96 protein-coding genes, 7 pseudogenes and 1 riboswitch (1 of these 104 running past the window's edge) are annotated in these 115,343 nt (G+C 60.3%); of the genes and pseudogenes, 64 read left to right on the top strand and 39 right to left on the bottom strand.

Annotated features, from left to right (window positions below):
* From AC04SF_RS29915 to AC04SF_RS29905, 3 genes are all read left to right on the top strand, one after another.
* Positions 1-1,095, top strand: partial view of an ATP-binding protein gene (locus AC04SF_RS29915; protein ID WP_488480707.1) — the 3' portion only. 627 nt of this gene lie to the left of the window's left edge; 1,095 of the gene's 1,722 nt are visible here — the last part of the coding sequence; the start codon falls outside the window, past its left edge; it ends in the stop codon at positions 1,093-1,095.
* A gap of 65 nt (positions 1,096-1,160) precedes the next feature.
* The gene (locus AC04SF_RS29910; RefSeq protein ID WP_488480706.1) at positions 1,161-2,378 is read left to right on the top strand and encodes a DUF6035 family protein; all 1,218 of its coding nucleotides are present in this window, start codon (positions 1,161-1,163) and stop codon (positions 2,376-2,378) included.
* 418 nt (positions 2,379-2,796) lie between these two features.
* A complete protein-coding gene (locus tag AC04SF_RS29905; RefSeq protein WP_488480705.1) occupies positions 2,797-3,504 on the top strand; it encodes a hypothetical protein in 708 nt (235 codons plus the stop codon).
* A gap of 27 nt (positions 3,505-3,531) precedes the next feature.
* On the opposite strand, the gene AC04SF_RS29900 is transcribed toward AC04SF_RS29905, so the two are convergent.
* Positions 3,532-4,197, bottom strand: a complete 666-nt coding sequence (locus tag AC04SF_RS29900) for a hypothetical protein (protein ID WP_488480704.1) — start codon at positions 4,195-4,197, stop codon at positions 3,532-3,534.
* A gap of 487 nt (positions 4,198-4,684) precedes the next feature.
* Between AC04SF_RS29900 and AC04SF_RS29895 the strand changes: the two genes are divergently transcribed.
* The 6 genes from AC04SF_RS29895 to AC04SF_RS29870 all read left to right on the top strand — a co-directional run bounded on the left by AC04SF_RS29895 (position 4,685) and on the right by AC04SF_RS29870 (position 9,957).
* Positions 4,685-5,794 (top strand): radical SAM protein, encoded by a 1,110-nt coding sequence (locus AC04SF_RS29895; RefSeq protein WP_488480703.1) that lies wholly within the window; start codon positions 4,685-4,687, stop codon positions 5,792-5,794.
* A gap of 20 nt (positions 5,795-5,814) precedes the next feature.
* The gene (locus AC04SF_RS29890) at positions 5,815-6,375 is read left to right on the top strand and encodes a 3'-5' exonuclease (protein WP_488480702.1); all 561 of its coding nucleotides are present in this window, start codon (positions 5,815-5,817) and stop codon (positions 6,373-6,375) included.
* Positions 6,372-6,965: an AAA family ATPase gene (locus AC04SF_RS29885; RefSeq protein WP_488480701.1), complete on the top strand. Its 594-nt coding sequence runs from the start codon at positions 6,372-6,374 to the stop codon at positions 6,963-6,965. Before AC04SF_RS29890 ends, AC04SF_RS29885 begins: the two co-directional genes overlap by 4 nt.
* Positions 6,965-7,459: a hypothetical protein gene (locus AC04SF_RS29880; RefSeq protein ID WP_488480700.1), complete on the top strand. Its 495-nt coding sequence runs from the start codon at positions 6,965-6,967 to the stop codon at positions 7,457-7,459. Before AC04SF_RS29885 ends, AC04SF_RS29880 begins: the two co-directional genes overlap by 1 nt.
* 283 nt (positions 7,460-7,742) lie before the next feature.
* Positions 7,743-9,395, top strand: coding sequence for an anti-phage dCTP deaminase (locus AC04SF_RS29875; protein WP_488480699.1), 1,653 nt, complete (start codon positions 7,743-7,745; stop codon positions 9,393-9,395).
* A gap of 1 nt (position 9,396) precedes the next feature.
* Positions 9,397-9,957, top strand: coding sequence for a hypothetical protein (locus AC04SF_RS29870; protein WP_488480698.1), 561 nt, complete (start codon positions 9,397-9,399; stop codon positions 9,955-9,957).
* Positions 9,958-10,060: 103 nt separating this feature from the next.
* On the opposite strand, the gene AC04SF_RS29865 is transcribed toward AC04SF_RS29870, so the two are convergent.
* Together AC04SF_RS29865 and AC04SF_RS29860 are read right to left on the bottom strand one after the other, a co-directional pair.
* On the bottom strand, positions 10,061-11,200 hold the full coding sequence (locus tag AC04SF_RS29865) for an ImmA/IrrE family metallo-endopeptidase (RefSeq protein ID WP_488480744.1): 1,140 nt from the start codon (positions 11,198-11,200) through the stop codon (positions 10,061-10,063).
* A gap of 8 nt (positions 11,201-11,208) precedes the next feature.
* Positions 11,209-11,826 (bottom strand): hypothetical protein, encoded by a 618-nt coding sequence (locus AC04SF_RS29860; protein WP_488480697.1) that lies wholly within the window; start codon positions 11,824-11,826, stop codon positions 11,209-11,211.
* A gap of 240 nt (positions 11,827-12,066) precedes the next feature.
* Here AC04SF_RS29860 and AC04SF_RS29855 point away from each other — a divergent pair, with 240 nt between their 5' ends.
* The gene (locus tag AC04SF_RS29855; RefSeq protein WP_488480696.1) at positions 12,067-12,453 is read left to right on the top strand and encodes a hypothetical protein; all 387 of its coding nucleotides are present in this window, start codon (positions 12,067-12,069) and stop codon (positions 12,451-12,453) included.
* On the top strand, positions 12,450-12,974 hold the full coding sequence (locus tag AC04SF_RS29850) for an RES family NAD+ phosphorylase (protein WP_488480695.1): 525 nt from the start codon (positions 12,450-12,452) through the stop codon (positions 12,972-12,974). The genes AC04SF_RS29855 and AC04SF_RS29850 overlap by 4 nt, the downstream gene beginning before the upstream one ends.
* Positions 12,975-13,028: 54 nt before the next feature.
* Here the strand turns inward: AC04SF_RS29850 and scpB (AC04SF_RS29845) are convergent, their stop codons facing one another.
* The 4 genes from scpB (AC04SF_RS29845) to AC04SF_RS29830 form a co-directional block, all read right to left on the bottom strand.
* Positions 13,029-13,715, bottom strand: a complete 687-nt coding sequence (gene scpB, locus AC04SF_RS29845; RefSeq protein WP_488480694.1) for an SMC-Scp complex subunit ScpB — start codon at positions 13,713-13,715, stop codon at positions 13,029-13,031.
* 2 nt (positions 13,716-13,717) lie between these two features.
* Complete coding sequence (locus AC04SF_RS29840) at positions 13,718-14,674, bottom strand: DUF1403 family protein (protein ID WP_488480693.1); 957 nt, start codon at positions 14,672-14,674, stop codon at positions 13,718-13,720.
* Positions 14,675-14,795: 121 nt separating this feature from the next.
* Complete coding sequence (locus AC04SF_RS29835) at positions 14,796-15,167, bottom strand: N-acetyltransferase (RefSeq protein ID WP_488480692.1); 372 nt, start codon at positions 15,165-15,167, stop codon at positions 14,796-14,798.
* A complete protein-coding gene (locus AC04SF_RS29830) occupies positions 15,164-15,442 on the bottom strand; it encodes a type II toxin-antitoxin system TacA family antitoxin (RefSeq protein ID WP_488480691.1) in 279 nt (92 codons plus the stop codon). The genes AC04SF_RS29835 and AC04SF_RS29830 overlap by 4 nt, the downstream gene beginning before the upstream one ends.
* Before the next feature lie 161 nt (positions 15,443-15,603).
* Here AC04SF_RS29830 and AC04SF_RS29825 point away from each other — a divergent pair, with 161 nt between their 5' ends.
* The 9 genes and pseudogenes from AC04SF_RS29825 to scpB (AC04SF_RS29785) all read left to right on the top strand — a co-directional run bounded on the left by AC04SF_RS29825 (position 15,604) and on the right by scpB (AC04SF_RS29785) (position 24,211).
* Entirely contained in the window at positions 15,604-16,692 is a 1,089-nt protein-coding gene (locus AC04SF_RS29825) for a site-specific integrase (protein WP_488480743.1), read from the top strand.
* Between the two features lie 188 nt (positions 16,693-16,880).
* Entirely contained in the window at positions 16,881-17,093 is a 213-nt protein-coding gene (locus AC04SF_RS29820; protein WP_488480690.1) for an AAA family ATPase, read from the top strand.
* A pseudogene (locus tag AC04SF_RS29815) lies at positions 17,047-17,585 on the top strand (ATP-binding protein); the annotation flags it as partial. The gene AC04SF_RS29820 and the pseudogene AC04SF_RS29815, both read left to right, overlap by 47 nt.
* A 127-nt stretch (positions 17,586-17,712) precedes the next feature.
* Complete coding sequence (locus tag AC04SF_RS29810; protein WP_488480689.1) at positions 17,713-17,997, top strand: DUF4143 domain-containing protein; 285 nt, start codon at positions 17,713-17,715, stop codon at positions 17,995-17,997.
* A 592-nt stretch (positions 17,998-18,589) separates the two neighbouring features.
* Positions 18,590-19,798 carry a plasmid partitioning protein RepA gene (repA, locus tag AC04SF_RS29805; RefSeq protein WP_488480742.1) on the top strand — a complete coding sequence of 403 codons (1,209 nt, stop codon included), beginning with the start codon at positions 18,590-18,592 and terminating at the stop codon, positions 19,796-19,798.
* A 73-nt stretch (positions 19,799-19,871) separates the two neighbouring features.
* On the top strand, positions 19,872-20,858 hold the full coding sequence (gene repB / locus AC04SF_RS29800) for a plasmid partitioning protein RepB (RefSeq protein ID WP_488480688.1): 987 nt from the start codon (positions 19,872-19,874) through the stop codon (positions 20,856-20,858).
* A 155-nt stretch (positions 20,859-21,013) separates the two neighbouring features.
* Positions 21,014-22,219 carry a plasmid replication protein RepC gene (gene repC, locus AC04SF_RS29795; protein WP_488480687.1) on the top strand — a complete coding sequence of 402 codons (1,206 nt, stop codon included), beginning with the start codon at positions 21,014-21,016 and terminating at the stop codon, positions 22,217-22,219.
* A 319-nt stretch (positions 22,220-22,538) separates the two neighbouring features.
* Complete coding sequence (locus AC04SF_RS29790; protein WP_488480741.1) at positions 22,539-23,492, top strand: DUF1403 family protein; 954 nt, start codon at positions 22,539-22,541, stop codon at positions 23,490-23,492.
* Between the two features lie 2 nt (positions 23,493-23,494).
* The gene (scpB, locus tag AC04SF_RS29785; RefSeq protein WP_488480686.1) at positions 23,495-24,211 is read left to right on the top strand and encodes an SMC-Scp complex subunit ScpB; all 717 of its coding nucleotides are present in this window, start codon (positions 23,495-23,497) and stop codon (positions 24,209-24,211) included.
* 340 nt (positions 24,212-24,551) lie between these two features.
* Here scpB (AC04SF_RS29785) and AC04SF_RS29780 read toward each other — a convergent pair whose 3' ends face one another.
* The 5 genes from AC04SF_RS29780 to proA form a co-directional block, all read right to left on the bottom strand.
* The gene (locus AC04SF_RS29780; RefSeq protein ID WP_488480685.1) at positions 24,552-25,100 is read right to left on the bottom strand and encodes a hypothetical protein; all 549 of its coding nucleotides are present in this window, start codon (positions 25,098-25,100) and stop codon (positions 24,552-24,554) included.
* A gap of 141 nt (positions 25,101-25,241) precedes the next feature.
* On the bottom strand, positions 25,242-25,916 hold the full coding sequence (locus AC04SF_RS29775; RefSeq protein ID WP_488480684.1) for a hypothetical protein: 675 nt from the start codon (positions 25,914-25,916) through the stop codon (positions 25,242-25,244).
* 23 nt (positions 25,917-25,939) lie between these two features.
* Positions 25,940-26,509: a hypothetical protein gene (locus tag AC04SF_RS29770; RefSeq protein WP_488480683.1), complete on the bottom strand. Its 570-nt coding sequence runs from the start codon at positions 26,507-26,509 to the stop codon at positions 25,940-25,942.
* A 235-nt stretch (positions 26,510-26,744) separates the two neighbouring features.
* Complete coding sequence (locus tag AC04SF_RS29765; RefSeq protein WP_488480682.1) at positions 26,745-29,558, bottom strand: TrlF family AAA-like ATPase; 2,814 nt, start codon at positions 29,556-29,558, stop codon at positions 26,745-26,747.
* Positions 29,559-29,675: 117 nt separating this feature from the next.
* On the bottom strand, positions 29,676-35,663 hold the full coding sequence (proA, locus tag AC04SF_RS29760; protein WP_488480681.1) for an anti-phage protein ProA: 5,988 nt from the start codon (positions 35,661-35,663) through the stop codon (positions 29,676-29,678).
* A gap of 317 nt (positions 35,664-35,980) precedes the next feature.
* On the opposite strand from proA, the gene AC04SF_RS29755 reads away from it, so the two are divergent.
* The 5 genes from AC04SF_RS29755 to AC04SF_RS29735 all read left to right on the top strand — a co-directional run bounded on the left by AC04SF_RS29755 (position 35,981) and on the right by AC04SF_RS29735 (position 47,350).
* On the top strand, positions 35,981-37,240 hold the full coding sequence (locus tag AC04SF_RS29755; RefSeq protein ID WP_488480740.1) for a metallophosphoesterase family protein: 1,260 nt from the start codon (positions 35,981-35,983) through the stop codon (positions 37,238-37,240).
* Positions 37,237-40,707 carry an ATP-binding protein gene (locus AC04SF_RS29750; RefSeq protein ID WP_488480680.1) on the top strand — a complete coding sequence of 1,157 codons (3,471 nt, stop codon included), beginning with the start codon at positions 37,237-37,239 and terminating at the stop codon, positions 40,705-40,707. Before AC04SF_RS29755 ends, AC04SF_RS29750 begins: the two co-directional genes overlap by 4 nt.
* Positions 40,708-41,020: 313 nt before the next feature.
* Entirely contained in the window at positions 41,021-44,590 is a 3,570-nt protein-coding gene (locus tag AC04SF_RS29745) for an AAA domain-containing protein (RefSeq protein WP_488480679.1), read from the top strand.
* Complete coding sequence (locus tag AC04SF_RS29740) at positions 44,587-46,359, top strand: phospholipase D-like domain-containing protein (RefSeq protein ID WP_488480678.1); 1,773 nt, start codon at positions 44,587-44,589, stop codon at positions 46,357-46,359. The genes AC04SF_RS29745 and AC04SF_RS29740 overlap by 4 nt, the downstream gene beginning before the upstream one ends.
* 670 nt (positions 46,360-47,029) lie before the next feature.
* Positions 47,030-47,350: a hypothetical protein gene (locus tag AC04SF_RS29735; protein WP_488480677.1), complete on the top strand. Its 321-nt coding sequence runs from the start codon at positions 47,030-47,032 to the stop codon at positions 47,348-47,350.
* Positions 47,351-47,719: 369 nt separating this feature from the next.
* On the opposite strand, the gene AC04SF_RS29730 is transcribed toward AC04SF_RS29735, so the two are convergent.
* Both AC04SF_RS29730 and AC04SF_RS29725 read right to left on the bottom strand, forming a co-directional pair.
* A complete protein-coding gene (locus tag AC04SF_RS29730; protein WP_488480676.1) occupies positions 47,720-48,421 on the bottom strand; it encodes a FadR/GntR family transcriptional regulator in 702 nt (233 codons plus the stop codon).
* Between the two features lie 74 nt (positions 48,422-48,495).
* On the bottom strand, positions 48,496-49,314 hold the full coding sequence (locus AC04SF_RS29725) for an SDR family NAD(P)-dependent oxidoreductase (protein ID WP_488480675.1): 819 nt from the start codon (positions 49,312-49,314) through the stop codon (positions 48,496-48,498).
* A gap of 147 nt (positions 49,315-49,461) precedes the next feature.
* Here AC04SF_RS29725 and AC04SF_RS29720 point away from each other — a divergent pair, with 147 nt between their 5' ends.
* The 12 genes from AC04SF_RS29720 (at position 49,462) to AC04SF_RS29665 (ending at position 62,354) form a co-directional block, all read left to right on the top strand.
* Positions 49,462-50,808 (top strand): four-carbon acid sugar kinase family protein, encoded by a 1,347-nt coding sequence (locus AC04SF_RS29720; protein WP_488480674.1) that lies wholly within the window; start codon positions 49,462-49,464, stop codon positions 50,806-50,808.
* 9 nt (positions 50,809-50,817) lie between these two features.
* Positions 50,818-51,705, top strand: coding sequence for a beta-keto acid cleavage family enzyme (locus AC04SF_RS29715; protein ID WP_488480673.1), 888 nt, complete (start codon positions 50,818-50,820; stop codon positions 51,703-51,705).
* 67 nt (positions 51,706-51,772) lie between these two features.
* Entirely contained in the window at positions 51,773-53,305 is a 1,533-nt protein-coding gene (locus tag AC04SF_RS29710; RefSeq protein WP_488480672.1) for a sugar ABC transporter ATP-binding protein, read from the top strand.
* Positions 53,306-53,343: 38 nt separating this feature from the next.
* The gene (locus AC04SF_RS29705) at positions 53,344-54,306 is read left to right on the top strand and encodes an ABC transporter permease (RefSeq protein ID WP_488480671.1); all 963 of its coding nucleotides are present in this window, start codon (positions 53,344-53,346) and stop codon (positions 54,304-54,306) included.
* 93 nt (positions 54,307-54,399) lie between these two features.
* Positions 54,400-55,398 (top strand): substrate-binding domain-containing protein, encoded by a 999-nt coding sequence (locus AC04SF_RS29700; RefSeq protein ID WP_488480670.1) that lies wholly within the window; start codon positions 54,400-54,402, stop codon positions 55,396-55,398.
* A gap of 72 nt (positions 55,399-55,470) precedes the next feature.
* Positions 55,471-56,505, top strand: a complete 1,035-nt coding sequence (locus tag AC04SF_RS29695) for an aldo/keto reductase (RefSeq protein ID WP_488480669.1) — start codon at positions 55,471-55,473, stop codon at positions 56,503-56,505.
* A gap of 5 nt (positions 56,506-56,510) precedes the next feature.
* Positions 56,511-57,803: a 3-oxo-isoapionate-4-phosphate decarboxylase OiaX gene (oiaX, locus tag AC04SF_RS29690; RefSeq protein WP_488480668.1), complete on the top strand. Its 1,293-nt coding sequence runs from the start codon at positions 56,511-56,513 to the stop codon at positions 57,801-57,803.
* Positions 57,804-57,807: 4 nt separating this feature from the next.
* Positions 57,808-58,788 (top strand): aldo/keto reductase, encoded by a 981-nt coding sequence (locus AC04SF_RS29685; protein ID WP_488480667.1) that lies wholly within the window; start codon positions 57,808-57,810, stop codon positions 58,786-58,788.
* Positions 58,788-59,744: an L-threonylcarbamoyladenylate synthase gene (locus AC04SF_RS29680; RefSeq protein WP_488480666.1), complete on the top strand. Its 957-nt coding sequence runs from the start codon at positions 58,788-58,790 to the stop codon at positions 59,742-59,744. The genes AC04SF_RS29685 and AC04SF_RS29680 overlap by 1 nt, the downstream gene beginning before the upstream one ends.
* Positions 59,745-59,975: 231 nt before the next feature.
* Positions 59,976-61,019: an aldo/keto reductase gene (locus AC04SF_RS29675; RefSeq protein ID WP_488480665.1), complete on the top strand. Its 1,044-nt coding sequence runs from the start codon at positions 59,976-59,978 to the stop codon at positions 61,017-61,019.
* On the top strand, positions 61,016-61,516 hold the full coding sequence (locus AC04SF_RS29670; RefSeq protein WP_488480664.1) for a hypothetical protein: 501 nt from the start codon (positions 61,016-61,018) through the stop codon (positions 61,514-61,516). Before AC04SF_RS29675 ends, AC04SF_RS29670 begins: the two co-directional genes overlap by 4 nt.
* Positions 61,488-62,354, top strand: a complete 867-nt coding sequence (locus AC04SF_RS29665; RefSeq protein WP_488480663.1) for an N-acyl homoserine lactonase family protein — start codon at positions 61,488-61,490, stop codon at positions 62,352-62,354. The genes AC04SF_RS29670 and AC04SF_RS29665 overlap by 29 nt, the downstream gene beginning before the upstream one ends.
* Before the next feature lie 98 nt (positions 62,355-62,452).
* Here AC04SF_RS29665 and AC04SF_RS29660 read toward each other — a convergent pair.
* Positions 62,453-62,974: pseudogene (locus AC04SF_RS29660) on the bottom strand (NAD(P)(+) transhydrogenase (Re/Si-specific) subunit beta); the annotation flags it as partial.
* Between the two features lie 308 nt (positions 62,975-63,282).
* On the opposite strand from AC04SF_RS29660, the gene tkt reads away from it, so the two are divergent.
* From tkt to derI, 6 genes are all read left to right on the top strand, one after another.
* The gene (tkt, locus tag AC04SF_RS29655; RefSeq protein WP_488480739.1) at positions 63,283-65,280 is read left to right on the top strand and encodes a transketolase; all 1,998 of its coding nucleotides are present in this window, start codon (positions 63,283-63,285) and stop codon (positions 65,278-65,280) included.
* A complete protein-coding gene (locus tag AC04SF_RS29650) occupies positions 65,277-66,284 on the top strand; it encodes a class 1 fructose-bisphosphatase (RefSeq protein ID WP_488480662.1) in 1,008 nt (335 codons plus the stop codon). Before tkt ends, AC04SF_RS29650 begins: the two co-directional genes overlap by 4 nt.
* 10 nt (positions 66,285-66,294) lie before the next feature.
* A complete protein-coding gene (gene fba, locus AC04SF_RS29645; RefSeq protein WP_488480661.1) occupies positions 66,295-67,347 on the top strand; it encodes a class II fructose-bisphosphate aldolase in 1,053 nt (350 codons plus the stop codon).
* A 108-nt stretch (positions 67,348-67,455) separates the two neighbouring features.
* On the top strand, positions 67,456-68,232 hold the full coding sequence (locus AC04SF_RS29640; RefSeq protein WP_488480738.1) for a DeoR/GlpR family DNA-binding transcription regulator: 777 nt from the start codon (positions 67,456-67,458) through the stop codon (positions 68,230-68,232).
* A complete protein-coding gene (locus AC04SF_RS29635; protein ID WP_488480660.1) occupies positions 68,229-68,999 on the top strand; it encodes a triose-phosphate isomerase in 771 nt (256 codons plus the stop codon). The genes AC04SF_RS29640 and AC04SF_RS29635 overlap by 4 nt, the downstream gene beginning before the upstream one ends.
* Before the next feature lie 13 nt (positions 69,000-69,012).
* A complete protein-coding gene (gene derI, locus AC04SF_RS29630; protein ID WP_488480659.1) occupies positions 69,013-69,474 on the top strand; it encodes a D-erythrulose-4-phosphate isomerase in 462 nt (153 codons plus the stop codon).
* A gap of 84 nt (positions 69,475-69,558) precedes the next feature.
* Here derI and otnC read toward each other — a convergent pair whose 3' ends face one another.
* The 11 genes and pseudogenes from otnC to AC04SF_RS29575 form a co-directional block, all read right to left on the bottom strand.
* Positions 69,559-70,203 carry a 3-oxo-tetronate 4-phosphate decarboxylase gene (otnC, locus tag AC04SF_RS29625; protein ID WP_488480658.1) on the bottom strand — a complete coding sequence of 215 codons (645 nt, stop codon included), beginning with the start codon at positions 70,201-70,203 and terminating at the stop codon, positions 69,559-69,561.
* Positions 70,203-71,474 (bottom strand): 3-oxo-tetronate kinase, encoded by a 1,272-nt coding sequence (gene otnK / locus AC04SF_RS29620; RefSeq protein WP_488480657.1) that lies wholly within the window; start codon positions 71,472-71,474, stop codon positions 70,203-70,205. The genes otnC and otnK overlap by 1 nt, the downstream gene beginning before the upstream one ends.
* Before the next feature lie 4 nt (positions 71,475-71,478).
* On the bottom strand, positions 71,479-72,957 hold the full coding sequence (locus AC04SF_RS29615; RefSeq protein WP_488480737.1) for an aldehyde dehydrogenase: 1,479 nt from the start codon (positions 72,955-72,957) through the stop codon (positions 71,479-71,481).
* Positions 72,958-73,122: 165 nt separating this feature from the next.
* Positions 73,123-73,677 (bottom strand): annotated as a pseudogene (locus AC04SF_RS29610) (haloacid dehalogenase type II); the annotation flags it as partial.
* Between the two features lie 2 nt (positions 73,678-73,679).
* On the bottom strand, positions 73,680-74,006 hold the full coding sequence (locus tag AC04SF_RS29605) for a putative quinol monooxygenase (RefSeq protein ID WP_488480656.1): 327 nt from the start codon (positions 74,004-74,006) through the stop codon (positions 73,680-73,682).
* Positions 74,003-75,115: an isocitrate/isopropylmalate dehydrogenase family protein gene (locus AC04SF_RS29600; RefSeq protein WP_488480655.1), complete on the bottom strand. Its 1,113-nt coding sequence runs from the start codon at positions 75,113-75,115 to the stop codon at positions 74,003-74,005. Before AC04SF_RS29600 ends, AC04SF_RS29605 begins: the two co-directional genes overlap by 4 nt.
* Positions 75,116-75,126: 11 nt before the next feature.
* A complete protein-coding gene (locus AC04SF_RS29595) occupies positions 75,127-75,837 on the bottom strand; it encodes a GntR family transcriptional regulator (RefSeq protein WP_488480654.1) in 711 nt (236 codons plus the stop codon).
* Positions 75,838-75,858: 21 nt separating this feature from the next.
* The gene (locus AC04SF_RS29590) at positions 75,859-76,719 is read right to left on the bottom strand and encodes an NAD-dependent epimerase/dehydratase family protein (RefSeq protein ID WP_488480653.1); all 861 of its coding nucleotides are present in this window, start codon (positions 76,717-76,719) and stop codon (positions 75,859-75,861) included.
* Between the two features lie 33 nt (positions 76,720-76,752).
* Positions 76,753-77,730: an ABC transporter permease gene (locus AC04SF_RS29585; protein ID WP_488480652.1), complete on the bottom strand. Its 978-nt coding sequence runs from the start codon at positions 77,728-77,730 to the stop codon at positions 76,753-76,755.
* Positions 77,720-79,306, bottom strand: a complete 1,587-nt coding sequence (locus AC04SF_RS29580; RefSeq protein ID WP_488480651.1) for a sugar ABC transporter ATP-binding protein — start codon at positions 79,304-79,306, stop codon at positions 77,720-77,722. The genes AC04SF_RS29585 and AC04SF_RS29580 overlap by 11 nt, the downstream gene beginning before the upstream one ends.
* A gap of 56 nt (positions 79,307-79,362) precedes the next feature.
* Entirely contained in the window at positions 79,363-80,493 is a 1,131-nt protein-coding gene (locus AC04SF_RS29575; RefSeq protein WP_488480650.1) for a substrate-binding domain-containing protein, read from the bottom strand.
* Between the two features lie 12 nt (positions 80,494-80,505).
* On the opposite strand from AC04SF_RS29575, the gene AC04SF_RS29570 reads away from it, so the two are divergent.
* Positions 80,506-80,775, top strand: a complete 270-nt coding sequence (locus tag AC04SF_RS29570) for a hypothetical protein (RefSeq protein WP_488480649.1) — start codon at positions 80,506-80,508, stop codon at positions 80,773-80,775.
* A 24-nt stretch (positions 80,776-80,799) separates the two neighbouring features.
* Positions 80,800-80,985, top strand: a complete 186-nt coding sequence (locus AC04SF_RS29565) for a hypothetical protein (protein WP_488480648.1) — start codon at positions 80,800-80,802, stop codon at positions 80,983-80,985.
* On the opposite strand, the gene AC04SF_RS29560 is transcribed toward AC04SF_RS29565, so the two are convergent.
* The 10 genes and pseudogenes from AC04SF_RS29560 to AC04SF_RS29515 form a co-directional block, all read right to left on the bottom strand.
* Complete coding sequence (locus tag AC04SF_RS29560) at positions 80,975-81,784, bottom strand: hydroxymethylpyrimidine/phosphomethylpyrimidine kinase (RefSeq protein WP_488480647.1); 810 nt, start codon at positions 81,782-81,784, stop codon at positions 80,975-80,977. The two genes, AC04SF_RS29565 and AC04SF_RS29560, sit on opposite strands and share 11 nt — an antisense overlap.
* The gene (locus AC04SF_RS29555) at positions 81,775-82,380 is read right to left on the bottom strand and encodes a thiamine phosphate synthase (RefSeq protein WP_488480646.1); all 606 of its coding nucleotides are present in this window, start codon (positions 82,378-82,380) and stop codon (positions 81,775-81,777) included. The genes AC04SF_RS29560 and AC04SF_RS29555 overlap by 10 nt, the downstream gene beginning before the upstream one ends.
* On the bottom strand, positions 82,377-83,150 hold the full coding sequence (locus AC04SF_RS29550) for a thiazole synthase (RefSeq protein ID WP_488480645.1): 774 nt from the start codon (positions 83,148-83,150) through the stop codon (positions 82,377-82,379). Before AC04SF_RS29550 ends, AC04SF_RS29555 begins: the two co-directional genes overlap by 4 nt.
* 3 nt (positions 83,151-83,153) lie before the next feature.
* The gene (gene thiS / locus AC04SF_RS29545) at positions 83,154-83,351 is read right to left on the bottom strand and encodes a sulfur carrier protein ThiS (protein ID WP_488480644.1); all 198 of its coding nucleotides are present in this window, start codon (positions 83,349-83,351) and stop codon (positions 83,154-83,156) included.
* Positions 83,320-84,315, bottom strand: coding sequence for a glycine oxidase ThiO (thiO, locus tag AC04SF_RS29540; protein WP_488480643.1), 996 nt, complete (start codon positions 84,313-84,315; stop codon positions 83,320-83,322). The genes thiS and thiO overlap by 32 nt, the downstream gene beginning before the upstream one ends.
* Positions 84,312-86,147 carry a phosphomethylpyrimidine synthase ThiC gene (gene thiC, locus AC04SF_RS29535; protein WP_488480642.1) on the bottom strand — a complete coding sequence of 612 codons (1,836 nt, stop codon included), beginning with the start codon at positions 86,145-86,147 and terminating at the stop codon, positions 84,312-84,314. The genes thiO and thiC overlap by 4 nt, the downstream gene beginning before the upstream one ends.
* Before the next feature lie 103 nt (positions 86,148-86,250).
* A riboswitch (TPP riboswitch) is annotated at positions 86,251-86,367 on the bottom strand.
* A 241-nt stretch (positions 86,368-86,608) separates the two neighbouring features.
* A complete protein-coding gene (queE, locus tag AC04SF_RS29530) occupies positions 86,609-87,346 on the bottom strand; it encodes a 7-carboxy-7-deazaguanine synthase QueE (protein ID WP_488480736.1) in 738 nt (245 codons plus the stop codon).
* Entirely contained in the window at positions 87,343-87,699 is a 357-nt protein-coding gene (gene queD / locus AC04SF_RS29525) for a 6-carboxytetrahydropterin synthase QueD (protein WP_488480641.1), read from the bottom strand. The genes queE and queD overlap by 4 nt, the downstream gene beginning before the upstream one ends.
* On the bottom strand, positions 87,699-88,397 hold the full coding sequence (gene queC / locus AC04SF_RS29520; RefSeq protein WP_488480735.1) for a 7-cyano-7-deazaguanine synthase QueC: 699 nt from the start codon (positions 88,395-88,397) through the stop codon (positions 87,699-87,701). The genes queD and queC overlap by 1 nt, the downstream gene beginning before the upstream one ends.
* A 342-nt stretch (positions 88,398-88,739) precedes the next feature.
* Positions 88,740-88,859 (bottom strand): annotated as a pseudogene (locus AC04SF_RS29515) (phasin); the annotation flags it as partial.
* A gap of 382 nt (positions 88,860-89,241) precedes the next feature.
* On the opposite strand from AC04SF_RS29515, the gene AC04SF_RS29510 reads away from it, so the two are divergent.
* Entirely contained in the window at positions 89,242-91,200 is a 1,959-nt protein-coding gene (locus tag AC04SF_RS29510) for a putative bifunctional diguanylate cyclase/phosphodiesterase (protein WP_488480734.1), read from the top strand.
* Positions 91,201-91,320: 120 nt separating this feature from the next.
* Here the strand turns inward: AC04SF_RS29510 and AC04SF_RS29505 are convergent.
* Positions 91,321-91,428 (bottom strand): annotated as a pseudogene (locus AC04SF_RS29505) (MucR family transcriptional regulator); the annotation flags it as partial.
* 347 nt (positions 91,429-91,775) lie between these two features.
* Here AC04SF_RS29505 and AC04SF_RS29500 point away from each other — a divergent pair.
* From AC04SF_RS29500 to AC04SF_RS29445, 12 genes are all read left to right on the top strand, one after another.
* The gene (locus tag AC04SF_RS29500) at positions 91,776-92,414 is read left to right on the top strand and encodes a hypothetical protein (protein ID WP_488480640.1); all 639 of its coding nucleotides are present in this window, start codon (positions 91,776-91,778) and stop codon (positions 92,412-92,414) included.
* A 484-nt stretch (positions 92,415-92,898) separates the two neighbouring features.
* Positions 92,899-93,087 carry a hypothetical protein gene (locus AC04SF_RS29495; RefSeq protein ID WP_488480639.1) on the top strand — a complete coding sequence of 63 codons (189 nt, stop codon included), beginning with the start codon at positions 92,899-92,901 and terminating at the stop codon, positions 93,085-93,087.
* A 181-nt stretch (positions 93,088-93,268) separates the two neighbouring features.
* Positions 93,269-94,168 (top strand): DUF3991 and toprim domain-containing protein, encoded by a 900-nt coding sequence (locus AC04SF_RS29490; protein ID WP_488480733.1) that lies wholly within the window; start codon positions 93,269-93,271, stop codon positions 94,166-94,168.
* Positions 94,169-94,492: 324 nt separating this feature from the next.
* Positions 94,493-95,098, top strand: coding sequence for a DUF1419 domain-containing protein (locus tag AC04SF_RS29485; protein WP_488480638.1), 606 nt, complete (start codon positions 94,493-94,495; stop codon positions 95,096-95,098).
* Between the two features lie 10 nt (positions 95,099-95,108).
* Positions 95,109-95,507 (top strand): DUF3085 domain-containing protein, encoded by a 399-nt coding sequence (locus AC04SF_RS29480; RefSeq protein WP_488480637.1) that lies wholly within the window; start codon positions 95,109-95,111, stop codon positions 95,505-95,507.
* Between the two features lie 82 nt (positions 95,508-95,589).
* A complete protein-coding gene (locus tag AC04SF_RS29475) occupies positions 95,590-100,692 on the top strand; it encodes a helicase-related protein (RefSeq protein ID WP_488480636.1) in 5,103 nt (1,700 codons plus the stop codon).
* 322 nt (positions 100,693-101,014) lie between these two features.
* Positions 101,015-101,203 (top strand): hypothetical protein, encoded by a 189-nt coding sequence (locus tag AC04SF_RS29470; protein ID WP_488480635.1) that lies wholly within the window; start codon positions 101,015-101,017, stop codon positions 101,201-101,203.
* A gap of 420 nt (positions 101,204-101,623) precedes the next feature.
* A complete protein-coding gene (locus AC04SF_RS29465) occupies positions 101,624-102,094 on the top strand; it encodes a Ros/MucR family transcriptional regulator (protein ID WP_488480634.1) in 471 nt (156 codons plus the stop codon).
* A 615-nt stretch (positions 102,095-102,709) separates the two neighbouring features.
* Positions 102,710-104,455, top strand: coding sequence for a ParB N-terminal domain-containing protein (locus AC04SF_RS29460; protein ID WP_488480633.1), 1,746 nt, complete (start codon positions 102,710-102,712; stop codon positions 104,453-104,455).
* Between the two features lie 97 nt (positions 104,456-104,552).
* Positions 104,553-105,029, top strand: a complete 477-nt coding sequence (locus AC04SF_RS29455) for a hypothetical protein (RefSeq protein WP_488480632.1) — start codon at positions 104,553-104,555, stop codon at positions 105,027-105,029.
* Complete coding sequence (locus tag AC04SF_RS29450; protein WP_488480631.1) at positions 105,026-105,910, top strand: DUF7007 domain-containing protein; 885 nt, start codon at positions 105,026-105,028, stop codon at positions 105,908-105,910. The genes AC04SF_RS29455 and AC04SF_RS29450 overlap by 4 nt, the downstream gene beginning before the upstream one ends.
* Positions 105,911-105,984: 74 nt before the next feature.
* Entirely contained in the window at positions 105,985-106,221 is a 237-nt protein-coding gene (locus tag AC04SF_RS29445; protein ID WP_488480630.1) for a hypothetical protein, read from the top strand.
* A 24-nt stretch (positions 106,222-106,245) separates the two neighbouring features.
* Here the strand turns inward: AC04SF_RS29445 and AC04SF_RS29440 are convergent, their stop codons facing one another.
* Positions 106,246-106,554 carry an alkylphosphonate utilization protein gene (locus AC04SF_RS29440; protein ID WP_488480629.1) on the bottom strand — a complete coding sequence of 103 codons (309 nt, stop codon included), beginning with the start codon at positions 106,552-106,554 and terminating at the stop codon, positions 106,246-106,248.
* Positions 106,555-107,064: 510 nt separating this feature from the next.
* Between AC04SF_RS29440 and AC04SF_RS29435 the strand changes: the two genes are divergently transcribed.
* From AC04SF_RS29435 to AC04SF_RS29425, 3 genes are all read left to right on the top strand, one after another.
* The gene (locus AC04SF_RS29435) at positions 107,065-107,652 is read left to right on the top strand and encodes a hypothetical protein (RefSeq protein ID WP_488480628.1); all 588 of its coding nucleotides are present in this window, start codon (positions 107,065-107,067) and stop codon (positions 107,650-107,652) included.
* Between the two features lie 338 nt (positions 107,653-107,990).
* Positions 107,991-108,917, top strand: coding sequence for an ArdC family protein (locus AC04SF_RS29430; RefSeq protein ID WP_488480627.1), 927 nt, complete (start codon positions 107,991-107,993; stop codon positions 108,915-108,917).
* 691 nt (positions 108,918-109,608) lie between these two features.
* Complete coding sequence (locus tag AC04SF_RS29425) at positions 109,609-109,917, top strand: DUF736 domain-containing protein (RefSeq protein WP_023819777.1); 309 nt, start codon at positions 109,609-109,611, stop codon at positions 109,915-109,917.
* A 194-nt stretch (positions 109,918-110,111) separates the two neighbouring features.
* Here AC04SF_RS29425 and AC04SF_RS29420 read toward each other — a convergent pair whose 3' ends face one another.
* The gene (locus tag AC04SF_RS29420) at positions 110,112-111,407 is read right to left on the bottom strand and encodes a DUF2130 domain-containing protein (protein ID WP_488480626.1); all 1,296 of its coding nucleotides are present in this window, start codon (positions 111,405-111,407) and stop codon (positions 110,112-110,114) included.
* 1,460 nt (positions 111,408-112,867) lie between these two features.
* Between AC04SF_RS29420 and AC04SF_RS29415 the strand changes: the two are divergent.
* The 3 genes and pseudogenes from AC04SF_RS29415 to AC04SF_RS29405 form a co-directional block, all read left to right on the top strand.
* Positions 112,868-113,250, top strand: a pseudogene (locus AC04SF_RS29415) (hypothetical protein).
* 230 nt (positions 113,251-113,480) lie between these two features.
* Entirely contained in the window at positions 113,481-113,753 is a 273-nt protein-coding gene (locus AC04SF_RS29410) for a hypothetical protein (RefSeq protein ID WP_488480625.1), read from the top strand.
* Positions 113,754-115,075: 1,322 nt separating this feature from the next.
* A pseudogene (locus AC04SF_RS29405) lies at positions 115,076-115,343 on the top strand (hypothetical protein); the annotation flags it as partial.

The following is a 115,343-nucleotide window of genomic DNA, read 5'->3' as shown; positions in this document are numbered from 1 at the left end:
AAGCACTATGCTTTCAACGACGAGGAAGGGGCCGAGCAGGTTCATTTTCCCTACACACAGACAACGGAAGAGGATTTGTTCGCCCTCTTTCGCCCGTCTGGACAATCACAAGGACCAAAACTAAGGGAGGCGATGCGAAGCCTGAAGCTGATACGCGCCTGCCAAGGCCAAGCCCCGGCAGGCGTGGTTTTCACGTTACGCGGAACTGTTGAGAAGACCAATCGGCCCCGTGCTCCATTTTTCAACGCGCTGGACGCGCACAGGGACGCGATAAACTCGCCGCTCTGCAATTTTCGGATCGAAAGTCTTGCCGAGCAGGTGACGGCGGAATGCGTCTGGTCGACGGGGAACAACACCGACAATTGGGGCGGCCCCGACAGTTCGGTTGCGCATTGCGAGACGCTTGTCGCCCGCATCAGAACGCTGGTCACCACGCACCAGCTCTTTTGCCTCTTTGGCACGGCGGGCCAGTCGCTGGTGCAGGTTCTGACAGATTTTTTCGCCAATGACGCGGATGACATCATCCGCATTTCCTTTCGTTCGGTGCATTTCGAGCACAACACCCGCGAAATCCTTCTGAACGTCATCGGCCGCTATCTTCTTGGCGAAGCGAGGAAGGGATCGTTCCGGGCGCGACCCGTCATCGTTGCGCTCGACGAAGCGCACCAGTTCCTCGGGCGCACCGTCGGCGACGAGTATGCGAGTGTGCGGCTTGAGTCTTTTGGCATTATCGCCAAGGAGGGCCGCAAATACGGGCTGACATCCATCATGGCGACGCAGCGCCCAAGGGACATCCCGCACGATGTTTTGAGCCAGCTCGGAACGCTGATCGTGCACCGCTTGACGAACGATGAAGATCGGCAGGCGGTCGAACGGTCCTGCGGCGATCTCGACAAGAACGCCGCCATGTTTATCCCGACGCTCGCCCCCGGCGAAGCCATCATTGTCGGACCTGACCTGCCGGCGCCCATGCCGATCCAGATTCACGAGCCTCTTATTCCGCCGGATTCAAAAGGACCCGATTACAATAAGTTCTGGAGAGAGCGGAAGGCGAAACCCACCGATCCCGCGAGTGAGGACGAGCTTTTGGTATGAACGCTCACGGGAAGCTTGACGGGCGCTATCGGCGGACGCTGAAGCGAGCCGTCGACCTTCGCAGCATGCAGACGATCAGCTCTGACGAGTTGATAGCAGCGGGCCCCGACCGCTATCACGAGATCCGCAGGACCGCGACCCGCGCCCGCAACGAGAAGACGAATGTCTTCGTCTGCGAGAATTGCGGCTATGCCGTCTACGCTCCGCGCGAGCCGCGGACACGTCTGCCCTATTGGCGGCACCGTAAAGGTGCGCCCAGGGATTGCCCATGGTGGACAGGCGATCCCTCCTCCATCGATGAGGTCAATGCCAGCCAGTTTAAAGGAGCGCAGGAAAGCCCGCTCCATCTGAAAATCAAGAACACGATCGCGGAATTGTTAAACGCCGATCCGCTAACGGAACCGGGTTCAGTTGTGATCGACAAATACCTCGTCACGGCAGAGGGACGCCGCCGTCCCGACGTTCGCGCGGTATATGCAGAAAAGCCCATCGCCGTCGAAGTGCAGCTGGCGACGACGCAGATACCGATTATCGACGCGCGCGAGACATTCTACGAGCGCGAAGGCCGGCACCTAATCTGGCTGACATGGAATTTTGTGCCGGTGGATCGGTCCCGCATGCTCACGGCCTTTGAGGATATCTTCTACTCCCACAACAAGAACATCTTCTCGTTTGACGAGGAGGTTTTGGCCGTCTCAACGGCGGACGGCAGCGCGCGCGTACGGGCCTTCTGGGAAGGCGAGACCGGATGGGAGTCGAAGGTCATCCGTCTTACCGAATTGACGTGGCCGAAAACGGGCCTGCCGTTTGCCGTCGCGCAGCGTTCGCCCTGGCACGAAGATTTCCGGGCACGATGGCTGGATGCCACGTCCGAGAACGGCACGCGTTACCCGGACCGTATCCACCTGCTCAATGAATTGGCCGGCAAACTGAACATGGAGGCCGTCGATGGTGCCGCGTTGAGCGAGGCGGATTTCGAATCCCTCCTCAACTGCTTGCATTCGTTCGTCTTGAAACGGCCTATCGGTTCGAGGCAGCGCAACCTGACGGAGGTGATCAACACATTCTTGGCTGGCTCGCGACGGCACGGTTTTGCGAGGCTCATGCGAAAAGTTATCGTCTCTGCAGGTTCGGGAGAACTACTCGATCGGGCGAGCGTTCGGGAGAAGTTTGCCATTGCTGAGCAGGAGGTGCAGAACGGGCCGGAAACGGTCACAGGCCGCGTTGCATTGACGCTATTTCCCGAGCTCTTCCTGAAAAGCCCGGTCGCTCCGAAGAAATAGCGAGTCCGGTGCGATGGATGCGACGACGGCGGTAATCTTCAGGCGCACCGGTGAAGCGGCAAGAGCCTGGTCATGGCGGTGTCAGGAAGCTTGAAGTCTCCATGAACGGCCATCTCATTCGTCTAAGATTCGGTGACCACCTCGTCGATCACAGTTCGACTGCCGTTGCCCCGAACGCCTGCTTTCGGGCCCTGAGCGCCTGGCTCATTCGTCGGCAACCGTTCCAAGCTTCGGTAATATACTTGACGTTTTTTGTGGCTGAAGGCAATTTGGTGATGGCCTCCCGCACAGGCCAGTGTGCCCACCATGCAAAGCCTCGCAGTGCGCTGTCGCTGAGATTAAACCAACCATTCCCTCCTGGGACGGGTCTGTCAGCAGTGGGCACATGTTGGATCCGTTACCACGATAGGAATGGATCATGAGCAATAGCGATCAACTGAAGGAACTGAAAACCGCTGCGCGAAACATTGCCCGCGCCAGGCGAATAAAACACATAGGCGCGTTGGAATTGATTGCACAGGCATTGGGCTACCCGCATTGGAACGCCCTGACCAATGCAGAAAAGCACGGATGGCATCCGTCCGAGGCGGATCTGGCTATCGCTCGGGCGCTGGTGCTTGCTGAAAATCCGCTGATTTCCATAGAAACTGATCCCTGGAGCGCGCTCGGCCCTGACAAGTTCGAGGGCGAACTGCAGCGGCATAGCTATCGGGTGAGCACGCAGTCGGACGATGTCCGCATGTGGGGACGAGGTTGGGAGGTGACCTTACCCGAGGCTCCCTTAGCTCCTGCTCGTTTTCGAGTAACAGATCGCAGGCTCAAAGCGAACCCGATTGACGACACAAACTTCCGAAATGCCGCGCTCGAAATAGCTTCGGGTTGGCGCAAGCTGGTTCACGCGCGAATCGCCTCAGACTGGCCTCGTCGCTCGACTGTGCCGGACAGCGCCGGCCGTGCCGAGCACCCCCTAGGTCATGAGGTAAGCGACATCTGGTTTTGCTTGCATTGCGACCAGTCGTCTACCGGGGTTGAGGTTGCCGCGAACCTTTTTCACTGCCCGCGCTGCTTGGCATCGCCCCTTGACATTCACGCATCTCGTTGGTGGCAAGCTGATGTGGCGAAGTAAGCGCCGGGGCTAAAACTATCCTACTTTTCACAGTTCTTGCTGCGCCATGACTTCGCGCAGCAAGACTGTCGTGGCATATGCCTCTATCGGTGATACAACGCACAACCATCGGTAACCGATCAGGATTCGATCAACGCGAATCTCATAGGTCAAACCGTTCGGCTCACCGTCAAGGTAGGAACGAATCAAATCAGTTTGGCTGCTCCGGGCCGTCATGATCGAGTGCTCTGCCATTTTATGATCAACGAGCGCTTGCCGACCAGCCATCCGCATTTTCTGCAGCTGAAGCAGCCCGGCCGTCGTCATCTCGCGATGGTAGGAATACTTGTGTCCACGCTTAACCACCCGATCGAGGATTATGAGTTCCCCTGCGGGAGAGACATCGGGATGTGCTGTCACGGCGAGACTAACATCAGTCTTCTTACCGTCATACTCCAGCCAAGCGTGGGAAATCATTATGTCGTCGGTTCCGTCATTGACGTAACCGACGACCGGAATCGTAACAATTCCATACCTGTCTTTTAAAAATTCATGCAGAAAAAATACTGAGTGATAGCACATGCCTGTGACATGCCTCGGCTTGATGAATTTGTCGAACAAAGCTTGAGCAGCGGCGTTAACGATTCTCGCTTCATCAGGAAGACTATCGAGCCATTGTGAAATCGCGGCGGCCTTTTGCTTTGCTTCACCCATGTTCGTCCCGAATCCTCTCACCCGAACTGACATCGCAGCTACTGCCGCCAGCCTCGATCAATGTCAATTACAAGGTTCGAACGGGGCACCAGCGTGATGCCGGCCTGTCTAGTAAAGTGGTTGGGCGCTACCCGAGAACCCCTGTCATAGAGCACCCGTACGAGCTGCCTCGATTGGTAGGGGGCAAGCATGTCAGTGCGGACCACTGCAACTGTTACCGCTGCGGCCAGCGTTGATCCGATCTCGGGAGCTGGCTTACCCATCGCGCCCCGACCCTGGATATCGGCCTGCACGTCTCCGACGGTTCTCCTTGCAGCTGGAATTTTCACTGACGGATGGCACGAAAAAGACGGAAGAGGCCGTATGTACTCACTCCATTCTAGACATTGCTGCTTCTTAGTGTGGGCGGAATGTTGCTTTCCGGTGACAGACCAAGCTACGCTCTCTCTATTCGGCGGATTCGTCGATCTTTCGGGGGGAGGGCTGATTGGTTGAACTTCGTATGGCCGGCAGGAATTTACCGGCAGTCTTGAGGGATGTCGTCGACTACAGAAAATCAGGCTTGAGCTTGAATCACGTCGTAGGGTGCCCTCTCGACTGCGGCTATTGCGTGCGCCATCTATTCGACAATTATGACATGAAAAAACCACACCTGGTCATGTCGGACGACAGTGCCGTCGAAACCTTGGTGACCCACTGGGCCTTTCGAGCCAACACCACGCCGCTTCAGATCTTCAACAGAGCGACCGACCCCTTTCTGCCCGGCGTCAAAGACCACCTCTTCGCCTGCCTCGAAGCGTTGGATGCCAAGGGGCTGTCGAACCCAATGCTGGTAATCACGCGTTGGCATATCGTACCAGACGATGTCACCCGACTTGAACGTCTATCCAACCTGCGCGTTACCGTGCTGATCACTTGGTCCGGCATTGATGACCAGCGCATAGAACCCGTTGACAGCGCCATCGCAGAGCGATCATTGTCTACTCTTGCCAACCATAAAAGACGGACTAAGTCGGTACTCTATTGGAGACCGTTGATAGCGGGACTAAACGACACCGATCGGCATCTGCGCCGCGCAAGTGAGCTAGCCGAAATGGCAGATGCCACCGCCTTTACCGGCCTTTTCTATAGAGAGCAGATAAAGGCCCACTTTGAGGCCGCAGGCGTGCCCGAAATGTATGACACCATTGCACGCCGCAAGATCTTACCGCGAGAACTGGAGCTGAAAGTAATTGCCGCGTTCGGGATGCGGCCCTTGTTCCGAAAGACCTCCTGTGCAGTCGCGTTCGCCCACGGTATCGCGGACTATAATGGCCATTTCGGGATACGCGAAGTTTGCGACATTTGTCCGGCCCGACAATTGGCGATATGCGCGCGGCATCACGTGAGGCCAGATCCCGAAACTGTTGCAGCCCTTGCGGCCTCTGTCGGTTTGGACACCTCCGACGTCCGCATCAGCGAACGGAACATCGAAGTTCTCGGTAGCCAGGAGCAGCAGCGGTACTTTATGCAGCATGCACTGAATTATCAGGTCCATGATCGAGCGCAGCCGCATCACCACGGCAGACACGGCAGAGCGGAAGTCGGATGGGAATAGAGCACGAGACTTTTTTCGTAATGGATGTCGAAGGGAGCGGAACCACTCCACCTGAAATCGTTGAACTTGCCATCACGCCTATCAACGATCTCAAAATCGGAGCGCGGCGGTGGGAATGGCGCGTGCAACCGAATGGACCAATAGCAACCGCTGCAACGCGGATCCACGGCATTACCCAAGACGACGTTGCTGAGGCGCCTTCGATTGACGATATCGCCGGCGAGATAATGACTTGGACGGATGGACAGAGAATCATTGGCCACAACGTCCGAGTGGAGCTCGAAACCATTTCTAGAGCGATTCCCGGTTGGAAGCCTTCAATGGCAATCGACACGCTTCGGTTGGCGAAGGCCACTCGTCCAGGGATGGCATCCTATGGGCTCGAGAGTCTCAGTCAGGCTCTGAACATTTCGGAAGAAGCGGCGCGACTAACCGGAGGACGCCATCACTCAGCAGCCTTCGACACCGTGGTCACCGCGCTTCTGTTCATCGAACTCATCTCAAGCATGCCAGCCAACTCAAGAATGACGGCTTTGATGGACGCCGATATCCTCAACAATCGCCAAGGGGTGCTTCTGTGAAAAAGCCTCCCTTCATGATCGGAATCGCTGGAACACATTCAACCGGCAAATCTACCTTTGTCTCCAGCGTGGCCGAAAAATTTGAAGGTCGCGGTTTGAGCGTGGGCCAGATCGGTGATCTCGCCACCAAGGCACGCGATGCAGGCTTTCCTATCCTGACCGATCACACGTATGAAAGCACGTTGTGGATCATCGCCGAAGGCATGCGGCAGGAGGCGGAGGCGCTGCGTACGAGCGACATTGTTCTTGTCGATCGTCCGGTCCCGGATGCCCTGGGCTACCTCACGGCAGCTTTGGAGGTTTCATCCCGCACGATCAGTCGGGAACGACTTTCAGAATTGCAGACTGTGGTCGCTGCCCATGCCACACGGTACGATCTGCTAATCATCACTGAGTTGGATCACGCAATTCCGCTCGGTCCAGAGCGCGACACGAACGAGGCGTTCCGCGTAGCTGCAGGCGAGCATGTAGCGGCTGTGATCGACCAGGTCCGGCCCCAAGCCATTCGCATGACATCAAAGAATGCCGACGAAGTCGTGGCTGGTGCCGTCGAACAGGCTCTTGGCTATTTCAGCAAACGGGGTTCTTGATGTCCTTGTTGGAAGTTCGAACCGCCATAGACATGATGATCAATTCCGCCGCCAATGGTCGCGATATCAGCACAAAGGCTTTGATCGACGCTTTGCGAAAAGGTCATGCCGAGATCATCTCGGCCGCGCGGTCAGAACTCGAAACCATCGCGTTGATCAAGATTGTCAACGAAGTCGCCCGCCGGCGCGTCCGCGAGGTGCCAGGTCAGGGCGAGCTTTTTGCAGACTATTCCGGCATCTGGCAAACTATTGCTGTCAAAAGCCGCGGATCGGACGGCAAACTGCGCTACAACCGTAAGGCGATAAATGATGCTACGCCCGAGGAGGTTGAAGCCTGGCTGCAAGAACACACACAGACGCGCCGCAGTCAGCCAGAGAAATTTGTTGGTATGCGCCGCATGCTAGAGGATGCAAGGAAGGTTGATGGGGCCAACGGCGCCACCATTGGCAGCCTCCTGGCCGAGAAGCGCCGCCGAGAGCTGGCCGCGGAGTAGCTCACAACCTTAAGCTCTATGAGCCTTGCAGTGCATCACGATTGTAGGCCTCCTCGGCTAGCGTTGCGATCCCCATCCGAATGGTCTCAGTTTTCTCAGTTCCCATCCTTACAGTCCGCTAAATCATCCGGCACTCTCCCTCACGTGCCGGGCTTCTGTAAGTAGTGCAACATCGGAGGTTCTTCTGGATTTCGTGATTATACAAGTGCTATAGGCGCTTGCACTTTGCGAGTTCTTCGATATGGAAAAAGAATAAGCCAAATGGGGATGGGGAAGCGCTGGCATGGCGAGATCGACGGCCGTTAGGAAGATTGAACAGAAAGCTGGTCAAAAGCCGGATAGCAAGGCCGTTTTGGCTGGGAATCACTCGAAAGAGCTTTTCTTTGCCGTTGTCGGTCCGGTAGGGGCAGGTGCGTCCCAGGCTATCAAGGCACTGCAACGCGTCTGCAAGTCCGGGGACTATGAAGTTCACCTGATCAAGGCAAGCGACTTGATCCGAACCTGGGCAAATGAGAACGGCCTGGCCTTCCCCGGTGTCGGGACCAAGACCTTGGAAGTGGTTACCGAGTTGCAGAACTTCGGTGACTCGATGCGCGAGCATGACATGGCCGAAGTCGCCAAAACAGCAATGCGCGAAATCGCCCAGCGACGTGCCAATCGCACGGGTCAGACTTATGTCAAGGGGGAGAAGGTTATTCCCGACAGCGCCAAGCGCGTCTATCTTATCGATTCGATAAGGCACCCGGCCGAAATTCACCTGTTACGCAGAACGTACGGCAACGCATTCGGGCTGATCGGAGTTGTATGCGAGGAGGGCGTGCGTCGCGCACGAATTCTCGAGAAATACTTCCGCGGTCCGGAGAAAGGGCTGCCCGAAACACAGAACGCCGTCGACCGATTCATGGATCGTGACTCGGACGACTCCAGTCGCAAGCATGGCCAGCATGTGACCGAGGCGTTCTACGAGGCCGATTTCTTTATTGACAATACCCGTGACGACCCGAACGGCACCAAGAACCTGCTCGACACCGATTTGAGCAGGTTTGTTAGCATCATCTCGCATGACCGTGTGGAGCGGCCTACCATAGAAGAGACCGCGATGCACCATGCCCACTCCGCGCGCGTGCGCAGCGCCTGTCTATCCCGACAGGTGGGCGCGGCATTGGTCGACGCCGATGGAACTGTGGTTGCGACCGGAACGAACGAAGTGCCGGCAGCCGGAGGTGGTGTTTATGGTGAGCGCTTCGCGACGTCAAGCAGAGGCGTTGACGATCATCGTTGCGCGTTCCGCACCGAGGCGTACTGCAGCAGCAATCGTGAGCAAAACGACATCATCGACAACTTGATCGAGGTCATTCCGGAACTGAAACAGGTTTCGGACAAAATCGACCTGGCTGCGCGCATCCGGAAGACTCGGCTGGGGGGTCTTATAGAGTTCAGTCGTGCGGTCCATGCCGAAATGGATGCGCTGCTGTCGGCCGGGCGCGAAGGTGTCTCGACCGTCGGTACCCGCCTATTCGTCACGACATATCCGTGCCACTATTGCGCCAGACACATCGTCAGTGCCGGCGTGTACGAAGTTCAGTTCATCGAGCCATACCCCAAGAGCCTGGCCAGAAAGTTGCATAGCGATTCCATCGAAGTGACCCCGTCCGAGTGGGTACCGCCGGTCCCAAAGAGCATCGGTGCCGCGCGGGCACAGCTGCGTACCGCTTCGGACGTCGATAAGGACGACGTTAAGCTCAATGAGCCTAAGGTGCTTTTCAGACCGTTCGTAGGGGTAGCACCCCGGATGTACGTCCGTGCATTCGAGAAGACGTGGCAACTCAAGAATAAGACAAGCGGTGAATTTGAGATGCGGGCACCAGAATGGGGTAGCGAATGGACCACCTTGACGGTAGGCTATCCCGAACTCGAAGCAGCCTTGGCGAAATAGCGTGGCGAAACCGCAACTCACACTCGTCGAGAATACCGGAAGCTGGCATAGCAGCGTCGATGGTCGCGTTGTCGCGCAGACGCATGAGATCGCCACCCGTGGTACTGTGCAGAACTCACCACGCGCTGATCAGCTCGATTTGTTCGACGAGCTTGCTCTTCCCGATTTGCGCGTTTTCGTCGTTGCCATGGATACCGTGCACGGCCGGACGCTTCAAAAGGCAGTGCTGTCTAGCAAACCTAGGTCGGTGATCGATCTGCGATACGCAGCTCGTTTTGACCAATACGGATCTGACAGGGATACGTTGTTTGCCTATTTCAAGTCGGTCGGCTCTTACTATGCCTTGGACTCAATGCCTTGGCATGACCTTTCCATCCGCGACTTCATGACAGAAGGAGGTGTTCAAGTCCCCAGAGTTCATCATGAGCTGGTCGAGCTGGACAGAGGGGCAGTGATGCTCTTCGTTCCAAAGCCTCAGCACGCCAGCATGCTCATTGCGTACCTGAACCGGACGCTCTCGGCCAAAGCCAAGACCAGTTGGCGGATCGAGCAGATCGGCTGATTTTAGAGGGAGCCGCCGGTTCCCGACTCCGTACCTCGCCGTATCTTCTTAGCTTCTTTCCCTACCGAATCTCATAACGTGAGGTCAAACGCGGAAACAGCACCTACAAGAGCTTATTTGTACCCAACGGTACAACATTGTCGGGTAACGTCGGCATGCGTTCCCCGGTAAGTCGCGCAAATAGCTCGGGGGCCATGCCAAGATTGGCAAGCAGGTGGTAAAGGACAATCGGGTCACGGTTGGAAATCCAGCTGATGGCCGCGCGCAGCAGCTCTGGCTCCTCGATCGCAACCCGTTCGTCGTAGCGCTCCGCCTTAGCTTGCCCGGTCTTTACCAGTTGGATGTTGGCGGTGCGATATTGCGCAGCGTCGATTAGGCCCAGATCAAAAGCGCGCCGGGCGATGGCGCGTACCGAAACCTTCCAACGAAGCTTCATTGCAAAAAGTGCATTCCAATCGAGAGTCCGACGACTTCGAGGAAATTCACGCGCGAACGCGGTGCGGGGGATCAAAAATGCCCCGGCGAACCGATGCGCCTCCCCTTCAGTGACACTGTCGCCGGTCAGTATGCCTTGATGCATGATCAGGTGAGCGGCTTCATGTGCGAGGTCGAAGCGTAGGCGGGCGCCCGCAACTTTGGCCGTTGAGCGAACGATTATGGGCCGGCGCCGAGCCATAGACAACGCATCGATGCGCTCGGTGAGATCATCGAAGTGGACCACCACCGCACCAGCATTCTCCACGACACGCATCATACTTGTGATTGGACCATCGAGGCCCAGGCCCCAATGCTGTCGAGCATTCTCGGCAATGCGCTCTATCGCGTCTGGCGAAGCGGGACGCGGCTCTTCTGGAAAGTCGACCATCGGCATGCGTACCTGACCCTCGAGCGCGTCAACTAGCGCTTCCAGAGCTGTTCCTCGGGCCACAGCCTGCGCAGTCAGCGCTCGTGGGGCGCTCGCCAGCCGGCGGAAGTGGCAGTCTTCTTCACGGACGGGGTTTGTCGCCGGCGTTGCAAAGAAAGCAGGCGTCACCGCGAGTGCAGCTGCTAAAGCGTCACGCATCTCGTCGGTTGGTTCCTTGGCGCCTGTTTCAAGCTGATGAACAAACTGCCGGCTGGCCGCTACAAGCCCGCCTAGCTCATCGAGCGACAGCCCTGCGAGCAGTCGCGCCAATCGGAGCTTGTCGCCGTAAAAGAAACACGCCCGATCCTCCCGGACTGGGCCCGGCGGACTTCCTTTCATTGCCACGCTTACACCTCGTAGGAAGAGGAGGCGATATCGTTGCCATGCTCGTCCTCATCGTACCGGCGATCGCCGACAGACGGCGATGAAAGTTCAATACCCTCAGGCCGCGCTTCGTCCAGGAGAACGATCAAAGGCTCCGCTTCAGCAAGTGGCAAAGGCCACACGAGTTCGGCCTGGTCGTAGCGTAACGCGACGAAGCTTGCTCCAAGGAGCGCGCCATCCATGTCGGTCGTTACACCGATTCGAAACAGCATGCCGGCGGTCGGAATGCCTGGCTCCAGGTCAAGCAGCAGTTGCTCGAAGGGAGTGGCAATCGAAATCTTTGCGGTAGGCTCTGTAGGATCTCCGCGCCAGAAGCGCATTGGAATACCGCCGATGCTGAACTGGAAATGCTTGCCGGGATCAATGACCCTCAGCCATTCGAAACCCGGTGTGCCGGCAGCCTTTGCGATCTGAAAGCAGCCGTAGTTGTAGGCGCAGACTCCCAAGGTCCAATTGTCGTCTCCGATTGTGGGGTCGAAACGATCGACTGCACTGCCGCGGCCCAGGGCGAGCAGCTGTGCAACTTTAACCAGCCGTTCAACGGTCAACTCGGGGTGATAGTCCCAAGGCAGCATCTTCACACTCTCTTTCCGAATTGGGCATTTTTTAGAGTCTGTCAACCATAAGCGCTATTGTCAACCAATATGCGCCGAACGGTCGAGTTGGGCGTGGTGATCACAATTTTGAACCGCGGACATGGCCACCACTGCTGACGCTGCTATCGCTGCAGCCTTCCTCGTTCGCGTAGTGACAGAACTCTGTTCACTTGCTATGCGCTGAAATGTGCATATATTGTGCGTATGAGAGGTCGGAGTTTTGCCATGACCCACGCACAGATCGCACAATCGAAAGTGGTCTCAGGGTTTGTCGATAGCCTGCAGGAGCCGCGTACGCCTTATATCTCGCCGAAGCGCCTGTCACAGGCGCTTGGCGTGAAGGTGGCCAATCTGGCCCAGTTGACCGGCGTCCACCGCAACACGCTCCGCAACCCGTCATCGGAGCGCCTGCAGGGCCGGATGCGCGAAATGGTGAAAGTGATCTCGGCGGCAACGGAGCTCTCCGGCGACGTGGACAAGGCAATCTACTGGTATCGCAACGAGCCCATCGCGGACTATGGCCATCGCACGGCGGCCGAACTCGTCGCGGACGGCCAGGTCGAAGCAGTCCTGGCCTTCATCCGGGATCTCGAGAACGGGGCCCGCGGGTGAAGGTCACCCGCGTCGGGCCGGACGAGATCTTCCATCGCTATCTGACACCCAAATGGGCTTTCCTGCCCACCAGCGGTGCAGGCGCGGCGATCGACGGCGGTCGTTTCAACCGGCCAGGCGTCGAAGCACTCTATCTGTCCCGTTCGACGCAGACGGCTCTTGACGAATACAAGCAGGGCGCCAGCATCGTCCCGCCGGCAACGCTTGCCGCCTACAAGATCACGCTCGGCCAGGTGGCCGACCTTTCGCAGGGATTCGACCCGGACATCTGGGACGGCGCTTGGCAGGAATGGGATTGTGCCTGGCGCCAGGTCGCTCGCATTGACAAGAAGATCCCGCCATCGTGGAAGCTTGCGGACCTGATCATCACGGCCGGGCTTCGCGGCATCCTGTTCCCGTCGCTGCGTCACGCCGGCGGCACCAATCTGGTGATCTTTCCGGCCAATCTTGTCGACGGCGATCATGTCGCGGTTCACGATCCCGATGACCGGCTCCCGCACGACCAATCGTCCTGGTCCTGAGTCATTGACCGTCTCTGTGGTCGCAACGCGACAACGCCCGCTCACAACACCTGCTCAGACGATATCGTCCTCGCCCTCCCTATTAGCCAACCCGGCCGGAATATCCCCGGCCAGCAGCTTCTCCTTCGACAGCAGCCCTGCGTCCTCAAGCGCCTCGAAATCCGGCAACTGGCGCAGCGTGTCGAGCCCGAACTGCGACAGGAAATTCTTGGTCGTCACATAAGTGTAGGGCGCACCCGGCTGCGGCGAGCGCGGCCCCGACGCGATGAGCTCCTGCGCGCGCAGCACGCCGATCAGATCGCGCGACACCTCCTTGCCGAAGAAGGACGACAGTTCTGCTCGCGTGATCGGCTGGAAGTACGCGATGCACATAAGAACAAGCGCCTCCGACTGCGACAGTTCTTTTGACCCGTCGGCGCCCTGCTGGCCGAAGGCGGCGTGGATGACGTCGCCAAAGACCTTTTTGGTCCGGTGCTGCCAGCCGCCGGCGACGGACACCAGTTCGTACGGGCGGCCTGCGAGCTCTGCGCGGATGTCGTCGATGACCAAATCGAGATTGCAGCTTCTGCCGACGACGCGCGCCAGCACTTCCCGCGACACCGGTTCGCTGGCCGCAAAGATCACCGCCTCGACCCGGCCCATCCACTCGCGCCAGCGCAGTTCTGGCGGCAGGTGCTCAAGCTCTGTGTCCAGCAGGGCCGGCTGATCGTTTGGCTTGCGGCGGACGGAGGCTTGGCTCATCGCTACAGCCCAAACAGTCGGAAGCTGGTGCGGCCCGATAGCTCGCGCACGGCCTCGAGCTGCAGCAGCCGCTCGAACAGCCGCCGCGCCGCAAAGCGCGACAGGTTTTTCGTCGTCAGCGAACCCGAGACGGCGTCTTCATTCAGCAGCAAAAAAATCACGTCGCCGGCGCCTTTCGCGCGCAGTTTTGGCGCCACCGCCAGAAGCTTTTCGGCACGGCGCGACAGTTCACTGGCTAGCCGGCAGGCCTCGGCCGCTCCCTGAACCAGCGCCAGGCAGACCGCGCGCTCAAAATTTTTTTCCCCGGGTCGGATGCGCTTGCCGCCGGCACCCTCGGTGCGGAAGGCCGGGCCAAAGGCCTGCGCCATCAGCAGTGGCATCGGCCGCGGCCAACGCAGACCCTGCGCCAGCGTCAGGTCGGCCAGCCACCAGGCCAACAGCTCGGAGTCGCCTCGCATGGCGACGACGCGCGCGGCGATCGCCGCCGCGGCGAACGGCGCCGGCCGCTGCGACTCCGCCTCTTCTTCGATCTCCTCGCAGAGGTCAGCGAGTGCCGCACGGTCCCAATGCAGCCCGAGCTGGTCAACGATCTTTTCGAGCCCGTCGGGGGTAGCGACGGGAGGCTGAAGCGCCAGCTGGCGCCAGGCGCCAAACACGACGCCGGCAGGCCCGGGATCGGCGCCTGTCGGGCACAGGTACCAGGCATCGCGCAGGGCCGCTTCATCCTCGGCGCGGCCGGCGAACCGCATGCTTGCGGCGGCACATTTGAGCGCCAGCCGCTGGCGCCAAGCGCCGGCCCAAGCCGGCTGCGCGCGGGCCAGGCTGTCGAGCGAAGCCAAGGCGGCGCCGGCCTGGAAAGCAGCGCCAGCGTCACTCGGCGCGCCGCCAGCGGCGAGCGCCCAGGCCGGGACGGAGGTCGGCACGGCGGGACTGGCGGTCGCGGGATCGAGGCGAATCATGCTTTCGAGGGTAAGCTGGCGGTGCGCTTTTCGCCACCAATTTCGGCTTAAAACGCACAGCCTGTCGGATATGCAAAACGAACGATAATCTTGCATTATCGTTCGTTGTTGAGAAACATGCTCAGAGATGGCCCGCAGCCCGCAAATCCGCCGCGAATGTCGCCAGATGGATCGCCAGCCGAAGCGGCTGACCTTGCGGCTGGCCTTGTATGCGCTCGGCGCCGAAAGAGGCGTACCAATCGGCCGCGCGTTCGCTCTTGGCGTCGATGATCAAAAGGATACGGCCGCCCTCCATCACCAGCCGCAGACACCGCCTGGCCGCGGCCGCCAGCAGCTGACCGCCCAGCCCCTGCCCCGCTACCGACCTGTCGGTGGCGATGCGGGTAAGCAGAAAACCCGGCATGTCGTGACGCATGTCCGCGTCGCCGCAATCGAAGCCGCCGCGATCGTGCGCCTTCGAAATCGGCTCCTCGTGCCAGGCCGGAAGGCTCATCGATCACGCGGCAAGGCGGCGATCGCGGCGCGCAGCTTTTCGTTCGGCGGAGGCGGGTTGTCCAGCAGCTCCAGAATGCGCAGGAAATCCCGCTCCGAAACCTCTATCTTCTCGGCGTTCCTGATCACCGCTTCGGCCTCGCGCAACGCCGCGCGGGTAACGAACTCCGTCAAATCGGCATGCACGAGCGCGGCCGCCCGCATCAGCGTCGCCTTCTGCTGCGCCGCTACCCGCAGGTTCATCCGCTCATTCGCTTCAATCGCTGCCCGAGGCATGAATCCCTCTTCACTCCCTGGCTATTCAACGACCAAGGCATATTCGGGGCTGACATTCCAGCCAATCGTCCCCGACATGATATGTTGCGAATCATAGTTGAGGATCCGCGAGATTGCCCGGACAAGATGACCTGCCTGATATCGTGGAGATCGTCCACGCCATGGGGCGAGATGCCGCTGAAGAGTCAAATGCGCGGTTGACGGCCGCCAGGAATGGTCCCTCCCCTGCCCTGCCGCAGCGAAATCCTGTCGACCGGCGCTTGCCCGGCCACCTCGAGCACCTCGCCGATCGCGCCCGGGACTATGTCGAGGCAGCGAGTTCCGCCAATACCCGCCGCGCCTATAGCTCGGACTGGAAGCACTTTGCCGGCTGGTGCCGGCGCCAGGTCGTCGAGATGTTTCCGCCCGATCCGCAGGTCGTCGGCCTCTACATCACCGCTTGCGCCTCCGGCAAGGCTACCGGCGACAAGAAACCTAACGCGGTGGCGACGATCGAACGCCGGCTTTCCTCCCTGACCTGGAACTATGCGCAGCGCGGCCAGCCGCTCGACCGCAAGGACCGGCATATCGCCACCGTAATGGCCGGTATCCGCAACACCCACGCGTCCCCTCTCCGGCAGAAGGAAGCGATCCAGCCCAAGGATTTGATTGCCATGCTGGAGACGCTTCCCCGCGGCACCCTACGCGGTTTGCGCGACCGTGCCATGCTGCTGCTCGGCTTCGCGGGCGGCCTGCGCCGCTCGGAAATCGTCGGCCTCGACGTGGCCAGGGATCAAACCGAGGATAGTCGTGGCTGGGTCGAGATCCTTGAAAAAGGGCTGCTCGTCACCCTGCGCGGCAAGACCGGCTGGCGTGAGGTCGAGATCGGTCGCGGCTCGTCCGACGCCACCTGCCCAGTGGTGGCGCTGGAGACTTGGCTGAAGCTTGCCCGCGTCGCCCACGGCCCGCTGTTTCGACGCGTGACCGGCCAAGGCAAGACAGTGGGAACAGATCGGTTGAACGATCAGGAAGTCGCCCGTCTCGTCAAGCGTGCGGCACTCGCCGCCGGCGTACGCGGCGACCTGTCGGAAGGCGAGCGTGGCCAAAAGTTTTCCGGCCATTCGCTGCGCGCAGGCCTCGCTTCCTCCGCCGAAGTTGATGAACGCTATGTGCAGAAGCAGCTTGGCCACGCCTCGGCGGAGATGACACGCCGTTACCAACGCCGGCGAGACCGTTTTCGCGTCAATCTCACCAAGGCGTCGGGACTGTAGAGGACGGAGCCCCTCCCCTGAAATCTGGCGGACCTCTTCCAGATTCGGGCGTGCGTGCGAATAGCTTAGGCTGCCCGCGATCTCGCGGGTCCGTCCTTGCAAATCAGGAATTGCACTCCATAATTGCCAGGATGATTAAGTGCCGGATCGGAACGCAACTCGCCTAGCTTATAAACACCCTCCCAGCGGTGGCGCTAATTGGGACGCGCCAGGTCGGCAAGACTACGCTTGCGCTCGAAACAGCCGAGATACGGCCGTCGATCTATCTCGATCTCGAGTCCGATGCGGACAGAGCCAAGCTCGCGGAACCGGAGCTCTACCTTGCCGAGCATGAAGACGAGTTGGTGATCCTCGATGAGGTCCATCGCTTCCAAACCTTTTCCAAAATCTTCGTGGCTTGATCGACCGCGGTCGCCGCAGCGGGAAGAAGACCGGGCGCTTTCTGCTGCTGGGGTCCGCTTCCTCGATCTCCTCAGGCAGAGTGGCGAGACGCTCGCCGGCCGTATCGCCTATCTTGAAATGCATCCGATTTATGGACAGGAGGTGCCGGCCGAACAGCTGAACCCTTTGAGGGTGTGCGGAGGCTTTCCCGACAGCTTTCTGGCGGCAAGCGACCGCGCCAGTCAGCGGTGGCGGCAGGACTTCATCCGCACCTACCTCGAACGCGATATCCCGCTGCTCGGGCTCGGGCCTCGCATTCCGGCCGAAATGCTGCGCCGCTTCTGGACCATGCTGGCACATCATCAATCCGGCCTCCTCAACGCTGCCGACTTCGCCAGGGCCCTCGGAGTCGATCGCAAGACAATTGCCTCGTACTTCAACTGCTGCTCGATCTGCTGCTGGTGCGAAGGCTCGAGCCGCGGCATGCCAATGTCGGAAAACGTCTGGTCAAGTCGCCGCGGGTTCACGTGCGCGACAGCGGCATTTCACATACGCTGCTTGGACTGACAACCCTTGAGGACATCCTCGCTCACCCCGTTGCCGGCGCCAGCTGGGAAGGTTTTGTCATCGAGACATTGATTGCGGTCGCACCGTCCGGCACAGAAGCCAACTTCTATCGCACATCCGCCGGGGGCCGAGATCGACCTCCTCTTGACCCCTCCAGGCAGCCGCCCTTGGGCGATCGAAATCAAGCGCAGCCCGACGCCAAAAGTGGAGAAGGGCTTTCATCTGGCGTGCGAAGACGTAAATCCGAGCCGTCGCCTCGTGGTCTATCCGGAAGCAGAGCGCTTTCCGTTGAAACATGACGTCGAGGCGGTGCTGCTTCATATCCTTGCGAAAACACTGGCCGACCTTGGCGAATAGGCTTTTCGCCCGGCCCTCTGTCTTTTGCCGCCGGCTCCACCGGCACACAGGCACGGCGTATCACTCTTTCGCTGGCCCGCTGAGCCCTTCTCAAAGCAAGTCGCAGTCTGGACTGCGCGATGCTCGCTGGAAACAGAGCGAGACTGGCCAGCCCAAAAATTGGTCGTTTCAGGCCAGTGCTGTGTGAGAGCCGCCATTGCCGCTAATTGCCCCAGTGTGAGATAGCCAGCGCCGGTACTTGAATCTTGTCGGTCCCGTGATCTCGATGACTTGACATAGATCGCCCCCACATCGCCCCAGCTTTGGAGGGGTTATCGCTAGGCGATACCAAGCACGGGCGAATTGGAGGCTCCTGCTGCTGCCGAACGAGAACCTCAAAACGAGTTTTCTTGTCCGCTGACAAAATCAGCAAATTGGGTAGCGTATTCAATCCCTTGACGCGGTTTATACTGGTCTTGCCGCGCAGTATGCGATTGGAGGGCGTTTAACCTGTTGTTAACTTAAAACTTCTTGCCGGCACGAGCGAATCGGACATAATGACGGTTGCTTGGCCGCATTCCGCCAAAAATCGTTTTTAGAGAGTCTTGATCGAATGAACGTGAGTTCGCCCGTTCCCGCGAAAAGTCCTTTGCTGTTCGAGAAACGCATCCTCGAACAAGGGGAGCAGATATCAAAAAAGTTGCACCTTCTCTCGATGCAGCGGTTTCCTCCCCATGCCAAGAAGAATCTGCGTCCTTTTTCGTTGGCGGAGGTAGCGACGTATCTCGGTGTTTCTCAGAGCCATCTAAAAAAACTACATCTAGAAGGCAAAGGGCCGGTACCTGAAACCTCGTCTTCTGGGAGACGATCCTACGCGGCCGGGCAGATGATCGAGCTACGCCAATACCTTGACCAACACGGGCGATCCGATGCCCGCATGTATGTTCCCCATCGTCGATCCGGCGAGAAACTTCAAATACTAGCTGTGGTTAATTTCAAAGGAGGTAGCGGCAAAACAACGACAGCAGCTCATCTCGCCCAGTATCTCGCTCTGACGGGACACCGTGTATTGGCTGTCGACCTCGATCCCCAGGCGTCGCTGTCTTCACTGCACGGGTTCCAGCCAGAACTCGACCAGACGAAATCGCTCTACGATGCGATCCGCTACGACGACGAGAAGGTCTCTCTCTCGGAAATTATCAGGCCAACAAATTTCCCAGGACTGGATATCGTCCCGGCGAACCTTGAGCTGCAGGAATTCGAATACGATACGCCTTTGGCAATGACGGACAGGACGTCTAACGTGGGAAGGGCCTTCTTCACGCGCATCTCGACGGCATTGGAGGAGGTCGACGCCCTGTATGATGTCGTTGTTATCGATTGCCCACCGCAACTGGGGTATTTGACAATTACGGCGTTGACCGCGGCAACGTCGGTCTTGATAACCATTCATCCGCAGATGCTCGACGTCATGTCGATGGGCCAATTCCTGTTGATGCTCGGGAATATTCTGGAGCCGATCCGGGCAGCGGGCGCCGAGGTGAACTTGGAGTGGTATCGCTATCTTATAACGCGATACGAGCCGACGGATCAGCCCCAGGCGCAGATGGTAGCGTTCCTCCACACGCTTTTTGGTGAGTTCATCCTGAAGAACCAGATGCTGAAATCCACGGCGATTTCTGATGCGGGGATTACCAAGCAGAGCCTCTACGAAGTCGAAAAAAACGTGATGACGCGTTCCACATACGAGCGAGCAATGGATGCACTCGATCTCGTAAACGGAGAAATCGCCACGTTGATACATAAAGCATGGGGGCGCTGACTTGTCCGCTGACAAAAGGGGACTTTTGCGCTGTGCTTTCAACAGACTAGGTTGTATCCGGAGGTAGACTAAGATGGCGCGTAAGAATCTTCTTTCCGGCCTCGCAGAGACGGAGACAGACGAGCAACAGACATCTAGCTCAACCGCGGCCTATCCGATTCGCGGTGCCTCGAAATCCATGATCCGCTCCGTTAACGAATTGGCAAAGCAGGCGGATGCGTACCTTGAAGGTGAGCATGTAGTCGAACTCGACCCGAACGCTATTGACGGCTCGTTCGTTTCCGATCGCATGGATGACGACAGAGAACAATATCAGGAACTATTGGAAGCGATTCAGGAGAGGGGTCAGGATTCCCCCATTCTTGTGCGCCCCCATCCGAGCATCGAAGGCCGCTTCATGATCGTCTTTGGGCATCGGAGGGTCCGGGTGGCCCGAGATCTCCGACGGAAGGTTAGGGCGGTCATCAAGGACATTGACGATAAGGCTCATGTCATTGCTCAGGGCCAGGAGAATTCTGCCCGAGCAAATCTTAGTTTTATCGAGAAGGCGACGTTCGCAAAGCGTCTCGAGGAGTTGAATTACGACAGAGATGTCATCTCGTCGGCATTGGCAGCGAACGCCGCCGCCGTCTCAAAGATGGTGTCGGTTGCTACCCGGATCCCGCCATCTGTCATAAACAAAATTGGATCAGCTCCATCTATAGGCCGCGAGCGCTGGGTTGAGCTATCTCTGCTCGTCGGCAAGAGATCGGACATAGTCGATGAAATCCTCTCAGAACCCGAGTTCATTGGGCTGGAGAGTAACCGACGCTTTGAACAGTTGTTCATGGCGCTCAACGCAAAGGAAAAGCGCGTCCGTAAGGCCGGTGTGAAGCCCGTTGCACAATCGTGGGCACCGGATGACAGGTCAGTTAGCGTCAGCGTCCAAAGAGCAGGGAAGGCCGTCACGATCGCCGTAAAGGAGACGGACGGCAGCCGCTTTGGAACTTGGATCTCTGACAATCTGCAAGGTCTCTATGAGGCTTTCAGAAAGTCGGGGAAAACAGCAACAGGAGACTAAAACCGCAAAAGAAAAAGGCCCCCGAACGTCGCCGTCGCGGAAGCCCTTCTCGTAGATCGCACTTCGAGAATCTCATTTCCGCGAATCACTGTCAAGAGACATAGCGTCGGTTTTCGGCGAGCGGATTTCTTTTGCCTTATTGAAAGGTGAGGGAAATGGAGAGTGGATACGCGACGACGCCCTTTGGGCGGCGGCCGATGACGCTTGCCTTGGTGAAGGCGAACACGGCAGCACGAGAGATTCCTGAAGGAGCTCTTGTCGAAAAATGGCAGGTCTATCGCTGGCTGTGCGAAGGCAAGACTGTCGTGGGTGTGGGAGACCGCGCCCTGGCCGTGCTGAGCGGGCTCTTGTCTTTCTATCCGGACGACCAAATCAGCGAGGAAAATGGCCTGATGGTCTTTCCCTCAAATGCGCAGCTGTCGCTTCGCACACACGGCATGCCCAGTTCCACATTGCGGCGACACTTGGCCGAGCTGGTGAGTTGCGGCCTGGTTATCCGCCGTGACAGTCCAAACGGGAAAAGGTTCGCCCGGAAGGGAAGGGGTGGTGCGATCGAGGAAGCCTTCGGGTTCTCGCTGGCGCCGCTGCTGGCGCGGGCAGTTGAGTTTCAGCATGCTGCCGAAAAGGTACGGGCCGACAGCAAGGCGCTCAGGTTAATGAGGGAGCGGATTACGCTCCATCGTCGCGATATCTACAAACTGGTCGAGGCTGCGATCGAGGAGGGTGTTCCTGGCGACTGGGGAGCCGTCTGGAGGCGCTTTAGAGCCGTTGTGGATGCAATCCCGCGCAGGGCAGGGCTCCCCGAGCTGGAGGCAATTGTTGCGGACCTGACAACGCTTCATGATGAAGTGGATATCATGCTGGAAAACTTCACAAATTCCACGAATCCTAGCGCCAATGAGTCCCAAAATGAGCGGCAGCAATCTGATTCAAACACAGAATCCATTTTTGTATTTGAACCAGCTTTCGAAAAAAGCAGGGCGGCGGTCGAGCCAAGGCAGGGAACCGATGAGAAGCTGAAAAGCTATCCGATAGGGCTGGTGCTGAAAGCGTGCCCCGAAATTTCAGACTATGCGGTGCAGGGGATCGGAAACTGGCGCGATTTGATGATTACCGCGGCCCAGGTGAGAGGCTACCTTGGTATTTCGCCCTCGGCATACGAGGAAGCTTGCCATGAAATGGGCCAGGAGGTCGCCGCCATTGTGATTGCCTGCATCTTGCAGCGCGCCCAGCATATCAACTCGGCTGGCGGTTATCTGCGGGTTTTGACCGAAAAGGCGAGGGCAGGGCAGTTTTCCGTCGGACCGATGCTGATGGCGGCGCTGAAGGCGAATGGCTTGACGGCGAGGATGGCCGGATGAGAAATGTGGGCGCCCTGTTCTTGACGACCATGTTAGGCGGTAGTTTTGACGCGCCTACGATGATAGATACGCACAGAGCGTCCATCACATCGGCCGAGGGTTTTCCTGCCCAGAGAGGGGAGGGGGGCCGGGGCGTATCCTCTTCGGTCAATTCCTTAGCCCGCGTAGGTTTTCGGGCTGCAGGATTCAGCGATCCATGGTCTGGGAGACTCTATCCAAGATTCGAAAGGATTATCATTCGTTTTGGCGTGCCGACGGGCTGTGCGTTTTGGCGCGAAAAGCATGGCACAAAGCGCACGTTGGCTTTACCCTCGAAATCATGATTCGCCTCGATCCCGCGACCGCCAGCTCCGCCGCACCGCCGGCCGTTCCGGCCTGGGCGCTAGCGCACGCGCGCGACGCCAGCGACGCCGACGCCGCCTTCCATGCCGGCGCGGCCTTGGCCACCCTCGACACGCTCGCCCGCGCGCAGCCGGCCTGGGCCGGCGTTTGGCGGCAACGATTGGCGCTCAATTGCGCCGCCGCCGGCATGCGGCTCGCCGGCCGCGCCGAGGACGCGGCCGCCTTGCGCGACGCCTGGTACCTGCGCCAGGCCGGGGCCGACCCCGGACCCGCCGGCTCCATCTTCGGCGCCTGGCGGCAGTTGGCCGGACAGCCGCCCGTCGCTACCCCTGACCGGCTCGAAAAGATACTCGACCAACTTGGCCTCCATTGGGAGGTCAAGACGCTGGCCGCGCTTTGTGAACACATCGACGACATGGCGCGCTCGGGGCGGCCGGCGCCGTTCGCCGCCGCTGCGATCGCCGCTCACGTCGTCGCCATCCGTCCCGATGCGGAGCTTTTGGCCTGGTGGCTCGCCGACCTGGTACTAGCGCAAAGCCTGCGCTGGCCGCGACCGCTGCCGCTCCTGATGGCGCAAACCTTTGGTCCGGCTTTTCGTGCCGAGGCCGGCGGCAAGCGCATCCGGCCGGCGGAGAGAGATTTTGAGCGCGCGGTCTGCGTGGCGTTTGTTCAGGCGGCGGCGCAGGCCTGCCGGCTGGCCACCGAGCTGTCGCGCCGCGCCGCAAAACTCCTGGCGGTGGCGCCGAAATTGCGCGCCAAGGGTGCCGGCGAGGTGGTCTTCCTGCTGCTCAACGAAGACGCCGTCTCTGGATCGCTGACGACGAAGAATCTGTCGCGCTTTGCATCCCGGCGGCTGTTCGAGCGGCTGCAGCACCTGGAGGCCGTGCGCGAGCTCTCCGACCGTCCCACCTTCCGGCTGTTTGGACTCTAGCGATGAGCGAAGCCTCTGCCCGGCACAAGACGAACGATCAGCCGGCGCTGCTTGACACCGAGCTCGATCACCTGCCGCCAGAGCTGCGCTGGCGCGAATGGATGGGCCGCGTCGAAGCGGTCATTTTTTCCGCCAGCGAACCGGTAACACGTAGTGTCCTCGCGCGGGTGGTGGGAAGAAACTGCAATATTGAGCTGATCATCGATGACATCCGTGCCGAGCTCGCAGGGCGCCCCTACGAGCTGGTGTCCGTCGCCGGCGGCTGGCAGCACCGGACTAAAAAGGCCTTTGGAGACATCATTCACGCCGCATTTGGCACAGCCGGGAAGGGGACAAAAGAACTGTCGCAGTCGGAGGCGCTCGTGCTGATGTGCATTGCCTATTTCCAACCGATCACGCGTGGCGAACTGTCGTCCTTTTTCGGCAAGGAGGTGTCGCGCGATCTGATCGGTGTGCTACGCGTACAGGACCTCATCGCCTCGGGGCCGCGCAGCCCGCAGCCGGGCGCGCCTTACACCTATGTGACGACCAAGAATTTTCTGTCGCAGTTCGGGCTCGACACGCTGCGCCAGCTGCCAGATTTCGAGGCGCTCGAGGATGCCGGACTGCTATCAAAGGAAAAGCTGTTGGCGGGCGATATTCCAACCGGCCTGGCGGGCGGAGAGGGCGACTACGACAAAGAGGCAGAGGACGAGGTGGTTGACGACCCTCTGTCTTGAATGGTCGTTGCGCGTCGCACCCTTGACCGCAGCCGGCAAGTCATGGCCACGAAGACCGGTTTTCTGCGGCAGCCGATGATCGGGTTCATGGTCCGCAACATGATTACCTTTCGACAAGGTTGTGCTGTCGTGAACACTCCTGTCGGCTGGCACGGTGCGGAAGGCGCTGAAAGCGTCGAGGCAGGGCGCGCGCGAACTGGTCGGCGCGCGCCAGCCTGCTAGTTTACGGGCCGGGGGAGTTCCCGGGCGTGGGGGCTCATTTAGGGCCACAAAAAAGAAGAGGGCAATCGTACGCTAGAGGCGAAAAGGGTTGGGGTTGCCGCTGCCGCTCCGTCGCGAGCTATCGGCGTAAATTTGGCTTGTCCGCCCTAACATAAAGGTTCGGCGCCGCCCCAACATCAATGAGCTCGATCCCAGATCCAGACCTGCCGCGCACAATCGAGAGAGCACCGCAATCGTCGCGGTCCTGTTCGACCGCCCCAACAAGCCCTTCGATGAAGGCGACCTGCTGGTGCGCTTCAAGTTCCGCCCAGAAGCCGTCTGTCGCAACCAGCAGTGGCCGGTCGTCGAGTTGGATCGAATTCAGATCCGGAGCAATGAAGCGCTTCGAGCGGAAGCTACGCGTGAGCCTGTGCCGCGCGGGGTCCTTCGCGACACTCTCGATCGCTACGGGCAGCAGCGGGTTGGCGAGCGTATGCGGCTGCATCAGCCATGCGATCCGTCGATCCTCCTTTAGTCGGCCTACGAGGCAATCGCCTGCATGCAACACCAAGGCTGGGCCCGTCTCTTCAAGGTGCAGAAGGCAGTAGCTGGCGGAATCGGTGCGAAAGTCTGTCGCGAGCGTCGCATGGGTCATGCGAAGCTGGGCGATCGCGATGTTGGCGGTCACCTCTTCAGTCCCAGCTACGAACCAGTCGACCATACGACGTTGGCCGAACCTGACGTCGATCCATCGAGAACGGTGGCCAGGACGGCGTCGCCGCGGATGCCTATGCCTGCATGGTCTCGGTTGTCGGCCGTCCGCGTCATGTCAGCGCGCTTCGAGGGTGCTGATCGCGACCAGCCGCTGGTAAACGATGTCGACACGGCCCGCCGGTCCGCGAATGTTTCCCTCAAGGAAATGGTCGAAGTTCGGATCGTCGAGTAGCGCCGCAATCTGTTTGGCGATGTAGACCCGGATTTCCGGCTCTGCTCTCGCGATCTCCTCGACGAGCTCTTCCCGCCCGTCGACCAGAAGGAGAATGTCCTCGGCGTCTCGGCTGCCGATGAGGTCGCCTTCGCCTCGTCCGCGGTAAGCCTCCAACTTGGTCGCGACAAACAGCTCCGGAGTAAGGCGCCGGATCTTCAGCGCCTCCTCCAGCTCTTCTGGTACGGCCGTCTCGATCCCTTTTGCGTACCAGCGATTGCTGAAGCCCAGGATCGCCTTGTCGTCCGGCATGAAGTCTACCTTGAGCTCGCCAAGCTTCATGCGGCAGATGACGGTGTCATCAACCGCTTCGGTGAAGCCGCGTGCGCGCAAGCGCTCCGTCAGCTCGACCCATTCTGCAAAGCCAGCGAGATCGACGATCAGGTCGACATCGTCGGTCGCTCTCACCCCTTCGAGAACGATGGGGTCGGTGATGTAGAGCGCGGTCGTGCAGCCGCCGACGAAGACCAGACGCGCGCGTAACTCCTCGCCAAGCGCCTCGGCGACGGTCTTCAGCATCGCTTTCAACTGACCCTGGACTGTCATTCCAGCCTCTGTGCGAGCAGGTCGGCGGCGTGCTTGCTTTCGCGCTGATTACCGATGCGGATCGCGTCGATGAGGGCGAGATAGGCATAGAGCCGCTTATCTTTCTCGCAGGCCTCCGGCACGCTTTTGAAGAGCGGATCGACCGATTGACCCATGTCTTTTGCGTGCGCGTACGGCCAGACGCAGATGAGATTGCCGGCGCTGTGCAGGGATTCCCGCAGCACAGGGGCGGCGAACGCCGTCGGCAACCCGCGCTGCATGGCGCCAGGTCTCGCCGGAAAGACGAATTTCAGACCGTGGACGATGAACTCGCGCAGATGGCGCCGGCTCGGTTTGGTCCGACCTGTCTTCCTATCCTTGATCGCGAGGCCCGACACGATGCTGCGCTTGAGCGAAGCGCTGATCTCGGTCTTGCTGATTCCGAGTGCTGCTTCGAGAGCGCGCACGGAATAGGGATCCTCGCCCGCGGCTAGCCCGGCCGGTGGAGATTCATGACCGATATCCTTTGCGTCGTCCTCCAAGCTCGCCAGCTTGAACAGGACGACAACATCCTGGCTCTTCATCATGAGCGACGTCCTCTGTCCTCGGACAGAGGACACTAAGCACAGCGCAGCCCGCTGTCAACGACCACGCCTGTGAAGCGGGTTGAGCGGGCGGTACAGCAGCGCAACCGTAGTCCTTAAGCTTTGTCCTCAGTCCCGGGACGGTGGACAAGCATGGGATTGGCGGAGCACACCAGCATAGCGGCTCATGCTCCGTTCCGAGACTGCGCCGATTACCAAGAACGGCGGTCCTGTCGCCTCACACGACGGCGTACTTCCTTCCCCGCAATTCGAAAGCTCGCATTCCGCCTTCCATTGTTTCGGTTATGGCTTCCCTGACTGCGGGAGTTTCAATCGCCCCATCCTCTTCAATCGCAATTTGAGCTGCTCTTACAGCCTCCGTGGCGTTCGGCTCGACACTCGGCACCAGAGCCACAACCTTGTCGGCGTCGCCATTTACGACGAAATTCGGGTTGTGGGTGGCGAAGATTAGTTGACGCTTGCGTTTGGTGGTCTGCAGCAGCTTGGCGATTGCCATGATCACTCGGTTATCGAGGTCATCTTCTGGCTGGTCGATTATGAGCGTTCCTGCTTCCTGGTGCAGGAGCAGCGTGAGCAGCGCCGAGGCCTGCTGTCCCGGCGATGCACGTTCAAACGGCATGTAGCTCCCTCGGTCTCTGTAGTCGAAGCGAATGAAAGGCGACGCCCACGCTGACAAGAATTTGCCGAGGCGATCATCGTCCAACCGCCCCAGCACGAGGCGCGCCTGGTTGTCGGTCAGCCAAGTGAGCACTGCCTTCAGCTCAGTGATATCATTTGGATCGACTTCATTCCCGTGACCACGCAGGACCTGTCCATGCCTGATTCGTTGCAAGCGGTGGACAAGCTCCTCCCATCCTTGACGCCCGTTACGGGCTGCGGTTTCGACGAGCTCCCGGCAGCGGACCTCTACTTCGCGGATGCCACAACGTTCGCAAAGCTCCATCAGAGCGTCCACGAAGCGACGCGGGATTGTCTCCTCCTCCACATGGGCGCGAAGCACTCCGGTGGACATCTCGATTACGTGATCCGATGCCTCGTTGAGGATTTCTCGCATCGTTGTCAGCCTCGTTCCGAGCAGCGTCCTCGCCTCTGCAAGCCTGACCTCGACCCCGACCAGTTTGGACATGGCCGTTTTGGCGTCCTGCAGGCTTCTCTCAGCGACCTGCTGTTCTTCTCCGAGCTGACGGAACTCTGCAAGCAGCGTTGTCAGATGTGATTGCGCCAAGCTCGCGACAGCGTATTGCTCGTTGAATTTGGCTTGGTCGGTGCCGAATTCGCCCTGATGCCGCGCGAGCTCCTCAAGCGCCATCGCAAGCGCTTCCGTGATTTCGTCAATGGCGCCGCGAATCCGGTCGTTCAACCGCATGATGACTTGCCGTGCGTTATTGACGGACGAGGTCTCGACATGGCTTTCCCACCCTTCCATTGGAATCTCCTTCAGAAGGTTTGCCTGGTCGAGCGTTGCCTGGACCAGTTTCACGGCGGTCTGGAACGAGGCCAAGGTTCGATTATAGATCGGCTGCTGGTCGAGAACGGCCTGCTGCTCGGCACTCAGACCGCCCTGTTCAAGACGGCTCCGGATCGACTCAAGTCGCCTCGCCAAGTCGGCAGAAGCAGATTCGGCGCGGTTGAACGCAGCTTGCGCCGCCCAACTTTGGACGACCTGCTGGAAGGCCGCCCGGATCGCGCGTTCCGCCTCGTCGATATCCTGTTCTGCCTTGCGCCGGCGATCGACACTTTCTGCCGCCGCTATGCCAGTTATCTGTTCATCGGCGGTCTCTGGCCGCCTCACCATCGTCGACAGCTGTTTTTGAGAAAATGCGCGGGCGCGAAATCGTTCCTGCGCTACACTGATGGGGAGGTCGCGGGCCTGTCCGTCCAAACACACGGTTATCATGGTCTGCTTGTCGAGCGTCCGCCGCCACGTCTCGACGACGCCATTGCGGTCGAGGTCGACCTCGACGAACCCCCCTATCAACGTCGAGGTGATCATGTCGCGTTCGCGACTGGTTGCCACGTCGTCGGCAGCGTCCAGGGTGCTGCGACCAAGCGCGAACCGCAGATATTCCAGGATTGCTGATTTCCCGGAGCCTCGGCCGCCGATCAGAGTGTTGAAGCCATCGTTGAATGTTATGGTGAAATTGTCTCCCGTCAGCGTCGAGCTTACCCGCAATTCCAAAACGCGCTGGCTGGGGATGGACGGCTCCGCATAAGTAATGCGCGCCTCATCCGCCAACACCGCTTGGCGGACGGCTTCCGCCGTAGCCTCGCCGAGCCGCATCCAACATGCATTGATGCCGAGGTCGGCATAGTTGGAAGCGCGATTGTCGCCGGTGGTGATGATGCCGTGCCGGCGATCACCCCAATCTGATATCTCCCCGTAGATCTTCTTTCGCGTCGTCTCGTCGAGGCTTGCAAACGGCTTCTCGTTATAGACCCCGTCGACTTCGAGGTCGGCGAAACGCTGATGAAAGCCCTGCCTCAATATGTCCTTGTGACCGCCCCTGCTAGCATGCGGAAGAGTGATGTTCCTGCCCTTGAGCATTTCGTCCTGGAAGATCGCCCCCAACAGATCCTCAATGTCTTTTCCGCAGAGGCTGGCTTGCGGGGCTCGAGCGGCAAGTTGATCTGGTGCAGGCACTTTGGGCATCATGCCAAACAGGCGACCTATGACACTGGTTGACGTATCCTGGTCGAAAAGGATCAAGCACTGGACAGAGTCGTTGCACGTCACCTCCATGCCCGGGAGCAACCATAGCGTCGACTTGGCTGCCGGTGATCTCTCGATTGCCCGAGCCACATAGGGGTACATGACTATATCGTGATGATCGGTAATCGCGATCGCTCCGATCTCCCTCTTGAGACATGCCGCCACGAATTCATCCGCCCACGCTTCGCGCGCCAGCTCCTTCTCCTCGGATCCGCCTGGCAAGCCACCGCCGCCTGTCCATCCGGCGTCGCGCGGCGTATGGATCTGGAAGTCGGTCTTTCGCCACACCGCCCCCGGGTGACGTCCCTTCGCATGTTTCATTCCACCCCCAACTCGCGGATGCCGTGGTTAGATTCTAGACGCGTGACCCGCACAGAGTTCCGACCGTGTCAAGCCGGTTCAAGTTGCAAAGAAGCGATAGAGATCGGGCGCCGTGTCCTATTGCTGCCCGTGAGAGGGGATTGCCATGTGCTGCTTTGCTTTGGCGATTGCCTCATCCAGGCGCGCCCGTGAGATTGCGGCGAGGCGTTCCACCCCCAGAAGATGGGCCAGGTCGCGTGCGGGGTCGGGCATGTCGAGAAGTCCGGGATTGTCGAAAACCACCGAGGCAAGCTCCGCCAAAGGTATGTCGGCAATGGAGCGTCGGGCCTCTTCATTGAGCGGCCGGCGATAGGACAAGAATTCCGAGACCGCTCCCTTCTTCCAGATGAATTCGCCGCTCGATTCCTGTGTACGATCCACATCGCGCAGATGAAGGTCGATCCGTTCACGGATGCGTCCGCCCGTGCGCAGCCACCCGTGTGCACGGGCAATGCGTTGGGCAAGAACATCAGCGCGCAGCGGGCTTTCCACCTCAACGACTGCTTCTATCATTCCCCGTAACGTGGTTCCGTAAGCAAACTCGAAGAATTGCTCCGCGTTTGGCCGGAAGGCGGCGAAGTCCGTTATCCGGTAACGGCTTTCCTCCAGATTGCCCTGGTCCGCCATTGTTGCGAGCGCCGAAACGCCCAAAGCCTCAGGATTTGTCGTAGCATTTGCCGAAACGAGATCGACCTCCAATGTGGCCGGCAGGGGTGGGAGCTCTTCGGTCGCCGTTGACGGAGGCTCGGCAGTCTCGATTGTCGGTTCGACCGCTTGGCCCATTTGCCAGCGGACCGTCGCCTCTTGCGTCTGTTCGCTCGAGTGGCGCGCCCGGTTCTGCTCGAGCAGACTCATCAGACTTGTATGAAGACGCTCGGCACAGCCCCCGGCATCGAACCACCAATCCGTTGACCAGACGCGAAGGATTGTCCAGCCGAGGCCAGTCAAGACCTGTTCGCGAACCTTGTCCCTGTCTCTCGCCGTTGCGGACCGATGGTAAGTCGCTCCATCGCACTCGACGCCTGCCAGATACGCACCTGCGAGATCCGGATGCCGGATGCCGAGGTCTATCCGGAAGTCGGAAATTCCGACTTGCGGAACGACTGTCCAGCCGCGCTGCTCAAGATGATCGGCGACTGCTTCCTCGAACGGAGAATCGAAATCACCGACGGATCCAAAATTCTCGCTGGGCAAGGCGATTGGGCCTCTTTCGGCGTAGTCCAGGAATGTCTTGAGATGCTGAACCGCAATCGCCTTGCTTCGCGACGGATCTATCTGGTCGGCGGTGAAGCCGGAAAAGACGATGAGCTCCTGGCGGGCTCGTGTCACCGCGACATTGAGGCGGCGCTCGCCGCCCTCACGGTTCAGCGCCCCAAAATCCATCGCAGGCGGCTTTCCGGATGGATCCTTGTAGAACGTTATCGAGAACAGGATCACGTCCCTCTCATCGCCTTGGACGTTTTCAAGGTTCTTGACGATCGTGGGTTCAGTCCGGTCTTCGGCAAAGAACCATTCGAGTTCCGGATGATCCCGGCGCGCGGCATCCAGGAGGTCGAGGATCAGCGATTGCTGTTGTGCGTTGAAGGTGATCACACCGAGCGTTGGACGCCCATTCTCGGGCAGTGCCAGCCATTGCTTCATCCGCCCGACGGCCTCGCGCACGACCGCCATTGCCTCGACCTTGTTCGTCCGGCTCTTGCCGCGGTCATAGATGCCATCGGGTATTTTGCGCAGGCTCACCGCGCGATCGTCGACCGCCGGGGACGGGAACGTCACAAGCCGGTTGTTGTAATAATGGTGATTGGAGAAGGCGATCAACGACTCGCTTCGGCTTCGATAGTGCCATCTGAGATTGCGCACCGGAATCCCCGACGCCCTTGCTTCGTCAAGGATGCTCTCAAGGTCTTTCTCGTGGTCGGCGATATCTTCCTCTTCCTCGTTGCGGCCGAAGAAATTGGTCGGCGGCAGCTGTTTTGGATCGCCAACGATGATAGTCTGTCGCGCCCTGGCAATGGCGCCGACGGCGTCCCACGTGGTTATCTGCGAGGCTTCGTCGAAGATCACCACGTCGAACAGCGCCTGGTTGGGCGGCAGGTACTGCGCGATCGAGAGCGGTGACATCAGCATGCAAGGGGCGAGCTTGCCAAAGCTCTGTGGTATCTTGCCAATGACGTCGCGGATCGACTGGCTGGGTCGCTGGAGTTCCATCTGATAGCGCAGCAACCCAAGCTCGGAGTTGCGCGAGACGCTCTGTACCGAAGGCAGCCCATGTGCAAGCGCGCTGACGACGCGCTGCGTGGCATGCGTGCGCACCAGATCGTCGATCTCACGAAACTCGCTGATCGCATTCTCATGCTGGAATCTGCGGAAGTTGCGCAACACCGCGTCATTGTCGAGAACCGTGGGCAGCCACCATCTGGCATAGCCGATCTGAAAAGCCTCACGCGCCTGGTCGGGCGCAATGGCGCCGGTCTCGATCTGCTCGACGAGGGGTGCCAGATGATGTTGGACCGCTTGGGCCTTCACGCCGCACCAGGCTGCCCAATTGCGAAGCAGGTTCCGGGAGTCTGCCAGCGCGATCAGCTTTGCGCGCAGAGCCTCGAGGCCGGGACCATCGGCGGCATCCGGAATGTCGTGTCCCGCGGTATCGCTGAATGCCAGGCGCGAGGCATGGAAATCCTTGATGGCGGCCAGCAGCCGGTCGCCCGCTCCGCGCAAGCGATCGTTTTCAAGGGTGCCGCGCAGACTCGGCGCCACGGCCCGCACGACGGTGCGGAACTCGTCCGGGCTTCGTCCGGGAATCCGCAGTGACAGGCGAAGGCGGCGAGCGAGATCAAGGATATTGGCAACGTCTTTTACGTCCGTTGTCAGCCCGTCGACAGGCAATGGCTTGCCCGCCAAGTGGCTTTGGTCGATGGCCGACAGGGCTGCCTTCATCCGGCGCAATAGGTCAAGATCCTTGCCGGGTTCCGCGGTCCCGCGTAGCGCGCGATCCTGGAGCTGCTTCTGGACCTTGCGCGTGCCAAGCACTGACTTTGGCCAGAACGAAGCCTGCGCATCGCGCCATTGTCGGTCGAGGGAATCTATGTCGATGTCGCGGACGACCGCGATGTCATAGGCGGCGGAAAGGCCACGCTCTGCCTCGCGATAGTCCCCGATCGAGCGCTCCAGCCTGGCGAGCGCTTCGCCGAAGGTAGGGAAATCCCGGTCGTAGGCAATCGAGACATCGCGGTTACGCGACTGAGCCAGCAGCTGCGCCAACTCGGTCAGCGACTGCAACTCTGCTTTAGGCAGTTCGCCGGCCGCGAGGCCGAGACAGGACTGATAATCCCGTATCGATGCCGTCAATTGGCCGATTGCCGAATGAAGCGATTTCGCTGCGCCAAGCAGCCTCATTTGCCAGTCGCCGCTCCACTCTTTGACATCGACCAGGTCCAGCGCTGGCTGGCGTTCGACCGCGGTAAAGATCAGGCCGACCTGCGCCGCCAACTCCTCCAGTTTGAGGAGGGATTGCGCGTCGTGTCCGTCAGGCGCCGACCAGGTGAATGCCGGTGCGGCAGCATCATGCGACCTGAGCGCAATGCCCAAGGCCAGGTAGGGCGTCCAACCGTTTGGGTAGCGCTTGTGCAGTGCCTCGACATAGGCGTTGAGCTCATCGCGGCGAAGGCGAAGCCGCTCGTTCGTGGCGACCCATTGCGAGGCGTCTGCTCGTCCTCCTTGTTCCCATGAGGCTTTCAGTTGGGCGAGGAAATGCTTGCGGTCGGCCTTGTTGGAATGCAACTCGATGCAGTGATTACCAAGCCCATGCTCGCGCAGTCGTCGATAGACGACATCGAGCGCCGCGGTCTTTTCGGCAACGAACAGGACCGTCTTGCCCACGGCCAGGCAGTTGGCGATCATGTTCGCGATGGTCTGGCTCTTTCCCGTCCCTGGCGGTCCGACGATGACGAAATCGCGCCCCTCGGCGGCCGCCATGCTTGCTGCCGTTTGCGAGGAATCCAGCGGGAGAAGGCCAATTATGTTCGAAGGCTCATAAACCCGATCGAGTTCTGCCTCGTCGCGAAAGGCGGGTTGATTGCCCGAACCATCGAAGGCCTGCTCGGGTGTATCGATGAGGTGGCGAACGACCCTGTTCTGACGAAGCGCGTCGGTTCTTTCGGCAAGGTCCTTCCACATCAGGAACTTGGCGAAGGAGAAGGTTGACAGCGCGGTCTCGTCGATCACCTCCATGCCGGGAACATCGCGCACCGCGTGTCGCATCGAAGACAGGACCCGCGGCACGTCGATGCCGCTGTCGTCGAGCGGCAGGTCGCCGGCGAACTGGGGCAGGCGAAGTTCGAAATCGCGTTCCAGGAATAGCAGAAGCGTGGCGTTGAAGCGAGGCTCGTCCTCGTGGAAGCGGATGGTAAAACGTGAGCTCGCGCTGCGCCGTTCGAGCCGGACCGGCACCAGCAGCAGCGGCGCCCGATAGCTGCGCTCGTCCTCGGGCTTCTTCTTCCAGCGAAGGAAACCCACAGCAAGGAAAAGCGTGTTTGCCCCGCCTTCGGCGAAGTCGTTGCGCACTTGCCGGTAGAGGTCGATCAGCCTCGCCTCCAGCTGACGGGCATCCAGCGTCGAAGCGAGTTCATCCCGCAGCAGCGCGTCGGCCGCGTAACCGCGTAGCAGATCGCGACCGTGCACATCGCGGTAGAGTTCCGCGTCGCGCTCCCCCAATGGGTTCTGCTCGGGCAAGGAGATGATGCGGACTGCCGCACCATTTGCCAGCCTGTCCTCCAGATAGGCCACGTCGGTGCACAAGAACGGGATCGTCTTCTTCGAATCTGGGAAGTTGAGAAGGCGGTTCCTGAGTGTCAGGTCGAGCAGCTTCTTTTGCCAACGTTGGATGCGACCCACCGCAGTGGTGGGCTTGATCTCAACGGCTTCTGCCGGCATCTCGCCGACTGCTGGCGCCGCGGGGAGGGGCAAAGCCACCCCGGCCGCCGCCTCTTCATCGACCGCATTGCGTCTGACCGGCTCGTGCGAGGCAAGCGGCGTGATGCCGCCACTGCGCGATCGACGCACGTCTATGGCCGCGACGAAGGCATGCGCTTGCTCCTCCGCAAGGCGAATGCCGAGCGCGTTCTGGGCGGCCTCGAGCGTTAGCGCGGGCCGGTGCGTGACGCCTGTGGTTTCGAAAGCGATGAACTCGCGCGAGGCCAGCGCCTTGCGGACCTCCATCTGATCCGTTTCAACCGCGTTGGAGAAGGTGCGCTTGGTGAGCCAGACCCCCACAGCGGCATGTCCATCAAACATCAGGACAGCAGGGTGGAGGCCGGCTCCCTCGAGGGCGGCGGCAAAAAGAAGTGAGCTGTCCAGGCAGGTAGCCAGCCGCTCCTCCGCTATAGTGGAAGGACGCCTGACTTTCTGGCCACGGCTCTCGAAGCTCGCAGGAGGCTCGGCATAGTGCGGCCCTATGCCGGCGACCGCCGAATAGATGGCAGCCGTCAGCATGAATGCCCGTTGCGGGCTTTGCGACTGGTAGCCGTCAAGGCCACTCGGATGCCCGTGCGCGGCGAGTCGTTCCGCGGCTGCCCTGAGGATCGGTGCAACACCGGGATCATTCGGCATCACGAAGGCCGGGAGCAGCTGCGCCATGTCGGCAACGCCACCCCACTCGTCGCGAGCAAGCAACCTGACTGTCAGACGCAGTTCGTCGAAGACCTCGCCCGCCGCCGACAGCCGCAAGGTGATCTCACCCCGTTCGGCCTCGTTGAGGCCTGCCAGATAACCGGCGTCGAGCTCGACCTTCCGATCGCTCACCTGAAGGCGGTCGCCGGGAACGAGGCGGTCAATTGTCCAGGTTTTCGGCCGCAGGAACGACGGCGATGACGTCAGTTCGAGCCGGCAATTGTCCAAACTGCGCGCGGTGTCGTTATCGAGCCGGATGGATCGAACAACCGGAATTGCATTCTGATAGGATGCATATGTGAAGCTAGACGCTACGTCCGCGACTATGCGCGGGATAGTCGGGTTTTCCGCTGCGACACTATCATTTGTTACTAACTCTGAACTATCGGCAGATTGCATTGACCCCAGTCCCCCGAGTTCAGATTAACAGTATTTTCGGGAGATAAAAGGCTCGATGTGGGCGGCACGAATACAAAGGGTTCGTTTGTCCACTCGATAATTGGGCCAAGCAAGATCGACCGGTTCTGAACGTAACGCATGGCCGGAAGTGCGACGAAGGTCGCCGTTGGCGCCGTGACTCCAATTTGCCGCGACTGTTGCGGAACGCTACCGGTCTTTGCTACCGAAACCGACACGTTTTCGCTGCACGCCCTGATGGTCTGGGCGGATCTTTGACTGTGTTTGGCCTGAGCAGTTTGGTGCTGGAGAGCATTCCGTTGGCATTTCGATTTATTCATACGGCCGATATTCACCTCGACTCACCGCTGCGTTCGCTCGCTTTGCGCAATGCCGACCTCGCCGATCTCATCGGAGATGCTAGCCGACAGGCATTTACCGCAATCGTGGATCTTTGCCTTGCGGAACGTGTCGACGCGCTTGTGATCGCCGGCGACCTCTATGACGGCGACCAGACTTCGATGAAGACGGCGCGCTTTCTGGCATCCCAGATGAGGCGTCTCCAGGAGGCCAGTGTCAGGGTCTATATGATCCGCGGCAATCATGACGCCATGTCGCGGATTACGAAGCAGCTCGTGTTGCCCGACACAGTGACCACTTTTGGCGGTCGCTGCCAATCCGTGATCCAGTCTGGCGTGGGAGTGGACGTTGCGTTCCATGGGCTGAGCTTCGCCAGTCCGAAGGCGCCCGAAAGCCTGCTGCCTAAATACGCAGGTCCACAGGAGGGAGTTGCCAACATCGGCATCATGCACACGAGCCTGTCCGGCTCCCTAAGCCACGATGTTTATGCACCTTGCAGTGTCGCGGACCTGCACGGTCACGGTTTTGACTATTGGGCGCTTGGCCATATCCACGTTCGCCAGGTCTATTCCGGCGTGAGCACGCTGGTAATGCCCGGGATCCCTCAGGGTAGGGACATTAACGAGGCGGGCGAGAAGTCGGTCACGCTGGTCACCATTCGCGACGATCGCTCCGTCGAGATCGAGGAGCGGCCCACCAGTGTCGCGCAGTTCGAGCGGGTGAGCGTCGATCTGACCGGGACGTCCGAATGGAGCGAGGCCATCGTCCGCATCCGAGCAGGACTGGAGCGATCCCGCGAGGCGGCCGGGTCGCGCTACCTTGTTGCCCGCCTTGGGCTGGTCGGCACGTCTGCCCTTTCATGGTCGCTGATGCGCGATCGGGACCTGGCAGTCGCAGAAGCCGAACAGGCAGCGGAACAGGTGGGGGACACCTGGGTGGAGAAGCTGGAGCTTGATCTTTCGACGCCCGCTGCCAGAGATCCGGGAAATATTGTGGATCCAACTTTGGAACTCGCGCAGTCCATGCGCGCCAATGCAAGCTCAGAAGCATTTCGATCCGAAGCGCGCGAATTCGTATTGAAGACCATCGCGGACCTGCCGCCCGATGCTCGGGGCTTCGCCGGCAAGGACGAAGCAGGGCTCGAACAGTTTCTCGACGATGTGCTTGCCGGAAGCGTTGACCTGGTCACGGCCCGGCTCAAGGCAGGTGCGACGCGATGAGATTGCGGCGCCTTGACCTGACCCGCTACGGCAAATTTACCGATAAGGCGATCGACTTCGGAGAGAAACCGGTTTCAGGCCCCGATCTCCACATTGTCTTCGGGCTGAACGAGGCTGGCAAGTCGACCGCGCTTTCCGCCTACCTTGATCTGCTCTTCGGCATCGAGGAGCGCAGCCGCTACAATTTCCTGCACGAATATAGCTCCATGCGCATCGGCGGGCTGCTCGAATTCGAGGCGCAGACGCTTGCCGTTTCACGCACCAAGAGTCGCAGCAACTCACTGCACGACGCCGAAGGCAGGCCGCTGAGCGAAATTGCCATTTTGGCGCACCTCGCGGGCTTGTCCCGCGAGGCCTACAGCAGCATGTTCTCGCTCGATGACGAGACGCTAGAAGCGGGCGGCAAGGCGATCCTCGAATCGCGCGGCGATCTCGGCAAGCTCCTTTTCACCGCCAGTGCTGGGCTTGGCCATGCCAGCGATGTCCTGGCCGCACTGGAGACCGAGGCCGACAGTCTTCATCGAAAACAGGCCCAGAGCACCGAAATCGCGTTGCTGAAGAAGCGGTTCGCGGAGCTCAAGTCCCGCAAGGAGGCGATCGACACGCTGGCTTCGACGTTCGAGGCGCTCGAGGCGGAACGGGTGGAAGCCCAAGAAAAGTATGACCGCAGCCTGGCTGAACGCGCGGTGTTGTCAGCGCGGCTGGCTACAATCGACCGATATGTGCGCGCCGCGCCGCTCCTGGCCGAGATAAAACGCAAGGCAAGCAGGCTGGCTGAGCTGCCTGACATGCCGTCTCCCCCCAGGACCTGGAGTGGCAGCGTCGCGGAATTGATCGATCAGGACGCGCAGCTTAGGACCCGTCTCCAGGCGAATGCCGATGAGATCGACCGGGCGAAGGCAAAGATAGAAGCAATCGCTGTCGACGACGCTGTGCTGGCGATTTCCGAGAAGGTGCGAGGACTAGCCGACCGCAAGGCGCGCTATGCGTCCGCGGGGATGGATCTGCCGACCCGCAGGATGGAAGTCCAGATGCTTGACCAGGTGGTGGTGAACTGTCTCGCCGCGCTCGGAAGATCGGCCGAACAGGATCCATCCCGGCTCATCCTGCCGGCCGTTGTGGTCGGCACGCTCCGCACTATGGTCGAACAACGCTCCGGCATCACGACCAGCCTGCGGATGGCCCGCGACGAAGCCGCTGCCGCGCTCCACGGGCTTAACGCTGCGCGAGGTCGCGTTGGCGAGGAGAGAGCGGTGCCCGAGCCCGCAAGAGCCAGGCTGATGGCAGCCGTGTCGGAGGCGAAGGCCAGTAGTCACGCACGCGAGATCAGAGAGGCTCGCGCGTTGGAGGACGAGCGGCAAACAAGGTTGGCCGACGCGATGCGGCGCCTTCGGCCTTGGTCGGGAGATGCGGACGCACTTTCGAAGATGCCGATCCCGCCATCCATGCAGATGGCTGGGTGGAAGACACTGGCCGCGGACCTTCAAAGGGAGAAGGCGGTTTTTTCGGAGCGCCTGGCTGAGCATGAACAAAGTCGGATCGTGACGTTGTCACGTCTAGCTGCTGCTCGCGCCTCGGTCGACATCGCCGACGATGACACAGCCGAAGCCATTCGCCGAGGGAGGGACGAGGCCTGGCGAAATCACCGGGCCGACCTCAAGGCCGAAACAGCAGCTATCTTTGCCGCAGCACTCGCAAAGGACGATCATGTCGGCGCGGCTCGATTGGCCCATGCGGGCGAGCTCGCGGATCTGCGCGCAATCAGGCAAAAGGTTGCCGAGGCCGAATCGGCAATTGAGCGCGTAAGCAGCCAAATCGCGGGAGTGGCCAGGCGCGCAGAAACGGCATCCGCCGAAATCAGGCGAATGTCTGGCGCCTTGCTTGAGGATTGCGAGGCCCAGTCGCTCGACCTCCTGATCGGACTTCTCGAGGATCGCCTCTCCGCGCGCGCCGACGCCCTTGCCGCCTGGGACGACATCCTGCTCGCACGCGCAAGGATTGAACGGGCAAAGGCCGAAGGAGAGCGGATCCGTCTCGGATTGGCCTCGGCCCTTCGAAGCGTTGGAATTCAGCCGGAAGCTGTGGAGGCCTTGGAGGCAATGGTGGTCACCGCCGACCGATTTCTGGAGAGGCAGGCAAAGGTCGACGCGGAACGAGCGGAAGCGTTGAGGAGCGTCGCGGCGAAGGAAGAGGAGCTCGCCGCTAGGCAGCTCGCGGTTGAAATTGCAGAGCGGCGAGAGAGTGCATGGCAGGCCGAGGTCAAGGAAACGCTTAAGGGGAGCTGGCTCGAAGAAGGCATCGCCGGGACTGGAATTGGCAGCGTGCTCGATCAGTTGTCGGAGCTGTCAAAGGCCCTACAGGATCGTGAGGCCATGCGTATCCGCATAAGCAAGATGGAGACGGACAGGACTGCATTTGCTGAAGAGGTGGCCTGCCTTGGTGCGCAAGTCGGCGAGCGTGCAATGGACGACGCGCCAGAACAGGTGAGCGTCGGGCTGACTGAGCGTCTGGAGCAAGCCGAGCGTGCCCGTGAGGCGAAGGCAAATCTCCTCCTTGACGTTCAAAAGTTGCACGAGCTTCGAGAGGCACTGAACGCTGAGGTCGCGGCAAATGACACCACAAAGCAGGAGGTGCTCGGTGCCTTTGGGGTAGGAACTCTGCCGGAGGTCGCAGAGCGCGATCAACAGCTTCGCGAGCGAGACGGTCTGCACAGTGCCGTGGTCGAGCTTGAGGAAAGACTGACGAGCGAGCTCGCTCTCGACGATTTCGCCCAGGCGCGATTCTTGCTGGAAGGCCTCGATCTCGATGGGCTCACTATTGAAAAGGCCGAAGTCAAGCGTCGCCTCGCCGACGTCGATGAATCACTGCAACAGCAGCTCGTCCGGCGTACCCGCGCGACTGACAAGATCGATGCGATCGGCGGCGACAGCGCAGTTGCCCGGATCGATGCCGAGCGCCGCACCGTCCTTCTCGACATCGAGGAGAAGGCTGCCCGGTACATCGAATTGAAACTTGGGGTGATGTCGGCCGCGAGCGCGCTTCGGGTCTACCGCGAACGTCACCGCTCTGGAATGATGAACGAGGCCTCCGACGCCTTCGCACTGATCACGAGAGGCCAGTACACGGGGTTGACGACCCAGCCGGTAAAGGGCGGCGAGGTCCTCATCGCGACACAGCGGGATGGCCAGTCGAAGGTCGCAGATGCTTTGTCAAAAGGCGCGCGTTTTCAGCTCTATCTGGCTCTACGCCTCGCCGGATATTACGAGTTTGCCAACCTCAGGCCGTCTGTTCCGTTCATCGCAGACGACATCATGGAAACGTTCGATCATCTCAGGTCGGAGGAAGTTTTCCGCCTGTTCGGCAAGATGGCCACTGTGGGCCAGGTAATCTACCTCACGCATCATCAGCACCTGTGCGAGATCGCCAAGACGGTGGTCCCCGACGCAATGATCCACGAGCTCGGGTAATTCCCGCTGGTTTCATTGTTGCCCCGTCTCGCGAGGCAAGTCGCATTGTCAACAACCGCTTTGCGCCTCATGTCTGCCGCACAAATCAGCTTTGCTGCTGCCTGAAACCCGACATAGGCCGGTGACCACGCTGAAGGTCGCGTCGACACCATCGACGGACTGTCCCCGAGCAGCTGCTCCCAAGAAGCAGGTGTCGCGAGAAACTTGATCCTACTAGTCGGCAATTTTAGACTTCATCGATTCCCATTGTCGTCGACAACTATACACAACGCTGCTTATATGGTGAGAAAAATGCTTTGATAGTGGGGGGCAAATGGCACGTCGCAAGGGGCAGACTGGATTTCTTTCGACCTACACCGTTGACGATAGTTATTTGCTGAAACCCGATCGTACGCGCGGTAGGCCAGGAATGTTACGCGGGCGAAGTCCTTCCGCGATCGACGTACTCATAAAATTCTGGCCTCGCCAGAAAGGCCAGGATGACCAGGATCTAGAGTTGATCTGGCGAAGCGAGATCCGCCAACTTCAGCGTCTAGCGGCGTTGCCGCGCGCTGACGACTTATTTGTACGTATGGTTGGCAGTGGCAAGGATAACGACGGCTTCTACCTTGTTCTCGATCCTGGTTTGGCAAGTCCGTTGGAGATATTTCTTGCGGCCACGCGAAAGCATGAACTCCTGGCACAAGTTCGTCAGGCCCGCGCCCGACGTATTATGTGGGGCAACATCAGGCGGTTAGTCGAGGCGCTTGAACTACTGCATTCTCAGGGCGCTATACACCGCAATCTCGACCCTTGGGCCGTCATCACTTCCCTTGGCGACGAGCCAGATTTTCGGATAACGGGGTTTGAGTGGTCGATGCGCATTGCGGCAGTCGACGCCAACGAAACCAAAAGAATTAAAGCTCCTCGTGTCGACGATTCCTATTCGTTCGCACGCGACTGGAGAGACTTGGCCCATCTGGCCGGACTTGTACTGGACATTCCGAATGCGCCATTGGCCGATCTGAGGATCGTACCCTCGCGCGTCGCGGAACACGCATCGGCCACGGAAATCAGACTTCTCCGATCAATGCTTGGTCTCGAGCCGGTCGAGCGGCTCGACGGCGAGTTCATACTGAAGCGCATAGACGAGATCATTGACAGCATTTCGGCTGAGGCCGCAGGCAGGGATGCTCGGCTGTGCTTGGCTGTTCGTGTTGGGACGGGCAGTCCCCTTTCGGCGGGGATCCGCAGCGCATCCGGGAACGAAATCGAGATCACCGACGAGATACAGCAAATTCGCTTTATGCTTGATGATTTAGGACGCCACGGACAATTGGTGGCCGTTCGAGACAACAGCGCCCCAGAAGCGAGGTTCGTCCTCGTGGGCAACCGGCTGACCTACAGACTGGCTCCCTATCGTCGGCCCGGATCTGCGGAAAGCGGCAATTGGGAATTCGCGTACTGCGAGCGCGCCGATGTCGATCCACCCCATCCGGCAACGATTGTCGGCGATACCGCAATCGATAGTGACGCCCTCGACATTGTGCGCAACGTCGACGCCACTCAATCTTTCCCTCGTCGTCGCGGCAAAGTCCAACGTTGGGACGACTACACACGAAGAACGATTGCCGCGCTTGCGCGCAAGTCCGACCTTGAGCGGATGCACCAGTCCTTTGCGCTACTGCTGATCCTCGAGATGGCATATGCTGCAGCTGATTTCTTTCCCGTGGAAATTTTCTCCAGGAGCAACGCGGGGCGGTCTGATCAGCAGGCCATTCGGCTCGTCTCCCGCCACGATGCCGATCGGGCGAAGTTGTCAACCTCACTTGGATTAGAAGCTCCGGCCGTCCGTTTGACGAAGATGCTCAACAATGAGGAAATGCGTGAAGATGGTGCATGGACGCTAACGGAACCCGGTATGTTGGGCGAGCGCTCGACGCCGACAACAAGCTGGCGCTTTGTGGAGCTCGAAGATGTCAACGACATCGAGTGTATGAAATTCGAAGGGACCGCGCTTCCTCAGCACCGATCTACGGCCTACCTGGCGCCTAGCGAAATGATCGGAAGGATCGCGCAATTCAAGCGCCGTTTGAAGGCGCTTGGAGCCCTGGGTGAGCACGGAGAACTCCTCCGGATGCTCGCAGATCAACGGCACCGTATCGAGGACAGTCAGGACCCTCTGGACGAGACATCGTCTGCATTCCAAGACCTGGACAGTTCAAAGCAGCAGGCGCTTCGTGAAATCCTTTCCGTCATTCCGCTCTTCCTTCTCCAGGGTCCTCCGGGTGTGGGCAAGACATATCTGGTTGGCGATCTCGTGAGGCGACGGTTTGACGATGAGCCGATCACCAGAATTTTACTGTCGGCTCAAAGTAATTCCGCGATCGACCATCTCATGAGCGAGGTTCAGACGACGTTTGCCGACGTCAGTTCCGATGAGCGCCCTCTAATGGTCCGCGCGAGATCGGCCGATGATGACGAGGCGTCAGGAGAACTCGAAATAGATGTCCAGGCTGGCAAACTCCTGCAGGACTTGGCAGGCAGCGAGCTTGTCGAGGAGGCAGCGCCGAACCTAACTGCACGCGTCCGGTCCCTGGCCGAAATGCGTACGAGCGGAGGCGCCCGCCGCATAAGTTCAACAGGCGGCCGTCGCATGTCGGCTGAATTGCGCGCTTTCGAAGGCATGATCCTGCGTGCCGCGAACCTTGTATTCGCGACGACGAATTCCGCGGCGGTCGAGCGTCTCATCGAGGAACGAAGTTTGTTCGACTGGACGATCATTGAGGAAGCGGGAAAGGCAACCGGAGGAGAACTGCTTTCTCCTTTGCTTCTGTCTCACCGCCGTCTCATGATCGGCGACCACAAGCAGCTTCCACCCTTCGACCTCGACACGATCACGAAGCTGCTATCATCCACGGAGAACGTTAAAAATGCTGTTTCGCTGGTTGATGATCTGGTCTCCCGGTACCTGAAGGACCCTGGCATTGACGAGATCTTTCGCGAAATAGAAAAGGCCGATGACGATTTTGGGCGGTCATGCGCGGATGCGTTGGCTGTCCTTACGCTGTTCGAGACCTTCGTGGAGAGAGAGTTCGCCCGTCAAAAGAAACGTGACCAGGGTCCTCGCATCGCACGGCGGCTGAACGAACAGTATCGGATGCACCCCGCTATCGCTCAGATAGTCTCGCGTTGCTTCTATGACGGCGAACTGAAGACAAATCCAAAGCAGGAAAGGAAATTCTTAAGCTCGACGGCACCCATTCTATCGGCGGACGCAACACGGCTACCTGACGCTCCTGTGGTCTTCATCGATATGCCCTACGTCCGCGAGGAGCGTCCAGGCGGGCGCGGCGGAGAAAAGCTTCCTCCATGGTCGAATCCCGACGAGGTGCACGCCGCGATGTTAGCGCTGGAACTGCTGCAGTCGAGATCTGACACCCACAAACCCTCGCTTGCGGTGCTTTCTCCATATTGGCAGCAGGTCAATCGAATCGCAGCGCAGATCGCGAAGAGGCGGGATGGGACGCTCGCACATCTACAGCATTTTGTGCCAGCGATCGGCGATCAGGAATTCTGCGGAACAGTTGACTCATTCCAAGGTGGAGAAGCCGATGCGGTAATCGTTTCGTTGGTTCGCAACAACCACCACTCGACCGCTGCCAGAGCGCTGGGCTTTCTTCGGGACAACCGGAGGATGAACGTCCTCCTGAGCCGAGCGAAGTGGCGTCTAGTCTTGATCGGCAGTTTGTCGTTCTACAGGAACATAGCAAAACTCTCTGAGAAGCTACCCGACCAGGACATCGGCTTCCTAAGCGAATTTCTCCGGGTGCTGGAAGAACAAGCCGTCTCAAAACAGGCCGAAATCGTGCCTTGGACTACACTTCGTGGAGGCGCAGTATGAGAGCGGTCCAAGTCGTTTTCCCGGTACTTCGCGGGACGCGTCGCTTCATCATCGAAAAGGGCCGAAGGTGGAGCGTCATCGAGCATCTTCTTTTGGATGCGCTCTGCCGTGAACAGGCGTCTGCGGCTGATCTTGCAGCAAAGTCGAAATTGCCACGACGCGTTGTTGTCGAAGCTTTTATTCGCTTGATGCGTGCGGGCTGGGCGGAAATTGTCACGACACCGAAGGGGCCAAAGTTCCGAGCGACACACGCGGGCCTCGCACGCGCCAAGCATGACCAGCTGCCCGCCGCAACTTTAACAGAGCCGAGATGGCGCGGGTTCGCCATCGAACAAGTGACGGGGGGCGTGTTCCGAAGCCGAGAGTTGGACCTACGTCACCATAGTCGGCTTCCCGTTACGACTGACGATCAGCTTGTCGTGCAACTATCTGGCTCGCCATTGCACTCAATGGGAGAGTTGGGCGAAGTATTCAGCGCGATCGAGGGGGAGGACGAGCTAATTGTCGGTGTCGACAGAGGGGCCGAACGATTGATTGAGCGCCATGCCGTCGTCACCGTTCGAGACTCTGCAGTCGAAGGCTTGCCATCGCGAGCATCAGCCGCGCTGCGGTTCCTGATCCTACAGAAGGCAAAGGAGGCCTTAGATGCAGCGGGGGCAGAAATTGCGGATTCTGGTGTGGTCGCTCCGTCGCCAATTTCCGTCGACCCAAATGATACGTCAGAGCCGTCGAACCGATACGACGGACTCTATGAATCGGGCGATCTGATCATCGACGCGGAAGCGCACGCGCAAGCGTTGGAGCGGGTGATCAAAGGCGCTTCGCAACGGCTGATTATTCATTCGACGTTTGTCACGGACGCTCGCGCTCAGGCAATCATGCCGAGCCTCCTACAGGCTGCCGGCAGGGGAGTGAAGGTCGATGTCTTATGGGGTCAGGATGACATCGGGAGTTCCACGAACTCGTCGCGGCTCGCCGCGGGAAAGCTTCAGGCGGCCGTAGCCGAAGCAGGGCGAACCGATCTCATCTCGGTCCATCCGTTTTCGACCAACTCACATGCCAAGATCGTTGTTGCTGACAACCAAAGGGGCAACTGGTTAGCCCTGCTGGGTTCTTGCAATTGGCTCGCCTCGGACTTCAAGAGTTTCGAGGCGTCGATGCGGCTGCGTGACCCGCTGATGGTCGGCGACTTGGTTCGCAAAATTGCAAGCCTATCCCTGGGCCGACCTGGCGTCTGGAACGATCTTGCGATCGAACTCACGGTGTTGGGCCGTCGGATACGAGAGCTGCCGCGCTCGAATGGGCGGCGGGTACCGATGCGTTTGCTATTCGGCTCAGACCATGCCGGTCTCGTGCTAGAGGCCCGTGACCGAGCGCGACAACGAATTTTTGCTTTAAGTCATCGCATTGGTATTGCGGCGCAACCTGTGGCTCTGCTTCCGACGCTCGCAGCTGTAAAAGCGAACGGTTTAGATGCGACCTTCTACTACGGTCGAACGACCGGGCCTCTAAGCGGTATTGGCGGTGCAGACCTTGCGCGCGAATTTGCCAAGGAGGGCTTGTCGATACTTCCGGTTCATCGGCCCCGCCTTCATGCTAAGGTGCTCGGGTGGGACGACGACGCGCTTGCGATAAGCAGTCTGAATTGGCTTTCCGCCGATCCTGCGGACTCGACACCTTATCGCGAAATCGGTGTTCTTGTTGAGGCACCGAGGATTGCCGACAATTTCTTTCGCCAGTTTGAACTCACCAAGGCGGGCCAAGAATAGCAGTTTGCCTCGGTTCCGAGGACCCCTGCGCTACTTTGTTCAGTGCCGCATTAGCTAAGAGTGGATCGGGCGAGGGAGCCCAATTTCTGAGTAACGTCACGACGATTCTTGGGCTCACCCAAGGTCCACTTCTTGAGATCCCATTCCCCAAGCTGCCAGTCTGCTGGCGGCCCCGTTCCAGCCATTGCCAATGATCACCGGAACTGCGGAATGGGGCAGGCCTATTGAAATCAAAAACACACGATGGCCTCTCAACGTTCGCGTTTTGTGCTTCTAAAGTCGCATAATTGGCAAACTGATATGGCGTTGAGAATTATCTGTCGTCGGCGTCCAGACTTATTTATCGTCAGCCGGACCGCTAAATGGCTCATATCCCACCGCTTTCGCCCGATTAGGTTAGCAATCCCTGGGGTAACAGGGTTACCAATATGCCCCGACCACAGTTAATTTCTAACTGGCGCTAAGGCGCTGTATTCTTTGAGCTAATTGCGATCTCGATTGGTAACCCAAGGCCATCCGTTACGCGGATTGGTAACCCATCAGCGACAGGTTTGGTAACCCTCATCGGGTGAGTGCCACGCGCCTCTCGGCGGATTCTTTTCAGTTCTGCTGCGGTTCGTTCCCGTCGCGGTGCGCATGGCTAGCCGGCACGAGGCGTGATACCCACGCTATGGATCAGATCGAAAGCCGTATCGGCATGCGTTTCGAGATCGGGCAGCCGACGCGCGAGGACTGCGTGAGGATAGGGGCCGAACACAACGTTGAGGGAGCCGATGCCTTTCAGGCAGTCGCCACCTACGGTCAGAACACCTCCCTCCGCGCGCTTTGCCACCTGCTTCAGAACTGCGCTGCCGCTGCCAGCGGCGACAGCAGCATTCGTCTTCCGCGGATCGAGACCACGCTTCGCGGCATGTCATGCGGCAGCGACGCGCTCAAGCTTCTGCACGAGCGCCGAAACGACTTCGCACAAGAGGTCGGCATCCCCGCTTAATTCCAGACAGATAATTCTCAACGCCACAGTGGAACGCGCCTTATCCGATCCGTGATCTCTGATCCCATTCGGGTCCCGACGCAGTCGGGGGCTGAGCTGTTTCGGCGTGATTCGCCACCGCTGTGATGGGCGCCATTTCGGCTGTCGCCTGTTCTGCGGCTTTTCATGCGATCTCGCAGCCACCGAAGCCGAACGACCAGCGCGCGCACCCAGCGCCAGGTAGTTTCGCGGAGACGCTAGGGCCACTACTATCGTCCATTCCGCGAGGACCCCGCTTACGCAGGGAGTCTCAAGTAGCGCCGGGGATCGACGCCTCTGCGGTCGCGCGGAATGCGGCGTGTGTAGTTTGAGTACCTCGAGTTCAGGCCGTCATTTCAGCAACGACGTGCGGAAGTGCTCCATGTTCTCTTCGACGCTTTCGCGGCTGAGGTCGCCTGTCTTCCTGTCGCGGATCATTTCGTACATGCGCTCATGCAGTCCGACCGCGCGCCACTTACCACTGACCTCCAAAGACTTCTGTACCCACGGCGCGACCATTTTCAGAACGAAGTCGGCGATCACCACGATCAGCGGGTTGCCGGCTGCCTTGTAGATGGCGCGATGGAAATCGAGGTCGGCCTTGAGGAGTTCCTCGATTGGCGAGTTCTCGTCGTCCGACAGTCTCTTCAAGCGGTCGATGCACTCCCTCATGACAGCGAGGTCAACGTCCGTGCGCCTCATCGAAGCGAGCTCCGAGCAGTTGCGGTCGAAAATGTATCGCAATTCCATCAGCATTTCGGGGGTCGAACTCTGGAGGTAAAGCTTGAACATGGCCAGCGGCATTGCCGGGAGGCCTTCGTCCTTGCGGATGTAATTGCCGAATCCGTGCCTGGTATCCACGATCCCCGATACCGCGAGCGTCTTGATCGCCTCCCTGATTGGTGTCCGGCTTATTCCAAGCTTCTGGGCCAGCTCCTTTTCGTTCGGAAGTTTGTCGCCGGGACTGAGGTTTCCATTGGCGATCTCGCCTGTGATGTAGTCGAGCGCAATATCCAATCTGCTGGGGATTTTCTTTGGATCAACGGACAGCATTCCTAGTCGCTCCGGTCCTAATTGAGGATGGTACGAGGTCATACCGCGTTTCGCCTTTTGCGACAAACACCCGACTACGGGCGGCCAGGGCATGCAGAATTTTCGCTGATTTGTCCCAGCCGCGTGGATGCCTTCGAATCGAACGGGAACATCAACCCCGCAGCAAGGAAGCCGCCGTCGACATTGAGCGTGTGCCCGGTGATGTAGGCTGCCTCATCGCTCGCCAGGAACACTGCCGCGTCCGCGATTTCTGAAGGCTCGCCGTAGCGGCGCTGCGGGACGAGCCGATGATACGCCTCCCGGGTTTCGACCGTGTGCATGACCTTTGACACCTCTGTGAGGATGGGGCCGGGCGCAATGTTGTTGACGTTGATCCCGGATTCAGCAAGCTCGACCGCCATCACCTTGGTGAGGAGTTCGACGCCGGCTTTCGATGCGCCATATGCCGAGCGCCCGACGCCTCCCTTCTGACCGGACAGGGAGGCGATATTGATGATCCTTCCGTATCCCTTCGCCGCCATGATCCGGGCAAACGCCTGCGCTACCAGGAATGTCCCGGTCAGGTTGATGCGAACGACGCGTTCGAATTCTTCTCTCGTGCTTTCGAGGAACAACGTGGTTGCACCAACGCCCGCGTTGTTGACCAGGATGTCGACGGTGCCGAACCGTTCGATAGTTTTCTCCACGATAGCTGCGACGTCCTCGTCGACAGAAATGTCGGCACGAACCGCCAACGCCTTTTCGCCCAGGCGCGCCGCAGCCTCGTCTGCCACGTTAACATCACGATCGACGATGACCACATTCGCCCCTTCGCGAACGTAAGCTTCCGCTACCGCGAGCCCGATCCCCCGTCCTGCGCCAGTCACCACTGCGGTCCGGTCCGAAAGTCTCATTTGCAGTCCTCCCTGGAAGAATAAGGTATAAGGTATGAGGTATGACCTTGACAGGGTTATGGGCTCCTTCTATGAGTCTTGTCAAGAGTGGAGCTTCGGTCGGGGTGAGGAGGTAGGTTTCCTCGACCGGGAGTGTGGGAGATTAGCGTGCCTTCAACTGCGAAGTTAAAAGCCGTGTTTTACGGCGATGATTTCACAGGTTCGTCAGAGAATCTGGCGCAGTTCCATCGGAACGGCGTCAAGGGCAAGCTATACTTGGCGCGTCCCGCGACGGAGAAGGTTGCCGCTGATGCCCAACGTTACGATGTACTCGGTTTCGCCGGCACCGCCCGGGCGCTGTCGGGAGTCGAGCTTGACGCCGAACTCGACAGCGCCTTCTCGATCATAGCCCGGCTGAACAACGCCTTCATTCAATACAAAATCTGTTCGACCTTCGACTCGTCGCCGACGGTCGGGAGTTATGGTCCCGTGCTCGACCGCGCCGCGATCCACTTTGGAAAACGTGACGTCCCCGTGCTCGCGGCCACACCCGACTTCGGACGCTACACCTGCTTCGGAAATCATTTCGCGCGCTTCGCAGACAGGATTGAGCGGCTAGACCGTCATCCCAGTATGTGCCGCCATCCTAAAACGCCGATGCACGAGGCCGATCTTCGCATGCATCTGGCCGGGCAGACGGACAAGGAGTTCGTCAACGTCACACTGCCCATGATCCACAACCGCGCCAAGATGGACGAATGGGTCTTCGAGTCTTTCCGGGGCGGAGCGGGAGTTATTTTCGATGGCGTCGAAAATGACGACCTGGCGGCGGTCGCGGATTTGTTGTGGGCGAGGGCTTCGACGCAGCCGATTTTCGCGCTTGCGGCTCAAGGCCTTGCCCAGCAGCTTGGCGCGCTCTGGGCTCGGTTGGGACTCCTGTCCAGATCCAAGCCCGTCAATACCGAGATCCCCGGGGTCGAGAAGCTGCTCGTATTGTCCGGCAGCTGCGCCCTTCAGACTGGACGCCAGATCGCTGCTGCGGAAGCTGCCGACTGGAAGATGGTTCATCTCGACGTCTCAAAGATCGCTTCAGGCGAGCAAGGTGCCGCGGCTGCGCGCGAAGCAGCTTTGAAGGCTGTTGAAGCTCTCCACCGCGGTCGCCCTACCGTCATCTACACCGCCCGTGGAGAGTCCGGCCGGGTGGTCGAGGTTCCAGCGGAGCGCCTTGGAGCGATCTACTGCGACATTGCCCGGACGGTGCGGCGCGCCGTGTCGCTGCCGCGGATCGTCTTTTCCGGCGGGGACAGCTCAAGCTACGCCGTCAGAACGGTCGGTGCGGAAGCTCTTGAGATCGCGGTTTTCGACGAAGTACAGAACTGCCACGTTTGCCGCCTTGACGCGCCCGGTGACGCCGAAATCGACGGCCTCGAAGTCATGCTCAAGGGAGGACAGATCGGTGCCGACGACTTCTTCATGCGCGCCCTGAGGGGCACCGTCGGTTCGGTCGCGGCGTAGGGAAGAGAAATGCATCAGAAGATCATTTTCGAAGCGCGGGTCAACGAGTACGCGCCGCGTACATCCAACCCCAACATCCCGTACACCGCCGATGAGATCGCGGAAGCCGCGGTCGCGGCCCGCAAGGCAGGTGCGGCGATCCTGCATTATCACGCGAGAACTCCGGATGGGGGGGCGACGAACACCGTCGAAGCCAATGCCGAAATCATCCGCAAAGTCAGATCGGCCACCGATCTGCTCATCCTCCCAACCCTTGGCTTCATCTCCAATGATTCGGACGCCAAGAAGCGTATTGATACGGTGGCCACTCTGGCGCTGGATCCGGCAACGAAGCCCGACATTGCTCCGATCGATACAGGATCGGCGAACCTGGAGCTTTGGGACCCGGAGCGGGCCGCGTTCGAAAACCCGGACCGGCTCTATCTCAACACGACTGAAAGTCTGATGCATTATGCCCGGAGGTTGGCAGAAACTGGCGTCAAGCCAAAGCTAGTCACGTGGTCGGTCGGATTCACGCGGCGGGCGATCGCCCTAATGAATGCAGGCCTGGTCGCGGGGCCGGCCTACTTCCTGCTCCATCTGACCGGAGGACGCTACATCACCGGGCATCCGCCGACAGAGGCCGGATTGCTGGCGCACCTTGCGTTTCTGCCCGACGACAGGCCTATCGAATGGACGGTGAACTGCCTGGGGGGAAACCTGCTGGACATAGCGCCAGCGATTTGCCGACTGGGTGGCCACATGGCCATCGGCATCGGGGACTACCCGTATCGCGAGCTTGGAACGCCCACGAACGCGGATGTCATATCCCGTGCGGTCGAGATCGCCCAAAGAGTCGGACGCGAGCCCGCCACGCCTGCAGAGGCGCGGACGATCCTGGGATTGGACAGTAAGTAAACGATCCGATATGGCGCCGCTCGGCCAGTGGCGTATTTGTAGTCTTTCAAAGGTATGACGTCATATCATGGTTGAGGTGAACGCACAGCAGGAGCTCTTTGAAGGCGGGCAGATGCCGGCGGCTCGCATTCTTCTCCAGGCCGAAGGAGTCCAGAAGTCGTTCAACGGTGTACCCGCGCTGGTGGACGGAAGACTGACACTCAAAGCTGGCACGGTACACGCCCTCTGCGGCGGCAACGGTGCGGGCAAGAGTACGTTTCTGAACATAACGATGGGTCTGCTACGCCGCGACGGCGGTACGGTGCAAATCGACGGCGAACCGGTCGACTTCAAGAGCGCGGCGGACGCGCTGCGCCATGGCATCGCGATCATCACGCAGGAGCTTTCTCCGGTTCCGGAGATGACGGTCGCCGAGAACCTTTATCTTGGTCGTGAACCTAAGCGACTTGGGGTCTTCGTGAACTTCGCTCAAATGCGACGGGACGCCCAGGCATTCCTCGACGAACTGGGTTTCGAAGTCAACGCGCGCGCAAAGATGGGGGAACTGAGCCTCGCGCAGATTCAGCTCGTCGAGATCGCGAAGGCCCTGAGCTACCGCGCGCACATCGTCATCATGGACGAGCCCACTTCGGCAATCGGCGAACATGAAGTCCATGTTCTGTTCAACGCGCTCCGCAAGATTACCGCGCGCGGTTCCGCAATCATCTACGTCTCCCACAAGCTCACCGAAATCTTCGAGATCGCGGACGAATACACCGTTTTCCGCGACGGCCGCTTCATCGAGACGGGAAACATCAAGGACATCGATCGTCGCCACCTCGTGACACAGATCGTTGGTCGCGAAGTGAAACTGGTGGAGAAGGGTAAACCCCTTGAAGACGCACCGATCCTCCTTTCGGTGTCGAACTTGGCACGTGGATCACACTTCCGCGGCATTTCCCTGGAAGTCGCGTCTGGCGAGGTGGTGGGCATCTATGGGTTGCTTGGCTCCGGACGGACCGAGTTCTTAGAAACGATTTTTGGACTTCACTCTCCCACGAGCGGAGAGGTCATATTCAACGGCGACAAGGTGAGACCCGGCCGCCCCAAGGAAGCGATCAGGCGTGGGATGGCCATGGTGACGGAGGACCGCAAAGACAGCGGCCTCGTCCTCTCGGCGTCGATCGCCCACAATATCACGCTCTCGTCGCTCGCCCTGATGGCAGTCAGCGGCTTCATCCGCGGCGACAAGGAACGAAGCGCCGTGCGCGACATGATCGACTCACAGCGCATCAAGTCGGCGTCGCCCGACGTCACCGTCGAGACCTTGTCTGGTGGAAATCAACAGAAAGTCGTTCTGGCACGCTGTCTGCTGACCGACCCGCGGCTCTTGATCTGCGATGAGCCTACGCGCGGCATCGACGAAGGCTCGAAGCAGGAGATCTACGCGTTCCTGCGGGATTTCGCCGCAAAGGGCAATGGCGTTCTGGTGGTCTCCTCGGAGGCCCCCGAGATCATCCAGCTCAGCGACCGGATCGCAATCTTCAAACAGGGACAGCTCGTCAACATCATCGACGGTGCCGACGCAACACAACAGACGCTCATGGACCTGGCGAGCTGACCGATGCCTGCTGGTTCCTCAAAGGGAGGATTTGAGCAATGAATACAATCGCTGCGGCGAAGCCCGGAAGCATGCGGGCAGGAGAACTGATCAGGCAGTTCAGCATCGTCCTGGTGTTCTTCCTGATCGTGGCGTTCTTCTCATTCGCCAGCCAATATTTCCTGACGTGGCCGAACTGGCTCAATCTTGTCCGGCAGTCGTCCATTAATGGCATTCTGGCTATCGGCGTCACCTTCGTGATCCTCACCAAGGGCATAGACCTGTCGGTGGGATCCGTCATGGCGCTGGCAGGAATGATCGCCGCCAGCCTGGTCACCGACACGAACGAGCACTTCGTGCTTTGGGGCATCCTGGCGGGGCTTGCCGTCGGCGCCGTCCTCGGGCTGGTCAACGGAGTGCTCGTCGCTGCGATCAAGGTTCCGCCGTTCGTTGTAACCCTCGGCATGCTTAGTGCCGCGCGCGGATTAACCCTGATCTTCTCGGACGGCCGACCGATTCCGAACCTGTCGGACGCCTTCACATGGATCGGCGGGGGCCAGATCATGTACGTGCCTGTTCCGATCCTGGTCCTGCTGCTCGTCTTTCTGATTGGATGGACCGTCCTGAACTACACGACCTTCGGACGTTATGTCTATGCAGTCGGTGGCAACGAGAAGGCGGCACGCACGAGCGGCGTCTCGACGAAGATCGTGGTCGGCTCGACCTACGTCATCTCCGGGCTTCTGGCGGGCCTGGCTGGGATCGTTCTCTCAGCCAGGACAACCGCAGCCCTGCCGCAGGCCGGTATGGGCTACGAGCTCGACGCGATCGCGGCTGTCGTTATTGGAGGGACCAGCCTTGCCGGCGGCCGCGGTTCGCTGCTCGGCACGCTCATCGGAGCGCTGATTATCGGCACCATCAACAACGGCATGGACCTGATGGGAGTGTCTTCCTACTACCAGCAAGTGCTCAAGGGCACCATCATCGTAGTCGCGGTCATCGCCGATCAAATCCGGAAGTGACGCAATTTCAGGAATTGCCGCCGACAGGTCGGCGACAATGCCCGATCACGCAAGCAACGCGCTCGGGCGGCTTCAACCAGAGGAGAGTGTGAAATGCAGATGTCTCGGAGGAACCTGCTCAAGGCAGGCGTGGGAATGGCAATCGGCGTGGCCATGCTGGCCGGAACACGGATGGCGTTGGCGGAGGACAAAATTCGGATCGCTGCGTTATCGTTCGGCGAGTCCGGTGAATACATGAAGGCTTGGTCGACGGAAATCCAGAACCATCCGGCCGTCAAGTCGGGCATGGTCGAGATCACGGTTTTCGACGGCAAATATGACCCGCTGACCCAGGCTAACCAGATCGATACCGCGATCACCCAGCAGTTCAACGCCATCATCATGGCACCGTTCGACCTCCAGGCGTCGGCTCCGCCGATCGACAAGGCAGCGCAGGCCAAAATCCCGCTGATTGTCTCGGCGCTCAAGACGAAGTCAATGAATTACACCGCGTCCATCATCGTCAACGACACCGAGGGCGGCCGCATCATCGCCGAGGAACTCGGCAAGCGGCTCCCGAAGGGCGGCAACGTCGTTCTCATGGAAGGTCCGATCGGCCAGTCCGCTCAGATCGAGCGCCGCGCTGGTGTCGACGCCGGACTCGCGAAGTTCCCGAATTTGAAGCTTATCGAGGCCAAGACCGGCAACTGGAGCCGTGCCGAAGGCCAGGCCCTTATGGAGAACTGGCTGCTGGCTCATCCCGGCCAGATCAACGGCGTGCTTGCCGAAAACGACGAGATGGCGCTGGGTGCCATAGTGGCGATGAAGAGCGCCGGCATCGATCTCAAGACCGTACCCGTTTTGTCGATCGACGGCATCCCCGACGCCAAGCGCGCGGTGAAGAAGGGCGAACTGGCGGTCTCGCTCTACAAGTATGCGCGTGCCGAGGGCCAGGGTGCCGTCGATCTCGCTCTGCATGCGATCAAGGGCGACAGCTACAAGCCGCAGGCAGAAATCTGGGGCTCTCTGATGGAATGGAAGGACGGCAAAGAGAAGGATTACGTGGTTCCGTGGCTGATCCTCGATTCCAGCAATGTCGAGAAGTACATGTAATCACAAATGCTTGACTGCGGACGGCCCTTGGGCCGTCCGCATGACCTGCTCCGAAATCGAGGATTGAGTACCATGCAAGAAAGAAAACTCGGAAAGACCGAGGTGACGCTGACCTCCCTTGGGCTGGGGACTTCACCGCTCGGTGGCTGCAACGTCGACGTGACCTTTCAGACTTTCGAAGCAGTCGTCCTCAAGGCCTATGAACTCGGGGTCCGCTACTTCGACACCGCGCCGCTCTACGGTCTCGGTAAGTCCGAGCACTCGCTCGGACATGTGCTCCGGAACAACGATCTTGTCGGTAAGGTGGTGGTCAGCACAAAGGCGGGGCGTATCCTCAAGCCTGAGAGCCGAGCCAAGCGCGCCGAAAGTCTTTATGGCATCGATTGGGTGAAGTCGCTGCCGTTTGTCGACGAGTACGACTATTCGTACGACGGCATCATGCGCGCCTTTGAAGACAGCCAGCAACGCCTGGGCATGGACCACATCGACATCCTGTATCTCCATGACGTGAGCGGTGAATGGCATCGCGAGTCATATGACACGCATCTGTCTGCGTTGAGGGCCAGCGGCTACAAAGCTTGCGACGAGCTGCGCCACTCGGGGTCTATCAAAGCCATCGGCCTCGGCGTCAACGAAACGGCGTCGGTCCTGCAGGTAGCCGAGGAGTTCGATCTGGATTGCTCGATGGTCGCTGGACGGTACACCCTCCTGAACCATGGCGCCCTCGACCATTTCTACCCGGAAATGCAGCGCCGAGGTATCGGCATCGTCGCCGCCGGCATTTACAATTCAGGGATCCTGGCCGAGGGCAGCAAGTCAAGGACGACGACCCGGACCTACGACTGCCAGCCCGCACCCGAGGCGATTGTTCGCAAGGTCGAGGCACTTGAGGCCGTGTGCGAACGGCACGGCGTATCCCTTCCGACCGCGGCGACGCAATTCGTCTACGCGCATCCCGCAGTGACCGCGGTCGTCCAGGGCGCTTTGACGCCGGAACATGTGGCGGCGAACGTCGCCGCGATTTCCACGCCGATCCCAACGGCATTTTGGGATGACCTCAAATCGTCGGGTCTCATTCCCGCGGCCGCCCCAGTGCCTGCAGCGTAAAGGCGATGACGGTGGAGCTGACTCGGCCAAGACCCTCGGATGTCCTTGTCACCTACCGTGTCGAAACGGCTGGAAGTCCCGAGACGTTGGCGGCCAAGATCGCAAGCGATCAATCCACCGGAACGTTCGTGGACCTGCCGGGAGAGACGGCTGAACTCAAAGCCCGAGCGGCCGCGCGAATTGTCGCTTTCGAGCAGCTGGACACCACCGAAATCCCTTCTCTTCCCGCCAAGGGAGCGGCCTTCAATCGGGCGCAGGTGACGATTGCGTATCCGCTCGAAGCTGTCGGAACCGACCTGTCGGCCCTGGCGACGGTGGCGCTCGGCGGTGTCTGGTCGATCAAGGAGTTCACGGGACTTAGGGTCATCGGCCTTCAGTTGCCGTCCGAGTTCGACGGGATTTATCCCGGACCCCAATTCGGGATCGAAGGCTCGCGGCGGCTTACAGGGGTTTACGACAGACCGATTATAGGAACCATCATCAAGCCTGCGCTGGGTCTTACCCCTGATGAAACGGCAAAAGTCGTCGGCGAGTTGATCACATCCGGCGTTGATTTCATCAAGGACGACGAGAAGCTGATGTCGCCGCCTTACTCCCCATTGGAAGCGCGCGTGAAGGCCATCATGCCGCTCATTCGGGACCACGAGCAGCGAACCGGGAAGAAGGTCATGTACGCCTTCGGCATTTCCGACGTCGATCCCGACGAGATGGTGCGGAAGCACGACATGGTGGTTCGCGAAGGCGGTAACGCCGCGGTCATCAGCATCAACTCAATCGGCATGGGCGCATTCCTGTTCCTGCGCCGGCGTTCATCGCTCGTGCTGCACGCCCACCGTAACGGTTGGGACCTCATCACCCGACATCCGGGCCTCGGTTTCGACTTCTCGGTCTATCAGCAGCTTTGGCGCCTGTTGGGCGTCGACCAGTTCCAGATCAACGGCATCGCTGCGAAGTACTGGGAGCCGGACGACTCTTTCGTTCAGTCTTTCCACGACCTACAGAAGCCGATCTTCCATGACGCCGATCGCCCGTTGCCTGTCGTTTGCTCGGGCCAATGGGGCGGCCAGGCACCCGAGACCTATCGGCGGACCGGACAGACAGTCGACCACCTCTATTTGTGTGGTGGCGGTGTGGTTAGTCATCCTGGCGGACCTGCAGCCGGGGTGAAGGCTGTTCGGGCCGCATGGGACGCTGCCGTCGCCGGGATCGATCTCCAGGAACACGCGAAGTCTCATCCGGAGCTGGCGCAGGCGCTCGCCAAGTTTGGCCCGAAATCACCGATATCAGAAGGGAAGTGACGCCATGGAGTACCGTCAACTTGGTCGGTCTGGCCTGAAAATTTCGCAATTGGTCCTGGGCTGCATGAGCTTCGGCGTCGCGGAACGCGGCAACCATGCATGGACGTTGTCTGAAGAGGATAGCAGGCCTTTCATCAGGCAAGCCCTCGAACTTGGCATCAACTGCTTCGATACCGCCAACGTATATTCTGACGGTACCAGCGAGGAGATTGTCGGAAAACTTCTCAAAGAGATGGCACCGCGCGACGAGGTCGTCATTGCGAGCAAGGTCTACGGCAAGATGCGGAATGGTGCCAACGCCGTCGGCCTGTCACGCAAGGCGATCATTGCCGAGGCAGAGGCTAGCCTGAGGCGACTTGGGACCGACTACATTGACCTCTACCAGATCCATTTCTGGGACAACTCGACACCGATCGAGGAGACTTTGGAGGCGCTGACCGACCTCGTGCGAAGCGGCAAGGTACGATACATTGGCGCAAGCAACTGCTACGCTTGGCAGTTCGCGCGCGCGCTCTACAAATCGAACGCCTCCGGATGGTCGCGCTTCATCTCCATGCAGGCGCAAATGAACCTCCTTTACCGTGAGGAGGAACGCGAGATGCTGCCGCTCTGCAGGAGCGAAGGCGTCGGCATAATTGCCTTCAGCCCCCTGGCGCGCGGACGTCTTAGCCGACCGTGGGAGGAAAGCAGCCTGAGGTCTGAGACCGACAATGTGACAGCACGATTCTACGGACATGCCGACGAGGCGGATCGGCGCGTGGTGGATGTCGTCGCCAAGATCGCCGCCGCGAAGAACGTCTCTCGGTCGCTTGTCGCTATGGCGTGGCTCAACTCCAAGCCGGGCGTCATCGCTCCGATTGTCGGCGCGACCAAACTATCGCACTTGAAGGATGCGGCCGCGTCCCTTGACGTGAAGCTGACTGCAGAGGAAATCAAGGAACTCGAAGCCCCCTATGTGCCTCATCAGGTCGTGGGCCTGAATTAGTGCGGATTACCCGCCGGTTCAGCAACGAAGACCACGACATAGAAATAGCGGCCGAAATGCTCCGCAACGGTGAAGTTGTGGCCTTTCCCACGGAGACAGTTTACGGGCTTGGAGCCGACGCCAGCAATTCCGCCGGAATTGAAAACATCTATGAGGCGAAGGGACGCCCACGGCACAATCCGCTGATTGTCCACGTTGCCGACATGGATATGGCCCGCAGGATTGCCCAGTTCAACCAGAATGCCGAGTTAGTCGCTGCCCGGTTTTGGCCAGGCCCCCTGACGATACTGCTGCCCAAGAAGGATGATTGCGGATTGGCCCCTGCGGTGACCGCGGGCCTGGCGAACGTTGCGATCCGGTTTCCGTCTTCACAGGTTGCCCAACGCCTTATCCGAGCAGTTGGATTCCCGGTGGCCGCGCCGTCAGCCAACCTTTCCGGGAAGATATCCACGACGCGTTTCGCGCAAGTGGTTCGCCAACTCGACAGCCGCATAGCGGGAATTATTGAAGATGACACCTGCGACCACGGGCTAGAGTCCACAATCCTGTCCTTGGTCGGAGCGCCTACACTCCTGCGTCAGGGTTCGGTTCCGCAAGAGTCGCTCGAAGAGTTACTTGGCTCGATGGGGGAGGACAGCGACCCGCGTGAAATATCAGCGCCGGGGCAATTGAGAAGCCACTACGCTCCTCACGCTGCCGTCAGGATGGAAGTCGACCAGCCGAGGGCGAACATGATTTGGGTCGGTTTCGGACCGACATGCGAGGGTTGCCGTTTGACGCTCTCCGCTTGCGGCGACCTGCAAGAGGCTGCTCGAAACCTGTACGCAGTCATGACCGAGGCTGATGCTCTTGCAAAAGCAGGCGAGGTGATCGGGTTCGCGCCGCTACCGATGGTCGACCTTGGCCGCGCCATAAACGACCGATTGAGACGCGCCGCCGCGCCGCGCTTAACCTGACTAGAATCACGTGCGGTAAATGCGGGGGTCAGCCCAAAAATCACTTGCATCTAAAGGTATGACCTTATACCTTATCTATCGCCGACTTGGAGGAGCCGTGCTGGGAGGTTTCGTGGGAGCAATTCACGACATCAATCTTCACGGGTGGCGCCGTATTTGTGCTCGCTCGCTACGGCCTCCAGGAGGCCCACCGGTAGCGCGCCTTCCAACGACATACGCAATGGATGACCAATGACCGACCTCGAACTCAGGCCACTCGGAAAGACCAAAGTGCAGGTGACTTCGCTGGGGCTCGGCACGGTGCCCCTCTCGGGCTTCAACGCCGACGTCTCATATGACGAGTTCGAAGCCACGATCCTTGCAGGGTATTCGTCCGGAATCCGCTACTTCGATTGCGCCCCGATGTACGGCTTTGGGAAGTCCGAACACTACCTTGGGCATGCGCTCCGGGCCAACAAGCTGCGCCAAGACGTCGTGGTCAGCACCAAGGTTGGGCGCGTCCTCAAGCCCGCCAGCAGGACGAAGAAACTTGAGACCGTGTACGGCATCGACTGGATCGATCCATTGCCGTTCCTCGACACTTACGATTACACGTATGACGGTGTCATGCGTGCGTTCGAGGACAGCCAGCAGCGGCTCGGTCTCGACTACATCGATGTCCTTCTTGTCCATGACGTCGGTCGCGCCTGGCACGGTGACCAAAGCGAATTCTACTGGGACCAGCTGCGCGCTTCCGGTTACAAGGCGCTCGACGAGCTCCGATCGAGCGGCGCCGTCTCGGCCATAGGTTTGGGCGTCAACGAAACGGACTCGGTCGTCGGTGTTGCGCGCGAGTTTCAGATAGACTGCTCCCTGATCGCAGGGCGCTATACGCTGTTGAACCACGGGCCCCTCGAAGCCGCCTTTGACGAGTTACTCGAGCGAAACGTATCGGTGATCGCCGGGGGCATCTTCAATTCCGGAATCCTTGCGACCGGCGTTGGCGCAGCCACAGCCACTTATGACTACGGCAAGGTCCCGGCCGCCGTCGTGGAGAAGGTGAAGGCCATCGAGAGCGTTTGCGTGGAATATTCGGTGAGTCTGCCGGCGGCGGCGATGCAATTCGTCTACGCGCATCCGGCTGTGGCCACCATGGTCATGGGAGCGAAGAGCGCCGCCGAAGTGGACCAGAACATCAAGGCGATCAACGAGACGATACCATCGGCGTTCTGGGACGCCTTGAAGGCTGCGAACCTCCTTCCGTCGAAGGCTCCGCTGCCGAAGGACGGACGATGAATCGCGCCACCATCGGCCGTGCTTTCCAATGTGACGCGGTGGTCGAGCCGGTTGCGTCAGCGGAAGCGCGCAAGGGCGTCGAAGCGCTCGTCAGAACTTATGGAGAGCTTCTTGCGATTTACTCGTTCATGCATCTCGCATTGAAGGAGAAAGGTATGCGCTTTTTGGTCGGCGAACTCGCCCACCGTGCAGCCGAAATCAAACGGTCGGTCGCGGCAGCACGCTCTGTCTTGCCGGGGGTAGCTGGCCAACAGCACGCGTTCGCCCATCTGGGAAAGGCAGAGCGTCTGCTCGCTGACGCGGACACGCTGCTGCAGCGCGGTGTCCTCGTCCAAGACGCGCCGCTCTTGGGGTTGCTTTCAAACGCCGTGACCGAGCTTGAGCGTTCGGCCGCAATACTCGACACAACGACTTTTGACACAAGCAGCTGCTGTGCAGGGTCTCTATCTGGTCATGGGGAGGAATACCATGGGAGCACATTCAATCTGGGTGCTTGAATACTCGTGCAGCCCGGTGCACCCGGTCAGCGGGGTCTATTACGGCGAGCACAATCGGGGAACGATGAACCTGCCGTTCGCCTACATACTTATCAAGGCCAGCAACGCCGTCGTCCTGGTCGACGTCGGACACGACGCCGGCGACTTCGGAGGGCAGATCGCCAACTCGATTGGCGTCACCGGATGGACAGGTCCCGACATCGTCCTTGGCGAGTGCGGCGTGAGGCCACAGGACGTCACCCATGTGATCCTGACGCATGCACATTTCGATCACATCGGAGGCCTGAAATTCTTCCCCAACGCCAAGATCTACATCCAGAAGAAAGAGCTGGACTCATGGATGTGGATCCTCGCCAAGGGCCGCCGCTTCCGCTCTCTGCAGGCGGGATTGAACCCTGCCGACATCCTCTACCTGACCCAGGCAAACATTGAGGGTCGTCTCGAATTGGTGGAAGGCGAGAGAGAAAATCTGCTGCCGGGAATTCACCTCTATCCCGCATTCGACACCCACACTGCGGGCTCGCAATATGTGGTGGTGCAGAACGGCGAGGGAGACGACAAGATCGTCCTGTCCGGCGACGTGGTCTATACCTATAAAAACCTCAACGGGGGCGACTCGAATGATCCGTGTTTCGTTCCGCCGGGCCTCGCCAACGGCAGTCAAACGCGCCTGATCGAGACCGCCGAGGAGATGCTTGGGATCGTCGGCAACGACGAGCGCCGCATCATTCCCATGCACGAGGAACGGCTGTCAAAGATCTATCCGTCGCGCGCGACAGATCGCGAGCTCATGCTCGTCGAGATATGTCTGGCTGACGGAGAACCTTCAAGAGTGTGATGAAAGTTGCGCAGTTCACAATCGTCCTCCCAAGACGATGCGCAGGGAAAGGCCGGGTGTCGACGACCCCGGCCTTTTCCATTTCGCTTCCTTCACATCTACCTGAGCAAGGGGATCAACTGCGTGACCGAGTTCTTCGCGTCCCCATAGAACATGTGGGTGTTCTCCCTGAAGGAGAGCAGATTCTCAATCCCGGAATAGCCCGTCCCCTGACGACGCTTCGATACGAAGACCTGCCGGGCCTTCCAGACTTCGATGACTGGCATTGCGGCGATCGGTGAATTCGGGTCTTCCTGGGCCGCCGGATTCACGATGTCGTTCGAACCGATGACTATAACGACGTCGGTGTCAGGAAAGTCCTCGCTGATCTCGTCCATTTCCAAGACGATGTCGTAAGGGACTCGGGCTTCGGCGAGGAGCACGTTCATGTGGCCGGGCAGTCGACCCGCGACGGGATGGATGGCGAAGCGTACGGTCTTACCTGCCGCACGCAATTTGCGGGTGAGTTCGGAAACTGCACCCTGGGCTTGCGCGATCGCCATCCCATAACCAGGGACGATAATGACACTTTGCGCGTCGTTGAGGGCCGCGGCGACCCCCTCGCCGTCGATCGAGATCTGATCCGCCGGCAAGCCGCTCGCGCACCGCTCCGATCTTCACTCAATCCCTCCCATTTTCTGTCTCGCGACGGGAAGGCCGCTCGTACCCACTATGTGTTAAATGTTACAAGGAAACTCACAAAATAACATCAAATCAACCAAGTTTGCTATCTCGCATTAGGCCCATCCCCTCCGAATCCTTGCGGGTTCGCGGGGCTTGGGCCCTGTCGGATGTGATAATGTTAGCTTTATCACAAAAAGTAATGTTGAATTGTGATAAGATATGTTATATTTTGGGGGCCTCTCGCACGTCGACAGAGGAGTGCCGAATGATCCCAGCTAAGGTATCGATTTCTGATCTAGCAAACGCGATCCGCGTTCTTTCAATCGATGCCGTGGAGGCAGCCAATTCGGGTCATCCCGGGATGCCGATGGGCATGGCTGACGCCGCGTCCGTGCTGTTTGCAAGGCATTTGAAATTCGACGCCAGCCAGCCTCGCTGGGCCGACCGCGATCGCTTCGTTCTGTCGAACGGGCATGGGTCCATGCTGCTCTACAGCGCGCTTTATCTCAGCGGTGTGGAGGACGTCTCGATCGAGGAGATCCGCAATTTCCGCCAATGGGGTTCCAAGACCCCCGGCCATCCTGAATACGGTCATACTGCTGGCGTGGAGATCACCACTGGGCCGCTCGGGCAGGGCATAGCCGGAGCGGTGGGCATGGCCATAGCCGAAAGACGCCTTTCGGATGAGTTTGGCGCGGACCTGGTCGATCACCACACTTACGTGTTCTGTGGCGACGGCTGCCTCATGGAAGGCGTCGGACAGGAGGCGGCCTCGCTGGCCGGTCACCTGAAGCTCGGCAAGCTGATCGTGCTCTATGACGACAATGCAATTACGATTGACGGCTCCACCGCCGTTTCGTTCACCGAGGACGTTCCTGCCCGTTTCGCGGCCTATGGCTGGCATGTCGAAAGCATCGACGGCCATAATCCGGCGGCCATCGATGCGGCAATCACCCGCGCGAAGGCAGAAGCGGGCAGGCCGTCGCTGATCGCGATGAAGACCGTCATCGGCTATGGTTCACCAACCAAGGCCGGCAAAAGCTCGGCTCATGGCGCGCCACTGGGGGCAGCCGAGGCGGCTGCGGCCAAGGCTGCCTATACCTGGCAGGCCGCGCCATTCGAAATACCGTCGGAGATCCTCGAAGGCTGGCGTGCCATTGGCGCAATGGGAGCTGGCGCACGTGCCGATTGGCAAGGGCGGCTCGATTCCATTGACGCCGGCAAGAAAGCGGAATTCCTGCGCCGGGTCTCCGGCGTGCTTCCCGATCACTATGGTGTGCAGGTTGAGGCCGCCCGGACCAAGCTCCTCGACCATCCCCAGCCAGTCGCAACCCGAAAAGCAAGCCAGATCGCTCTGGAAACGCTAGCCGCCGCCCTGCCTGAGATGATCGGCGGCTCAGCTGACCTTACCCATTCCAATCTTACCCGCGTTGCCGCCGTCGACAGCGACTTCACGCCGACCAGCTCGGGGCGCTATGTCAGCTATGGGGTGCGTGAATTCGCCATGGCTGCGGCCATGAACGGCATCGCCGTGCACGGCGGACTTATTCCTTATGGGGGCACGTTCCTGGTCTTTTCAGACTATTGTCGCAACGCAATCCGGCTGTCGGCGCTGATGGGGGTGCGCTCGATATACGTATTGACGCATGACTCGATCGGGCTTGGCGAAGACGGTCCAACACATCAGCCGGTCGAGCACGTGGCAAGCCTGCGGGCCGTTCCGAACCTGCACGTATTCCGACCCTGCGATGCCGTTGAGACGCTGGAGTGTTGGGACATCGCTCTGCGCGACCGCAACACTCCATCGGTTCTGGCGCTTTCGCGTCAAAATGTTCCTCAACTCCGGTTAGAGCGCGACACCGTCAACCGGGCGCAAAAGGGTGCCTATGTCATAAAGGAGTCCGGTCCGGCGCGTGACTTGACCATTCTCGGCACCGGGACCGAGGTTTCGCTCGCCGTTGCCGCGGCAGAGCAACTGAAGGAGAGGGGCATTCATGCAGCTGTCGTCTCAATGCCCGCCTGGGATCTCTTTGAGAAGCAACCGAAAGCCTACAGGGAGGCCGTGCTCGGCAACGCGCCGCGCATAGCGGTCGAGGCGTTGTCGAAATTCGGGTGGACCCGCTATGTGGACAGCGAGGACGACGTCATCGGCATGACCGGCTTCGGCGCCTCGGCGCCCGCCGATGTGCTTTATGAGAAATTCGGCATCACCAGCCAGGCGATCGTGGCGCTCGCTCTCGAGAAGCTCGGAGCAACGCCATGAACGTGCTCAGGCTTACCAATGATCAACCGGCTCGCGCACTGCGAGCCGTGGAGGATTTTCTGGAGGATTGGGCGGGCGCGGACGCGCTCCGCCTCGCGATCACAAAGCAAATCGACGCCGTGATGACGGGCGCACGGGCCTTGTCGGCCAGGATCGCCCTCGGTGAACTTCCTGGCGATCCGGCCGAGATCGTCGGCGTCAATTCCGACAGCGACAAACAGAAGGCGATCGACGTTGCCTCACATCATTTGTTCCTGGCCCTGCTGCGGGATGCCGGCGCGGCGCAGGTGCTGTCCGAGGAGGCGGAAGTGCCGGCTGTCTTTGGTTCGTCAGGCCTCGCCGTCGCGATAGATCCGCTTGACGGATCAGGCAATGTCGGACTTGGGGCCTCCCTTGGCACGCTGTTTTCGATCGTTCCATTCGAGGTCGGTGAGGATCCGTTCCTCAAGCCGGGAAGGGAATTGGTCGCTGCCGGCTACGTGTCCTATGGCAACACCGTCGATCTTGGCTTTTCGGTCGGGGAAGGGGTCGTCCTGGCGACGCTCAACCCCAATGATGGAAGTTTCTACGTCATCCGGGAAAGTGTCCGGATAAAGCCCGACACGGCGGATCTCGCCTACAATGCGTCTTTGCATCGCCATCTCGTGCCGTCGACCCGTTCCTATGTGGACGACTGCCTGAAGGGCAGTTCGGGTCCCCGGGGCCGCGACTTCAATATGCGCTGGCTGGGCGCCGCCGTTGGAGAGCTCCATCGCATTGTTTTGCGCGGTGGCGTCTTCCTCTACGGCGCCGATGGCCGTCAAGGCTACGAGCAGGGCCGCTTGCGCCACGTCTACGAGGCCAATCCGATCGCATTTTTGATGCGGGCCGCCGGAGGCCTCGCCACCGACGGCAGCATCAACATACTCGACAAGCCGCCCGCGTCCCACCATTGCAGGACGCCGCTGGTCTTCGGCTCTGTCAACGAAGTCGAACTGATCTCAGGTCTGGTCCGGAAAGCATAAGGGGAAAGCCATGGCGCGAATTACCTTACGTCAATTGCTGGATCACGCGGCCGAACATGGCTACGGCGTACCAGCATTCAACATCAACAATATGGAACAAGCGCTTGCGATCATGGAGGCGGCCAACCTGACGGACTCGCCCGTTATCATGCAGGCCAGCCGCGGTGCGCGCGCCTATGTCAATGACGTCATGCTCAGGCACATGATGGACGCCGTGACGGAGATATACCCCAACATCCCGGTCTGTGTTCATCTCGACCACGGCAATGAGCCAACCAGCTGCATGACAGCGATCCAGGCCGGCTTCACCTCGGTCATGATCGACGGATCGCTGCGAGCGGACGGCAAAACGCCGGCCGACTGGGACTATAATGTTGGCGTGACGAAGAGTGTTGCGGATTTCGCTCACTGGGGCGGTGTGTCGGTAGAGGGTGAGCTTGGCGTGCTCGGTTCGTTGGAAAGCGGCATGGGCGAGGCCGAGGACGGGCATGGCGCGGAAGGCCAACTGTCGCACGACCAGCTCCTGACCGATCCGGATGAGGCTGCGGCCTTCGTGAAGGAGACCAAGGTCGACGCTTTGGCGATCGCAATGGGCACCAGCCATGGCGCCTATAAATTCACCCGCAAGCCCGATAGCGACGTGCTTGCAATGCACGTGATCGAGGCCATCCATGCCAGGCTGCCCCATACCCATCTTGTGATGCACGGTTCCTCGTCCGTGCCGGACGAACTGCAGGAGATCATCAACAGGTTCGGCGGGGAGCTCAAACCCACCTGGGGGGTGCCGCTCGAGGAAATTCGGCGCGGCATCCGGCATGGGGTTCGCAAGATCAACATCGACACAGATTGCCGCATGGCGATGACCGGGCAGGTCCGACGCGTGCTGAGCGAGGATCCCTCCGAATTCGATCTGCGGAAATACATGAAGCCCGCCATGGCAGCACTTTCCAAGCTATGCCGCGAGCGCTTCGAGGCTTTCGGATCGGCGGGCCACGCTCATGGCATCGTCCCCTTGACGCTGTCCGAAATGGCTGAGCGCTATCGCAACGGGACTGTCCATTGAGAGCGACATGTTGGACATTGGCGCACTCGCTTACACACGCCGGCGAAGCGCCTTATGCCACGTGTCGGAGCTCGTCCGGCAGCCGGCGACGCAGCAATGGAGATGATCGTGAAACGAGAAGAGCGCAGGCAGGAAATCATCGATCTTCTCGTTGCCAGCCGCGCGGTTGATCTCGATGATCTAGCCACTCGGTTCGCGGTCTCGAAGATGACCATACACCGCGACCTTGACGACCTCGAGCGAGCCGGTGTGCTGCGCAAAGTGCGCGGTGGCGCGACCATCGAACCAGGGACCCAGTTCGAGAGCGATTTCCGCTTCCGTGAGCTGCAGGAAGCCGATGTGAAGCGGTCGATTGCGACCGCAGCAGCCGAGCTCGTCGAGCCAGGCATGACCGTCATGATCAACGACGGGTCAATGGCCGCGATGCTCGGCGACGTGCTGGCAAGAAAAAGAGCAATTACGATCATCACCAACAATGCAGCGATCATTGATCGCAACAAGGGCGAGAGCGGCGCCACGCTGATCGCCGTAGGCGGGGTCTATTCCTCCAAGTTCAACGCCTATTTTGGGATTGTCACTGAAGAGGCGCTTTCGCGCCTGCGTGCCGACATTGCCTTTGTCTCAGCGCCTGCCGCGTCGGGCCGCCTCGCCTATCACATGGACGAGACCGTCGTGCGCAGCAAGCGCGCCATGATCGCCTCCAGCAGACAAAGCTGCCTTTTGGTCAATAGCCGACGCTTCGGCCACACGGCGTTGCATGTACTCGCCGACCTCAATGATTTCAGCACGATCATCTCCGACAAACCGTTGCCACACCAAACGGCTGTCGAGCTCGAAGGTGGACAAACCGTCGTCAGGATCGCTACCGCAGAGGCAACACAATGACCGGGAACAAGCAGTTTTGGGTCGGCACCAGCTGGAAAATGAACAAGACCCTGGAGGAAGCCCGCGAGTTCGCCGATGGCTTGTGCCGCGCCGAGTCCGGCCGGCATGACCGCCTCCAGCGTTTCGTCATCCCGCCATTCACCGCCGTCCGTGAAGTCAAGAGGATGCTCAAAGGCACTTCGGTCAAGGTCGGTGCACAGAACATGCATTGGGAAGATGAAGGCGCCTGGACCGGGGAAGTGTCGCCGGTGATGCTGAAGGACTGCGAACTCGATATCGTTGAGCTCGGCCATTCGGAGCGCCGCGAGCATTTTGGGGAAACCGATGAAACCGTTGGCCTCAAGACGGAGGCCGCCGTCCGCCACGGCCTCGTGCCGCTGATCTGTATCGGCGAGACGCTTGCGGACCGCGACAGCGGCAGGGCGAGCCAAGTCCTGGCAACGCAGGTGCGCGGCGCGCTCGGCAAGCTGGCTGCCGGCCAGCGAGGGGCTCCGATCCTTCTCGCCTACGAGCCTGTCTGGGCGATCGGTGAACGTGGCATCCCTGCGACGGCCGAGTATGCCAACGCCCGTCATGCCGAAATCGCCAGGTTCGCCCACGAGATCCTCGGGCGTCGCATCCCCTGCCTCTATGGCGGCTCGGTCAATCCCGGCAATTGCGAAGAACTGATCACCTGCCCCGACATCGACGGACTCTTCATTGGTCGCTCGGCCTGGAAGGTCGAGGGCTACCTCGACATCCTGGCGCGCTGCGCCGCCAAAATCTGAAAAGGAGACGAACATGAAAATCGCTGTTGCAGGAGACAGTGCGGGCGAGGGGCTCGCCAAGGTTCTAGCCGACCACCTGAAGGATCGGCACGATGTGAAGGAGGTCTCTCGCACCGACGCCGGCCCCGAGGCCTTTTATGCAAACCTTTCGGATCGCGTCGGCTCAGCCGTGCTCAAGGGCGAATATGACCGTGCCATCCTTGTTTGCGGCACCGGTATCGGCGTCTGCATCGCGGCCAACAAGGTGCCAGGCATTCGCGCCGCCCTGACGCACGACACCTATTCGGCAGAGCGCGCCGCGCTCTCGAACAACGCGCAAATCATCACCATGGGATCGCGTGTCATTGGCCCGGAGCTTGCTAAATCGATTGCCGACGCCTTCCTCGCGCACAGCTTCGATGAGAACGGCCGTTCGGCAGGTAACGTCAAGGCGATCAACGAGGTTGATGCCAAGTACAATACAGTGCCCCGCTAAGCCTGACGACCTTCCTTGCGATGGCAACACCAGACAGAGATCGCAACAATTGTTGTCGGGCACGGCATCCTTTTTTAGGGCGCCTCAGTTGCCGCCCGCCAACTCGTTTCGCTGCTCGGGAGTAAGCGGGCGCAACTCGCGCCCGTGGAGCATGAGGAACAGCTTGGCGGTCTCCTCGAGTTCTTCGGTAGCATATTGCGCCTCCTCGAGCGACTTTGCCGCGATGACCGGACCGTGGTTCGCCATCAGGACGGCGTTGCTGTCCTTCGCGGCCTCTTGCACCGCCTCTGCCAGTTTCTGATCGCCCGGGCGAAAATAGGGGACAAGCGGCAGGCGGCCGACCCGCATGACATAGTAGGCGGTGAGCGGCGGCAACACGTCTCTCTCATCAACGCCCTTAAGGATGCTGACGGCTACCGAGTAGGTCGAATGAAGATGCACAACGGCGCGGCCGTGCGGCCGCGCGCAGTACATACATTGATGCAGGAAGGCTTCCTTGGTCGGCTTGTCGCCTCCAATATGCACACCCTCGGCCGAAAACAACGAAAGCCGCTCGGGGTCGAGATTTCCAAGCGACGCATTGGTCGGCGTCATCAGCATTCGCCCATCCGACAGTTTCACGCTCATGTTTCCGGTTGATCCGAATGTGAGGCCCCGGTCGAAAATTGACTTGCCGATCCGCGCGATTTGATCCCGTGTTTTCGTCTCTTCTGAAAGGGTCGCCGTCATCAGATTTTGCTCCAGGCATCGATGAAGAAATCTTCGCCGCCAAAATTCCCCGACTTCAGCGCCAGGGAAATCGGCCCCGCGCGGGACGGTGCGCTGACCCATGGAACGCCCGGCGCAATCTCGTTGCCGATGTCGAGCTGGTTGATGCCAAGCGACTTCACGACCGCACCGGAGGTTTCACCGCCTGCCACGATCATTTGCGAGACGCCTCCGTCAACCAGCTCCTTTGCGATCCGCGCCAGCGCCGCCTCCACCATTTCGCCGGCTTGCGTCGCGCCGTATTTCGCCTGATTGGCTTTCACCTCCTCAGGAGCAGCGGTTGCATAGAAGAGCACTGGCTTGTGTCCCACGCGGTCCTTGGCCCAACTGAGCGCATCGGCCACCACGTCCTGGCCATTCGCCAGCTTGCCGATGTCTATCCGGTAGCCCTCATGGTCCTGAAGCATCCGTTCGACTTGGCCGTTGGTCGCAGTCGAGCAACTCCCCGAGATCACGGCGCGAGATCCTGTGCGGGCGCGGTTACCTTCGCGAGGGTGAATTGACGTTGGCCTCTCCATGGACATCGACCGCGCCAGCCCATAGGCAAGGCCTGAGGCGCCAGTCAGAAGCGGAGCCTCGGCGAATGCCCGGGCGATACTCTCCAGGTCGATATCGTCGATCGCATCGATGATGCCTATCCCGGCACCCTCCGCGCGTGCCTGCGCGGACCAGGTCCGTATCGCATCAACGCCACCTTTTACCGTCTCGTGATAGCACGCGACTATCTTGCGCTTGGTCTGCGGAGCAAGGAGCCGGACGAGATTGGAATCCGTCATCGGCGTAAGCGGATGGTTGCGCATCCCCGTTTCGCTCAAGGGCAGATCACCGACGAAGAGGTTGCTCTTGTAGACGGTGCGGGCGTTCGCAGGAAAGGCGGGACAGGCGATCGTGAAATTGCTGCCTAGCTCCTCCAACATGGCGTCAAGCACCGGACCGATATTGCCCGCGTCGGTGGAATCGAAGGTCGAGCAGTACTTGAAAAAGAACTTCGATGCTCCGCGGCGCCGAAGCCAGCGAAGCGCCTGCAGCGACTGGCTGACGGCCTCCGCCGGTTCGATGGTCCTCGTCTTGAGCGCCACGACAATGGCGTCCGCGCTTACTTCCTGCCGGTTGGGCGGGGTGCCAATCATCACTGTGGTCTTCATGCCGCTTTTGGCGAAGATACCAGCGACGTCTGTTGCTCCGGTGAAATCGTCAGCGACGCAGCCGACGGCGAGTTTCGGCGCCGCCATCGCCTCACCTCATGATGAAGGGATTGGCGACACTGCTGGCCGTGGAGATCATGACGCTCTTGGTCTGCAGGTAGTTCTGGATCGAAGCCAGCCCATTCTCGCGGCCGATGCCGGAGTGCTTGTAGCCACCCAGCGGCGACATGTAGCTGATCGTTCGATAGGTGTTGACCCAGACCGTGCCTGCCTGGATGGCCGCGGAGACGCGCAGAATGCGTCGCATGTCCTGCGTCCAGAACCCGGCGGCGAGCCCGTAGCGGCTGTCATTGGCGATCTGGATGGCTTCCTCGTCGGTATCGAATGGAATGACCGCCAGCACGGGACCGAAGACCTCTTCCTGGGCAATGCGCATGTCGTTTCGCACCGACGAGAAAATGGTAGGCTCGACGAACCAGCCCTTGGAAAACTCTGGGTTGGTCGGCCGTGCGCCGCCCAGGACGCATTCCGCGCCTTCTTGTCTGGCGACGTCGATATAGCCGAGGATCTTCTCGAGTTGCGGCGGCGTCGTCACTGGACCAACCTGCGTGGAAGTTGAGAGCGGATCACCCATGCGCGCGGTTTTTGCCAGGGCGATCACCTTTTCAAGGAACTGGTCGTGGATCTTGCGCTCGATGAGCAGACGCGAACCGGCAATGCAGGTTTGGCCCGTGGCTGCAAATATGCCGGAAATGACGCCGTTGACTGCGTTGTCGATCTCGGCGTCGGCAAAGACGATGTGCGGGCTCTTGCCGCCAAGTTCCAGTGTGACCTTCTTAAAATTGCGTGCGGCCGCCTCGCCAATCTTGCGACCGGTGGCCTCGCTGCCGGTGAAGGCGATTTTGGCGACATGCTCGTGGGTTGTCAGTGTCTCGCCGACATCGGCACCGAAGCCTGTGACGACGTTGAAAACACCGGGCGGGAAGCCGGCTTGTTCGACGAGCTTGGCGAGTTCGAGAGTTGAGGCTGAGGTGAATTCTGAGGGCTTGGCGATGAATGTATTGCCTGCCGCCAGGGCGGGGGCCAGCTTGTAGGACAAAAGAAGAAGCGGGGAGTTCCAGGCCGTGATGCCGACGCAGACGCCCAGTGGCTCGTGCCTCGTGTAGTTGAAGGTCTCGGGCTTATCGATCGGGATCACCGCACCTTCGATCTTGTCCGCGAGGCCGCCGAAATAGTGATACCACTGCGGGATGTACTTTAGCTGGAACAGCATCTCGTTGATAAGTTTGCCGTTATCGATCACCTCGATCTTCGCCAGCCGCTCGGCGTTTTCGGCGATCAGATCGCCGAGCCGCCGCAAAAGGTGCCCGCGCTCGCTCGCCGTCAGCTTTGGCCATGGGCCGCTTGTGAACGCCTTGTGGGCAGCATTGATCGCCCGCTCCGCATCCTGCTTTTTTCCCTTTGGAATGGCCGCCCAGGCTTCGGCGGTGAAAGGATTGTAGGAAGCGAAAGTCTCGCCATCGGCCGCGTCCTCCCATTTGCCGTCAATGAACATCTTGTAGGTTTGCATCGTCATCACCTTTGCTAGCATCCCAGTTGATGCGCCAGATGCTCGAGATCGTTGGCGACGAAATCCCAGTCCTGCTCGGCTTCCAGTGACTTGGCCAGGCCCATGCTCGGTCGGCCGCAGGATGAACGCAGTCTTGAGGCCAACGTTGCGGGCGGCGGCGAGGTCGTAATTGTGAGCCGCGCACATCATCACAGCGTCGGGCTCAAGATAGAGCATTTTACACACACCCTCATACGTCTCGGGGTCGGGCTTGTAGTGCCGGAAAAGCTCGCAGGAGAAGATCGCGTCCCAAGGCAGATCGGCACCCTTGGCCATGTTGACCAAGATGGCGACATTGGCGTTCGACAGCGGGCCGATGATGAATTTCCGCTTCAGGCGATGAAGCCCGCCCGACGCGTCCGGCCAGCCCTTAAGCCTGTGCCAGACCTTGTTGATGTGCATCATCTTCGACTCGTCCAGAATGGGCAACGCCAACTCTTCAAATACCGAGTTCAGGGCTTCGAAATGCAACTCGTCGAGATTCGTCCACGGCAGTTCACCGCGCCGCACGCGCGCCTTTTGCGGGTCGTAGCGGCCTCTCCAGCGATCAACAACGTCGGCCCAGTCGACAGTCAAACCTTCTTTACGACCCCATGCAGACAGGTCGGCGATGATGGAGCCGCGCCAGTCGACCACGGTGCCGAAGGTGTCGAAGACAATAGCCTTGATGTCGTTGGCCATCGCTATTGTCCTTGCCATACCGGGAAAACACGGTTGAACGTCTCAACCCTCTTCTCCAGCACCCAGGGTGTGGTGGCTTCATTGAAGCGCGCAAAGTGCCTTGACCGGAGGTGGGTGTCGAAGTCGGTCTGGCTGCGGTAGAATTCGTACAGGTAGAAGCGACCTGGCCGTTTCGGATCCTGGCATACGTCGAAGACGATGCAGCCTGACTCTTCGCCGAGCGATGCTGCCGCGTTTTCAATCATCGCCGCCTGGAAGACATCGATGTGCTCCTTGCCGACCAACAACTCCACCGCAACCACCAACCCTCCCGCGCTCTCACCGCTCATGCCACCTCCTTGCGGACTGCCCTGAGTGAATCAATTACCGAGCGGGTCATGTCAGCGCAGTTGGCGCTTCCACCATATTCCATTGGAACCGCAAGATTGCTCGAAAGTGTATGCTCAACGGCTTCCTCGATCAGGCTTGCGGCATTGGCGAGGCTTTGTTCGCCGTGCCGAACCGCGAGCCAATCCAGCATCATCGCCCCCGAGAGGAACATGGCGCTGGGATTGGCGAAGCCCTTGCCCGCGATGTCGGGCGCGGTTCCATGGGCAGGCTGGAAAAGCCCGTGATTTTCGCCAATGTCAGCAGATGGCGCCATACCCATGCCGCCGATCAGGCCCGCGGCCAAATCCGAGAGGATATCTCCGAACATGTTCTCGGTTACCAGCACATCGAAGGTCCAAGGCTTCTTGACCATGTTGAGCGCCAAGGCATCGACATAGGCGTGGTCCCTCGTCATGTCCGGATGGCGCGTCGCGACTTCGTTGAAGACCTTGCGGAAGAAGGCCATCGATTGAAACACATTCGCTTTGTCGACGCAGGTCACATTTCCCGGCTTGCCGCGACGCTTGCGTTGTGAGGCGATCTGGAAGGCAAACTCCACCACGCGCTCTGTACCAGCCCGGGTGATCTGCATGGTGTCATAGGCTTCCTCATCGTCGCGGATTTCACCGCGGCCCCGGGCATAAAACAAACCTTCCGTCTGCTCGCGCACGATGACAAAATCGATGTTTTCGGCCCGAGGGTCGGTCAGCACCCGCGGCAAGCCGGGAAACCACCGAATCGGCCGCACGCCGGCGAACAGGCCGAGCTCCATACGAAGATCGAGCTGCGGGATGATTTCGGTGCCGTCGGGAAAGCGAATGTCGGGCCAGCCCATCGCTCCAAACAGGATGGCCTCGGCCTTGCGACACGCCTCGAGCGTTGCACTCGGCAACGCCTCGCCGCTCTCCGCATAATACTGCGCCCCCGCCGGATATGTTTGGAACGTTAGCGCCGGGGCGCCGACGAGGTCGAGGGCGGCCTCGACGAGTTCAAGGCAGGCGGGCATGACCTCCCGGCCGATTCCGTCGCCGGGAAGCACGGCGATAGTGAGCGTCTGGTTCTTCATCATTTTCGATCCAGTCAGAGATGGTTCAGTCCAAAGCGATCAAGCAGATCGAGGAGCTCCCGCCCCGCCCGCTGCCTGTGTTCCCGGTGGATGCGTCCGGCGTTCGCAACATCACCGGCTCGGATAGCCTTCACGAGCTCAGCGTGATCGCGGGTCGAGTTCACCGGCTTCGGCCGCATTTTGAGGGTCAGCATGCGCACGCGGTGAGCCCGGTCGATGAAATTCATGACCACCGACTTCAGCATTTGGTTGCCGCCGAGATCCAGAAGCAGTTCGTGGAACCGCGCGTCGGCCTGCGCCCAGCGGTCGAGGTCGTCGGCGGCGAGCGCCTTGTCCATGTCGGCGGTTGCCCGTTCCAGCCCGCTGAGTTGCTCGTCCGTTAACGCGCGGCCGGCCGCGAGCTCGGCGGCGGTGCTTTCGAGCGACGTGAGGATTTCATAGATTTCCTTCATGTCCGACGTCGACACCGGCAAGACGCGCATGCCGTGACGTGGGACAACGGAGACCAGTCCCTCCTGCTGAAGACGCATCAGCGCTTCGCGAACAGGTGTCCTGCTCATCCCCAGGCTTGTTGCGACCTCCTGCTCGGTGGCCTGGAAACCGGGCGACCATTTGTTCTCCAGAATCAACCGGCGGATTTTCAGATATGCCGTGGTCGTCATGGTCTTGGCGAACGTCTCATCCTTGATCAGGTGAGCGGCTTCCGGTTTCGTGGCAGTGGCCATTTCTTCCCCTATTCGTTCGCTTCACGATCCGGCGTAGCGGCGCCAGCTGTGTTCGGGGTTGTACCCGAGCACCGATTTTGCCTTTTCGATTGACAGCAATGTCTCGTTATCGCCGACCTGCCGCTTGAACGGTACGCCTGGGTAAAAGCGCCCGACCAGCTCATCATTGGGCGTCATCATGACACCGTCCTGGTTGGCGATAATGAAGACCTCGGCTCCCTTACCGCTCCATTCCAGAGATTTGCGGATTGCCTGTGCGCCATCGCGGGCGTCGATATAGGTCCACAGGTTGAACCGGCGCCCGCCCGGATTTTTTTCGAACGCCGGGAAGTCGGCGTATTCGCTCTCTTCCATGACGTTGGAAAAGCGCAGGCACACGATTTTCAGGTCCTTGTCCCAGCGGCAGAACTGTTTGGCCATCTCCTCGCCTAGATGCTTGGACAGCGAGTACGAGGTTTCGGGACGCGGAGCATAGTTCTCGTCGGCAGGGAAATAGTCCGGCTTGATCGTGTAGGGAATGCCCAGCAGCGTTTCGCTGGACGCCCACACTACGTTCTTGATGCCAAGAAGGCGGCAGGTCTCGAAGACATTGAAGGTCGAGACCGTGTTGACCCTGAAGACCTCGGCCGGCGCGACCTTACCCGGCATCGGGATAGCGGCAAGGTGCACGACCGCTTCGGTTTTGCGGTTATGGTCCCAGTCAAAACCGGTAATGGCTTCAAGGGTTGCCCGCATGTCCTCAAAGTCGACTTTGATGAAGGGGCAGAGGTTTTCCCGCGGCTCGATCGTATCGGCATTGATGACGTCATGCCCATTATCAAGCAGATGCTTCACCGTCGCGCGTCCAAGCTTGCCGCTGCCGCCTGTTACCAAAACTCTCATTTCAAGATCCTCGTCTGATGTTGCGCCACTCGCTTACCGGCCGCGCCCGATGGCGACCGCGAGGATGATCAGGACCCCGCGGGCGATGAGCTGTTGGCTGTATTCCAGTCCGGCAAGGATCAAGCCGTTGTTGATAACGCCGATCAACAGCGCTCCGACGATCGATCCGATCACGGTCCCGCGTCCGCCGAAAAGGCTGGTGCCGCCAAGGACGACCGCGGCAATGACCGAGAGCTCGTCACCTTCTCCAAGCTGAAACCTGCCGGACTGCAGACGGCCGGCATAGAGCATGCCGGCGATCGCGGCGGCTAGGCCAGTCAGCAGCAGCACCTGGAACTTGACCTTTCTGACGTTGACGCCGCTATAGCGCGCCGCGATCGGATTGCCGCCAGCCGCCATGACCTGACGTCCGAACGGCGTCTTGCGAAGCGCTACGTGAGCGAGCGCGCCGAGGACGGCGACCCACACCACCAGCACAGGTAACGGGCCGATGTTGCCGGACCCGAAGGCGAAGATGAAGGCATCGTCGACGACCGGCACCGGAGAGGTGCCGCTGACCCACATGCCGACGCCTCTGGCAATGCCCATCATGCCGAGCGTTACCAGAAACGAGGGAATGTTGAGATAGGCCGTCAGCCCGCCATTCACCGCGCCGACGAGAAGCCCGAGCGCCAAGCCGGAGGCAACGCCGGCTACGATGCCGTACTGCATGAGCGCCATACCGGCCACAACGGAAGTCAGGCCGGCGATCGCGCCAACGGAAAGATCGATTTCACCGGCGGAAAGCACGAATGACATCGCCATCGCCATAATTGCGACGATCGCCGTCTGGCGCAGGATGTTGAGCAGGTTGTTGGCCGACAGGAACCCTCGCTCCTGCAGCAACACGGCGAACACCACAAAAATTGCAACGAACCCTATATAGACGACATAGTCGCGCCAATTGCCGTACCACGGCTGGGTTTGCGCCGCCGGGAGCTCCTTTTTGAGGGCCTTGGTGTCAATGGACATTTTGGCTAGCCTTCTGTATCGCGACCTGCAATCCCAGTTCTGTCCGGATCAGCGCCGACTGCGCTTCGTCACCGACGGCCGTGGCCCAGCCGTCGATCTCCTCACGATCGATTTCTCGCGCCAACCGGCCGTTGCTCAGCACCAGTATCCGGTCGCTTGTCGCCAGCAGTTCCGCCGGCTCCGATGAGATGACGATGACCGACTTGCCTTCGGCTGCGATGCCACGGATCAATTCGACGATCTCAGCCTTCGATCCGATGTCCACACCCGCGGTCGGCTCATCCAGGATCACCACGCACGGGTCGGTGGCAAGCCATTTCGCGATGACGATCTTCTGTTGATTGCCACCCGACAGGTTCCGAACCCGGTTCTCCGCTGATGGCGTCTTGATCCTCAGTCTCGCAATGAGGTCCGAGGTCAGCACGCTTTCCTTCCTTCTGTCGATGAACGGCCCCTTGACCAGGCTTTCGATTTGCGGAAGCCCGAGATTGTGACCGACGCTGTGTTCGACGACCAAGCCTTCGTCATGCCGGCTCTCCGGGATCAGCACGATCCCGGCATCGATTGCGTCAGAAGGAGATCTCAACTCCAGGGGCTTACCGCCCAGCTCGATCGTGCCTGCCGTCTTGGCGTCCACGCCGAACAACACGCGCGCCATCTCGCTGCGGCCCGCGCCCATGAGCCCCGCGATTCCCAAGACCTCGCCCTTGTGGACGTCGAAGCTGATGCGATCAGGTTTTCCGTGCGGTCCCGAAAGGTTCCGGACTGTGAGCGCCGGTGGACCCGTCCTGTCGACGGGATGGGGGCGGTATTCGAAGCCGGTGACACGCTTGCCGACCATATGCTGGACGATAAGGTCAAGCGTGAAGTCCGCCATCTTGCCGCTAGTGACGTTCTGCCCGTCCCTGAGGATCGTGATCTCGTCGGCAATCGTCATGATTTCAGTCATACGGTGTGACACGTAGATGATTGCCGTGCCGACGGTCGTCAATTTGCGCAGCATGCCAAAGAGCGTGTCCACTTCCTGCGCGCTCAGCGATGATGTCGGCTCGTCGAGTATCAGGACGCGCGCTTTCTGGGAGATTGCCTTGGCGATTTCGGTGAGCTGGGCCTGGCCCGGGCTTAGGTCCGAAACGGGCGTATGCGGATCGACCGTCAGATTGAGCTCGCCGATGATCGAGGCTGCAAGTTCGTTCTCGCGGCGTTGGTCAACCAACATGCCGAACCGCCTTGGCTCTCGCTTCAGGAAGATGTTCTGCGCAACCGAAAGCGTGGGGATCAGGCTGAGCTCCTGGAAGATCATCTCGATTCCGAGGCGACGCGAATTTTCCGGGGAAATGGTCAACATCGGCTCGCCAAAGATTTTGATCGAGCCATCGGTGGGGGTGACCACGCCTTGCAGTATCTTGAGCAAGGTGCTCTTGCCGGCGCCGTTCTCGCCTACCAGCGCATGAATGGTGCCCGGCCGAATCGTCAGGCTCACACCTCGCAGCGCCCGCACACCACCGTAGGACTTCGTGATGTCGGTCATGGTGACGGCCGCGACATCATCATGCGCCTTCTTCGGGTCGGTCATAGCGCTTTCCATCGCTGTGCTAAAGTGGGGAGCGGCGAACGCCGCTCCCCAGGCCCTCATTTCATCGCCTTCACGAGAATCTCGGGAGCCTGATCGCCATTGGAAAGAGGCCATGCCTTGAGCAGATTCTCACGCGAAACGGCGAGCGCTGGAAGCACGACGTAGGGGGGAGCTTCCTTGGCAAGCAGTGCGTAACCGGCCAGGACGCCTTCCGCGTATCCGGCGCCGAACGGACGTTGCGAGCCGGTGCCCTTGACGTAGCCCTTCTTGGCCATGTCGAGCGCTATGTTGACGCCAAGGTCGCACGTGGTGATCACAAGATTCGTGGACGCCCCGACAGACCGCGCAGCCGACAAAACGCCTTCCGTTGGAACGTCCCATACCGCCCAGATTCCGTTCAGGTTGGGGTGCGCGGTCAGCATCGCGGAAGCTATGCGCTCGGACTCACCAGAGAAGTCGGGGCCACCGACGCCTTGTTCCTCGACTACCTTGATATCGGGGAATGCCTTAATCGCTTCCTTGAACCCGACCACGCGCTCGACCGTCGCGAACAGATCGGAGGCGTGCGGAATAAGCGCAATTTCGCCCTTGCCGTCCAACGCCTCCGCCATCAGTAGGGCCGCGACCTTCCCCATGCCGCGATTGTCGGACGACACCAGGCTGACATAGTCCTTGCCGGGCTTCATGCCGGCGCCCGCCTGGTCGAGAAAGACGATCTTGATCCCGGCTGCGGCAGCCTTCATGTAGGCTGCGGCCGTTGCCGACTGCTCCGCAGGTACGGTTATCATAATATCAGGCTTGAGCGCCATGACGCTCTCGATGTCGGCCACCTGCTGCTCGGCACGGTAGCCGGCGTCGGTGACGGCGACGATCTTGACGCCGAGTTCATCGAGCGCCTTCTTCTGTCCGGCCATCTGCGCTTTCGCCCAATCCGAGGCTGTGTAGTGCATGACGATGGCAGCCGTGGCCTTCTTCGCCTTTATCTTTTCGATCTCCTCAGGGGTCAGCTTCAGGTCGCTGGCGAGGGTGGCCTTTTCGCCGTTCGGTCCGGGGGCGGGATTGCTTTCGATTTCCTTGACTTGCTGCGTAATGTCGATCGCGTAAGCACTGGGCGTATAGGCGGCGCTAAGCGCGAGCCCAGCGATCATCGCCAAGCTGCGAATTGGTTTGCGGATCTCCAGGCTCATTTCGTTCCTCCCATGGACAAAATTTTCAATGAGTACGTCGTTGCATTCGGTAATGTATTCATTAAAACAGGTCCTGATGCAAGTCAATTCCGTTCATGTCGCTTCTCGCCCGACCGGCGCAGGCAAGCAGCAGGCAACGCTGTTCGCAACCGCTCGTTGACGGTGGCAGAGCCGTTTAAAACTCGAAGGAAGAAAGAAATGACCGAGCGAACAGATCACATCATCGCCCCTGGCAGAGTCGCGGTCGTCATCGGCTCAGCCAAAGGGCTTGGAGCAGCGTGAGCGCGAAGGTTAGCCGCTGAGGGAATGCCGCTTGCCCTGTTCGACAAAGATGCTGGAACCCTTGAGGACTTTGCGTCTTCGCTCGAAGGGGAGCACATCACGATGGTAGGCGACGTGGCGGACCGGTCTGCCCTGAAGCAGCTATGCAATGAAGTGTATCACCGCTTCGCAGGCGTCGCGTTGCTCATTGACAACGCAGCTATGGGATGACGGCAAGCTTTAGCGGCGGTAGATGGCTATGCGGACATTCTGCTACAGAACCATTCTTCTGCAGCTTCTCGAAAACAAACAGCTTGCCCTTGCGCACGCTGTCTTCAAGTGGGCTGGCATCGGCCATATGCGCCGCAATCGCACTGGCCAGCATGCACCCCGTCCCGCGCATCGACGCAGCCAGACGCGGTGTGTCGAAGCGGACTGGTTCGTGATCGGAGCGCAACAGAATATCGGTTGATCGTGGTCCCGCTGCATGGCCGCCCTTGATCAGTAGCGCTTGTGGTCCGGCGGCTAGCAAACGCTTTCCCTGCCGCAACGTGTCTTTGTCATCCGAGGCCAAGGCAGAGCCGGTAAGAACCGCCAGCTCGATGAGATTTGGCGTGACGAGACGGCATAGCGGCATCAGATCGCGCATCATAAGGCCGATCGCCCGCGCTTGCAGAAGCTGCCTGCCGGACGAGGCGGCGAGCACCGGGTCGAGAATTGCTGGCACGTGCGGATTTTCGCGCAGAACTCTGGCTACAGCAGGGACGGTCTCAGCCGTCGCCAGCATGCCGATCTTGATCGCCCCTACCTTATTGGCCTGCAGCGCAGCGCGCATTTGATCGGCCACCAGCCTTGGTGACGAACGGTGGATTTCGGTCAGGCCATCGTGCGTCTGCACCGTCAGCGCCGTAATAGCCAGGCAGGCGCGCACGCCAAGGGAAGAAATCGTCTCGATATCGCGTGCTATTCCGGCGCCCCCGCTGGAGTCCGACCCACCGACGACAAGCACATAAGGGTCATTCAGCGCCATTGATCTGTCTTTTTGATCCATTCTCGCGTGCGCGCCTCGGGGTCGTCATTCAGCGTGATGTCGGTGACCACGGCCGCGCTGTCCGCGCCGGCCGCGAAGACGCCGTCGAGCCGGTCAGGATTAAGGCCGCCAATAGCGACCAACGGGATCGGCGCAACCCGGCGCTTCCAGTCGTTGATCCGTTCGACGCCTTGCGGGCCCCATTTCATCGTCTTCAGGATGGTCGGATAAATCGGGCCGAGCGCGATGTAGTCGGGTCCGGCGGCGATAGCCGTTTCCAGTTCGACATCATCATGCGTGCTGAGCCCGAGCCTCACGCCGGCCGCCCGTATCGCCAAGAGGTCGGCGGTCTGCAAATCCTCTTGGCCGAGATGGACGAAGTCGCAGCCTTCCTCGATCGCCAGGCGCCAATGGTCGTTGACGATAAGAAGGCATTGGTGCTCGGCGCATAAAGCCTTCGCTGTCCGGATATCAGTGCGCAATCCGGCCTCATCCATGGTCTTGATCCGAAGCTGAACCAGCCTGACACCGAGCGGCACCAGACGTTCGATCCAGGCAGAGCTGTCGACGATCAGGTAGAAAGGATCGAGCTTCATGAAAACACCGCCCTGCCGATCGTCGGCGTCGACGGCACGGCGAGGTCGCGCGGCTCGAGCATTCCCGAGCTGAAAGCTTCACGACCACCCTCGACCGCCTTGCCGAACGCGCGCGCCATGCCGACCGGATCAGCCGCCTTGGCGACCGCCGTGTTCAGGAGCACGGCGTCAAAGCCGAGTTCCATGACGGTTGCCGCGTGCGACGGCCGTCCGAGCCCCGCATCCACAATCAGCGGGATGCTTGGGAAATGTCCGCGCATCGAGCGCAGCGCCGTGATGTTGACCGGTCCGAGGGCGGAACCGATCGGCGCGCACCACGGCATCAAGACCCTGCAGCCCGCCACCAGCAGCCGCTCGGCGACGACAAGGTCATCGGTGGTATAGGGGAATACATCAAAACCGTCCTCGCTCAGGATTCGGGCGGCTTCGACCAGGCCGAACACGTCTGGCTGCAGCGTGTCATGGTTGCCGATCACTTCGAGCTTGATCCAGTTCGTGCCGAAGACCTCGCGGGCCATTTTCGCGGTGGTGACCGCCTCCTTGACGGAGTGGCAGCCAGCGGTATTGGGCAGGACTTTTACGCCCAGCGAGCGGATCAACGACCAGAATTGTTCGCCAGCCCTGCCGCCTGCCATCTCACGCCGCAACGAGACGGTGACCACCGAGGTGCCCGACGCCTTGACGGCATCGGCAAGGATGGCCGGCGAAGGATATTGAGCGGTGCCAAGAAGCAGGCGCGACTGAAGGGCCGCTCCATAAAGCTCGAGCATGGTTTAGCCTCCCTGCATGGGCGAGAGGATTTCAATCCGGTCGCCGTCGCTCAACTGGAATTCCGCCCGGTTGGCTTTGTGCACCAGGTCGCTGTTGACGGCAGTGGCGAGCCAATCGCCCTCATAGTCGAGCGCGGCAAGCAGCTCCGCCAGCGTGGTTGCGGCAACCTCATGCGCTTCGCCGTTGACGATCAGGTTCATGAGCAAGTTCCTTGTCTTGATTGAAAACCAGGTCGGCAGCCTGGCGCGCCATGGCGGGGGCGAGGAGAAAACCATGGCGATAGAGTCCATTGATCGCGACGGTAGTTCCACGTGCCTCGACGCGCGGCAGGTTGTCGGGGAAGGCTGGACGGACGCCGACACCGGTTTCAACGATCTCGGCCTCGCCAAAGGCCGGATGGAGGGCATAGGCGGCACCCAGCAGCTCCATCATGGAACGCGCCGTGACTGGTCCGGCGGACTGGCTCTCAATCATCGTCGCGCCGATCATGAAACTGTGGTCGGTGCGCGGCACTGCATAGAGCGGAAAGCGCGGATGCAGCAGCCTGATCGGGCGCGACAGCGAGATATCAGCGGTGCGCAGGATCAGCATTTCGCCGCGAACGCCGCGCAGCCTGTCGTTGCCCGTCGCCGTTCCCTTGCAGTCGATCTGATGATCGAAACCGGAAAGCTGATCTGCGTCGGTGCCGAAGCGAAATTCGACGCCCATGGCTGTGAGCTTTCCGTGCAGCGCCACTATCGCCTGGCGTGGGTCGAGATGGGCCTCGCCGGGGAAGAAAAGGCCGCGCCGAAAGCGGCCGGCGAGATCTGGCTCCAGAAGCGCTATTTCGTTTTCATCGACACGCCGGTACCCTGACGTGCGGCTGGCAAACCGGTCGAGTTCGCCCGCGTCGCGCGGGGACGCGACGACCAGTGTTCCGGCCCGTGTCACCTGGCCAGGCGTTGCCGCCTCCCACCAGTCGGCCGCGCCGCGTCCAAGGTCCAGAACCGGCTGCTCGGCGCTTTCACGCTCGCACCATGGCGCCAGCATGCCGCCGGCAAACCACGACGCATTGCCACCGAGGCCATGCCGGGTCTCGACGACCTTGACCGTCGCGCCGCGGGCGGCGAGTTCGAGGGCGGTGGTGAGGCCGGCGACGCCGGCCCCTTTGACCAGCACCCTCATGATGGCGTCTGCACCCTTGCCATGAGTGGTGCACCGGTATTGTCCCCCGGCACATAGAGATCGCCGCCTTCGCGATATTTCGCCGCCATCGCTGCCATGCCTTCCTTCTGCGCCTCGGCGCGGATGTCGTGGGAAATGCGCATGGAGCAGAATTTCGGCCCGCACATCGAGCAGAAATGCGCCAGCTTGTGCGCCTCCTTGGGCAAGGTCTGGTCGTGGAAAGATCGTGCGGTTTCGGGATCGAGCGACAGGTTGAACTGGTCCTCCCAGCGGAACTCGAAGCGCGCGCGGGAAAGGGCATCATCCCTGACTTTCGCCGCCGGATGCCCCTTCGCCAGGTCGGCTGCATGCGCTGCTATCTTGTAGGTGATCACGCCGGTCTTGACATCGTTGCGATCGGGAAGGCCGAGATGCTCCTTCGGCGTGACGTAGCAGAGCATGGCGGTGCCGAACCAGCCGATCATGGCAGCACCAATGCCAGAGGTGATGTGGTCATAGCCGGGCGCGATGTCGGTCGTCAGCGGTCCAAGCGTATAGAAGGGCGCCTCACCGCAGACAGCGAGCTGCTTGTCCATGTTCTGCTTGATCTTGTGCATCGGCACGTGGCCGGGCCCCTCGATCATCACCTGGCAATCCTTCGCCCATGCGATCTGCGTCAGCTCGCCGAGCGTTTCCAGCTCGGCGAATTGCGCGGCATCGTTGGCATCGGCGATGGAGCCGGGGCGAAGGCCGTCGCCGAGCGAGAAGGACACATCGTAGGCGCGGCAGATGTCGCAGATCTCCGCGAAATGCTCGTAGAGGAAGCTTTCCCGGTGATGGTGCAGACACCATTTGGCCATGATCGAGCCGCCGCGCGAGACGATGCCGGTGACCCGGTCAACGGTCAGCGGGACGTAGTGCAGCCGCACGCCGGCGTGGATGGTGAAATAGTCGACGCCCTGTTCGGCCTGTTCGATCAGCGTGTCGCGGTAGACCTCCCAGGTCAGGTCCTCGGCAATGCCGTTGACCTTTTCGAGCGCCTGGTAAAGCGGCACCGTGCCGATCGGCACCGGCGCATTACGCACGATCCATTCGCGGATGTTGTGGATGTTGCGGCCGGTAGACAGGTCCATCACCGTGTCGGCGCCCCAGCGGATGGCCCAGACCATTTTTTCGACCTCGTCGGCCATCGACGAGGTGACGGCGGAATTGCCGATGTTGGCGTTGATCTTGACCAGAAAATTGCGCCCGATGATCATCGGCTCGCTCTCTGGGTGGTTGATGTTGGCTGGAATGATCGCTCGCCCGCGGGCCACTTCGTCGCGCACGAATTCGGACGTGACGAAATCGGGAATAGCGGCGCCGAAGCTTTCGCCGTCGCGCTGCAGCTTGCCGCGCATGATCTCGCGTCCAAGGTTCTCGCGAATGGCGACGAACTCCATTTCGGGCGTAATGATGCCGGCGCGCGCATAGGCGAGCTGTGTCACCGCCTTGCCGGCCTTGGCCCGGAGCGGCCGGTTGCGGACCGGAAATTCCGGCGTCAGGCGCTCGCCCGCCGCAAATCCGTTGTCTTCCGGCCGCACATGACGGCCGTCATAGGCTTCGACATCGCCACGCGCCGTAATCCATTCGTGGCGATGCCGGGCAAGGCCCTTTTCGATGCTGGTTTCGACAGCCGGGTCCGTATAGGGCCCGGATGGGTCGTAGACCGTTACGGGCGGCTCGCCGGCCGTCGGGTGAACAGAGATTTCGCGCATCGGCACTGCGATGTGCGGATGGAGGATACCGGGCTTATGGATTTTGCGGGAGGCAGGCAGCGGTCCCGTCGAAACGGCGGGGGTAAAGGCATTCATTGTGAGGCTCCTTTGCTCATGCATTGGAGACCCAGTTCTGTGCCGGAAGGATGAAAAGACGCTTTTGCGGGCCTGCCGAAACAGGACCTCGGGCGTGAACTCCCGCAAAGCGCTTGCACCGTCCCTACGCCAGTATGAACTGGATCAGGTTCAACGGGTCACTGCGCCGCGAAAGCTAGCAGTATCTCAGCCCCTTGCCGGGACTCCCCTGGTGAATGCGCCGAATTGAACGGGCCGGCGCCAGTTTGTCAAGCGCCTTCGGCCAGCCGTGGTGAGAGGCGACCGATCAAACCCAGGCGGAAAGACGCGCACGTATCGACAGCAAGTCACGCCTGGAGGAGCGGCGGAGCGCCCACGACAGGCGAGCCATCACCCGGATTCGAAACCCTTTTTCAGCACGGCATTTTCGGGGCTTTCTGAAACGGCGTTGCTGCCCGTCATCGGCAATCCCTCCGCGTGGACTAGACGCCCCGTTTGTTTCCCCACAACAGAACATGAAGCTGCGGCAGTACACGCGCCTCGAACCACCTGTCGCGGGTTACCTTTTCGACCAGCCATTCCATGCGTTTCATCACACCAGCCATGTCGATGAGCGCGTCTTCGTGACCGGGAGGCGGCGGCGTGTGATTGCCGGGCTGTAGATAGACGGGCAATTGCGGGTAGCGCGCCGCCGCGTCCTTCGCGTAGGCATAGTCATCGTCATCGAAGACGACGAGCTTGAGCGCCATCTGCGGCTTGTCCAGCGCCGCCTCGACGCAGGCGTCGAACGCGGCCCAATCTGTCGTCATTTCACTTGAGGGCGGCTTGGGGCTGAGCACCAGCACGTCGAGATTAGCGAACCATTGCTTCGGCACCGAACCTTGGGTTTCCAATGCAAAACGGTAGCCCTCGCCATGCCCGCGGTCGATCAGCGGGCCAAGCGGCTGGATAGCCGGATTGCCGCCCGACAGCGATACCATCACGGGCTGACCGCCGGAAAGCGCTATGACCTTTTCCCAAACCGCGTCGGGAGACATCATCTCCCAATCGTGGCGGAAGCGACTGTCCACCGCATGCAGGCTGTCGCACCAGGAACAGCGATAATCGCACCCGCCGGTTCTTACGAACACCGTCGGCAAGCCGATCAGCATGCCTTCGCCCTGAATGGTCGGCCCAAAAATCTCGCTCACGCGGATTTCGGGATGCAAGGGGCAAGTCATGGCCGGTATTCCGCCCAGGTTTTCGGCGTCTCGCTTACCCGCACGGCGGAGGTTTGTGGTAGCCGCACCTTGCACCAGTCGTAGAAGTGCCTGGCCAGACACTCCGCCGTGACACGGTCATGCCCCAGCACGTCGTTAAGATGGCGATGGTCGAACGTCCCATCGATGTAGTGCTTGAGCGAAGCCAGGTCTTGGTAGTCCCGCACAAAGCCATGTTCGTCCAGTTCGCCACCTGAAAGCTCTACTACGACGATGTAGTTGTGGCCGTGTAGACGCGCGCACTGATGATCGTGTGGCAAGGAGGTGAGCTGATGCGAGGCCGAGAAGTGGAACTCTTTGGTAATGCGGAACATCACGCGCTCCTGGTCTGGACAGCGTGGAGCCAGAAGTCCGCGTCCTCATAGTCTGTCGGGTCGGCAATGCCGGCCAGATCGAATGCTTCGCGCCGTTCGACGCATGTCCCGCAGCGACCACAATGACGTTCGCCGCCCTTGTAGCAGGACCAAGTCGCCTCGAACGGTGTTTGGTACTTTGCCCCCTCGCTGACAATGTCGGCCTTCGACATATTCACATACGGAGCGTAAAGGCGGATATCGGCATAGCCTGCGAGCGCATGGTTCTGCATCGTCTGAAACGCGTCGATAAAAGCGGGCCGGCAATCGGGATAGATGAAATGATCTCCGCCATGGACGGCAGTGGCCACCGCATCGGCCTTCTGTGCTGCGGCAACACCGAAGGCGATAGCCAACATGATGGCATTCCTGTTCGGCACCACCGTGATCCTCATGGAGTCTTCGGCATAGTGCCCGTCGGGCACGTCCACATCATCAGTCAGTGCCGAGCCGCTCAGGCTCCGGCCGACATCGCGGATATCGACGATCTGGTGCGGAACACCCAGCCGTTTGGCGCAGATGGAGGCAAAGCCGAGTTCCTTTTTGTGTCTCTGGCCGTAATCGAACGAAAGCAGGCCAATGAGTTTCTGCTCGGTCGCCACCTTGTGCGCGAGCGAAACAGAGTCCAATCCGCCGGAGCAGATGACGAGGGCATTCATGGTTTGAGTCCTTGTTTTGACCGGGTAAGGCTGCGACCGGAGATTTCTCTGCGCTCCCAGTACTCCACGAAGCCGGTTTTGTGAATGGGGTGGAACGCGATTGAGGCGCACGAGGCCGACGTCAATGCGACGCGGTCGGGCACAGATGGAAGAAGCCCGGCGCGAGGTGTCGGTCTTGTCTAATGTGGCCGTAGATGAGGGGCTGACCTTGGGTCTCGGGTCGCCTAAGCAATCAGGCGGCCTTGCGTTCCTTGAACCCCTTCTCAAAGGCATCCTTGAACGGCTTGACTCGATCTGTTTGCGCACGAAAGCAGCCTGCAGTTCGAAGAACTCGGACGGCGACTTCACGGCGACCAGGGCCTCGAGGTGCGTGAAGCTGGCTTCGGCATTGGCTTGCAGAGCGGCAATCATCTTCAGAAGCATGTCGTTGCTGGCGGTCTTGGCTAGTTCAATGGTCGACATGAAAGCCTTTTGAGTCGTTTCGGCGTCCGAACTCAATTTGGAAAATACTTCCTTCGACTGCTCAAGGCTCTGGTTGGCGACAGCGCGAACTTGCTCGACAGCCTGGACGGGTCTAAGGCAGAGGATTCGACGGTTTTTGAGCGTTTCAGTCTTTCCGGAGATCTTGGACACTGTTTCATCCTTTTGCCAGTGGCGACCGCAAAGCAAAGCCGCCTCTTCATCTACGAAATCGCGGCAACGCGGCATTACGGGTCGGCGCGAAAGGTCCGGCGGGCGCTCGATCTGGGTTGCCAAATTTTGTGGTTGAAATTTACTTTCACCTAATTGTTCGGTAGGGGATCAACACGCAGCGACTACTCTAGAGCGGGGGAGTGAAAGAGTGATGCAGCGTCTGTCTGCCGCAAGGCTCGGGGACCTTCTGGCCGGCGACCTGCGGGCTTTTGGCGGGCCCTCGACGATCGAACCACTTGCCGGCCGCATCAGGGCGGAGCAGGTCAGTATCGTGCTTCGCAACACGCTTCTTGGCATGGTTGCGAATATACTCAATGCGGCCACACTCGTTATGGCGGTTTGGGGCTCGCCCGACCAAACGAAAGCCATCCTCTGGGCGAGTGTGATCATCGTCGCCGCTGGTTTCGTCGGCCTAAGAGCGAGATCATCGTTTCTATCGGTCAAACCTAGATCAGTGTCTCGCCGCACAACGCAAAACCTGGTGCGGAACGCCTTCCTGTTCGGCACTTGGTGGGGAGCACTTCCCATTCTGTTCTTCAGCGGGGCAACAAGTGCCGCCCAAGTCGTCATTACCTGTCTGAGCGCCGGGATGATCGCAGGCGGTGCCGCTTCCTTTTACACGATTCCTATTGCGGCCATCGCGTATACACTGCCGATCTTCGTCGGTTCGGCGGTCGCGATTGTGTGGCTGGATGGCGCCGTCAATCTGCCCGTCGCAATCCTGTTAGTGAGTTACGCCATCACGCTGTTTCGTGCAGTGCTTGCTCACGCATCCGAATTTACCCAAAGCTTCATTCTGCAAGCCGAAAGCGAAAATGCCATTCGCATGGATGTTCTAACCAGTCTCCCAAACCGGTTCAGCTTCAATGAGCGGCTCGGGAACGCGTTGGTAGACGCAAAGCAGTTTAACCAGCACTTTGCGTTGCTTTTGTTCGATCTTAGCAATTTTGACGAGGTGAATGATCACTTTGGCCGGGCAATGGCGGATGCCGTTTTGGTCGAAGCGGCTGCGAGACTTCGCAAATCGACACGGGAGAGCGATGGCATTGCCAGGTTGGAGGGTGGCGAATTCGCAATAATCGCTGCGCGCGATATCAGGCCAGATCAAATCAGGTCCTTGGCCAAACAGATCATAGATGCCATGCGGGCCCCCTTCTTGATCGAAGGGCGCGAAATATATTGCAGGGCCTCTATCGGCATCGCTCTGGCGCCTACTGACGGTTTGGATGCCCACCAGCTCCTGCGATGCGTCGACACCGCGCTACACAGGGCCAAGACGCGCGGGGCGAGCTCCATCCAGTTTTTCAGCGCAAACGACGATGAAGCTGCTGCAAGGCGCCATGCCCTTGAACGCGATCTGGCATCTGCGCTCGCCAACGACCAGCTTTGGCTCGCATTTCAACCTTTTCTCGACCTCGGGAGCGATCGCATCCGAGGTTTTGAAGCGCTGCTGCGGTGGCAGCATCCGACCCTCGGCGCGATCCCTCCGTCGGAGTTCATTCCTATCGCTGAAGAAACCGGATTGATTCACGGCATCGGAATTTGGGCGGCCAAGACGGCTTGCTTGGCCGCGGCACAATGGCCGCGCGACTTGCGGGTGTCCGTCAATTTGTCGGCAGTGCAGCTTAAGGACAAGGGCTTGCTGGATGGAATTGTGATTGCCTTGGCTGAAGCTGGTTTGGAGCCGCGAAGACTGGAGGTCGAGATTACAGAATCGGTGCTGATTTCCGATTTTGAAGACGCTATTTCATTGTTGCAATCGTTGAGATTTCTATCCGTCACAGTTGCCCTTGACGATTTCGGCACTGGCTTTTCATCGCTGACGTATCTTCGCAAATTGCCTCTTTCGCGGCTCAAGATCGACCGATCTTTTGTCCAGGATATGCTTACCGATGCGGACTGCGCCGCGATTGTGAGATCACTGATCGAATTGGCGCACGAGCTTCGAATTGAGGTAACGGCCGAAGGCGTCGAAACTCCCGAACAGCTCGAATATCTTCGCCGCGTCAGATGTGACGAAGCTCAAGGCTATTTAATCGGGAAACCTGTCCTGATTGACGACATTCTTTGCATTGCTGCGAAGCCGTTTGGTCAGCAGCTAAATACATGAATGACAGGGCTGGCATTTTCCCGGCGATGGTCTGGTTTTTTCTCGTGTGCCAACCGAGACGAGGTGAGGCAACGGACGCCGCCCAACCTCCTCGCTGGATCCGCTTCGTCGGCGACGGCGTTTCGGCTTTTTCGGTTTGCGCCCGAGCCCCATGCTCCGGGCCAACGCCAAGCGCGCAGCGCCGCCATTCGACGCAACCATAGGGTAATCTGCTGGCAGACTCCATTTGACGATTTTCGTCCGCTATAGGGCTGCCCCTCCCGGCGTCGTGCACAAGTTGGGCGGCTCGCCGTGGCGGTCACGTGACCGAGTCAGAATTGGCTTTAGCGCTTCAACGGTGACTTAGGCGCATCCGGTCGGCGGTCGACAACGATTATGGTATCGCCGGAATGTTTCTTGTTCACATGGCCGCCGTCGCCCGCAAGGTCAGAAAAGGAGTTCCCTGATTATCCTGTCAGTTGGTGGTTTTCGCAGCAACGTACGCACCGGGCCATGACGTGGCTCTTTGGGCCCTCCAAGCGCCGATTTGGACAGTTAGGGTTTGCAGGGGCGCGAACCACCGGATTACGAACGCGATGATGCTGGAAAAACTGCGCGCCTGTTGGGGGTTTAGCCCCACCGGCGATAGGAACGTCGCTCTGGTCGAAGGCTTTCTGAAGGGCAAGCGCTTCGCCGACCTGGCGCAGGAACATGGCTTATCCACAACGAGGCTGCGCCAAATCATCGAGAGGGCCGATCGGTTCGTGGGCGGCGGCATCCTGACCAAGGCTGAACCGAACAAGACCTCGCCTCGATCCGATTTCATGGTTGACTATCCCTATGTGTGGAACCTGGCCCGGACGAGCCAGCTAGGTCCCAGCACGCTTCAACATTTCTTCAAGGAGTTGGAACGCGCGGGATCGCTGGAGCGTCTGGTTGACAAGATGAAGCGGTTGCCGGGCCGCGCACGGACAACGCGCGAGCTGACACGCCTCGTGTGGCTAAAAGAAAAGGGCGAAAGCCCATGGCCTGCAATGAAGCGATCAAGCATAGCGATCGTGGAACCAAGCTGCCCGGGTGACCATCCGGACCGCGACCTTCAATGCCAGCTCGCCTTGGAACCGGTCCTCCAGCAGTTGGTTCACCGCGCAGCGGAATCCGGCTGGACCGAGGACGAGATAGCCTACGCGCTCGCCGGCGCTCGCCTCAAGGGACAGCTGCCGAGCGGGTCGTGATTTGATCAGCATACAGGGACCTCGATACGCAGCATCTGCAGCTCCTTTACCGCAAAACCCAGGCGACAACGCTATCGGCGGTCAGCCAGATCAGGCTCGACGTTGCCTCTCATCGGCCATGGTGTTGCCCGGATGGGGTTCCTTGTGCGGACGCCACCATCGTGGCGGCATCGTCGGCAAAGGAAGAACGGTTTTTCGCCTGGCCGTTGACGAAGCCAGCATAAGTCAGCCGCGAGTGCCGAAGGCATCAATCCGCGAGGGTTCGTGGCGAGTGACGTAGCTCCTGTGCAGGGCCCATTTCCCGCTCTTTCGGCTTAACTCCCTTGTTCCAGCCCGGACCTTGCCGATCAACCCGCTGCGGGGTCGGACTACGCGAGCGTGCCGTCGCTCACGGCTTCGCCATCGCGATGATCGCGGTCCCGGCTGGACCCGACGGGCGCCTGTCGAGCGGGGAATGGTCCCCGCGAATACGGGAGCCAAACACATGTCGCACGAACTCAGCCTCGCTCAGAGCCACGCCTGGAACCTCGCTCGCACCCTGATGACACCGGTCATCCTGTTCAGGGTCGATGACAACGAATACGGCGTTCTTCCTGCTGACGACCTCGACGGCGACGAAGTCGACGCGATCGCCGAATACTGCCCATACACAGGAGGGCGGCCGGTTCATTGAACCGGTCCCCCCGGCCGCGGCGTGCCGCTTGCGAGCGGCAGGCCGCAAGGGAGGCTGCGCCGCGGCAAAAGCCGCGCCCTTGCGCCCTTTGCTCTTCGCGGCGGTTGCGAGGTGTTCCGCCAATTGTGCGGAAGAAATTGACTTGAAGAAAGGCCGGCCGGAAGGCTGCCGGGAGAGAAAAATGGAAAAGACGGATATAGAAGCGCTGCGCGGCCGGGTCGGCTGTGCCGCGGTGCTGGAGAGCGGCGGCTTCACGGTCGACTCCAAGGAAAGCACGCGCAAAGCGGTCAAATACCGTCGTGGCGACGATATCATCATCGTCATCCATGACGGCAAGGGATGGTTCGACCCGTTGTCGGATCGAAAGGGCGATGTCTATTCGCTGGTGCAGCATCTGGACGGCGGCAATTTCCTGGAAGCCCTCTTCGAGGTAGCCTCGCTTGCGGGGTTCGTGCCGAGCGAGCCGGCATGGAAACGACAGTCTTGGAAGACCGGACCCGACCAGGCGGTTCCGAAGCGATGGGCGGCCCGACGCAAGCCGTGGCGCGGCTCGGCGACCTGGCGCTATCTGCGCGACGAGCGGCGCATTCCCGAACAGGTCATCGCGACTGCGATCGCTCAGAACGTTCTGAGGGAAGGCCCGCGCGGCAGCATGTGGGCCGCCCACAGCGACGCGGCCGGTCTCGTCACCGGCTGGGAGGAGCGCGGGCCGCAATGGCGTGGCTTTGCGGCCGGAGGCGGCAAGGTGTTGTTCCGGTTGGGGTCGGTGACAGCCACCCGGGTCTGCGTCAGCGAAGCTGCGATCGATGCCATGAGTCTGGCCGCGCTCGAACGGATCCGGCGCGACACGCTGTATGCCAGCACCGGCGGTGGCTGGTCCCCGGCGACGGACAAAGCGCTTCGCCAGTTGGCGGGGAGGCCGAACACGCGCCTTGTAGCGGCCACCGACGCCAACCCGCAGGGCGAGGCATTCGTGTCGAGGCTGCGTGAGCTTGCCGGCGAGCTCGCCTGTGACTTTGAGCGGCTGAAGCCGCGCGCCGAAGACTGGAACGCGATGCTGCAGGACGCGGCATCCGCATGACGGCGCCGATCACTCAACCGCGGTGCAGGATTGAAGATCGCCGGCCATAGTCATGTCGGCTCGAAAGGGTGCACACGTTGCCATGACAGCCGGTTCGCACCGCCCAAGTTGGGGAGGGCAAGAAGGGAGAAAAGGAAAGGACACCCGGCTGCCGCATGCCCGCCGGTCGCGTGCAAGGGTGAAGCTTCGCCCGGCTGCGCCGGCCCTTGACCCGCCCGGACGGAGAGGCGGCCGCAGGGGAGGGGTCATGAAGGGCTGAAGATGATGGGCATCCACGAGGGTGCTGCGCGCTCAGGCCCGACGAGGCTGTGAAGGAGCCCGCAAATGAACCCCCTTTTTCCCAATCGTAAAGTCTATCAGGGCATCGCCGACCGCCGGCAGATGTTTCGCATGTTCGATCGCCATGCGCAGCGCCCAAACCGGGATCACGGCGATGCCGGATCTCTTTATAGCGGGGAGTGGTTTGAACTAGGCCGCGGCGAGCACGACTACATGCTGGAGATCCTGCCACCGCTGTGGATGCGTGGCGAGATGTTCGCGCTGCGCGAGTTCCTTACCGACAGCATCACCAGCGTCTTCTACACGCTGCGCATCGACGGCAAAATGCGTTACTTCCATGCCTATTGCGACCTGAATGTCTCGCGGTCGCCTGCCGAAATGCGCGATGCCATCGTCGAGCGCGAGTCCTGGCCGGTGAAGGCGATGACGCGCGAAGAGCGGCTGGAGCATATCTGGAGCGCCACGCACGACGAGTATCGCGGCTATGCCGGGGACCGCTGGCTGCCGGAGCATCGCGGCAAGCGCACGGTGCTCTGCTATGGCGGCCGGCAGGGCGCCATGCCGAAGTTGCTCGACGAGCTCACCGATGATGAGATCGCGGCGAAGCTGCCGGTGCATCTGCGCCACCTTCCCGCCGCCGTTGCCGCGTGAGGGGGAAGCGATGTTCACTTTTCCCATTCTTGCAGTTCGCAAGGTCGTCGAGCGCGGAAAAACCGATGCCGCCAACAACGGCGGTTTTCGCAATCCCTATTATGGCCTCAAGCCCGGCCAGGGCGAGATCCCCGGCCTATGGCTGGTTGGTGACGAGGGCGTGTATGTGCTTTCGAACGGCAAGCTCGCCGAAGGCCAGAAGGCACTCATTTGCTATTCCGAAGAATGCCACCCGATCGGCAACCCCGACTGGTTTCACTACAAGCAGCGCCATTTCGGCGGTGACGACGGCATCGAATTCATCGACGCCGAGCAACTGATCCCGCTGTTCGATCGCAACCTGCGCTGCACGCACCTGCGCGTGGAACTCACCGAGACCGAAGTCTCGCTCTCGCTGATCGCCCGCTAACCCCAGCAAACCTGCCAGCTCTTTCAGCGGACGTGAACGCCGTCCGCGTGATCGTGCTCGCCTCAAATCCAAGGAGATTTCCATGGCTCATGACGACCCCTTTACCATCGACCTGTTCGGCAGCACGGCCATTTCTTCCGGACTTGGCCTTGGCGTCACGGCCTTCGCGGCTGACTTCGGGCCGGGCGATGAAGATGATCCCGATTCTTCCACGCCTTCGCCGGTCACGCCGGCGGTTGCAGCCATGCAACCGACGTCGAAACCTGGGCGGGCTCATGGACTGAACTTTCATCTTGCCGGCGACCGCGGGCTGGCACGTGGCTGGAAGGATCGAGCCCGGGACAACATCGCTTCGATCAGGCTCGCCGCCGAGATCGAGGCCGACGCGCGTCCTGCCACGCGGGAGGAGCAGGAGCGGTTGATCCGGTTCACCGGCTTTGGCGCGTCTGACCTTGCCAATGGTGTCTTCCGCCGTCCCGGCGAGCTCGGATTCCGTAAGGGATGGGACGACATCGGCTCGGACCTGGAAGATGCCGTCGGTGAGATCGACTATGCCTCGCTCGCGCGCTGCACCCAGTATGCCCATTTCACGCCTGAGTTCATCATTCGGGCGATCTGGTCAGGCCTCCAGCGTCTCGGGTGGCGCGGCGGTCGGGTTCTTGAACCTGGTGTTGGAACAGGCCTGTTTCCGGCGCTGATGCCGCAGTCCCTGCGCGGCGTCTCCCAAGTCACCGGGATCGAGCTCGATCCCGTCACCGCGCGTATCGCGCGGCTGTTACAGCCGCAAGCGCGGATCATAGCCGGCGATTTCGCCCGCACCGACCTGCCGTCACATTTCGATCTTGCGATCGGCAATCCGCCGTTTTCGGATCGAAGGGTGCGCTCCGATCGGGCGTATCGGTCGATGGCATTGCGGCTGCATGACTATTTTATCGCGCGCTCCGTCGACCTGTTGAAGCCGGCGGCATTCGCCGCCTTCGTCACCAGCTGCGGCACGCTTGATAAGGCGGACACGACCGCCCGCGAGCATATCGCGAAGTCGACGGACCTGATCGCCGCCATCCGCTTGCCTCAGGGCAGTTTCCGGGCTGACGCCGGCACGGATGTCGTGGTCGACATCCTGTTCTTCCGCAAGCGCAGGATCGGCGAGCCAGAGGGCGACCTGTCATGGCTCGACACCGAAGAAGTTCGGGCCGCGACCGCGGATGAGGGCGCGATCCGCGTAAACCGCTGGTTCGCGCGCCACCCTGATTTCGTGCTCGGCACGCATGCCACGATCTCGGGGCCTTACGGCGAGGCCTATTCCTGCCTGCCCCATCCCGGCGTCGATCTGGAGCGAGCACTCACCGCAGCGATCTCCCTCCTTCCGGAAGCCATTTACAACGGCGAGCCGGCCAAGATTGATCATGAGATTGCTCATGACGCCGAGGACAGCGCCGATGCCGTCGATGCCCGGCCGCAAGGCGACGGCGTGCGCGAGGGCAGTTTCTTCGTCGCGAAAAATGCCGCCCTGGCGCAGATGATCGATGGCGCTGCCGTCACCATCACCGTGCGCAACGCCCGGGCGGGCGAAGGCGTGCCCGAAAAGAACGCGCGGATCATCCGCAAATTGATCCCCATCCGTGATGCCGTGCGTGAAGTCCTGAAGGCGCAGGAGTTCGACCGGCCCTGGAAGCCGGCCCAGGTCAGGCTGCGCATCGCCTGGTCGAATTTTGTGCGCGCCTTCGGCCCCATCAACACGACCGTCGTTTCCACCAGCGAGGACACCGAGACCGGCGAGGTCCGCGAAGTGCATCGCCGGCCGAACCTCCAGCCCTTCCTTGACGATCCCGATTGCTGGCTGGTGGCTTCCATCGAAGACTACGATCTTGAGACCAATACCGCCCGGCCGGGTCCGATTTTCACCGAGCGCGTCATCGCGCCGCCAGCAGCACCCATCATCACAAGTGCCGCCGATGCGCTTGCCGTCGTGCTCAACGAACGCGGCCATGTTGATATCGATCACATCGCCGAGCTGCTGCACGCCGATGCCGAAGCAGTCATCGCCGAACTCGGCGCCGCCATCTACCGCGATCCTGAGACCGGTTCCTGGCAAGCGGCCGACGCCTATCTCTCCGGCCAGGTCCGCGACAAGCTCAAGGCCGCACAAGCCGCCGCCGCCCTCGACCCCGTCTTCGAACGCAATGTCGGTGCCTTGGTCGAGGTTCAGCCGGCCGATCTTCGCCCTTCCGACATTACCGCGCGTCTTGGCGCACCATGGATTCCCGCCGCCGATGTTGCCGCCTTCGTCACGCAGACGATGGGCGCCGAGATCAGGATCCATCATATGCCGGAGCTGGCATCGTGGACGGTTGAAGCGCGGCAATTGGGATGGATGGCGGCCGGCACGTCCGAATGGGGCACCGATCGCCGTCATGCCGGCGAGCTCCTGGCCGACGCGCTGAACAGCCGGGTGCCGCAGATCTTCGATACGGTGAAGGAGGGCCAGGCTGAAAAGCGCGTGCTCAATGTCGTGGACACGGAAGCCGCCAAGGAAAAGCTGCAGAAGATCAAGACCGCTTTCCAGAACTGGGTCTGGTCCGATCCCGACCGGACCGACCGGCTGGCACGGGTCTATAATGACCGCTTCAACAACATCGCGCCCCGAAGATTCAACGGCGATCACCTGCAACTTCCAGGCGCCTCCGGCGCCTTTTCTCTTTATCGGCACCAGAAGCGCGGGATCTGGCGCATCGTGTCGGCCGGCTCGACCTACCTCGCCCACGCCGTCGGCGCCGGCAAGACCATGACGATTGCCGCGGGCGTCATGGAGCAGCGCCGGCTTGGCCTGATCGCCAAGGCCATGTTGGTCGTTCCCGGCCATTGCCTTGCACAGATGGCCCGCGAATTTCTGGCGCTCTACCCGACCGCCCGCATCCTCGTCGCCGATGAGACGAATTTTTCTTTAGCCAAGCGACATCGCTTCCTGTCGCGTGCGGCGACCGCCGCTTGGGACGCGATCATCATCACGCACAGCGCCTTCCGCTTCATCGGGGTGCCGTCGGCATTCGAGCAACAGATGATCCACGACGAACTGGAACTCTACGAGACGCTGCTGACCAAGGTCGAGGGCGACGACCGCGTCTCGCGCAAGCGTCTCGAGCGGCTCAAGGAGGGGCTGAAGGAACGGCTGGAGGCGCTGGCGACCCGCAAGGACGACCTGCTCACCATCTCCGAGATCGGCGTCGACCAGATCATCGTCGATGAAGCCCAGGAGTTCAGGAAGCTCAGCTTCGCCACCAACATGTCGACGCTCAAGGGCGTCGATCCGAACGGCTCGCAGCGGGCCTGGGACCTTTATGTCAAATCCCGGTTCGTGGAGACGAAGAATCCAGGCCGGGCGCTGGTGCTGGCCTCCGGCACACCGATCACCAACACGCTTGGCGAGATGTTCTCGGTGCAGCGCTATCTCGGTTACCAGGCGCTGCTTCAGCGCGGCCTGCACGAGTTCGACGCCTGGGCTTCGACCTTCGGCGACGTCACGACTGAACTCGAATTGCAGCCATCCGGCAAATACAAGCCGGTGACCCGCTTCGCCACCTTCGTCAACGTGCCGGAGCTGATCGCAATGTTCCGCTCCTTCGCGGATGTGGTGATGCCGCAAGACCTTCGCGAATATGTGAAGGTGCCGGCGCTTTCGACCGGAGCGCGTCAGATCATCACCGCCAAGCCGTCCGCGGCCTTCAAGCGCTACCAGATGGTGCTCGACGCCCGCATCAAGGCCATCGAGGAACGTGACCGCCCGGCGGAGCCTGGTGACGACATCCTGCTCTCGATTATCACCGATGGCCGGCACGCTGCTATCGACCTGCGCCTGGTCGATCCGGACAATGACAATGAGCCGGACAACAAGCTCAACGACCTGATCGGCAATGCCTTCCGTATCTGGCAAGAAACGGCGCAAAGCACCTATCTCCGCGCCGACGGCAAGCCGTTCGAACTCGCGGGCGCAGCGCAGATGATCTTCTCCGATCTCGGCACGATCAGCGTCGAGAAAACCAGAGGCTTTTCGGCTTATCGCTGGATTCGCGACGAGTTGGTGCGCAGGGGCGTTCCGGCATCGGAAATTGCCTTCATGCAGGATTTCAAGAAGGCGGAGGCCAAGCAGCGCCTGTTCGGTGATGTGCGGGCCGGAAAAATCCGGTTCCTGATCGGCTCCTCCGACACGATGGGCACCGGCGTCAACGCGCAGCTCCGCCTCAAGGCGCTGCATCATCTTGATGTGCCGTGGCTTCCCTCCCAGATCGAGCAGCGTGAAGGTCGTATCCTGCGGCAGGGCAATCAGCACGATGTCATCGACATCTTCGCCTACGCCACGGAAGGATCGATGGACGCCCAGATGTGGCAGAACAACGAGCGCAAGGCCCGGTTCATCGCGGCAGCCCTTTCTGGAGACACGTCCATTCGGCGGCTGGAGGATATCGGTGAGGGGCAGGCCAGCCAGTTCGCGTTTGCCAAAGCGATCGCCTCGGGCGATCCGCGTCTGATGCAAAAGGCAGGTCTGGAGGCAGACATTGCCCGCTTGGAGCGCCTTCGCGCGGCCCACATTGATGATGAGCACGCCGTTCGGCGGCAGATCCGCGATGCCGAGCGCGATATCGAATACGCGACCAGCCGCATCGGCGAGGTTGGCAAGGATATCGCGCGCCTCGTGCCGACGACCGGCGATGGGTTCAGCATGGTGGTCCGTGGCGACGCGTTCACGCAGCGCAAACTCGCCGGTCGCGCTTTGATGAAGGAAATCCTGACCCTCGTGCAGAACAGGCAAGAAGGCCAAACCACCATCGCCTTTATCGGCGGGTTTGATTTCAGATATTCCGGCGAGCGCTTCGGCAAGGACGGCTACCGCTATGCCAGCATGCTGATGCGCACCGGCGCCGATCATGAAATCGAGATGCCGGTGACCACCACGCCGCTTGGCGCCGTCGCCCGGCTCGAGCATGCCTTGGCTGGCTTCGAGGGCGAGCAGGTACAATACCGCCAGCGTCTTGAGGATGCCGAGCGCCGGCTCACCTCCTATCGCTCGCGTCAGGGCGGCGAGTTCGCATTCTCGGGTGAACTGGCTGAGAAGCGCCGGCAGCTTGCGGACATCGAGACCGATCTTGCGGCTTCGATTGATGGCCAGGATCCGCGTTCAGCCGCATAGCAAGTTCGATACAGGGCCGATCATTGTCAGCCATGACTGGCGGCAAAGGTAAAGGCCGCTCGGGTGCAGGCGATGCAGGAGGCGCCCCGAACTGCTTACCCATGTTGATGCCACGCTTCTGTAATTCTCGGCTCCGACCAGCCAGACCACATGACGTAACGTCAAAAATCAGCTAACTGGATCATTGCGGCGGACCTGATTGGACCGTCCGGCCGGCGTCTGCCAGAGCCCCCCGCAAAAGCAGGCGCCGGCCTTTTAGCGCTTGAAAGGCGAGCAGTCATATCGTTTCGTCTTGTCCCCATCCAGACACGAGGCAGTTGCGATGGACGACACCAAAGCCGGCGCAAACGACACGTCCGTTGAGATAGTCGAGGCCATGGGCGAGTGGTTCGTCCGTGTTGTTGGGGGCGGGGAAGAACTTACCCGATCATTCGTCCTGGAATCGCTCGCCCTTGCCTTCGCGGAAGGCCAGCGGATACGCCTGGGCCTTAAGGACTTCAAGCGGATCTGACCCGACTTCCGCTTTCGCACCATAGCCGCCTAAATTCAGTTTGATATTGATCCGTTGTGCGACGGCCCTATGTCGTGCCGATCAACTTCCGTTCTTTACAATCAGACGGCAGGACTAAAGTCTTGCAGCATGCAAGCAAAGGTCTGACGTAACCGCTTTGGTTCCTTACTTGTCCGTTGGACGTTCCGTTATTTTAGCTAATCGGCATATAATAGATCGGTCACTTAGATGGCTGATAGGTCGTCAGCTTTATTGGTCTACGGCCTACTGCGGCCAAAAAGAAAGCATCAATTTCGGCATGGCTGCCGCCCAGCACCGCAAAGCCGGCCGCCATCATTGGCTTAGAATAGATCAGGTCCGGTTGCGTACTGGACATTGCTCAAATAGAGATGGGACAAATCAGACAAAAGGACCGACACATTGACAGAAGAATCCGACCACCTCCCCGCCGAACTAGCCGAGCTTACTGCGGAGATTGTATCCGCCTACGTAAGTAAGAACCCTATACCGGCTACCGGCCTGCCTGAACTGATCGCATCCGTGCACAAGTCTCTGTCCGGGCTTGGTACGCCGATCGCGCCTGTGGTTGAGCCGCAAACTCCCGCAGTCAACCCGAAGAAGTCGGTGACGCCAGACTTCATTATCTGTCTCGAAGACGGCAAGAAGTTCAAATCCCTGAAGCGTCACCTTAGCACGGACTTCGGGCTGACGCCGGACGCCTATCGCGAGAAGTGGGGCTTGCCGCGCGATTATCCGATGACGGCTCCGAATTACGCCGCTCAGCGCTCGCAACTGGCAAAGTCCATTGGGCTTGGGCGCAAGGCTGAACCCGTCGCACCAGCCAAGAAGGCACCTGCGAAGCGGAAAGCCAAAGTGTCCGCCACCACCTGACGCTACGCAACGACTTACCTATGTCAAGGCGCGGCGGATACCAATCCCGCCCGTTGCCGGCGCCATGCGGACAAGCTTCAGCGAGGGCGCCGGCCTTTGTTCTCAGCGTGGCGGAACTCGCCGGGCGAAGAAACCCCAGCCACCTCAAGCCCGGCGAGCCTACACCTGATCAAAGTACGATCAGGACCGGGATCAACCGGCACCACGTCCGAAGCAAGAGCAATGCCAGCACTTCGGTCCCGAAATGGGACAATGCCTTGGTTTCCCTACCAGCTGGGTCACGGAGCCGCAGCGCCAAGACAGAGAACCGTCGTTCCGCTTATCGCCATGCCCCGGTCTTCGTCGCAGGGTTTGAGGAAAGGAAAACGGAGGAAGAATAAAACCTGCTCGCAGATCGGGCGGGCCGCTGACGCTGGCGCTCAACCGCGCCGCTCGCGATCCCGGCCGCGTCGTCCTGCGCAGGGCTGTTAGCCCCGCTCGGCCAGCCGGGCAGGGATGCTCGGCCGCGGTTGCACCGGCCCGCCCGCTCCGCGGGCCGGGGGATGTCTTCGGGAAGAAGACGAGGAAGGACGCAGCGATCAGCGGCGTCCGCAAACCCCTTGAAGGAGCATCTCCATGGAACTGAAGTTTGTCGATCCGCGTGCGCTGAAGGATAACCCCGACAAGGCGCGACGTTCGAAGTCGAGTCCGCAGGCCGACGCGCTGCTGCTGGCTACCATCCGCGCCGTCGGCATCGTGCAGCCACCTGTCGTGGCGCCGCAAGCGGATGGCGGCAACAGCTATGTCATCGACGCCGGGCATCGCCGTGTGAGGCAGGCGATTGCCGCGGGTCTGGAAGAAATCGCCGTGCTGGTGATCGATCGCGCCGAGGATGGCGGCGCCATGCGCTCGCTGGCCGAGACACTGGCGCATGAGCAGCTCAATCCCGTCGACCAATGGCGTGCGATCGAGCGACTGGTCGCACTCGGATGGACCGAGGAAGCGATCGCCGTCGCTTTGGCGCTTCCCGTCCGCCAGATCAGGAAGCTGCGGCTGCTCGCCAACGTACTGCCGTCCATGTTGGACCAGATGGCCAAAGGCGACATGCCCAACGAGCAGCAGTTGCGCACCATCGCGTCGGCTTCGCTTGATGAGCAGAAGGAGGTCTGGAAGAAGCACAAGCCGTCCAAGGCCGATCCCCAGGTGTCATGGTGGAGCGTGGCGCAGGGCCTGACGAAGCGCCGCATGTACGCGCGCGATGCCAGCTTCAGTGACGATCTCGCCCAGGCCTACGGCATTGCCTGGGTCGAGGACCTGTTTGCTCCGGCCGACGAGGACAGCCGCTATACGACGGATGTCGAGGCCTTTCTTGGCGCCCAGCAGGAGTGGATGGCAAACGCTGTGCCCAAGCGTGGCGTGATCGTGGAAGCCGGCCAGTGGGGCGAGCCGAAGCTGCCGGCCAAGGCCGAGCGTGTGTACGGCAAGCCGTCGAAATCCGATCACACCGCCATGTATCTTGACCGCGACGGCAAGGTGCAGTCGGTCGCTTACCGCATGCCGGCGGCCAAAAAGTCCAAGCACAGCAATGGCGACGATGTCGAGGTCGATGGCGATGATATCGTCGTTACGGCAAAGCCGCGTCCGGACGTGACGCGCAAAGGCATGGAGATGATCGGCGACCTTCGTACCGACGCACTGCACGAGGCCCTGTCGCGCGCACCGATCGAGGACGACACGCTGATGGCGCTGCTCGTTCTCGCTTTCGCCGGTCAGAATGTGACAGTGGCATCGGGTGCCCGCGACATCTCGTATTACGGGGCGGCAGGCCTCGGCGAACATGCCGCGCGCCTGTTCGACCAGGAGGGCAAGCTCGCGTTCGACATGGACACGCTGCGTATCGCCGCGCGGTCCTTGCTGATCGACGTTCTGTCCTGCAGGGAGAATCGCTCGGACAGCGGCGTTGTCGCCCGTGTCGCCGGCGACGTCATCGCCGCCGACAGCTTCCTGGCCAACATGGGGACGGAGGATTTCCTGTCATGCCTGTCGCGGCAGGCATTGGAAGCCGCTTGCGCGGATACATCCGTCTTGCCCCGTCAGAAGGTCAAGGACACCCGTTCGGCCCTGGTCGAGCACTTCAGGGAAGGCCGCTTCGTCCACCCGTCGGCGCGGTTTGCGCCCACCCCGGAAAAGCTGACCTCATGGCTGAAGACGAACGAGGCCAGGCAACAGCCCGAGGACGACGGCACGCCGGATGACCAGGACGAGCTCGACGGCGATAATGGTGTCGAGCCCGCGCATGACGACGTCGGCGAGGACGCCGCAGCACGAGACGAGGACCTCGCTGACGAACAGATCGAGCCATACAAGGTGGCCGCCGAGTAGGCGGCTGCGCCTTGCCTTTTCCTCCAAACGATCATTCCGCCGCCGGCACATCACCGGCGGCGGTTCTGTTTCCACCATCAGCACCACGGAGAAAATTATGTCCGCCCAATTGATCTATGACCTTGTACCACTCGGTTCCATCGTGACTTATTCCGACGGATCCCCACGCCCGCCAGAGCGGCATCGCAAGAAGCTCGCGGCCTGGGAAAATCGCAACAGTGGCGGCCGCCTGATCCGCAAACGGGCCGAGGCCCGCGTCGGCAGTACGACGCTGCCCGCCTCGATCACCCTGCACAAGGGTGACTATGGCAGTCAAGGAACCATTGTGCTGCGCGTCCACCAGACGTTTTCGGTCAACAGCGACCTGAGGTTTTCGGTCAAGGAGCGGCCCGCCATCGGCGCGGTTCTCGTTCTCGATGGCGCTGGCGACGATGCCGAGCTTGTCCATCTTGCCGCCAATCGCAGGGCGGCCGAGGAATGGCTTACCCGCCACGGCTATCCCAACGCCGTGTTGCAGCAAGTCACGGCCGACACCGCAGCGCCGGAAGCTGTGGAGGGGAGGACGGCACCATGACTGCGCCGACTTCTGACACCTATGTTCTGCAAACTCCCGGTTTTCCGGGAGTTTCTTTTGGCCGAAGCCCCGATGGGCTTTGCGTTGCCCTTGTCGGTGACCACGCCTTCGCCATGGTTCCAGCCCGCGATGGCCGGCACTATCTTGTCACGGGCTGGCGTATCCGCCGGTCCATGGCCGAATGGACGCGCGGCGATTTCTACGGCCATGCCGGTGAGCTTGCCGATGAGGCGGCGTTTCGCGCGCGTGTCGAGGAGAACGCCCTCCACCAGCAGCAGCGCGCTGCTCTCGGGCGTCGTGAGATCCACTCGCGTGCCCACACGCCGTGGGGAACGTCGCAGGGAGCGACCGTCTATGCCGAGGGCGTCGTGGCCCACTCAACGGTAGGCCATGGCGGGTTCCATCTGTCGGCGGAGCGAAATCGCAACGTCCATGAGATGCTCCGTGCCAATGACTGCTGGTATGAAGAGGACTGCCATTGGGCGGCCGTCGCCCAAGCCTTCCCCCAGCTCTTCACGGACTTCGAGAACGCTTGTGCGGAAAAGTCGATACGCGACTGGTACCCGGATGCCTGGGAGGCCATCCACGAGAGGGTGCTCGAACCCGGCCAATCCGAGAAAAAGGACGAGCGGGCATTTTTCGAGAAGCATACCGATGACTGGGTCGTGGTGTCGGCGATCCGTTCCGAGCACGAGGCCGGTTTCACCGAAGTTATCGCGACCCCTGGCGGCAAGCGTGGACCGGGCACTGAGGAACGTCGCTTTCTCGTTGGGACCGACGAATACCAAGTCGGCCGCTTTGTATTCGTCATCGATGTCGCGCGCCATCGTGTCTATGGCGGGCCATCGAGCTTCATGGATTGGCAGGGGAGGGACGCATAATGTCTATCCCTGATCGCCGCACACAGCTCTTTCGCATGGAGGAGGCTCGGCGCCGGACACAGCGCCAGCTCGATATGATCGACCGGCAGATCATGGGGCGGATGACGGCGATCATTCCGGAGCTCAAGCTCCAGCGTATCGGCCACCGACGCCGAAGCCCTGCTGATGCCCGGGGCTTTCTCGAAAGCTATCGATCGAACCTCGCAGCGATCACACTGGAGAGACAGCACGAGATCGACGCGCTCTCACGCAAACTGGCCAGGCAAGATGCTGCTATCAAGGCACTGCGTGCCAGACTGTCACCGACCTGATCCGCGCCTGATACCCCGGCCTGCTTAGCGCTTGCGGGCGAACTCCGTTCGCAACACCTGCCCCTTGATCGCATCATGCCGGCAATCGATTTCTTCGGGATTGTCGGTGAGCCGGATCGACTTGATCACCGTGCCCTGCTTCAGAGTCTGACCGGCACCCTTGACCTTGAGGTCCTTGACGAGGACGACGGAGTCGCCGTCGGCGAGCACATTGCCGGCGGCATCGCGCACTTCAATTTTCCCGGCGGAAGCTGCGATGGCAGCCATCTCCGATGCTGGTCGCCATTCCCCTGTCGTGTCATCGTAGACGTAGTCGTCATTCTGATCGTTCATTGCTGCCCTCATTTCGGAGTTGAACACGCTACGCTGTCTGCCCGACATGGGAACAGGCCAAAGAGGCGATCCGCAGCGGCGGACCAGCGGAGCTCATCTATACCGGCAGGAATCGAAGTTCAAACCGCGTCCCTCGCGCAGTCTGGCGGGCAGGCGGATCTTGTGGCCGCGGGAATTGAACACTGCATTTCCTTGTGGATGCCGATATCCGAATTCATCCCTTGCCGGTCGTCCCGGCGGGTTTGCTGCGGTCTGAACCGGCGGCTGTCCGCTTCAAGGCCGCTATCGCGCCGCGGGGCGGCCGGCCCCCGCCGATCTCGGCAAGGCAGGCCCGCGTCCCGCGCAGGGCCAGTGAAGAACTGACCCCGCTTGTCCGCAAGCCAACCTTGCTCGCCTGGCAGGCTCCGGACCCTGAAGCGTCCAGCTTCCGCCGGTTCCTTTTGACCGCACCCGCAGGGAAGACCGGCAGGGGCCGGAACACCTGAAGGGCATCGCTAGAAGGAAAGCTCAATGTCCAGTTCACCCCGCTCCACCAAGACCAAGGCCCGCCTCGGCCAGCTCCGCAAGGGCACCACCCTCGAAATGGTCCGGCTCTGCTGCCCGGATGGCCACCAGGCCACCCTCATTTCCGAAAGCTTTGGCCTCTCCGTCCTCGACAGCGACGGCATCCGTGAATTCCACGAGCGCAGCCTGTCCGATGGTGCAGACACACTCTCCGAAGGCCTTTCCGACAAGGCGATGCAGATCCACCTGCAGAGGATCGTCGGCTCTTATGTCGGCTCCGCCTTTGGAGCAGGCCAGTTCTACTCGAAGGCCGTCACCGAGGCGAGGGATGCCACGGCCAGGTTCGCCAATGACACCCGCGACGAGGACATTGACGGTCCGGTCGGCTTCGACAGCAAGGCCCAGCGCAAGCGCGAATTCGCCGCTGAAATGGGCCTTCAGGCACACGCGCTGCGCATGGCGGCCGAGGGCGCCGTTGCCGCCTACGAGCACATCGTCGGCGAGAGCTGGAAGCCCTACGAACGCCAGACCGAGAACCCCGGCCAGACCGTCAACCGGCAGGCAGCCGATCTCCAGATGGCGGCCCTCGGCTAACTGCCATCGGGCGGATCTTCGGCTCCCGCCCGATCTTCTCACACTGAGGCTGGTTTCCGTTCGGGAACCGGCCTCTTTGCGTGGGCCAAAGGCACCGAACTCAAAGACGGACACGGCAAGTCATTAAGGCCGCGCCAATCGCGGCCGTCACGAATGATGGTCCTGCTCCGGTCCTCGTCCCGCGAAACGGCTGCGCCGTCCTCCACTGACGTTGCGGCCCGCAAGCGATGGTTCTCAGCTTCCCCATCGATCCTACGCGGGTTCGCGCACCTACGGTCCTGCGCATTCGGACCTCGTGACGGCCGCGATTGGCGCGGCCTCGAATGGAGGTCCGGCAAATGGACAGGAAGAGCAACAAATCCCGCGTCGATATCTACGCGAAAATCACCGATCGCATCGTCGTGGATATGGAAAAGGGCGTGCGTCCCTGGGTCAAACCTTGGAGCGCCGCGAATACGACCGGTCGCATCACACGCCCACTCCGTCATAACGGCGTACCGTATCAGGGGATCAACACCCTGCTTCTTTGGTCGGAGGCGGTTGCGAGGGATTTCGTGTCCCCGACCTGGATGACTTTCAAGCAGAGCGTCGAGCTGGGCGGTCATGTCCGCAAAGGCGAGACCGGTTCGATGGTTGTCTACGCCAGTCGCATCGTACGCACAGAGACCGATGCCCAAGGCGAAGAGGTCGAGCGCGGAATTCCGTTCCTCAAGGCCTATACGGTGTTTTGTGCCGACCAGATCGAAGGCTTGCCCACGCAATATTACGGCAATCCCGCGCCGGTGTCCGATCCGGTGGAGCGGATCAAACATGCGGATGCCTTCTTCGCAAATACCGGGGCCGTCATCCGCCACGGTGGCAACGAAGCGTACTTCAATGCGGCTCTTGATATTGTGCAAATGCCGCCGTTTGCGAGTTTCCGCGACGGGCCCGGTTACTATGCGACCCTCGGACACGAAATGACTCATTGGGTTGGGTCGGAAAAGCGGCTTGATCGCAACCTCTCCCGTTATCACAAGGATCGCTCCTTCAGGGCCCACGAGGAACTTGTGGCAGATCTGGGTGGTTGTTTCTTGGCGGCCGATCTCGGCATCGTTCCCGAGCTCGAGCCGAGACCCGATCACGCAAGCTATCTTGCGAACTGGCTCGAAATTCTCAAGAACGACAAGCGCTTTATTTTCGCCGCGGCCGCGCATGCCCAGCGGGCGGTCAACTATCTGCATGATCTCCAGCCGAATGCGACACAGATCGCGGAGGCGGCATGATGTTGCATTCTCCGATCGATGTCGGGGGGGGTGGTGCGGAGCCATCCCCCATCCGCCTTCGTGTCCTCGCCTTGGCACCAATCAGTTTGGGTAGTAGCCCGGCGTGCCGATACAGATTAGCCGACCCGTTCCGACGTCCAGCCCGAGATGGGCATTTCCATGACCTTGGCGGCCATCTATCTTGAAGGCGCAGACGCCGGACCCCGGAGTTTCGCAAGTCGGCCAGTGTCACTGACCGAAGTAAGGCGGGTTGCCTCCCTTTCCGGCTCTTTCGTTATGCAATGGCGCCTGTCGGGAGCGTCAGGTTTGATGGCGCCTCACCTTGGCTGCGGTTACGGTGATCATGCCGGTGGATTCGCCTGTCGTCTGACCGGCGGTTTCATGGAAAGGCGCACCATCTGCGTCCTCGATGGGGCTGGTCTGACCGAAGGCCGTCTTCGCTTCGCTGCGCCTCGTTCTTAAACCCGCAACAGCCGGTCGCGACTTTCTTCCCCTGACGGCTGCGCCGTCATTCCGCGCGGAACAAGAAAGCCTCGCCCTGGCTGCCCTTCACTGTCGTTGCGGCCCTAAGGACCACCCCATTGCGCACGCGCAATGGAGACCCCGGTGGGTGCGGGCCGATCGCCTCCGGTCCATCGACCGCCATCGAGGTCGCGGTGGTCGCGGCCCGAGAAACTCAAGGAGACGACAAATGGCTACCATCGGCACATTCACCTCAAACGGCAACGGTTTTTCCGGAGCCATCAAAACCCTCAACCTCAACGTCAAAGCCAAGCTGATCCGCGTCGAGAACCCTTCCGACAAAGGCCCCCACTTCCGCGTCTACTCGGGTAGCGTCGATCTCGGAGCCGCCTGGCAGAAGGTCTCCAACGAGGGCCGCGACTATCTCTCGGTCAAGCTGGACGACCCGAGCTTCCCCGCTCCCATCTACGCCACCCTGATCGAGGTGGAAGGCGAGGAAGGCCTGCAGCTGATCTGGTCTCGTCCCAACCGGGACTGATCGCCTCGACGAGGGCTCCGCCGCAAGGCGGGGCCTTCGGCCGTTCCCAAACCAAGCCCGCATGCCGAACGAGAAAGCCTGACGAAGCGATGGCTGCGGAGTAGGGGCTCGGCTAGTGCCGTCTTCTGGTCGCGTCTCAGTTGGGCTAAGTCGTTGTGAGGAGTCCTGATCGCCTAGGGCGACCTGAAGGCCTCCTATTCAGTTTCATGCGAAGAGGCTTCAATCGCCAGCACATCCAAGGCCTCAATCTCCTGCATCACCTTTCCGGCGATACCTTGCAAGTCGCCGTACATCCCGACGGTCGACTCGATCACGCCTTGGATTTGAGCCTCCCGCTTGGCCCAAAGGCGTGTCGTGGCCTTGCGTTCCCTGGCGAGGTCCGCCTGCATATCGGAGAATTTCTCCACGATCGCTTCGACGCGATGGCGGAACCGCGGACCGGTCAGATAGCCATAGACCTGTTCCATTTTGGTGGCCTGGCCGTCCTGGGCGAGGCGGGAGTTGGCCAGCTCGATCAGGGATTGCCGAAGCATGATGGCGATCGGGATCGCGCATTTGGGATGGGCGACATAGACGCCGTCCATAAGATCGAAGGTTTCCACGCCGGGAGGCAACGCTTCCGAGATCATTAGCGCGATATCCGCTTTCGCGGCTCGTTGATCTCCCCTGAGCTTCCCAAGCCAACCTTGGCTCCAGTTCTTGGTGCGTTTCGATTCCCACAAAATGGCGCCGCATGGCTGGCCGGCCGGTCCGACCACGCGGTGCAGGACATCTCCGCCGAACTCGCCCTTGGCGACCGGCTCGATGATGTCCACCGGGAACCGGCTCGCAATGAGGGCCTCGAGCTCAAGCTCGAGGACCTCGCCCTGCAGCTGCTGAGAACCCTGTTCCGCACGGCGCTTCAACTCCTCGATCTGGCGCTGCATGCCGGCGATCTGTTCTTCTTTTTCGGCAACCTTCATCTTGAGTCCGTCTTCGGCTTCGGACCTCGCCTTTACGCGAACGGCGTCCAATCCTTCCTGGATCTTCCTTTCGATGGTCAGCGCCATCTCCCGCTTTTCATCGTCAAGCGCACGCTGCTGTTTAAGGAATTCGGCCTGTTGCTGCTGGGCCTCGGCGAGCTTTTCGTCGCGCGCCTTCAACGTCGCTTCCAACTCGGCAAGCTTGTTATCCCTGTGCTCGAGGTCTACCGAAAGCAGCAATTTTGCCTTGCGGGCTTCCTCGACCGCGATTGCGGCACGCTCAAGCTTGATTTGCTCAGCGACCTGATTGCCTATGTCCTCTTTGGCGGCGTCGAGCGCGGCCTGCTCGCGTTTAAGCTCTTCCTCCCGAGCCGCCATTGACGCGTTGCTCTGCGCCAAGCGCCGTTCATAGTCCTCGCGGGTGGCGGCAATCAGCGGCGCCGCAAGCGACTCGTTGAGCTTGATCTCCGTTTTGCAGCTTGGGCAGCTGATTGTCGGTTCATTGAGAATCCTTGGCTGGACAGTCATTTGGCGCGCTGACTCACTGAGGGCTGATGTAGTCTCAGACTATATATTACCGCTCTCTTTTGTAAAAGAACAAAGAGCGAACAAGAGTGTTATCCCCAGCGCAAGGACGGAACGCCTATTTCGTCGCCAAATCCCCGCAAAACGGCACGGTGAATCCGCCGTCTTCCACGAATGACTGTTTCTCTTTTGCGATCGGATCGGCATCCCGCGGGAACTTGACCCGAGAATGAAATCAAACACGGGTTGAGGCTGACTCAGCGCTGTCGTCTGCTGGGCTGCCGGAATCCTTGCTGCGGCTTCGGCCTGCCCGGCCTTGTGACGGCAGCACCGACGCACGGTCCGGCTGGACCTCGCGGCAGCTTTCGAGTGGCGAGCTTCCACTAGCGCCCGCATTTCTCCGGTATTGCGGCGATACATTCCTCGAGCCGCTCCAGGCGGGATTTCGCAATGCCAAGGTCATTCCCGGCGTCGAAACGTCGATGGCGCCCCTGTGGTGTGGTCTCAATGAGGTTTCGCTCAAGTTCGGCAATGTGCGCACGCACCTGTCGGGCATCGTCCTGACGCAACGCCTTGATCCATCCCCGCCCGCGCATCAGTCTTCCTGACCACCCCGAAAGTCCTGCCCGAGTTATGCCACCGAGACCCTAATTTGCGGCAAGCCGAAACAGTCGAAATTTAACTTCCGCTAATGCGCATTCATCCGGTGGAGCGGGACTGGGATCGGGTGAAGAAGCTCTACCGGCCATGCTCGATTGAACTCGTGCCCTTGGGCGCGAAGAAACACGTCTATCTGAACCTCTGGTAGGCCTCAAACTTCGTATGCGGAATGATCGTTCGATAGAAGGTCATCAATCGCTCACAGAGATGGTAGCGATCATCGGGTGAGGCTTGGACGCGCTCCCTGGGGATAAACCACTCTGGCTCTTGTGGCTCATTCAGATAGGAAGGGCGAGGCAGCCTGACGAAATAGCCGTCTTTCGTCTCTCTGACATCGCGCGAGTCTATCGGATGGCAATCTTTGTTGCCGCAGCAATCATATTGCAGAACCGGATCAGTCTTGCCGGTGTACCAATCGTGAGCATCCGCATTGCCAGCCAAGACAATCCACGCCAGCGCGATACGTCATCGTGGCCGTCTCATGACATCCCCCCGCATACTTCATAGAATATATTAGCAAAGTCTAATTGTCATCCTGGAGCCGCATGCATGCGGTCGCAGCCGCCAATTGTTCAATCGCCTACGCCAATGCGTCGAAACAGTCCGGCAAGATACGGTGGCGACGGGATTGTCGCGGGCCTTGATGCGAGGGCATGTCGAGCAGTTCTTGTTCTCAGTCGCAAGCAAGACGATGCCTTCGCGCCGAGGCGTGCCCATGAAAAGGCGGGAGAGTTGGGCTGGTATGTGGATAATCAGAGCTGGCGTCTTGCCGATTGCGCGAGCCTGCGCTCACTCTCGCCGCCATGGTGGCGGAGCATGTTGAACTGGCCTTGTTTGAGCAGTCACTCGGCAATATCGAGGGCCTCAATCGACCATTCGGCGATCGTGTGGCTGACGCCGCGGAAAAAACTGGCGGTTCTGTTCTGTTTGATGTTCGCGTCGACGGCGACAACTGCGTTCAGCGGATGGCTGCGATTGGATATGGCGTGACCGGCACAGCAGTAATCGTGATGGGGAAGAACGGACAACTTGGATGCATCGGTAAGTAGGGACACCGCCCTTTTGGTCGCGGCATTGGCTGCCTGGAATGCGTCTGCGCTGAGCGAGCAAGCCAGGGTCGACCACCGCGAAACGGCCAGCATCCTGCTAGCCAGGCTTCAGCTCAGGTCACTTCGCCCGTTTCTAGCCGCTCCGAATGGCGTTGATTGTCGACCGGCGGCTGCGTCGCTGCGATTGAGGATAGCCCAATTTGGCTGGCGCCCGGATTCTTGCTTGTCGTTTGACGCGGCATGCTTCATCAACATGCGCTTTGCCGAGCGATGGCTTTTCGCGAGACGCGACTATGTTCTTTCGTTGAAAACTCACTCATCAGCGGCGTTCGATGCGTGCGTGTAGCTTGGGGGAGAGTGGGGACGCTTGCAGATCTTGGACAGAATCGATTCACTGATAGACGCAGACGATTGTCGAGCCGCGATCGAAGAAGCGCGCGCCTTGCTGCTGCAATTCCAACAAAGGTCTGATGCGCTCACACATGCGATCGACGACTTTCTGCTCGATCTGATGACGCTGGCTTTCATTGTTGAATGTTACGGGCGCGGCTTTGAACTTCTAGCGCGAACGCTTGCCCGTAGAAGATTGGCAAAGGTAAGGCTTTTGTCCGAAGGGATCGGTTCCGCCAGGGCGAAATGACACCCAAAGCCTTATGAACCAGGCGATCGGGCGGCCTGCCATTCAATGACGTTCGGATCCCCCAAAAAATAGGGCCATCGGAAAACCGAGGCCCTTTAGGTGTGAAGGTCAAAACCTTCAGAGGGGAACAGCTGATACGATGGAATGGGAGGAGACCATCGCGTGCATCAGCTATAGGCTTATTGGCTAAAAGTTGTGCGATACGCAAACACTATTTGTGCAATGCAGCTATGCTGGAACGCAGGAGTAGGACGCCTGCTACCGACGATTCTGAGCGTGAACGGGAGCGCTTGCGCCAGCGTTTTGACCATGGCGCGCTGGGGCTCGCGTCTTCCCTGTCGCATATGATGAATTTGCGTTCATACATCGATCGGGGCGAAGGCGATGTCCCTTGAAGTGGTGCGCTTCCGATCGCGTTTGCCCGTCAATGCACTGCCAGCTTGGACAAGGGAAGCGCTGTGAGCGTCTTGTTGACGACTTGCGGAGCTGGCGCCAGGTGGAGAGGTGTCGTTCGTCCACTCGCTCCTCAATGGCCGCCAGCATCCAGCCGACACAGGCAATGTCGCTCACCGCCCAAGATGCCAAGCATGGAAGCAGTAATCATCGCTGCCCTCGGCACAAGCCGAAGTCTTGGTCGCTGCAGCCCGGCCGCTTTTGCCGGATCCGGCAAGTCGCTTGTGTGCCCGCCGCCGTCCTGACCTCCCGACAGACAAAAGATCAAAGCCAGAACGGCGGCGACGGTGGCATAGAGGAACAGGGATCGTGACAGAACATGGCGGGAACTTTTTTGGCCCAGCGCATTAGTTAAGGTCGCATGCGCGATGTCATCACCATGCTGGTCGACGACAAAGTGGCGGCCGGGTGAATTGTCGAACGTCTCAACGGTTCGCCGAGAATTTCGTCGTGCTCCTGACAATCTTCGCTGTCAACTCCACCTAACCTATCGCCTGACAAGTGCCCGCCGACCTCTTGGTGCATAGCCTGACGCCCATATACCTCACAGAGACGGCCTCCTTTCTGGCCTCTTCGTCGAGGAGGGGCGAAGCCGTCACCATCGTAGCGTCAGTCAGCATCATGCTTGCGCAATAAATTGTTTCGGTCGGGCCAGAGTTAGTTCCCGAATGAAGGTAACGGTCCTGCGGAGCGTTTGTTCGAGCGACGGCTAAAGCAGGCCAAATTGGCGAATAGAAGCCGTTTCATGACAGGTTATGGGGCGGCAATGTCCGTGCGATTTCAGAACAAGCGAGCCGTTGACGCGGTCGCGATAGGATTCTGGACTTTCCGTTTGTTTTGGGCGCATTCTTGCGCCGGGGAGAAGGGGCTTGGACAAATCCCGCTACGATGATCGGTCGGGGCCGTGGCGCAAACGTAATGGCGCAGGACGCCCGCTCGCACGACGCTGGGCCAGCGTGCCGATGCGGCTGGTCTTCGTGACGGTGGCTGCGACTTCCGCGCTGGTGACGCAGTTTGTCATGCACAACAGCGGGGCGCTGCCGGAAATCAATCTGCAGAACTTGGTAACGTCGCGACCGGTAGCAATTGCTGGGGTCGCATCTGTCATCGACGGCGACACGATCGAGATCCATGGCC

Source organism: Mesorhizobium sp. CNPSo 4671, from assembly GCF_057784245.1.
The sequence above is the reverse complement of the archived record's forward strand: the minus strand, read 5'-3'. Positions and strand labels throughout refer to the sequence as shown.

What these genes read in the sequence shown, in the direction of transcription:
- AC04SF_RS29910 (WP_488480706.1), top strand. Translation starts at nt 1,161, where the DNA reads ATGCAGACGATCAGCTCTGACGAGTTGATAGCAGCGGGCCCCGACCGC.
- AC04SF_RS29905 (WP_488480705.1), top strand. Translation starts at nt 2,797, where the DNA reads ATGAGCAATAGCGATCAACTGAAGGAACTGAAAACCGCTGCGCGAAAC.
- AC04SF_RS29900 (WP_488480704.1), bottom strand. Translation starts at nt 4,197, where the DNA reads ATGGGTGAAGCAAAGCAAAAGGCCGCCGCGATTTCACAATGGCTCGAT.
- AC04SF_RS29890 (WP_488480702.1), top strand. Translation starts at nt 5,815, where the DNA reads ATGGATGTCGAAGGGAGCGGAACCACTCCACCTGAAATCGTTGAACTT.
- AC04SF_RS29880 (WP_488480700.1), top strand. Translation starts at nt 6,965, where the DNA reads ATGTCCTTGTTGGAAGTTCGAACCGCCATAGACATGATGATCAATTCC.
- AC04SF_RS29875 (WP_488480699.1), top strand. Translation starts at nt 7,743, where the DNA reads ATGGCGAGATCGACGGCCGTTAGGAAGATTGAACAGAAAGCTGGTCAA.
- AC04SF_RS29865 (WP_488480744.1), bottom strand. Translation starts at nt 11,200, where the DNA reads ATGAAAGGAAGTCCGCCGGGCCCAGTCCGGGAGGATCGGGCGTGTTTC.
- AC04SF_RS29855 (WP_488480696.1), top strand. Translation starts at nt 12,067, where the DNA reads ATGACCCACGCACAGATCGCACAATCGAAAGTGGTCTCAGGGTTTGTC.
- scpB (WP_488480694.1), bottom strand. Translation starts at nt 13,715, where the DNA reads ATGAGCCAAGCCTCCGTCCGCCGCAAGCCAAACGATCAGCCGGCCCTG.
- AC04SF_RS29840 (WP_488480693.1), bottom strand. Translation starts at nt 14,674, where the DNA reads ATGATTCGCCTCGATCCCGCGACCGCCAGTCCCGCCGTGCCGACCTCC.
- AC04SF_RS29835 (WP_488480692.1), bottom strand. Translation starts at nt 15,167, where the DNA reads ATGAGCCTTCCGGCCTGGCACGAGGAGCCGATTTCGAAGGCGCACGAT.
- AC04SF_RS29830 (WP_488480691.1), bottom strand. Translation starts at nt 15,442, where the DNA reads ATGCCTCGGGCAGCGATTGAAGCGAATGAGCGGATGAACCTGCGGGTA.
- AC04SF_RS29825 (WP_488480743.1), top strand. Translation starts at nt 15,604, where the DNA reads ATGGGGCGAGATGCCGCTGAAGAGTCAAATGCGCGGTTGACGGCCGCC.
- repA (WP_488480742.1), top strand. Translation starts at nt 18,590, where the DNA reads ATGAACGTGAGTTCGCCCGTTCCCGCGAAAAGTCCTTTGCTGTTCGAG.
- repB (WP_488480688.1), top strand. Translation starts at nt 19,872, where the DNA reads ATGGCGCGTAAGAATCTTCTTTCCGGCCTCGCAGAGACGGAGACAGAC.
- repC (WP_488480687.1), top strand. Translation starts at nt 21,014, where the DNA reads ATGGAGAGTGGATACGCGACGACGCCCTTTGGGCGGCGGCCGATGACG.
- AC04SF_RS29790 (WP_488480741.1), top strand. Translation starts at nt 22,539, where the DNA reads ATGATTCGCCTCGATCCCGCGACCGCCAGCTCCGCCGCACCGCCGGCC.
- scpB (WP_488480686.1), top strand. Translation starts at nt 23,495, where the DNA reads ATGAGCGAAGCCTCTGCCCGGCACAAGACGAACGATCAGCCGGCGCTG.
- AC04SF_RS29775 (WP_488480684.1), bottom strand. Translation starts at nt 25,916, where the DNA reads ATGCTGAAGACCGTCGCCGAGGCGCTTGGCGAGGAGTTACGCGCGCGT.
- AC04SF_RS29770 (WP_488480683.1), bottom strand. Translation starts at nt 26,509, where the DNA reads ATGATGAAGAGCCAGGATGTTGTCGTCCTGTTCAAGCTGGCGAGCTTG.
- AC04SF_RS29765 (WP_488480682.1), bottom strand. Translation starts at nt 29,558, where the DNA reads ATGAAACATGCGAAGGGACGTCACCCGGGGGCGGTGTGGCGAAAGACC.
- proA (WP_488480681.1), bottom strand. Translation starts at nt 35,663, where the DNA reads ATGCAATCTGCCGATAGTTCAGAGTTAGTAACAAATGATAGTGTCGCA.
- AC04SF_RS29750 (WP_488480680.1), top strand. Translation starts at nt 37,237, where the DNA reads ATGAGATTGCGGCGCCTTGACCTGACCCGCTACGGCAAATTTACCGAT.
- AC04SF_RS29745 (WP_488480679.1), top strand. Translation starts at nt 41,021, where the DNA reads ATGGCACGTCGCAAGGGGCAGACTGGATTTCTTTCGACCTACACCGTT.
- AC04SF_RS29740 (WP_488480678.1), top strand. Translation starts at nt 44,587, where the DNA reads ATGAGAGCGGTCCAAGTCGTTTTCCCGGTACTTCGCGGGACGCGTCGC.
- AC04SF_RS29735 (WP_488480677.1), top strand. Translation starts at nt 47,030, where the DNA reads ATGGATCAGATCGAAAGCCGTATCGGCATGCGTTTCGAGATCGGGCAG.
- AC04SF_RS29730 (WP_488480676.1), bottom strand. Translation starts at nt 48,421, where the DNA reads ATGCTGTCCGTTGATCCAAAGAAAATCCCCAGCAGATTGGATATTGCG.
- AC04SF_RS29725 (WP_488480675.1), bottom strand. Translation starts at nt 49,314, where the DNA reads ATGAGACTTTCGGACCGGACCGCAGTGGTGACTGGCGCAGGACGGGGG.
- AC04SF_RS29715 (WP_488480673.1), top strand. Translation starts at nt 50,818, where the DNA reads ATGCATCAGAAGATCATTTTCGAAGCGCGGGTCAACGAGTACGCGCCG.
- AC04SF_RS29710 (WP_488480672.1), top strand. Translation starts at nt 51,773, where the DNA reads ATGGTTGAGGTGAACGCACAGCAGGAGCTCTTTGAAGGCGGGCAGATG.
- AC04SF_RS29705 (WP_488480671.1), top strand. Translation starts at nt 53,344, where the DNA reads ATGAATACAATCGCTGCGGCGAAGCCCGGAAGCATGCGGGCAGGAGAA.
- AC04SF_RS29700 (WP_488480670.1), top strand. Translation starts at nt 54,400, where the DNA reads ATGCAGATGTCTCGGAGGAACCTGCTCAAGGCAGGCGTGGGAATGGCA.
- AC04SF_RS29695 (WP_488480669.1), top strand. Translation starts at nt 55,471, where the DNA reads ATGCAAGAAAGAAAACTCGGAAAGACCGAGGTGACGCTGACCTCCCTT.
- oiaX (WP_488480668.1), top strand. Translation starts at nt 56,511, where the DNA reads ATGACGGTGGAGCTGACTCGGCCAAGACCCTCGGATGTCCTTGTCACC.
- AC04SF_RS29685 (WP_488480667.1), top strand. Translation starts at nt 57,808, where the DNA reads ATGGAGTACCGTCAACTTGGTCGGTCTGGCCTGAAAATTTCGCAATTG.
- AC04SF_RS29675 (WP_488480665.1), top strand. Translation starts at nt 59,976, where the DNA reads ATGACCGACCTCGAACTCAGGCCACTCGGAAAGACCAAAGTGCAGGTG.
- AC04SF_RS29670 (WP_488480664.1), top strand. Translation starts at nt 61,016, where the DNA reads ATGAATCGCGCCACCATCGGCCGTGCTTTCCAATGTGACGCGGTGGTC.
- AC04SF_RS29665 (WP_488480663.1), top strand. Translation starts at nt 61,488, where the DNA reads ATGGGAGCACATTCAATCTGGGTGCTTGAATACTCGTGCAGCCCGGTG.
- tkt (WP_488480739.1), top strand. Translation starts at nt 63,283, where the DNA reads ATGATCCCAGCTAAGGTATCGATTTCTGATCTAGCAAACGCGATCCGC.
- AC04SF_RS29650 (WP_488480662.1), top strand. Translation starts at nt 65,277, where the DNA reads ATGAACGTGCTCAGGCTTACCAATGATCAACCGGCTCGCGCACTGCGA.
- fba (WP_488480661.1), top strand. Translation starts at nt 66,295, where the DNA reads ATGGCGCGAATTACCTTACGTCAATTGCTGGATCACGCGGCCGAACAT.
- AC04SF_RS29635 (WP_488480660.1), top strand. Translation starts at nt 68,229, where the DNA reads ATGACCGGGAACAAGCAGTTTTGGGTCGGCACCAGCTGGAAAATGAAC.
- derI (WP_488480659.1), top strand. Translation starts at nt 69,013, where the DNA reads ATGAAAATCGCTGTTGCAGGAGACAGTGCGGGCGAGGGGCTCGCCAAG.
- otnC (WP_488480658.1), bottom strand. Translation starts at nt 70,203, where the DNA reads ATGACGGCGACCCTTTCAGAAGAGACGAAAACACGGGATCAAATCGCG.
- otnK (WP_488480657.1), bottom strand. Translation starts at nt 71,474, where the DNA reads ATGGCGGCGCCGAAACTCGCCGTCGGCTGCGTCGCTGACGATTTCACC.
- AC04SF_RS29615 (WP_488480737.1), bottom strand. Translation starts at nt 72,957, where the DNA reads ATGCAAACCTACAAGATGTTCATTGACGGCAAATGGGAGGACGCGGCC.
- AC04SF_RS29605 (WP_488480656.1), bottom strand. Translation starts at nt 74,006, where the DNA reads ATGAGCGGTGAGAGCGCGGGAGGGTTGGTGGTTGCGGTGGAGTTGTTG.
- AC04SF_RS29600 (WP_488480655.1), bottom strand. Translation starts at nt 75,115, where the DNA reads ATGATGAAGAACCAGACGCTCACTATCGCCGTGCTTCCCGGCGACGGA.
- AC04SF_RS29595 (WP_488480654.1), bottom strand. Translation starts at nt 75,837, where the DNA reads ATGGCCACTGCCACGAAACCGGAAGCCGCTCACCTGATCAAGGATGAG.
- AC04SF_RS29590 (WP_488480653.1), bottom strand. Translation starts at nt 76,719, where the DNA reads ATGAGAGTTTTGGTAACAGGCGGCAGCGGCAAGCTTGGACGCGCGACG.
- AC04SF_RS29585 (WP_488480652.1), bottom strand. Translation starts at nt 77,730, where the DNA reads ATGTCCATTGACACCAAGGCCCTCAAAAAGGAGCTCCCGGCGGCGCAA.
- AC04SF_RS29580 (WP_488480651.1), bottom strand. Translation starts at nt 79,306, where the DNA reads ATGACCGACCCGAAGAAGGCGCATGATGATGTCGCGGCCGTCACCATG.
- AC04SF_RS29575 (WP_488480650.1), bottom strand. Translation starts at nt 80,493, where the DNA reads ATGAGCCTGGAGATCCGCAAACCAATTCGCAGCTTGGCGATGATCGCT.
- AC04SF_RS29570 (WP_488480649.1), top strand. Translation starts at nt 80,506, where the DNA reads ATGGACAAAATTTTCAATGAGTACGTCGTTGCATTCGGTAATGTATTC.
- AC04SF_RS29565 (WP_488480648.1), top strand. Translation starts at nt 80,800, where the DNA reads ATGCCGCTTGCCCTGTTCGACAAAGATGCTGGAACCCTTGAGGACTTT.
- AC04SF_RS29560 (WP_488480647.1), bottom strand. Translation starts at nt 81,784, where the DNA reads ATGGCGCTGAATGACCCTTATGTGCTTGTCGTCGGTGGGTCGGACTCC.
- AC04SF_RS29555 (WP_488480646.1), bottom strand. Translation starts at nt 82,380, where the DNA reads ATGAAGCTCGATCCTTTCTACCTGATCGTCGACAGCTCTGCCTGGATC.
- AC04SF_RS29550 (WP_488480645.1), bottom strand. Translation starts at nt 83,150, where the DNA reads ATGCTCGAGCTTTATGGAGCGGCCCTTCAGTCGCGCCTGCTTCTTGGC.
- thiS (WP_488480644.1), bottom strand. Translation starts at nt 83,351, where the DNA reads ATGAACCTGATCGTCAACGGCGAAGCGCATGAGGTTGCCGCAACCACG.
- thiO (WP_488480643.1), bottom strand. Translation starts at nt 84,315, where the DNA reads ATGAGGGTGCTGGTCAAAGGGGCCGGCGTCGCCGGCCTCACCACCGCC.
- thiC (WP_488480642.1), bottom strand. Translation starts at nt 86,147, where the DNA reads ATGAATGCCTTTACCCCCGCCGTTTCGACGGGACCGCTGCCTGCCTCC.
- queE (WP_488480736.1), bottom strand. Translation starts at nt 87,346, where the DNA reads ATGACTTGCCCCTTGCATCCCGAAATCCGCGTGAGCGAGATTTTTGGG.
- queD (WP_488480641.1), bottom strand. Translation starts at nt 87,699, where the DNA reads ATGTTCCGCATTACCAAAGAGTTCCACTTCTCGGCCTCGCATCAGCTC.
- queC (WP_488480735.1), bottom strand. Translation starts at nt 88,397, where the DNA reads ATGAATGCCCTCGTCATCTGCTCCGGCGGATTGGACTCTGTTTCGCTC.
- AC04SF_RS29510 (WP_488480734.1), top strand. Translation starts at nt 89,242, where the DNA reads ATGCAGCGTCTGTCTGCCGCAAGGCTCGGGGACCTTCTGGCCGGCGAC.
- AC04SF_RS29500 (WP_488480640.1), top strand. Translation starts at nt 91,776, where the DNA reads ATGATGCTGGAAAAACTGCGCGCCTGTTGGGGGTTTAGCCCCACCGGC.
- AC04SF_RS29495 (WP_488480639.1), top strand. Translation starts at nt 92,899, where the DNA reads ATGTCGCACGAACTCAGCCTCGCTCAGAGCCACGCCTGGAACCTCGCT.
- AC04SF_RS29490 (WP_488480733.1), top strand. Translation starts at nt 93,269, where the DNA reads ATGGAAAAGACGGATATAGAAGCGCTGCGCGGCCGGGTCGGCTGTGCC.
- AC04SF_RS29485 (WP_488480638.1), top strand. Translation starts at nt 94,493, where the DNA reads ATGAACCCCCTTTTTCCCAATCGTAAAGTCTATCAGGGCATCGCCGAC.
- AC04SF_RS29480 (WP_488480637.1), top strand. Translation starts at nt 95,109, where the DNA reads ATGTTCACTTTTCCCATTCTTGCAGTTCGCAAGGTCGTCGAGCGCGGA.
- AC04SF_RS29475 (WP_488480636.1), top strand. Translation starts at nt 95,590, where the DNA reads ATGGCTCATGACGACCCCTTTACCATCGACCTGTTCGGCAGCACGGCC.
- AC04SF_RS29470 (WP_488480635.1), top strand. Translation starts at nt 101,015, where the DNA reads ATGGACGACACCAAAGCCGGCGCAAACGACACGTCCGTTGAGATAGTC.
- AC04SF_RS29460 (WP_488480633.1), top strand. Translation starts at nt 102,710, where the DNA reads ATGGAACTGAAGTTTGTCGATCCGCGTGCGCTGAAGGATAACCCCGAC.
- AC04SF_RS29455 (WP_488480632.1), top strand. Translation starts at nt 104,553, where the DNA reads ATGTCCGCCCAATTGATCTATGACCTTGTACCACTCGGTTCCATCGTG.
- AC04SF_RS29450 (WP_488480631.1), top strand. Translation starts at nt 105,026, where the DNA reads ATGACTGCGCCGACTTCTGACACCTATGTTCTGCAAACTCCCGGTTTT.
- AC04SF_RS29445 (WP_488480630.1), top strand. Translation starts at nt 105,985, where the DNA reads ATGATCGACCGGCAGATCATGGGGCGGATGACGGCGATCATTCCGGAG.
- AC04SF_RS29440 (WP_488480629.1), bottom strand. Translation starts at nt 106,554, where the DNA reads ATGAACGATCAGAATGACGACTACGTCTACGATGACACGACAGGGGAA.
- AC04SF_RS29435 (WP_488480628.1), top strand. Translation starts at nt 107,065, where the DNA reads ATGTCCAGTTCACCCCGCTCCACCAAGACCAAGGCCCGCCTCGGCCAG.
- AC04SF_RS29430 (WP_488480627.1), top strand. Translation starts at nt 107,991, where the DNA reads ATGGACAGGAAGAGCAACAAATCCCGCGTCGATATCTACGCGAAAATC.
- AC04SF_RS29425 (WP_023819777.1), top strand. Translation starts at nt 109,609, where the DNA reads ATGGCTACCATCGGCACATTCACCTCAAACGGCAACGGTTTTTCCGGA.
- AC04SF_RS29420 (WP_488480626.1), bottom strand. Translation starts at nt 111,407, where the DNA reads ATGACTGTCCAGCCAAGGATTCTCAATGAACCGACAATCAGCTGCCCA.